This is a genomic window from Frankia sp. CcI49 (assembly GCF_001983215.1).
Lineage (GTDB): Bacteria > Actinomycetota > Actinomycetes > Frankiales > Frankiaceae > Parafrankia > Parafrankia irregularis.
On the sequence record NZ_MOWP01000041.1, the window covers coordinates 1 to 115,343 of the forward strand.

The following is a 115,343-nucleotide window of genomic DNA, read 5'->3' on the forward strand; positions in this document are numbered from 1 at the left end:
CCCTCCGGATCGATTTTGATCACCCCCCGGCGGCACGCCGCCGTGAACGACCTCCGATGCGCCCGCGGCCCCTTCGCGAGGACGTGGTCCACGACCCGGCCGGCAAGCCCGACATCCAACGGGGCGGTCGCACGCTCCAACGACGTCAGCCGCGGCAGGTCCAACACCCCCGCCGCCAACGCCTCCAACCCGGCCGGGATCCGGCGGACCACCTGATCGGCGAAATCCAGATGCCACTCCGCCGACCCCGTCGAGATCCGCATCACCCCCGCCACCTCACCCGCCACCACCGAACCGAACAGACCCAGCTCGTCATAGCCCTCCGGCGGCCAGGCCGCGGCAAGCTCCGCCTGCACCCGGATCGCCACCGCCTGCGCCGCCGCGATCCCCGCCACCGCCACCCGAAGCCGCTCCAGACACTCGTTCAACCACCCCTCAAACACCCGATGAGCGACCGGAACCCCCACCTCCGGCCCGCCGCCGGGAACCGGCGGGCCGGTCGGGTCGGTCGGGTCGGTCGCGTTGATGACGATCGAGGGCGTGCGGGGGGCCATGGCACCACACCTCCGGTCCGGAAACACATCGAACGGGCGTTCGATCACACTGGTGATGCTAAACCCGGAAACGACCGCGAAGAACGAGCCGGAGAACGGAGGACACAACGAGTTCACCGGCCACCCAGACCGCCTTGACAGACAGATCCCCAGCCGGCAACCTCGCATCAAGCACGGATCCCACATCCGAATTTCGGCGGGTAATCAATGAAAAGCCGAGGCCCTCCGGCGACACCGGAACAGGAACACCACTAAATAGGTTAAATCTTCAGAAATCGATCAGATAGCCGTCTATCTCCAGTGCGCCGATTCGCCCTGCGGACCGACCTTGAGGTAGACCTCGACGAAGATACGGAACGCCCCTACTCTCCCGGAGATAACTGCCTGCGAGCTGCACATCAACCCAGCCGGTGAACTCGCATGAAATCTCGCCGTATTCCACCGAAGGAATCGACTTGGTAGCCCCCAAGATATTTCAGCATCTGAAGGACTATCGTCAGGCGTCGAAAATCCGACCGCCCCATCAACCAACTTTCGGTGAAGCGAGCCGGAAGAATTCCGGTCCGCTCGAGCTGGGCCCCAACTCGTCATGAACGGACTCTGGAGCGATGACGGTTTCCGGCGCGGGTGGTGCACTCGCCTGCAGGCTACTTCGGTACCCGGCGTTTCGCCCGACCTTTCGGCCACGGCGTCGCCGTTCATGCGGCGACGCCGGCGCTCACCCGGAAGCGGAGGCGAATCCGCTGGATGCCGGGGCAAAAGGTGGGCCGGATGTGGACGTGGCAGTGACAGTGGCGGCGACGTCTATTGCGGCACGCACCATGGCTGCGACAGCCGGCGAGCGGGAGTTTCGCGGCCAGGCCACGGCGAGAGTGGAAGGAGCAAGATCGCGGACAGACCGGTAGGCGATGTCCGGCCTGGGGTGGCGCCGGACCAGCGAGGCAGGGGGAAACCAGACGATCCTTCCCAGCTCGACCAGGCTGAAGATCTGCGCGAGGTCCCGAGGGCGGGCGGCCGGAAGCACCGCCGGAGCCGCCACGGAAGCGACGGACGAAACCGGGGACGGAGTGTCAGCCGCCGCAGGCCGGTACCCGCCGGCCCCACTGACCACCCCCGGGCCTCCCACGCCAAAGCCTCCCGCCCCCGGGCTTCCCACAGCAGGGCTTCCCACAGCAGGGCCCCGCACAACAGGGCCTCCCGGAGGGACACGGCTGGGATGGTCGGCCAGTCTCGAGTCGGCCTGGTCGGCCGGCGATCCGTCCGGTAGGAGCCTGCCGGCGAGGTCGGCCAGGTACAGGTCGGGGCGGGCGGCGAGCGGGTCGGTCGCCGCCAGCGCCACCAGGCGGGGTTCGGTCAGCAGCGGCTCGAACTCCAGGTCGCGATCGTCGAAGGGTGCGGGAAGCAGCGCGACGTCGGCCCGGCCCTCCCGCAGCGCCGGGGCCTGCTCATCCCGCCCTCCGAGGATCAGATCGACCGGGATGGCCACGTCCGCACGCTCGTAGGCAGCGATGATCCGCGGTAGCAGGCCGGCGTCGTAGTCGGCTTTGAGCGCGAGACGCAGCCGCGGTTCGGGCAGGCCGGCGTGGCGGGCTCGGGCCGCGGCGGCACCGACCGCGTCGAGGGCGATCCGGGCGTCCCGGAGCAGGCCCTCGCCGGCCGGGGTGAGCACGACGGAGCGGGTGGTGCGTTCGAGCAGCCGCACACCCAACTGACGTTCCAGGTCGCGGATCGCCCTGGAGAGCGGGGGCTGAGCGATTCCGAGCCGGTCGGCGGCCCGCCGGAAGTGCAGTTCCTCGGCGACGGCAACGAAGTACCGAAGCTGACGCACCTCCAAGTCACTCATATCCGGAGGGTATCAATGGGGATCGAGATGATCCTTCTGGTTCGCCTCCTCCCGACGTTGACTGAGCCTGCGTGGGGCGCCGCGCATCGCACGACAACCGGGAGTCATTCATGATCGTTATCACCACACCCACGGGCAACATCGGCCGGCAGGTGCTCGCGAACCTGCTGCGCGACGGGGAGGCCGTCCGGGTGATCGTCCGTGATCCCAGTCGGCTCCCTGGCCAGGTACGCGACCGCGTGGAGGTCGTCCGCGGCTCACATGGTGACGCAGACGTCGTGAACGAGGCGTTCGACGGTGCCGCGGCCGTCTTCTGGCTGGTACCGCCCGACCCCAAAGCGGAAGATCTCAAAGCCACCTATCTGGAGTTCACCCAGCCGGCATGCGACGCGTTCGTCCGCCATCAGGTGCAGCGGGTCGTCGGCGTCTCGGCCCTCGGTCGCGGAACCGCACCGGCGCTCGCCGGGAACGCGGGCCTGGTGTCGCTCTCACTGGCGATGGACGATCTGATCGCCGCCACCGGCGTGAGTTATCGGTCGCTGGCACTGCCGTCATTCATGGAGAACATGCTGCGCCAGGCCGCCGTCATCCGCGGCCAAGGGGTGTTCTTCCTCCCCCTGGACGGAGATCGGCGCCTCCGGGCATGCGCCACCCGCGACATCGCCGCTGTCGCGAGCCGGCTGCTTTCGGATGCGTCCTGGAGCGGGCAGGAAAGCGTCGCCGTCCTCGGTCCCGAAGACCTGTCCGCCAACGACATGGCGCGCATCATGTCGGAGGTACTCGACCGGCCGATCCGCTTCCAGCAGCTCACGGAGGAGGAGTTCCGGGCGACGCTCGCCAGTCAGGGCCAGTCCCAGGCCATGATCGAGGGCATGGTCGACATGATGCGGGCCAAGAACAGCGGCCTCGACAACGCCGAACCGCGAACGCCGGAATCCAGCTCACCGACCAGCTTCCAGCGCTGGTGCGAGGAGGTGCTGCGTCCGGCCGTTCTGGGCTGAGAACCAGTCCTTCGCCAGCAGCTTCGTCAGGCAGCCTCGTCAGGCAGCGCGGCCGGGTAGCGCAGCGAGCTGCCCGGCACGCACCCGCTCCAGCATGGTCGCGACCGTTCGGATGATCTCGGGGAGCGTGTCGCGCATCCCGGCCGCGGCCGACTGGTAGCTGTCCAGGTCGACGACGCCGGCACCGGCGAGCAGGCACACCGGATCCGCGAGCCTGGATTCCAGCCAGATGACGGGATCGTCCGGAAGCCGCCGCCGCGACTCCGGAAGGTCCACCCGGAACACCGCATCATCGCCAGCGGCCCGCCGTGCGGCAGGAACCGATCCGAACCGCGAGAACCGCGACTGACGTTCGATGAGCCGAAGCTCCACCCGCACACCCCGCTGGGGCTCCGGCTCCGGCTCCGCGTCCGGCGGCGACTCAGGCGGCGACTCGAGCTGAGGCTGAAGCCCCAGCCCCATCTCCAGCTCCCGTTCCGGCGGCGAATGCGGCGGMAGCCCGGGTTGCGGCCACGGACCGGATCCCGGGCCTTCCTGGTTGCGAGCAGCCTCGGATTCGGTGAAGCAGAGATCTTCGACGATGACGGCAAGCCCGTCGAAGCAGAACATTGTCAGCATGTCCCCCGCCCTTCTATCGGCGTCGAGCCGGCACCTTGCGGCGTCCGACCCGTCGGCCCGATGCTGGCACGCTACGCGCAGGCCCGTCCGCCGCACACGGCACCCTTCACCGACCCGAAACGACCTGGTTGCAAAGACCAGCGGCACGGCCTCCGCCCGGGGAGCGGTCCGCCGCTCCGCGCAACACCACGGTCACAACACGCCGTCCCCGGCAGACGGCACCGCGGCGAAACGCCGGAATCAGTACACGTCGCGGACATAGCGCCGATCGGCGGCAAGCTGTCGGACGTAGGCCACCGCATCGTCGGCATCGAGATTGCCGTAGGTAGCGACGACATCGCGCAATGCCTGATCCACGTCCCGGGCCATTCGGGCCGCGTCGCCGCAGACATACACATGGGCACCGTCGTTCAACCAGGTCCACAGCCGCGCGCCCTGTTCACGCATCCGATCCTGCACGTATATCTTGGCCCGCTGATCGCGGGAGAACGCCAGTCCCAGCCGGGTCAGGGTGCCGGCGGCGGTGAACGCGGCCAGCTCGTCGGCGTAGTAGTAGTCGGAGGCCCGACGCTGTTCACCGAAGAACAGCCAGTTCGGGCCGGAAGCCCCGCGGGCCTGGCGATCCTGCAGGAACCCGATGAACGGCGCGATGCCAGTCCCCGGACCAATCATGATCACTGGCGTCGCGTCATCGGCTGGCGGGCGGAAGTGCGGTGCGGGTTTCAGGAAGACACGCACCGGACATCCCGGCTCCGCGGCGGCGAGAAACGTGGAGCACACGCCGCCGCGGGGGCGGTCGTCACTTCCCGTGAATCGAACAACGGACACGGTCAGGCTCACCGTCCGCGGATCCACCAGCGGCGAGGACGAGATCGAATACAGCCGCGGCCGCAGCGGGCTCAGCACCGTGAGCCAGTCTGCGGCATCCGCACGCACCGGGTGCTCGTTGAGGACGTCGACGGCCTGCCGTCCCCATCTCCATTTCTCCAGCTCGAGCTGGTTGCCGGGCCGCAACAGGGTGCGCAGGTGAGGGTCGTCGGTACGGTCGACGACAAACCGGAGCAGATCGGGCCGGACCGTGGTGATGTCCAGGCTGTGACGCAATGCCTCCAGCAGCGGCAGTCGCCCGTTGTCGCCGGTCTGGACGTCGGTGTGCGGGTCGAGACCAGTCGCGGCGAGCCACTCGTCCACCAGGGCGGGACTGTTCGTCGGCCAGACGCCCAGGGCATCACCTGCCGTGTATTCCAACTCACCGTCAGTCAGGTCAAAGGTGACCTTTCGCACCTCCTTGCTCGAACGATCCGTGGTCAGAAGACGGTTGCCGAGCAGCGTCACCGTCCGGGCGGCGCCAGCCGACGCTGACCCGGACGTGGCCCCGGCGCCCGCCCCAGCGCCAGCGCCAGCGCCGACCCCGGTCCCAGCCCCAGCGCGAACGCCCGCCCGAGCGCCGACGCCGGCCGCAGACTCGGTCACGGCCGCGGTCGCGGCCCCGGCCCCGAACCCGGTTGCAGTCGTGGTCGCCGACGGATCACAGCTCGCGCCGGCCGGCCCTGGGGACGCCGCCCGCAGCGCCGCCATGACCTCCTCCAGCCAGTCGTCCAGGGTGCCGATGTAGTCGGGTTCGCAGTCGACCCGGCCGACGAGCCGCGCCGCGCCGAGCTCGGCCAGGCGTCGGTCGAGACGACGCCCATGGCCGCAGAAGTCCGCGTAGCTGGAGTCGCCGAGCGCCAGCACGGCGAAACGCCGACCGTCCAGGCGCGGTGCGTCCGCGGCACTCACCGCGTCCCAGAAGCGCGCGCCGTTGTCCGGGGCGTCGCCGTCACCGAAGGTGCTCGTCACCACCAGCAGGTCACCCGGAGCGAGGAGCAGGTCGCCGACCGGAGCGGCCATGTCGTGGAGGTGCACGTGCCATCCGGCGTCCCGCAGCCGATCCCGCACGGTGGCCGCGGCGTCTTCGGCGTTGCCGGTCTGGGAGGCCCACAGCACCCGAACCGTGCTGTCCCCGCTGGCCCCCCTCTCCCCCCGCACGTCCGGGTCCGCGGTCGCGACGTCCGGGATCTCCCGCCTGACCTGGCTTGGCACCGACGGAACTCGCGGCGCGGGTGCGGCCAACCCGGCGGCGAGGAAGCCGTTCACCCACTGCAGACGCCCCGCGTCGAAGGGTGCGTCGGTGGGCAGGCGCGGCGGCTGGCCCGTGGCCGGCGGCATGGTCGCCAGCGCGGAGAGGAAGCCGGCGAGGTACTGGCGCTGCGGGTCGGTGAGGTCCGGCGGGCCGAGGCCGACACCGAGCGCCGCGCCAAGCGTCTCGATCACAACTCGCGCCACGGGTGCGGAAGCCGGCGCATCTGCCGCACCCGCTCCGGGCCCTGGCGCAGCCATCGGCAGCACTGGCCCCGCTGGCGCCRCAGGCCCCGCAGGTGCCGCTGCTGCCGCCGCTGCCGCAGGCGCCGGTGGCGCCGATACGGTCACCGATGGAGCCGAAATGGTCACCGATGGTGCTGGTTCGGTCACCAGCGAAGCCGGTGTGGCGACCCTGGTCAGGGAGACCGCGCAGACCTTCAGCTCGGGCTGGAACGAGACCGGGTCGACGGCGTCGCTGGTCACCGCGTTGATGCTGAGCTGGGCGCCGAACAGGTCGTTCCAGTGAAACGGCGCGAAGCAGCCGCCTGGCAGCACCCGGTCCGAGACGACCACGGGCAGCACGGCGCGGCCACGGCGCGAGGCGATCTCGATCCGGTCATCGGCGGTGACCCCGAGCGCGGCGGCGTCCAGCGGGCTGATCTCGACGAACGGTCCCGGATTGAGCCTGTTCAGTTTGGCGACCTTGCCGGTCTTGGTCAGGGTGTGCCACTGGTGCGCCAGCCGCCCGGTGTTCAGCAGGAACGGGTAGTCGTCGTCAGGCAGCTCGGCCGGCGGCAGGTGCGGCCGGGGATGGAACATGGCCCGGCCGGTCGGCGTCGGGAAGCGCAGCGCGGGGCGGGTGCCGTCGGCTCGTTCCAGCGTCGGCTGGCTGACACCGTCGTTGCGGTAGCGGATCGGGTTGCGGTCCGCGGAGCCGGGGGCGGCCGGCCACTGCACCGGCCCCGCCCGCAGCCGTTCGTAGCTGACGCCTCGCAGGTCGTAGCCGGTCGCGGGGTTGTGGAAGGCGCGGATCTCGGCGAAGACCTCCTCGGCGCTGGCGTAGTCGAAGGCGTCGGCGAAGCCCATCGCCGCCGCGACCCGGGCGATGAGCTGCCAGTCGGGCAGGGCCGCACCGGGCGGGTCGACGACCGCGCTGGTCAGGGTCAGATTCCGCTCAGAGTTGATCATTATGCCGTCCGTCTCCCCCCACATCGCCGCGGGCAGGAGAACGTCGGCGTGGGCTGCGGTCTCGGTGTCGGCGTAGGCGTCCTGGACGACGACCAGCTCGGCCGCGGCGAGGCCGTCGAGCACCGTCGAGCGGTTGCCGACCGACGCCACCGGATTGGTACAGATGATCCAGCAGGCCTTGATCTGACCGGCGGCCATCCGTTGGAACATCTCGACGGTGCCCTGACCACCGACGTCCGGCCGCAGGGTGCCGGCAGGCAGGTCCCACTGCCGCTCGACGAACGCCCGGTCGGCCTCGACCTGCACCGAACGCTGACCGGGCAGGCCTGGTCCCATATAGCCCATCTCCCGGCCGCCCATCGCGTTGGGCTGGCCGGTCAGCGAGAACGGCCCGGCGCCGCGCCGGCAGATCGCCCCCGTCGCCAGATGCAGGTTGATCAGCGCGTTGGTGTTCCAGGTGCCGTGGGTGCTCTGGTTGAGACCCATCGTCCAGCAGCTCACCCAGGTCGCGCCCGCGTCGGCGATCCATCCGGCGGCGCGGCGCAGGTCCGCCTCGGTGAGCCCGGTCAGTTCGGCGACTGTCGACGGCGGGTAGTCGGCCAGGAACCCGGGCATCTGCTCCCACCCGTCGGTGTGCTCGGCGATGAAGGCCGCGTCGAGGTGACCGCCCTCGACAAGCAGGTGCAGCAGCCCGTTGAGCAGTGCGAGATCGGTGCCGGGACGGATCTGGAGGAACAGGTCCGCCTTCTCCGCGGTGGCGGTACGCCGCGGGTCGACGACGATCAGCCGCGCACCGGCATGAACCCGTTCCATCAGGCGCRGGAACAGGATGGGATGGCAGTCGGCCATGTTCGACCCGATGACCAGGAACACCTCGGCGTGGTCGAAGTCGTCGTAGGAACCGGGCGGGCCGTCGGCGCCGAGCGACAGCTTGTAGCCGCTGCCCGCGCTGGCCATGCACAGCCGGGAGTTCGACTCGATCTGGTTGGTGCCCAGGAAACCCTTGGCCAGCTTGTTCGCGAGGTACTGCGCCTCCAGGGTCAGCTGACCCGACACGTAGAGCGCGACCGCATCGGGGCCGTGCTCGTCGATGATCGACCGCAGCCGGTGGGCGACCGTGCCGACGGCCTCGTCCAGCCCGACGTCGACCGGCTCGCCGCCGCGCCGTGGACGAATCCGTGCCGTCCCCAGCCGGCCCGGGGCCGCGAGCATGTCGGCGCTGGTCGCGCCCTTCGTGCACAGTCGGCCCCGGTTCGCGGGGTGCGCCTTGTCCCCCTTCACCCGGCTGACCTGGCGACGGCCGTCCGGCCCCGCGGCGATGTCGAGGACCATGCCGCAGCCGACCCCGCAGTACGAGCACACTGTCCTCGTCGTCCCGGACGCGGTCACCTACTCCCCCTCCGCAAGAAGTCGACACCCGGAATGACACATCGACGGCACCACCCGAATCCAGCCGATCCCGGCCCGAATCCGGCCCGAATCCGGCCGGGACTGCCGGAACAGCCGGGCCGGTGCGCCCGGATCAGACCATAGGATGAGCGCGTTTCACCGGTGTCACACCGACCCGGTCCGCCGATTACCGCCACCGCACACCGACCGTCATGGCATTGTGAACCCACCGGCTCTCACCGCCTGCCCTCGCCCGGTGAGAGCACTGTTTTCCCGCCGTGTAATGACCGGCCAGGCGCCCCGAAACAGCCGGCTCCTAACGTGCTGTCGCGACAGGTTCTGCCCGACGTGTTTCGCGAATCTCCCCCGAGGAGCCCCCATGAGCGCGCCCAGCACCGGCAGGAATCCGGACCGGCGCACCAGCCGGTCCGGACGATGGATCGACGACTGGCATCCGGAAGATCCCGTGTTCTGGAACGAGACCGGGCGCCGGATCGCCCGGCGCAACCTGGTGCTGTCGGTCATCGCCGAGCACTTCGGGTTCTCCGTATGGGTCATGTGGAGCATCCTGGTCGTCAAGATGGGCGCGAACGCCGACGGCGGCCCGGGCCCCGCCGGCTTCGCGCTGACGATCGACCAGCAGTTGTGGCTCGTCGCGGTGCCGTCCGGGGTCGGAGCCTTCCTCCGCCTGCCCTACACCTTCGCGGTGCCCGTCTTCGGCGGCCGGAACTGGACGGTCTTCTCCGCGCTGCTGCTGGTCGTCCCGTGCGCGCTGATGATGTGGGCGGTGCGCCACCCCGAGCTCTCCTTCGGGACGCTGCTGATGATCGCGGGAGTCGCCGGGGTCGGCGGTGGGAACTTCGCCTCGTCGATGACCAACATCTCCTTCTTCTACCCGGAGAAGGAGAAGGGCTGGGCGCTCGGGCTCAACGCGGCCGGCGGCAACCTCGGAGTCGCCGTGATCCAGAAGCTCGGCGCGGTGGTCATCGCGGGCGGAACCGGAGCGGCACTCGCCCAGATCGGGCTGATCTACATTCCACTGGCGATTGTCGCAGCGGTCGGCGCACTGCTGTTCATGGACAATCTCTCCGAGGCGAAGGCGGACTTCGGTTCCACCGCGTCGGCGGCCCGGCGCGGCCAGACCTGGATCATGTCCTTTCTTTACATCGGCACCTTCGGCTCCTTCATCGGATATTCGTCGGCGTTCCCCGCGCTCCTGAAGAACCCGGCGCTGTTCAACCGGCCGGATTTCGCTCTCGGCTACGGATTCCTCGGCGCGCTGGTCGGTTCGGTCGCCCGCCCGCTCGGCGGGAGGCTCGGCGACCGGATCGGCGGCGCGAAGGTGACCGTCGCGGCCTTCGCGGTCATGACGCTGGGCGGTCTCGGCGCGGTGGCGTCGATCGGCCGCCGGGGCGGAATCCTCGACAGGCCGAGCTTCGGGCTCTTCTTCGCCTCGTTCATGCTGCTGTTCCTCGCCAGCGGCATCGGGAACGGCTCGACCTACCGGATGATCCCGGCGATCTTCGCCGCCCGCGGGGCCCGCAACGGCGGAACCGCCGAGGCCATGCTGCGGGCCCGGCGGGAGGCCGCCGGTGCCATCGGCATCTGTTCCGCGGTCGGAGCCTTCGGCGGCTTCCTCGTGCCGATCATCTACGCCGAGTCGAACAAGGCCTACGGGACGATCGCCCCGGCCCTGTGGGTCTATGTCGGCCTGTTCGTCGTGATGGCCGTCGTCACCTGGCTGTGTTACCTGCGCCGCGGCGACATCGGCGCCCGGCCGAGCCCCGCGGCGACACCGTCGCAGGTGCTGGCGGCGAGCACGCGCTGACCCGTCGGGAACGCCCTGGGCCGGAACGAGGCGGAACGGAGGGGTGGACAGCTGCGCCGCGCGGCGGGCTGTCCGCCCTCCTTTCAGTAGCCGCGGCGTCAGTGGCCGTGGCGTCAGTGGCCGCGACGTCAGTGGCCGTGGCGTCAGTGGCCGCGGCGCCTCAGTCGGAGATGCGGTAGACGGTGACCCGTTCGAAGGAGACCGTGGCACCCGGACCAGGCAGCATCACCCGGTACTCGTACTGGTCGTCCACGCTGTCGCAGGTGAAGCCGATCTCGAAGAAGGCGAACGTGGGCGTGAGCTCACCCGCCCGCAGGTCGCGGGTGGCCAGTTTCTCGCGCCGCAGGTGCACATACACCTCGATGCGGGCGATCGGCGTGTCGGCGGGGAGGTCGACATCCGGGTCGAGCTCGGCGGCGAGCCGGAACGTCGCCCGGTATGAGCCGCGCACCGGCAGCGTCTCGCGCGGCCCGTAGACGAGGGCCTTGCGGCTCTCCGAGATGTACCCGCCGCGGATGACCCGCCCGACACCGATGTCCGGCAGGTCGACAAGCTGGCCGACCGCGGTCTCCATCGGCGGCATCTGGCTGCCGAAATACCGCATGACCACCCTGCCGACCAGGGGCGGGGTGTCGGACCGCTCGGGCAGCAGGCTGTCGCAGATCTGCATGATGCTTCGGGCGTAGCCCTCGGTGGTGGTGTCGCGGTTGCTGTCGTAGATCGACCTGGCCAGGTCGCGGATGCTCGTGGTCAGCCGGTTCGTCAGCCGCCGGGCGTTCTCCGCCTGCCGGTTCACCCAGATCGCGTAGCCGAAGGACAGCACGCCGATCACACCGAAAGCGAAGTTGAGCGCGTCCACCGTCAGCGCCCCCAGGCCCTCGACCGCGGACGCACCGCGGCTATCGGAAAACGGGCCCGGCACCGACACGAAAAAGGTCCGAACCCCACATACCTGATCGTAGTATCCCGATCGCCGACGCAGGTCGCGGAGCGGTCGCGGCTGCCGCCCCTGCCCCGCCTTCACGAGCGGGGCGGTTCCGCGGGTTGGCGCGAGTTGGCATGATGGCCTTCTCATCTCCGAGACCGGCCATCGGGGCTGGTCTCGTGCTGCGCGGGCGGAAAGGTGCGGTCTGATGCCTGCTGCCGGCTATTCCGGGACTCCGCTGGCGCGCAAGCTCGGGGTCAGGGCGGACAGCCGGCTGGTGCTGGCTGCCGCTCCGCCAGGCTGGACCGTTCCCGACCTACCGGGCGGCGTCGAGTACAGCAGCGTCGCGCGCCTGGACGACCTGGTCCCCGGACCGGTCGACGTCTGTGTGGCCTTCTGCCGGGAGGCGAGGGACGTGCGCCAGGCCGCCGATTCCTTCCGCGAGTGCGTCCGGCCGGCCGGCGCGCTGTGGTTCGGTTGGCCGCGCAGGGCCGCCGGGCATCGCAGCGACGTCACGGAGAACCTCATCCGGGAGGTCGTTCTCCCGCTGGGGCTGGTCGACGTCAAGGTCGCGGCGATGGACGCGGACTGGTCGGGTCTGAAGGTCGTCTGGCGCAAGGAACGGCGCTGAGCGGTTACCAACCCGGGGTCCGTGCCGAGGCCGCCCTCCGAGGAGCCGGCGAGAAGGCCGGCTCCTCGGGGTGGTGAACAGGCCGTTGAACGACCAGGGCCTTGAACAGAGTGGTGACCTCGCCGGTCGCGGCGGCTAGAGGCGGCCGGGGGTACGGATGTCCTCGGGGACCCAGTCGGGGTTGCGGCGCTGGGAGAAGGCAAGCCAGCCCTCGCGGGCCTCGGAGCCGAAGACGCTGCGGTCCATGGTCATGCGGTCGTAGGTGCCGTAGTGCGCCGCGATGACCCGCTTGACGTCGGCACGCGCCCGCGGGGCGCCGCGGCAGCAGGCGCGCAGCGCGTCGAGCGCGACATCGCGCACCTGCTCGTGCGGGACGACCCGGGCGACCAGACCCCAGTCCAGCGCCTCCGCGGCGGTGACGACCCGGCCGGTGTAGAGCATGTCCTTGGCCCGGGCGGGGCCGATCTGGGCCGGCAGGTACTGCGCGTAGCCGGTGTCGGCGATGCCGCGGTAGACCTCCGGCGCCCGGAACGTGGCCCGCTCGCTGGCGACCGCCACGTCGGACATCATCGCGATGAGCAGGCCACCACCCTGGGCGATGCCGTTCACGGCGCTGACGACCGGCTTGCGGGAGTGCCGGATCGCGTCGAACGGGGTGTTGTCCATGCCGAAGAGCATCGGGCCGCCCCAGTCGTCGGGGGCGTTGTGGCCCAGGTCGCCACCGGGGATGAAGACGTCGCCGGTTCCCGTGATCAGCAGGCCGGCCAGCTCCGGGTCGTGGTTGACCCGGTCGACGGCGTAGCGGATGCCGAAGTACATCGCCGCCGTCAGCGCGTTGCGGGCCTGCGGCCGGTCGACCGTGCAGACCGCGAGGCTGCCGTGCCGCTCGAAGCGCAGGAACGGCGTGCCCAGCCAGTCCCCCTCCGGAGGGAGCGGCCTGCCCGCCTGTTCCGCCGACCTCGCACCGCTGGCTTCCTCGCCCATCCGCCCACTCCCGCGAAGTTGGATAATAAATTCAATGTAGCCTGCCGGCCGGATCGAGCGCACGCTCCCGCCAGGGCCCAGCCGTCGCGGGTGACCGGGGCCGCCGACAGCGACCCGCCGGCGGCCACGTCCAGGTCGCCGCCCGGCGGGCACGGCAGCGGGCAGCGGGCAGCGGGCAGCGGGCAGCGGGCGATACGGACACCTCCTACTCGCCCGGTAAACAGGGTCGGAAGGCCTCCTCCGGAGCTTCCGGCGCCAAACCTCGAAAACCCCTCCGGCGACTTCGAAAAAATCATCATGAGGGCCACCCTGTTCCCGTATCGCGGGAATGCAAACAAGGAATTCCGACGCTACCGTCAGGCTATGACCCAGAGCAAAGTGGCGCCGCGCCACGGAACGATCTCCGAGCCGGCCTCCCGGGCGAATATCTATCTTGAGGATTGGCAGGCCAACGAACTCGAATCAGGGAAGTTCTTCCCGGCGACCGAGGGCGGGCTGAACGACCCGTTCGCCCCGGACGACATCCCGAACGAACCGCCGCCCGCCGACGGGAAGATCGCGAGCGCTGGCCAGGATTTCGCCGCCCAGCTGGACAGGCYGGGATCGGACTGGCAGAAGCACCCGGTCGGCGCCGGCCAGGAGCTCTCCGTCACCTGGACCTTCCACGTACCGCACCGGACCCGGCGGTGGAACTACTTCCTCACCCGGCAGGGCTGGGACCCGAGCATGCCGCTGAGCCGGTCCCAGTTCGAGACGGCTCCGATCGCCGTGTTCCAGAACAGCGGGCAGCCGTACTGGTCGGCCGAGGATCTCGAGCCGGAGAACCCGACCCGGCACACGTTCACGCTCCCGCAGCGGCAGGGCTATCACGTCCTGCTCAGCGTGTGGGAGGTCGCCGACACCGCCAGGGGCTTCTACCAGGTTATTGACCTCGATTTCACCGGGTGAGACCACCGCCCTGTCCGCCGGCCGGCCTCCCGGTCGGCGGACAGCTTTCTGCCCGGGCCGGAAGGGCAACAGCCAAAGCGGCAACAGTCAAAGCAGAAAAGGGGTTGGTAGTAATGCACGACGTCGACCACGGACGACTGGCATGACCGCGCGAACCGCCGCCGACGCGCTGCGCGAGGCGATGATCGGCCGGGGCGGGCCGGAGGCGACCGGCTGGGCGGGTCCGCTCGAGCTGCCCCCCGCGCCGCGCGCGGGCGCCACCGTCGCCGTTCTCGGTGCCGGGGTCGGCGGGCTGACCGCGGCCTACGAGCTCGGCCGGCTGGGCTACCGGTGCACCGTGCTGGAGGCCTCGGACCGCGTCGGCGGCCGCAACCGCACGGCCCGCAACGGTGACGTGCTCCGCGAGATCGGCCCGACCGGGGAGCTGGTCGTCACGCACGAGTGCGTCTTCGACGACGATCTCTACCTCAACCTGGGCCCCGGTCGCATCCCGTATCACCACCGCCGGATGCTGGACTACTGCCGGGCCTTCGGGGTCGCCCTCGAGCCGTACATCATGGAGACCACGGCGAACGTCATCCACCTCGCGGACGGCCGAATCGTCCGATGGCGCAACCGGCAGGTCGCCAACGACACCCGCGGGCACCTCGCGGCGATGCTCGCCGAGAACCTCGTGCGGCGGGACGCCGCGACCGGGGAGCTGCTCGACCTGCTGCGGGTGTTCGGCCAGCTGGCGGGCGACCACAGCTACCAGGGCTCGACCCGCTCCGGGTACGTCGAGGATCCCGACGTGCACGACTGGCCCCTCCCGGCAGAGCCGATCCCCTTCGCGGACCTGTTGGAGTCGGGTTTCTGGAAGCACAGGTTCTACCAGCCGCTGGACTATCTGTGGCAGGCCACGATGTTCCAGCCGGTCGGCGGGATGGACCGCATCGTGACCGCGTTCGAGCGGGAGATCAACGACAGGTTCGGCGACATCATCGAGCGCAACGCCGAGGTCACCGCGATTCGGCTGCTCGGCGAGGGTGGGGTGGACGTCGAATACGTGCGGGAGGGCAGCGCCCGGAAGCTGACCGCGGACTACTGCGTCAGCAGCATCCCGCTGCCGGTGCTGCGGAACATGTCCACCAACTTCTCCGCCGAGTTCGACGCGGCGCTCCATGCCGTCGAGTTCGCCGACACCTGCAAGGTCGGGTGGCAGGCGGAGGAACGTTTCTGGGAGAACGACACCGACCAGATCTACGGCGGGATCAGCTGGACGAACCATCCGATCACCCAGGTCTGGTATCCGAGCAACGACTACTTCTCCCCGGCGGGAACGGGCACCGTCACCGGCGCCTACAACTTCGCCGACGTGGCCAGGAAGTTCGGCGATCTGGAGCCGCTGCAGCGGCTGGACCAGGCCCGCGCCGGCGCGGCGGAGCTGCACCCGACGTTCGCCGACAAGAACATCGTTCCCACCGCGAAGGGCGTCACGATCGCCTGGCAGAAGGTGCCCTACCAGCTCGGGGGCTGGGCCGACTGGGACCCGGCGGACGCGGAGCACATGGTGGCCTACAAGGAGCTCCTCGAGCCCGAGGGCGACGGGCGCTTCTTCATGCTGGGCGACCAGTGCTCACCGCTGCCTGGCTGGCAGGAGGGGGCGATGATGTCAGCCCACTACGTGATCGGCCAGATCCAGGGCGTCATCCCGCTCACCGTGCCCGAAACGGTTCGGGTGCCCGATTCGGTCGCCCTGACCCAGGGTTCCCGCTGACCCGCTGACCTGACCCGCTGACCCGCCGACATCCCCGGCCCGTTCAGTCCCGACGGTCGGGTTCAGTAGTGCCAGTCGTCACCGGCGGCGGTGTCGACGGCCCCGCGTTCAGGTTCGAAGGCCAGCCGGTAGCCGCGTTTGGCCACGGTCTGGATGATGCGGGGGTCCCCGAGCGCGGAACGCAGGCGGCCCACGGCCACCTCGACCGCGTGCTCGTCTCCGCCGCCGGGCGGCAACAGCTCACGCCGGGTGATGACATGCCCGGGCCGGGCCGCGAGGCGGCGCAGCAGCGCCATGCTCGTCCGGCTGAGCGGGACGAGCCGCCCGTCCACGACGACGGCCTGGCCGCGGAGGTCGAGCCAGTGGTCGGCGACCGGCAGCACCCGGCCGCGCCGGCGCGGGATCTGCTCGACGATCTCGCGCACGAGGGCGCCGAGCCGCGCCCGGGGCGGCGCGATCACCGGAATGTCCCGTTCCAGCAGCGGTCCGGCGGTCACCGGACCGACGCAGGCCGCCACCACCGGGCCGAGCAGCGCCTCGCGCACGGCCTCGCCCAGCCCCTGCTCGTCCGCGCTGCGCAGGAAGCTCACCGCGGCCGGCGCGCTGGTGAACGCGACCGCGTCCAGTTCGGTGGTCGCGACCGCGTCGATCAGCCGCCGCAGCGGGGTGACGTCCTCGGGCCCGATCCACCGGTAGACGGGGACCTCGATGACGTCCGCGCCGGCCAGCCGCAGCGTCTCCACCAGGTCCGGAAGCGGTTCCCCGTGCTGCTGCACCGCGATGCGCCGGCCGTCGAGGTCGTCCCGCTCGATCAGGTGCTCCAGCACCTCGCTGGACGACTCCGATTCCGGCGACCAGGCCTCCCGCAGCCCGCTCGCGCGGATCGCGCCGCGGGCCTTGGGGCCGCGGGCCAGCAGGGTCGCCGAGCCGATCGCCTTGGTGAGCGGATCCAGCAGATCCCAGGCGTCGGCGGCCTCCATCCAGCCGCGGAAACCGATCCCGGTGGTGGCGACGACGACGTCCAGCGGCGCGGACAGGCACCGCTCGGTCGCCTGGCGCAGCTCCGTGTCGTCGGCCAGCGGGACGATCCGGATCGCCGGGCCGTACAGGACCCGTGCCCCGCGGCGTTCGAGCGCGGCACCGAACTCCTCCCGGCGGCGCGCCGCGGTGATCCCGATGGTGTAGCCGGCCAGCGGCTCGACGCCGGTGGAGCCACCAGTCACGTCGCCTTCACCTCAACCATTCCCTCGCGGCTGCGCACCTCGTAGACGGGTACGGTGACCCCTTCCGCGTCCAGGCACTCTCCGGTGCGCAGATCGAAGACCTGCTTGTGCAGTGGAGACGCTACCGTCCGCCGCCCCGCCCGGCTCCCGACGATGCCCCGGGCGAGCACGCAGGTGCCGGTGAACGGGTCCCGGTTGCCGAGGGCGAACAGCTGACCGTCGTGGCAGCGGAACAGCGCGACCTGGACATCGCCGACGAGCGCGGCGACACCGCGCTCCGGCAGCAGGTCGTCGTACCGGCAGATCGCGGCCCACGTCATGGTTGCGTCCTTTCCCGTCATCGGGCCGGTACCCCCGCCGGGACGCCGGTAGCCGGAACAGAGGTGGCTGGGGCAGAGGTGGCTGGGACAGAGGCGCCTGGGGCACCGGCGACCGGGAGGCCCAGGAGAACCGGCCGGGGCTGGCCGCGTTCCGTCACGAAGGTGATGGTCGGGTCGGGGGTGTCCGGGGCGTTCACGAACGAGACGAACCGGCTCAGCCGCGCCGGGTCGGCCAGGACCGCCGCCCATTCGTCCTCGTAGCCGCCGACGTGTCGCTCGATCGCCGCGTCGAGCTCCGCGGCGATGCCCAGGGCGTCGTCGACGAGCACCGAGCGCAGGTAGTCGAGGCCGTCCACCTGCTCACCCCCGGGGCCGGTGGACAGCGACTCGACCCAGCTCGACGTCCGCTGCAACCGGTCGGCGGTGCGGACGTAGAAGACGATGAACCGGTCGATCGTGCGGACCAGGGTCTCGGTGTCGACGTCGGTGAGCAGGAGGTCCGCGTGCCGGGGCCGGAACCCGCCGTTGCCGCCGACGTAGAGGTTCCACCCGTTCTCGGTGGCGATCACGCCGATGTCCTTGCCACGGGCCTCGGCACATTCACGCGCGCAGCCGGAGACCGCGGCCTTGATCTTGTGCGGTGACCGGATGCCGCGGTAGCGCAGCTCCAGCGCGATGGCGAGGGCGAGGGAGTCCTGCACGCCGTACCGGCACCAGGTCGAGCCGACACAGGACTTCACCGTGCGCAGTGCCTTGCCGTAGGCGTGCCCCGACTCGAACCCGGCGTCGACGAGACGGCGCCAGATCGCCGGCAGCTGCTCCAGCCGGGCTCCGAGCAGGTCGATGCGCTGCCCGCCGGTGATCTTCGTGTAGAGGTCGAAGTCCCGGGCGACCGTGCCGATGGCGATGAGCTTCTCCGGCGTGATCTCACCGCCGGGAATCCGCGGCACGACCGAATAGGTGCCGTTGCGCTGGATGTTGGCGAGGAACGCGTCGTTGGTGTCCTGCAGCGCCGCCTGCTCGCCGTCGAGAATGTGGCCGTTGCCGAGGCTGGCGAGAATGGATGCCACGACCGGTTTGCACACATCGCAGCCGCGGCCCCGACCGTACCGGTCGACGAGCTCGCTGAACGTCGCGATCCGCTCGACCCGGACCAGGTCGAACAGCTCCGCCCGCGAACAGTCGAAATGCTCGCACAGCGCCTTGCCGACGGTGACTCCGCTTTCGGTGAGCAGCGTCGAGAGCAGCGGAACGCACGACCCGCAGCCGGTGCCGGCCTTCGTGCACGCCTTGACCTCGGCGACGGTGGTGAGACCGGACCCGGCGATCGCGGTGTCGATCGCCTCCCGCGTCACGGCGTGGCACGAGCAGACCATCGCGTCGGCGGGCAACGCCCCGACGGACCCGTCACCAGGCCCGCCGCCGGCACCGTCACCGCGCGGGGCGAGCATCGCGAGCGGGTCCCCGGGCAGCGGGCGGCCGACCAGCGGACGCAGGGCGGCGTACCTCGACGCGTCCCCCACCAGCACTCCACCGAGCAGGGTGGTCGCGTCGTCGGAGACGACGAGCTTCGCGTAGGAACCGGCGACCGGATCGTTCACGGTGACTTCCAGCGCGCCGTCGGTGGTGGCCAGCGCGTCACCGAAACTCGCGACGTCCACGCCGAGCAGTTTGAGCTTCGTGGCGGTGTCCGCGGCGCGGAACTCCGCGTTCCCGCCGGCAAGCCGGTCGGCGAGCACCGAGCCCATCGCGTAGCCGGGAGCCACCAGCCCGTAGACCGTGCCGTCGATGCAGGCGCACTCCCCGATCGCGTGGACGGCGGCGTCGGCGGTGCGGCAGCCGGCATCGACCAGCACCCCGCCCCGTGCGCCGACCGCCAGCCCCGCGTCCCGCGCGAGCTGGTCACGCGGACGCACCCCGGCGGCGAACACGACCAGGTCGACGGGCAGCTCGGTGCCGTCCCCCAGGGTGACGAGCCTCGGCGCGGCCTGGTCCGGTGCGGCCTGGTCCGGTGCGGCCTCCGTGACCGCGGCGGCGAAGGTACCGAGATGGACGGTGACGCCGAGCTCCTCGACCAGCCGGCGCAGCAGGGCGCCGCCGCCGGAGTCGACCTGCAACGGCATGAGCCGCGGGGCCATCTCGACGACGTGCACGGCCAGCCCGAGCAGCCGCAGCGCGCGGGCGGCCTCCAGCCCGAGCAGCCCGCCGCCGACCACCAGCCCCACTCGCGTGCGTGCCCGCCGGGCGGCCGCGTGGATCGCCTCCAGGTCGTCGAGCGTGCGGTAGACGAAACAGCCCGGCAGGTCGGCGCCGGGCACCGGCGGGACGAACGCGGCGGAACCGGTCGCCAGCACGAGCGCGTCGTAGCCGACGGTCCGTCCGCGGCTGGTGGTGACGGTCCGTGCCGCGCGGTCGATCGCGATGACGGCCTCGTCGAGATGCAGCCGGTAACCGTGGCCGTCGTAACAGCCCGAGGCGACGAGATCCAGGCTCTGCGGGCTGGCTCCGTCGAAGTAGGACGACAGTGCGACCCGGTCGTRGGCTCGCCGCGGCTCCTCCCCGAAGACGGTGACCTGCCAGTGGCGGTCGACGTCCCGTTCCCGCAGCGCCTCGACGAAATGCTGGCCGACCATGCCGTTGCCGACCACGACGAGACGGCGGCCCGAGTTCGTTTCCATGACCAGTCCCCACGCGCCCGGATCCGTCAGGCCCGGCTGCGGCCATGGTCGCCAGGCCCTGTTATGCCGAGCGCGCGCAGGCGTTAACTCGTGGGCAAGGAGATCTCACCGCCGCCGGGCGGGCGCTGTGCGCGCACTGCTATACGCGCACGCTGTGCGCGGCACTGCTATACGCGGGTTCCGCTGTACGCGGGTGCTGCTGCGCGCGGGTGCTGCTGCGCGCCGGTGTCAGTGGCCGGCGGGGAGCCGGCTGGTGACGCCGTCGAGGAAGATCGCCATGCTGTGCGCGAAGACGGCGTCGACCGGCGCGGACAGGTAGACGTCCCCGGTCTCGCGGAGCGCCGCGACATCATCGGGGGGCAGGCGGTCGAGCAGCTCGTCGAAGCCGGCGCCGGCCGGGACGCCGCTCGGGCTGCGGCCGGAACGGCTGCGCTGGATGGTCGCCGCACCCGCCACGAGCTCGATCATGGCGATGGTCGTGTACACGGCCTCCGCCCTGGGCAGCCCGGCGGAGTCGAAGGCGGTCACCGCCGCGTTGACGAAGCGCAGCATGTTGGGGCCGTAGCCGTGCATGTTCCGCCCCGCCGCGTCGGGAAGCGGCTGGTTGAGAATGACCCTGCGCATCTCGCTCATGAGCACTTCGATGTCGGCTCGCCAGCCGCGGCCGGTGCGCCCGATCCGGATGTCGCCCATGACGTGGTCCCCGATCAGCGCGATCAGTTCGTCCCGGCTGGCGATGTGCCGGTAGAGCGAGGCGTTGCTGGTGCCGAGCCGCTCGGCGACGGCGCGCACCGTGAGGGCGTCCAGCCCGTCCTCGCGCAGGACGTCGAGGGCGGCTCCGATGATCCGCTCGGTGGACAGCCCGCCGAGCCGCGGCCGCCGGCGGCGTTCGAGGTCCGAGCGCTGGATCCACCAGCGGGCCGAACCGGGCTCGTAGCCCACGGATGCGCACGCCACGAGGCCGTCCGAGTCCACCTGGACAGTATGCAAGATCCGCTCCGATACTCACACGGCAGATAGGTGAATGCTGGTCGCATTGGGGCCGGCCGGCCCGGGCTGCCACCCGGATCGGCCACCCCGGCCGGCCGCCCTAGCCGGCCCGGTGTGCGGCGGCGAACGCACGCAGCTCGCGGGCGACGTCGGGGCCGGACGGCTGGTACATGATCTCGCTGAAGCCGGACGCGGCCAGCCTGTCAAGCCCGTCGCGGATGTCCGCGGGGGCCCCGACCATCGTCCGGGTGTCGATGTGGTCCAGCAGAAGGTGGTCCCGCTCGGTGAGGTGCGTGACGTGGCCCTCGAAGCTGAGCAGGTGGCGCTCGCCCTCGGGTGCGAGGGCCTCCAGGGCCGCCCGCCACTGCTCGCCGCCGGGCAGCCGGTCCACCGCCGACGCTCCCCCGACGGCGTGGGCGGTGTGCCAGGGGATCACCCGCCAGGGCCCGATGGCCGCACGCACCCGGGCACACTCGCGGTCCTCGCCGGCGTCCAGCACGGTGCCGGTGACCATCGTCGCGGTCGGCAGCGTGGGGTGCACGGGGCCGATCGTCCCGTCCGCCACCTCGGGGGCCCGCCGGTTGCCTCGCGGTCCGAGCACACTGAGCCACAGCGGGACCTCGACCGGCCGGGGCGCGGCCATGCCGGGCCAGTGCAGCATCCGGGCCGGCGCTCCGTCGAGCACGACGGTCTCGCCGGCGAGCAGCCGCCGCAGCGAGCTGACATAATCGACCATGGCGTCCAGGGGCATCGCCGGCTGGCCGATCGCCATCCGGGCGGTGTAGCCCGTTCCGAAGCAGGCGCGGAACCGGCCGCCGGACAGCCGCGCGATCGTGGCGATGCCGGACGCCATGGTCATGACGGAGCGCTGGGTGGGAATCAGGACCGCGGTCGCGAGCCCGATCCGCGTCGTGCGGGCCGCGGCGAGCGCCAGATGGGCGAACGGATCCTCCCACAGCGGGGCCGAGTCGAAGATCCACACCCGGGTGTACCCGAGCTCCTCCGCGAGGACGGCGAGCTCCGCGAAGTCGGGGCCCGGCGGCAGCCCGCAGGATAACTCGTACTCGCTCACCGGAGTCATGAATCCGTTGTACCGGTCCGGGCATCCGGTCGGAAGCCGAACCGCCGATTTTCCGGACCGCTGGTCCGTTTTCTGTGGCGGCTGCCGGCGTGGCGGGGCATACTCCCAGCACCGGCCAGCCTGGCCTGCCGGTCGCACGGTAGGCCCAATCGGTGACAGCATTCGACCATGAACGTACGTTCAGGTGAGGAGCCGCCGGTGCCCAAGGGGTATGTGATCGTGACCGAGACCATCCACGACCCGGCCGGCATGGCGGCCTACAGCCAGCTCTCCGGCCGGTCGCTCGCCGAGTACGACGGCCGGGTCCTGGTGGTCGACGACGCTGTCGAGATCCGTGAAGGGTCCTGGCCGGGCAGCCGGACGGTCGTCATCGAGTTCGCCTCGGTCGACCAGGCACGTGCCTGGTACGAGTCGGAGAGCTACCAGGCCGCCGCCCCGCTGCGCCAAGCCGCGGCCGACTGCAGCGTCGTCATCGCGGCGGGCTTCGTCCCACGGCCCACCCCGGCCCCGACCGCGACCGGCTGACCCGCCCTCCCCCACGCCCCCGCACCCCTACACCCACCGACGGGATGAGGATTCTGACAACGATGATGACGAGCCCTTCTGCCACCCGGTGCCAGCGATGACGGCGGAGTCAGCGCGCATCTCGCCGCTGCCGGTCGAACAGTGGAGCGACGACGCGGCGCAGACCCTGCCCCGCTACTTACGCCGGCCGGAGCTGTTCGCGCCGGACCGCCCGAACGCGCTCCCGATGCCGACCTCGCTGCGGCTGTTCGCCCACCACATCCGGCTGACCGAGCCCTGGCTCGCCTTCTCCGAGGTCCTCGTCGGCAAGGATTCGGTGCTGGACCCGGCGCACCGCGAGCTGCTCGTACTGCGAGTGGCCTGGCGAACCCGCTCGCAGTACGAGTGGATCCACCATGTCCGCATCGGTCGGGCCTGCGGCGTCACCACCGAACAGATCCACGYCATCCCCCAGGGCGCCGAGGCCGAGGTGTGGACGCCACTCGAACGCGCGATGATGGCCGCGGTCGACCAGATGATCGACCGGTTCCGGGTGGACGACGAGACCTGGCAGGTGCTCGCGTCCCATCTCGACAAGCCGCAGCTTCTTGAGCTCTCCTTCGTCGTCGGCAGCTATCTCTGCCTGGCGCAGGTGTTCAACAACGTCGGTCTGGAGGCGGACCCGCCCGCCGAGCCCCTGGACGCACCGGCACTTCCGGCGCTGGGGGACTGACCGCCTATGACGACGAATCAGACGACGCATCAGCGGACCGCGACGAAGGAGTCGACGACACGCGACCAGCTGCTCGACGCCGCCGAGCAGCTGCTGCTGGAGGAGGGCTACGCCGCCGTCACGTCGCGCCGCGTCGGCGCGCGGGCCGGGCTCGCCCCACAGCTGGTGCACTACTACTTCCGGACCATGGACGACCTGTTCCTGCAGGTCTTCCGGCGGCGCGCGGACGTCGGGCTGGAACTGCTCCGCGAGGTGCTGCGCTCCCGCCCGACCCTGCGGCAGCTCTGGGACCTGCGCGAGGCCGGGATCAACACGACCATGCGGTTCAACCTGGAGTTCATGGCGCTGGCCAACCACCGCAAGGCGATCCGCTCCGCGATCGTCGAGTACTACCGGCAGTACCGGCAGCTCCAGCTGGACGCGTTCACGGCGGCCCTGGCGGATCTCGGCGTCACACCGGAGCGGTGCCCCCCGCTGGTGGCACAGCTGGTGATGGTCGGCGTCACCCAGCTGGTCGCCATCGACGAGGAGTTCGGGCTGGGGGCCGGCTACGACACCGTCCTGGCCTACCTCAATGATCAGATCGGCGATCTCACCCGCGGCCACGCGCAGGCACAGGCGCAGGCACAGCAGCCGCCGGGGCCGTGAAACGAGCGACGGCGGCCCGACAGACGGGTGAAAGCGGCGTGCAGGTGCGGTGAAACCGCGGGCAACTACCGTCCCGGGTGTCAGTTTCCCTCCCTTCCCACCCGGAGGAACCCGCTTTGGGAGCCGTACCCGCAGTCCAGGCCCGCGGCCTGGTCAAGACGTTCCGTGAACAACGCGCGGTCGACGGAATCGACCTCGACGTCCGCCAGGGCGAGATCTTCGGAGTTCTCGGCCCGAACGGAGCCGGCAAGACGACGACCCTGAAGATGCTGGCCACCCTGCTGCCGATCGACAGCGGGCAGGCCGAGATCTTCGGGGTCGACGTCGCCGCGCATCCGAACCGGGTGCGGCAGCTCATCGGTGTCACCGGGCAGTACGCCTCGGTCGACGAGGATCTCACCGCCACCGAGAACCTGTGGCTGTTCGGACGTCTGCAGGGGCTGCGCGCCGCCGACGCACGTTCGACGGCGCGGCGCCTGCTGGAGCAGTTCGGCCTGCAGGAGGCCGCCGACCGCAGGATCGCCGAGTTCTCCGGCGGTATGCGCCGCCGCCTCGACCTGGCCGCCTCCCTGATCACCCGCCCGCCCCTGATCTTCCTGGACGAGCCGACCACCGGCCTCGACCCGCGCACCCGCGGCCAGATGTGGGACACCATCCGCGGCTTGGTCGCCGACGGCTGCACCGTCCTGCTCACCACCCAGTACCTCGACGAGGCCGACCAGCTCGCCGACCGGGTCTGCGTCATCGACCACGGCCGCAAGGTCGCCGAGGGCACCCCGGACGACCTGAAGTCGCAGGTCGGCGAGTCGACCCTGCAGGTCCAGCTGGAGTCGGGGGCCGACCAGGCCGCCGCCGCCGAGGTGGTGCGCCGCGTCCTCGCCGAGGAGCCGGTGCTCACCCCCGAGGCCGGCCGGCTCAACGTCCCGCTCCCGGACGCCGACCGGGCCGCCGACGTGCTGCTCGGCCTGCGCGCCGCCGGGGTCTCCATCCGCTCGGTCAGCGTCGCGCGGCCCACGCTCGACGAGGTGTTCCTCGCTCTCACCGGTCATGACGTCCCGGCGGACGGTTCCGGCACCGACAGCACCGACAGCACCGACAGCACCGACGACATCGGCGACGCTGATCACGCTGACCACGCCGGCTCCGCTCTGGAGGCTGCACGATGAGCACCACCACCGACGCCGCCACCACGGCCGCCGGCACCAGCTCCGTCATCGGCGCTCCTGCGGCTGCGCCGCTCGCCGGCCGGTCACCGGTCAGGCCGCTCGACACCGAGGCCGCGTTCGCCCGGACCAAGGGCCGGGTCGGGGCCGGGGACACCGTCGTCCAGACGTTCGCGATGGCCTGGCGGGCGCTGAAGAAGATGCGCCGCAACCCGGAGCAGTTCTTCGACGTGGCCCTGCAGCCGCTGCTGTTCACGGCGATGTTCGCCTACGTCTTCGGCGGCGCGATCTCCGGCGACGTCGACAGCTACCTGCCGTTGCTGATTCCCGGCATCGTCGCGCAGACGGTGCTCACGACCTGCATGGCCACCGGGACGCAGCTACGCGAGGACATGGACAAGGGCGTCTTCGACCGGTTCCGGTCGCTGCCGATGTCCCGGGTCGCGCCACTGGCCGGTCCGATGGTCGCCGATCTGGTGCGTTACGTGACCGCCGCCGTGCTCACCTACCTGATGGGCCTGCTGCTCGGGTACCGGCCGGGTGGCGGTGTGCCGGGCGTCGCCGGTGCGGTGGTGCTGGCGGTGTTCACCGGCTGGGCGATCGCGTGGGCGTTCACCTGGATCGGCACGATCGCCCGCAGCGCCCGCAGCGTGCAGGGCATCTCGATGATGATCCTCTTCCCGCTGACGTTCCTGTCCAACGCGTTCGTCCCGGCGGACACCCTGCCGGGCTGGCTGGAGACCTTCACGAAGGTCAACCCGGTGTCACATCTCGTCTCCGCGACCCGGGACCTGGCCAACAACGGAACGGTCACCGCCCAGGTCGCCTGGACGCTGCTCACCGGACTCGCGGTGATCGCCATCTTCCTGCCGCTGTCCGTCGCCAGCTACCGGCGAAACCTGTGAGTGCGGGACGAGGCACGAACTCCCGGCGTGCTCCGTCGTCCTCGCCAGACCCGTAGTCCCCGCGTTACCCACCAGACGCAACAGTGTGTCCCGAGCCTCATCGAACAGCTCCGCACCGCGACGCTCGCCGAGGCCTGCCTCGACCGCCGACAGCAGGCCCGGCGCGCATCGCTCGAGCAGCTCCGCCACCCACTGCCAGTGCAGCGGGCTGACGACCGACACGTAGTCGAACCGCCGCGCGGCCACCAGCAGCCGGACGACGTCCTCGACAACGCAGTCCGCCGCGCCAGTCCTGCCGACAGCATCACTGGCGTCGCCAGCGCCGCCGGCGCCTTCTGCCGCACCGGCACTGTCTGCCCACGTCCGAAGGCTCCAGGCCGCGGTCGCGAACAGCGTGGTACCCACCACCGGGTAGTCGAGGTAAGCCGACGCAGCCTCCAGCAGCCTGGAGCACCGCGTCAGGCAGGACGTATACAGCTCACGACCAACCGAGACCTGCTCGTCGCCGGCCGCGTACCGGCTGAACGCGGCCAGCGCCACCGCCTCACCGAACAGCAGCCAGGGCTCCAGCCCGCTCTGCGACACCCCGGGCAGCGTGATCAGCCGCGTCCGCCGCGCCACCATCAGGTACTCGCGCAGCCCGTCCGATACCTGGCCGCGGGCGGTCATGAGCTCCGCCCGGGCCAGGCCCACCATCATCCCGCCGAGCAGCAGCTCGTTCTCCGGCGCTGCCGCTCCGCGGGCAGCCTCCCCGGCCTCGGTACCCAGCCCGGCCAGGAACTCCTCGGCCTCGTCGAACTGACCGCGGCTGATGGCGTCGACCGCGAGCAGGGTCCGCAGGTTGGCGGCGTCGTCGAGGGCACCGAGCCGGCGCAGGACGGGCAGGGCCGCGCGGGCGTGGACCCGCATCGCGGCGGGCTGGCCACGCCGCAGGCTCAGGTTGGCGAGCTGGGTATGCATACCCGCCGCCAGCCACGGACCGTCCTCGGGCCGGGTCAGCTCCAGAGCCCGCCCCGCGGCCTCCACAGCGGCCGCCGAATCGCCGGCGTTCTCGTGCAGATGCGTCAGCCAGACCAGGGCGAGCATGGCGCAGTGGCGGTCACCGTCACGCACGAGCCGTTCGAGGGCCTCCCGATTGTCGCTGTACGTGTGCCAGCTGGGCTGGTCGGGAGCCGGATCGACGGCCAGCAGCAGGCGCACACCAGCGGCGACCCGCGGATCGCCGGCCGCGTCCGGGCCAAGTCTCGTCAGCAGCTCGCGAATCTGCGCGGCGTCGCTGTCCCCGAGGGCAACCGCACTGCTCAGCACCGCCAACGCCGCGGCCCGGGTGACCGGCACCGCCCGGGGCGGCGGCTCCCAGCCACCGAACGCGTCGCCGATCGCCCCGGTCAACGTCAGGAGCCGCGTGTGCTCGCCGCGGATGTCCCAGAACCCGGCCAGTACCGCGACCAGGCCCATCACCGATTCGAGATCACCCTCGGCCAGGGCCGCCCGGAGCTCGTCGGTGAGGTTCGCCTCCTCGGCGGCCACCGCGTCGACCGCGTCGAACTGCCCCGCGCCGTAGAGGCTCTCGCCCTGGCGCAGCGCGTAGCGCACCGCCCAGGAGCGCCGCGACCGGCGGGCCGCGGCGAGACCGCCGGCCTGGGTCAGCCGCAGCAGGCCGAACTCGCGGACGGTCTCCAGCATCTGGTAGCGCACGCCGCCGACCGCCTCGCGCACGCTGAGCAGCGACTGGTCGACGAGGCTCTGCACCACGTCGACGACGTCGACGTCCAGCTCCGGCGCCTGTTCCGCTTCCGGCCCCGAACCCGGCCCCGGCCCCGGCCCCGGCCCCGGCCCCGGCCCGAGGATCTCCTCGGCCGTGTCGAGGGTGAAGCCGTCCTGGAAGACCGCGAGCCAGCGCAGCGCCTGCCGCTCGGGCTCGTCGAGAAGGTTCCACGACCAGTCGATCACCGCGAGCAGGGTCCGGTGCCGGTCCGGCGCGCTGCGGTCGCCACCGCGCAGCAGGGCGAAGCGGTCCGCGAGGCGCCGGTCGATCTCCTCGACCGACATGACCCGCACCCGCGCCGCCGCCAGCTCGACGGCCAGCGGCAGGCCGTCCAGCCGGGCGACGACCGCCGCCACGGCCGCGTCGTCGAGGCGGACACCGGGCCGCGCCGCCACCGCACGTTCACGGAACAGCTCGAGCGCGTCCGCCGACGAAAGCGCGCCCAGCGGATACACCCGCTCACCGCTGATCGACAGCGGCGCCCGGCTGGTGGTCAGCACCCGCAGGTCCGCGGTGGTCGCGACGAGAAAGGCGACCAGCTCCGCGACGGCGGCCACCAGATGCTCGCAGTTGTCGAGCACGAGCAGGCTGGGCCCGCTCGACAGCTGCTGGGCGATCCGGGCCCGCAGGTCCGCACGCTGCGGCGGTGTCAGCACGGTACGGCTGCTGACCGAATCGCGGACGCCGAGCGCGGAGCCGACCTCGCCGAGCAGATCCTCCGGCGCGGCGACACCGACCAGCTCCACCATCCGCACCACGGGCAGCGTGCTGTCCCGGGCGAGCACGTTCGCGAGCCTGGTCTTGCCGAGCCCACCAGGACCGACGATCGACACCACCCGCGCCCCGGTGAGCATCGCCCGCAGCCGCTCGATGTCCCGGTCGCGCCCCAGCAGCGGGGTGGCATCGTGGCGCAGGCCGGTCCGCACGGCGGGCCGGTCCGACGCGAGCAGTTCCTGGTGCACCCGGGCGAGCCCCGGACCGGGACCGGTGCCCAGGCGATCCCGCAGGTCGCGGCGGTAGAACTCGAAACGCTCCAGGGCGGCACCGGGGCTGCGGACCACAGCCTCGCTGCGCAGCAGATCGGCCAGCAGTGCCTCGTCGTCCGGCCGGCCGGCAACCGCCTCCTCGAGCAGCGGCAGGGCCTCGGCGTGCTCCCCCGCGCGGCCGCGGGCCTGGCCGAGCACGGCCCGGGCCGTCGCCAGGTCGGCGGTGGCGGATCGGCGGACGTCCGCGAGCGGGCCGTCGGTCAGGGCGCTCTCCTGCGCTGCCCGTGGCCGGGCCGCCGCCGGCTGGCCCGCCACCAGCCGGGCCCCCACGAGGGGCTCACCCAGCGCGAGCGCCTGGCGGGCCGCGACGGCGGCGGCGAGGGGATCACCCGGCAGCAGCTGGCCGGCCTGGACCGCCAGCGCGGCCAGCAACGAGCTGTCGATCTGGTCGGGTGCCAGGTCGAGGCGGTAGCCGCCGCCGTCGCGCACCACCAGACCGGCGCCGAGGATCGTCCGCGTCCGCGACACGACGACCTGCAGGCTCTTCACCGCGTTGGCCGTCGGCTCCCCGCGCCAGATCAGGGCGGCCAGCTGCTCGGCCGGCACCGGCCGCCCACCGGCGGCTGCCAGCGCCGCGAGCAGCGCCTGCGGGCGGTCGCCAGCGACCGGAGTGCCGTTCCAGCGCACCCCGTCAAGCAGGATGAGGCTCACGCCGCCCACGCGGATCAGTCTAGGCGGGCCCTCCGCTGTCGAGCCCAGGCCCGCCACCGCCCGCCCGAGCCCATCTCAGGCCGGGAGGAGGTCGATCGAACCGGGACGGAAGGAGTCGGGGTCGGCGGCGGCCCAGTCCGCCGCCCAGGCACGCGGCGGATCGGCGAGGAGCTCCCCGGGCTCCAGCCAGTCGAAAAGCTCGGCGTAGCTGCGGGTGTCGGTGTGGCTGACCCGGCGCAGCAGCATCTCGGGGCCGAGCTCGCCGGGGCCGGCACAGCCGAGGGAGGCCATCACCCGCACCGCCTGCTCGACGGTCGCCGCCTGGTAGCGCCGCACCCGCTCGCTCTTGTCCGCGACGTCCAGTGCACGTGCCCGGCGCGGGTCCTGGGTGGCCACTCCGACCGGGCAGGTGTTCGTGTGGCAGCGCTGCGCCTGGATGCAGCCGGTCGCCATCATCATCGCCCGCGCCGCGTTGGTGTAGTCGGCGCCCTGCGCGATCCGCTTCACGATGTCGACACCGCTGGCGACCTTGCCGCTCACCCCGATCCGGACCTGCCCGCGCAGGCCGACGCCGACCAGCGCGTTGTGCACCGTGATCAGGCCTTCGGTCAGCGGAGTGCCGACATGGTCCTCGTACTCCAGCGGAGCCGCGCCGGTGCCGCCCTCGGAGCCGTCCACCACGACGAAGTCGGGGGTGACCCCCTCGACGACCATCGCCTTGCAGATCGCCAGCAGCTCCCGCCGGGTTCCGACACACAGCTTGAACCCGACCGGCTTGCCCGCCGCCAGCTCCCGCATCCGCGCGATGAACAGGACGAGCTCGCGCGGGGTGGAGAACACCCGGTGATGCGCCGGGCTGATGCAGTCCACGCCGAGGGGCACCCCGCGGGCCGCCGCGATCGCGGGGGTCACCTTCGCCGCCGGCAGCACGCCGCCGAGGCCGGGCTTCGCGCCCTGGCTCAGCTTCAGCTCGACCATCCGCACCGTCGGCAGCGCGGCGACGTCCTTGAAGCGGGCCGGGTCGAAGTCGCCGTCCGGGGTTCGGGTGCCGAAGTAGCCGCTGCCGATCTCCCAGACCAGGTCGGCGCCGTGCCGCAGGTGGTACTCGGTCAGGCCGCCCTCACCGGTGTCGTGGGCGAAGCCGCCGGCCGCCGCGCCCCGGTTCATCGCCAGCACCGCGTTCGCCGACAGCGCCCCGAAACTCATCGCGGAGATGTTCAGCAGTGCCATGTCGTACGGCTGGGTGCAGTCGGGCCCACCGATCCGCACCCGCGGCGGCGGCGCGCCGGGGTCGACGGGCACCGGGGCGGTCGAATGCGGCAGGTACTCGTAGCCGACCTCGTTGACGTCCCGCTCAGTGCCGAACGCCTGGTCACCGTGGATGCCCTTGGCCCGCTGGTAGATCACCGTCCGGGTGTCGCGGTCGAACGGGCGCCCGTCGTAGTTGCGTTCGATGAAGTACTGCTGGATCTCCGGGCGGATCTTCTCCAGGGCGAACCGCAGATGCCCGAGCACCGGGTGGAAGCGCAGGATCGCGTGCCGCCGCTGGGTCACGTCATGCACCGCGAGCAGCAGCAGTGCGGCGGCGACGCCGACACCGGCCCACCAGCCCGCCGACACGAACAGCGCCAGTACGGCCCCCACCGCGACCAGCGCGGCGAGGAGGAGAACCGTCGCAACGGGCAACATCGCGAACCGTGCCCTTCCTGCCCCGGATTCCGACCGACGCCCCGTTGCACCCATCGGTCTGATCGGGCCCGGTTCGCCAGTGTCCGCGGCAGGTCCGACGGTATCCCCGCTTTGCTCCGGCCGGGCTGCGCCGACAGCGGACGGCCTGCCGCCATCGACCTCGCTCGACGCACCATCGACACCGGTCTCCGCCGCTCACCGCCGAATCAACAGCGGTCGCCACCGATCCGCTCTGCTCACGGCGAATCTGCCTCAGGCAGAGACCGCCCCGGGGCGCGAGCGGCGGTGCCTACCGTGCCGGCATGGACGTCGTCGAGCTGGTCCCGGACCTCTACTTCCTGCGCTTTCCCGTCGGGCACGTCTACCTGTGGCGGGACCCGGACGGCCTCACCGTGATCGACGCGGGTCTGCCCGGCTCCGGGCCGCACATCGCCGGGGCGATCCGCGGGCTCGGCTGGCATCCGCGGGACGTCCGGCAGCTCGTGCTCACCCACGGCCACGTCGACCACGCCGGCGCGGCGGCCGAGGTCGCGGCCTGGGGCGAGGTGACCGTGCTCGCCCACCAGGCGGACGTCCCGCTGGTCGAGGGGCGCGCCGCGGCCCTGCCGCCGGATCTCGCCGACTGGGAGCAGGCTCTGTACGACCAGGTCCAGGCCGGCCTGCCGGCCACCGAACCCGAACCGGTTCGGGTCGACCGCCCGCTGGCCGACGGCGACGTCGTCGACATCGCCGACGGGGCGCTGACCATCGCCACGCCGGGGCACACCGCCGGCAGCATCGCTCTCTACCTGCCCGGGCCGCGGGTGCTGTTCGCCGGCGACATCATGGCCCGCGACCCGCAGTCCGCCGACCCGCGGACACCGGTCTTCCCCGGCGTGTTCAACGTCGACCGGGCCGAGGCCCTCGCCTCCTTCGCCAGGCTGGCGGCACTCGACGTCGAGACCGCCTGCTTCGGGCACGGCGAACCCCTCGCGAGTGACGCCGGAACCTACCTGCGCGCCGCCACCGAACGCCTCTCCAGGCCCACGCTGTGAGCACGGGCCTGGAAGGATGAATCACTGTGACGGATGAATCTGCGGCCTTATCCGCTGCCGTTCCCGGTGGCCCCGACTTCGGCCGGTTCGTGGAGAACCTGCGCGAGCTGCTCGACGCGGTGGCCGACACCCGCCCGCCCGCCGCGGTCGTGACCCAGGTCGCCGACCAGTTCGCGCAGCTCAGCGCACAGCTGCGGCAGTTCGCGGTGCCCGAGGCCGAGCGCGTCACCGGGATGCGGCTGGACCTGGACGGTCGCGGCCAGACGATGGTCCCCCCGGTGATCTGGGACGAACGCGGCGGCGACCGCGCCCTGGCCCGGGTGACGTTCGGGCGGCACTACCTCACCCTCGGCGGGGCGGTGCACGGCGGCGCCATCGGGCTGGTGTTCGACGAGGTGCTGGCCATGCTGGCCAACCATGAGCGGCCGTTCGCGCGGTCGCTCTACCTGAACGTCAGCTACCGCGCGCTCACCCGGGTCGAGGTGGGGCTGCGGGTGGAGGCGAYGGTCGACCGAGTCGAGGGCCGCAAGCTGTTCCTCAGCGGCCGGCTGTTCGACGGCGGAACCCTGTGCGCCGACGCGGAGAGCCTGTTCATCCAGCTCAGGCCCGCGGGGGCGTAGGCGACGCCCCCGGTCAGGGGGCAGCAGGTCAGGGGCGGACGAGGACCTTCAGGGCGGCGCGGGAGTCCATGGCACGGTAGGCGTCGGCGATGTTGTCGAGGGTGACGGTGCGGTCGAAGACCCTGCCGGGGTTGATCGCGCCCTTCAGCACCTCGGGCAGCGCCTGCTCGAGGTAGGCACGCACGGGTGCCGGCCCGCCGGTGAGGTAGACGTTCTTGCCGAACAGGGAGCCGAAGCCGACCGGCGCCTCCTCGTACTGCGGCACGCCGACCCGGGAGATGATCCCGCCCGGACGGACCACGCCGTAGGCCTGCTCGTAGGCGGGCATGTACCCGACGGCCTCGATCACGACCGGGCTGCCCTCCCCGCCGGTGAGGTCGAGCACCCTGGCGACGCCCTCCTCGCCACGCGCGGCGACGACGTCGGTGGCGCCGAACTCCCGGCCCAGGTCGGTGCGGGAGGTGTGCCGACCCATCAGGATGATCCGCTCGGCGCCCAACTGCTTCGCGGCGAGCACCGCGGACAGGCCGACCGCACCGTCGCCGATCACGGTGACGGTCGAGCCGGGGGCCACCCTGCCCATGTGCGCGGCGTGCCAGCCGGTGAGGTAGACGTCCGACAGGGTGAGCAGGGAGGGCAGCAGTGCCTCGTCGACGTCGCTGGGGATCTTCACGAGGGTGCCGGCGGCCTGGGGCACCCTCGCCAGCTCGGCCTGCACTCCCCCGGCGCCGCCGCCGCCGTACCAGCCGACGTTGAGGCATGAGGTGTGCAGGCCGTCGCGGCAGAACACGCAGGTGTTGTCGGAGAAGGAGAACGGGGAGATGACAAGGTCGCCCGGGGCCAGACCGGTGACCTCCGCACCGATCTCCTCCACGACGCCGATGAACTCGTGGCCCATCGGCACGCCCTGCTCGGCGGCGGGCATCGAGTGGAACGGGTGCAGGTCGGACCCGCACACGCAGGCCAGCACCATGCGGACGACCGCGTCGGTCGGTGCCTCGATCCGCGGGTCGGGCACGTTCTCGACGCGGACGTCGCCGGCTCCGTACATGAACGTCGCGCGCATGTGCTGTCCGCCTCCTGATCCCGGGGTCCCGCACCGGGTGGGCGGGTCGACCTCAATGTAAGAGACCTCTAACATTGAGGTCAAAGCGGGATGGAACACATCCTGACCAGGCCTTTCGCGGCAGATGATCGGCAGATGAGCGACAGATGCGAACGAGAGCGGGGGCATCGGGCGTGGCAAGGCGGGCGACCTACCACCACGGCGACCTGCGGGCAGCGCTCGTCCAGGCCGCGCTCGAGCTTGTCAGCGCGAACGGGGTCGCCGGCCTCTCGGTCGCCGCCGCGGCCCGCCGGGCAGGCGTCAGCGGCGCCGCTCCCTACCGGCACTTCGCCGGCCGGGCCGAGCTGCTGTCCACCGCCGCGACCTTCGCGGCCCGCCAGCTCTCCGAGCTGATGCGTGACGCCGCCGAACGAGTCGGACAACCAGCGACCGGCGGGATCACACCCGCCGTCGAGGTACTCGCCGAGCTCACCCGGGTCTACGTCCGGTACACCCTCACCCACGGCGCCGGCTTCGAGCTCATCTTCGCGGACGAACTCCAGGACTTTCCCGACCCGCCGCGCCGCGACGCCACTCGCGAGCTGCATGACCGCCTGCTGTTCCCCGCGCTGGCCGTCACCGGCGATCCCGACGACGCGGGCCATCTGCTGCGGGCGCTGGTCGCCACCGCGCACGGCTACGCCTACCTGCCGCGCAGCGGGTTCATGCGCGGCTTCGACACCGGTTCCGCCCGGGTGGCGGACGAGGCCGCCGAGGCGGTGCGCACGCTGGCCCGGGCAGCGGCCGGCAGCCCACCCGACGGCCACGGCGGGGACTGATCGGCCTGCGGATACGGTCGTTCACCGTCGGCATCCCCCACCTGCCGACGCACCAGGAACCCGCATGCCGCCGCACCACGAGAAGGAGAACCGGTGCCGACCATTTCCCCGAGCCACCGCGACCTGCTGGAGTCCGGCCACACGATCAGCCTCGCAACGGTCGGAGCCGACGGGCTGCCGCAGGTCACCGCGATCTGGGCGATGCTGGACGGTGATCATGTCCGCACCTCGCTGCACCCGAGCCGGCAGAAGTACCGGAACCTCGTCGCCCGGCCGCAGGCGACCGTCTTCGTGATCGACCCGGCCAACCCGTACCGCACGCTGGAGGTCCGCGGCACCGTCGAGATCACCGAGGACACCGATCTGGTGTTCCTCCAGCGCCTGCTGGCCGTCTACGGCAGCGACCTGGAGCACTTCCAGGCGCCGGTCGACGGGCGAGTGGTGGTCACGCTGCACCCCACCCGCGTCGTCGAGCTCGGATAGCGGATGGCGCCGGGCGCGACGCGACGCGGTTCCGCGGAACCGCGCCCGGCTCCGCGGAACCGGCGCGGCACCGCCGGCCGGGTGTCAGAGCACGACGGGCAGCCTGTGGTAGCCGCGGATGGTCGCGGTGTGGATCAGCTCCGCGCCGGACAGGTCGACATCCCAGCGCGGGAAGCGGTTCAGGATCTCCTCCAGTGCGATCCGGCCCTCGATCCGGGCCAGGGCGGCACCGAAGCAGTAGTGCACGCCCTTACCGAAGGTCAGGTGCGCGTCGATCTTCCGGTGGATGTCGAACGTGCCCGCGTCGGGGAAGGCCCGCTCGTCCCGGTTCGCCGAACCGGTCAGCAGGGTGACGATCTTCCCTTCCTCGACGTGCTGCCCGTACAGCTCGACCCGTTTCGCCGCCACCCTGATCTGGATCGGCGACGGCACCTCGTACCGCAGCGTCTCCTCGACTGCGTTCGGGACGAGCGACCTGTCGGCCACGACCTGGGCCCGCTGGTCGGGGTGCTCGGCGAGGACCTTACCGAGCCAGCCGATCAGCCGGGCGGTCGTCTCGACCCCGGCCGCGTAGAGCATGCCGACGTAGTTGAGGATCTCGGCGTCGCTCAGCCCGCGTTCCTCGCCGGTGAAGACGTCGGTGAAGCGGGCCTGGATGAGGGTGGTGAGGAAGTCGTCCGCCGGGTTGGCCCGGCGGAACTCCAGGAACGGCGCGTACGGTGCCCCGATGCTGGGCAGCCGCTGCTCCTCCTGCGGCTTCTCCTCGGTGAGCCGGGCCGACTCCTCCACCTTGTCGCGCAGGCTCAGCAGGTACTCGTCGGGAATGCCGACGAGGGCGCCGATGACCCGCATCGGCAGGTGGCCGGCGAAATCCTGCACCAGGTCGAAGCCACCGCTGCCGACGAGCGGGTCGAGGTACTCCGCGCACAGCTCCCGGATCCGCTCCTCCAGGACCTGCACGCGCCGCGGGGTGACGGCCCGGCTCAGGATCAGCCGGTGCATGTCGTGCTCGGGCGGGTCCTCGGCGATGAAAAGCCCCGGCGGGGTCGGTAAGCCGGCCTTCACCATCTCCATCAGGATGCCCTTGGCGGACGTGTAGCTCTGCCAGTCGACCGAGGCGGCCTCGACGTCGGCGTACCGGGAGAGCGCGTAGAAGTCGTACCGCTCGTTGTAGTAGAGCGGCTGCTCCTCCCGCATGCGCTTCCACACCGGGTAGGGGTCCTGGTCGATGTCGAAGTCGTACGGGTCGTAGTAGATCTCGGTCGCGGTGCTCACGCTGTGCTCCTGGCTTCCGTCGACGTGCGTCTGCGCGGGTGTGCGGGTGTGCGGTACCGGCCCCGGGGGGTCACACGGGCTCGCACAGGGTCTTGATCTGGAGGTACTCCTCGAAGCCCAGCTGGCCCATCTCACGGCCGATGCCGCTCTGCTTGTACCCGCCGAAGGGGACGTCCGGCCCGTAGTAGATGCCGCCGTCCACGATCATCGTGCCGGCGCGGATCCGGCGGGCGACCGCCTTGGAACGCTCGTGGTCGCCGGAGAAGACCGCGCCGGAGAGGCCGAAGATGCTGTCGTTCGCGATCCGCACGGCGTCGTCCTCGTCGTCGAACGGCAGCGCGACGAGCACCGGCCCGAAGATCTCGTTGCGGACGATCTCGGCGTCCTCGGGCATGTCGGCGAACAGGGTCGGCTCGAAGTAGTAGCCACGGTCGAACCGCGACGGGCGCCGCCCGCCGAGGACAGGCGTGCCACCGGCCGCCTTCGCCCGCTCGACGATGCCCTCGACGCGGTCGCGGTGGCGCTCGCTGTTCAGCGGGCCCATCACGTTCGCGGGGTCGAGCGGATCGCCGTAGGGCACCATCGACAGCATCTGGGCGGCGAGCTGGACGCCCTCCTCGAAGCGGGAGCGCGGCAGGAGCAGCCGGGTCAGCGTGGCGCACCCCTGGCCGGCGTGGACGCAGACCATGAAGGTCGACATCCCGATCGCGGTCGCGAAGTCGGCGTCGGCGAAGACGATGTTCGCCGACTTCCCGCCGAGCTCCAGGAAGCACTTCTTCACCGTCTCCGAACCCAGCTTCATGATCCGCCGCCCGACCGCGGTGGAACCGGTGAAGCTGATCAGGTCGACGCGCGGGTCGGTGATGAGCTCCTCACCCCGGTCGTTGACCGAGCTGGTGATGACGTTGAGGACGCCGGGCGGGATGTCGGTGTGCTCCGCGACGATCTTTCCGAGCGCGCTGGCGCACCACGGGGTGGTCGGCGCGGCCTTCAGGACGACGGTGTTCCCGGCCGCGAGCGCGGGGGCGACCTTCGCGAGGTTCACCTGGGTCGGCTGGTTCCACGGGGTGATCGCGCCGACCACCCCGTAGGGCTCGCGCTCCGTCCAGCGGCGGGAGCGGAACTGCTCGATCTGGCCGATGCCGTGCGCCTGCGTGAACTCGTAGTTCTCCAACAGGTCGGCGACCCAGCCGATGCCTTCGACCGGCCGGTCGAAGGTGGAGCCGGAGATCCTGCTCGGCAGGCCGACCTCGGCCGTCGACATCGCCTTGAACGGCTCGGCGTGCTTGGACAGCGCGTCCTGCAGCTGGCGCAGGCAGCGGACCCGCAACGCGACGTCGGTGCTCCATGTGGTCTCGTCGAAGGCCCTGCGGGCGGCCGCGATCGCCGCGTCCACATCGCCGGCGGAGGCGTCCGCGGCGACGCCGATGGCGGCCTCGGTGGCCGGGTTGATGTTGTCGTACGTGGCCCCGCCGTCCGCGTCGACGAGCTGGCCGTCGATGAGCAGTTTCGCGATGTCCAGGCCCGCGTAGGTCATGTCCTTGCTCCTGTCAGATGAGACGTGTTTCAGGCGAGCGGCGTGTCAGGCGAGCGGCGTGTCAGGCGAGCGAGGTGTGCTCGTGGCGGACGACGTGTGCTCGTGGCGGACGACGTCGGAGACCGCCCATTCGGTCTGGCGCTTCGCCGCGGCCGACGGCGGGCTCAGGCAGTCGGGCATCGCGACGGTGCGGCCGGGGCGGACGTCCGCCGACCAGGTGACGGCGTTCCCGCCCTCGGCCCAGGTCAGCTCGGCCCGGGTGCCGTGCACCGACCCGCTGCGGGGGCGGTCCAGCACACCCCAGCCCTCCCGCCGCAGGACCTCCACCTCGAGTGCCTGCACCTGCGGGCCCGCGAGGCCCGAGCAGCCCCGGTAGTGGCCGGCGAGCCGCTCCGGGTCACCGGAGCGGCTCAGCACGGAGTCGACGAGATCGAGATCGGCGAAGGCCCAGCCGGTTCCCTCCGGGAGCACCAGGCACACCGGCGCGAACCGATGCCCACCGAGATGACTGGCCCGCCACAGGTTCACCCCCGGCCGCACCCCGGCCGCCTCCAGTTTCACGGCCAGGCCCGCGCCGAGCCGGCCGCAGCAGGCGTCGCGGCGGCCGTGCCCGCACACCAGGACGTCGACAGCGGGGATCTCCAGCGCCGACGGGCCCGGGTCGGCCGCCGCCGCGACCAGCTCGCCGACGGTGTCGTACAACGAGCAGCCGACCGCGCTCTCGAACCTGCGGTATCCGGCGAACCCGGCCTCACCGGGCCTGCGGGCATGCAGAATCACCCGCCGTTCCTCCCCGGCAGGGCGCTGCTGGGCGGGGACGACGGCCTGCAGCCGGTAGCCGGGCGGACCGACGAGTGGCTCCAGGGCGGCGGCCTGGGCGCTTTCACCGACGTCCCGTGGCCATGGCAGCGGGATCTCGACGAGCAGGAAGCCCGGGTACGTTCCGGCCGTGCCCGCCGGCGACATGGCCGCCGCCCGCGCCCAGTCGGAGCATCTGATCTTCGTGTCGGGGTCGACGTCGGGTGGGCGGACCCCTGCCGTCACGTCCATGCCGTCAACCGGCCGGATGGGCGTTCGGCGCCGGGGCCTGGACGAGGTCTCGGCGCGAGGGCGGGACCGGCGGACTGGTCCGCCAGTCGGCGACGCCCTGGTCACCCGGCTGGCCCACCGGCATTCCGCCCTCGTGCACCCAGGCCCAGTGGGAGTGGTTGAGCTCGTGGAGGGTGAAGCAGGCGTTCAGCGCGTTGTAGAAGCCCATGTTGTCCACGCTCTGGTTCACCGACTCCTTGATGAGCAGGGCCGCCATGGTGGGGATCGAGGCGATCCGCCGGGCGAACCGCAGCGCCGAGTCATGCAGCTCGGCACCCGGGAAGACCTTGGAGACCATCCCGAGGCGCCAGGCCTCCTCCGCGTCGATCGAGTCGCCGGTGAGGAGTAGCTCCTTGGCCCGGCGCGGGCCGAACTCCCAGGGGTGCGCGAAGTACTCCATGCCGCACATGCCGAGCCGGGTGCCCACCATGTCGGCGAACGTGGTGCCCTCGGCCGCCACGATGAGGTCGCACGCCCACATCAGCATGAGGCCCGCCGCGTAGACCTCGCCGTGCACGGCGGCGATGGTGATCTTCCGAAGGTTCCGCCAGCGGCGGGTGCTTTCGAAGAAGTGGTGCCACTCCTGCAGCATCAGCTTCTCGGCGCCGTGGCGGGTGCCGCCGTTCACCTTTGCCGAGGGATGCTGGTTCGGCCCCGGGTGCATGTCCTCGCGACCCTGGCGCGAGCCCATGTCGTGGCCCGTCGAGAACATCGGGCCGTGGCCTCCGAGAATGACGACACGGACGGTGTCGTCGGCCTCGGCGCGCAGGAACGCGTCGCCCAGCTCCACCAGCAGGCCACGATTCTGGGCGTTACGGGTCCCGGGGCGGTTGAGCATGATCCGCACAATCACCCCGTCGTCAAGCTCCTCGTAGGTGAGGTATTGGTAGCGCGAATCGACGGGTGCTCGACGCGCATCAGTAACAGCACAGTTCGAATCGGTCATCGAGTATTGCGGCTCGCTCATGGATGCCCTTCCCTCCGGGCGGCGCGGTCCGCTCGTACCAGTCTCCCAACACCGGAGGAGACAGGTCCCCCACCTGCCGCCTTACCGTCCATATTTACACTAGGTTCAAGTACATGTACTGTCAACCCGGTCGCGGGCAGGACCGGCATGGCCCCATTTCCCCACGGGGGGTCGAGATGCCGATCCGCCCCGGAGCAGACCTGGGCAGGAAGAATCGGAGGGCGCGGAGCATGACCGAGACAGCAGCATTTCGCTACGACGGAAAGCGGGTTCTTGTGGTCGGGGGGGCCACCGGTATGGGCGCGGCGGCGGCCCAGGCGGTCAGCGCGCTCGGCGCGGAGGTCGTGGTCATGGACCGCGCCCCGGTCGACTATCCGGTCGCCCGGCARATCACCGTCGACCTCACCGACCCCGACGCGCTGGACACCGCGATCGACCAGGTCAGCGGGCCGCTGCACGCGGTGTTCTCCGCGGCCGGCATCGCCGGCGGGCCGGCCGTCATGCGGGTCAACTTCATCGCCCACCGCCATCTCGCCGAGCGGCTGGTCCAGGACGGAACACTGGTCCCCGGCTCGGCGATCTGCATGATCTCGTCGGTGGCCGGGCTCGGCTGGCAGAATCACCTGCCACTGCTGGTCGATTTCCTCACGACGCCCGACTACGCGTCCGCCGATGCCTGGGTTGACGGTCATGACGGCACCTGCACCTACATGTTCAGCAAGCAGGCGATCAACGCCTACGTCGCCCGCGAGTCCTATCCGTTGCTGGCGAAGGGAATTCGGATCAACGCGGTCTGCCCGGGGCCGACGGACACCCCGCTCGCCCGTGCCAACACCTGGCTCGGTTTCGACGAGCAGTACCGCAAGGCGACCGGCACAGCGCCGTTGCGGGCGGACGAGATCGCCGACGTGATGGCGTTTCTGAACAGTTCCGCGGCCGCCGGTGTGAGCGGCGTCAGTCTCCTCGTCGACTCCGGTCACGTGATGTCCTCGATCGGCGGCTCGTGGGAGACCGGCCGCCCGGTCATCGAGTTCCTGATGACCCAGCGGTCGGTCTGACCCCGGCCGACAAAAGCGGCGGCCCGCCGGTTTCCGGTGGGCCGCCGCTTTCTTTTCTAAAGCCGCGGGGCGGCCGGATTTCTCGACGGGAACGGAGGCAGGTCGAGCAGCGACAGCACCCCCGGCTCGGCCGCGCAGACCCGGGGAACAGCGTTGACGACGCTCATCGCCGACGCCACGGCCACCGGGTCGCCCGAGTAACCGGCCGGCGAGGAGATCTTCAGGTCCAGGGTGATGCCGGGCAGGCCCTCGACGACCGCCCGGTAGCCGTCGCCGGAGAATCCCAGCTCCGCGAAGTCGTTCTCCCGCAGTTTCTCGACATGCTCGACGACGACCTTGGCCACGCCGCCGACCAGGCCCTTGACGCGGTACCTGACCCCGGCGATCGTCCCGGCCGGAATGTGGCCCGACGCCACGTCGAAGGCCTCGTCCGCGTAGCTGAGCGTGTGGTCCTCGACGATCTCCTCGATCGTCACGCCGATGGCGTCGGCCAGCAGGTGCAGCGTCGTCGCGTGGTACCTGGTCGTCACGCCGGGCGCGAGGATGGGCGAGCGGGCCGCATCCCGCTGGCCGAAGCCGAAGAACTTCGTGATGCCCTCCCCCTCCCAGTAGGCGTTGTTCATGAACTGGTACATGTGCACGCTGCTGACCTCACGCGCGAGCGCCAGCGCGGACAGCGCGAGGCCCGCGGTGCCGTAGCCGGGGTCCATCCCGACCGTGACGATCGACGACCCACCGTCGAGGCAGGCCTGCTCCAGCTCCTTGTAGAGGTCGTCGTCCTGCGCCTTCGGGTACACCAGGGTCGGCCACCACAGGTTCACGACGTTCTTGCCGGACCGCAGGATCCGCAGCAGGTCCCCGAACGTCTCGCTCGGGTCCTCCACCCAGTTCCGTCCGACGGTGAAGCAGACGCAGTCGGCGGGCGTGGCCAGCAGCGCTTCCTTGTCGCGGGTCGCGGCCACGCCCAGCGGGCCTAATCCGCACAGTTYGCCGACATCCCTGCCGTCCTTGTGCGCGGAGTGGGCCCAGGCGCCCACCAGCTCCAGATCGGCGTGGCCGAGGATGCCCGCCACCGCCTCCCTGGCGACGGTGCCGGTTGTCCATTGGATGACGCGGTACGTCACGGTGTCCTCCGCTGTCCGAGGGGCTGGGCTGGTCCGGGGGGCTGGGGTGGTCCGAGGGGGTGCGCGGGGCTCACCGGTCAGGTGACGGCACCGTCGATCTTCATCTGGATGATCTGCTCGTCGGTGTGCCCGAGCTCCCGGAGCAGGTCGTCGGTGTGCTCGGCGAACTGGGGGGCGCGCCGGGTGTCCGGCGGCAGGTTGTCGAACTGGACGGGGTTGGCGACCAGCGAACGTTCCTTGCCCTCGCTGTCGGGAAACGTGCTCAGGTAGCCGTTGGCCTGCATCTGCGGGTCGTCGAGGATGTCGAGCGGGCCCTGGACCGGGGCCCACGGGCCCTCCATCGTCTGCAGGTGGTCGATCCAGTGCGCGTACGGCTTCTCGGCGATCGCGTCGGCGATGTACCGGCCGGCCTCGGCGGAGTTGGCCATGAGCTTCTGCGCGGTGTCGAAGCGCTCGTCCGTGACGAGATGCTCGAGACCGAGGTGGCGGCAGACATCCGGGAAGTAGCGGAAGGCCTGCGGCATCGTGAAGTTGATCCACCGCCCGTCGGACGTCCGGAAATGGCCCACCGTCGGGTTGAGCGCCACGTTCATCATGGTCTGGTTGAGCGGCACGGGCTCCTTCGCGGCGCCGGTGAGCGCCGCGTTGCCCAGGTCGAGCCCGAAGGCCCAGGCCCCGACGCTCATGAGGGAGACGTCGACGACCGAGGGCTGGCCGGTGGTCGCGCGGCCGTAGAGCGCGGCGGCGATGCCGCCGGCGATGGTCATGGCGCCCATCGAGTCGCCGTAGGCGCCGGCGGGCATGCTGACGACCCGCGGGCTCTCCGGCGGGGTCACCCCCCAGGCGCTGCCCATCCGGCACCAGAAGGCGGAGCCGTCGTAACCACCCTTCTCCGCCCACGGCCCACGCTGCCCGTGCGCGGACCCACGGACGAAGATGATGTCCGGGTTCGCCTTTCGGATGTCGTCGACGTCCAGCCGCAGCCGGCGGCGCGCGGCCGGGAGGAAGTTGGTGAGAAAGATGTCCGCGTCACGGCACAGTTCGAGCAGGACGTCGTAGCCCGCAGGGGTGGCGAGATCGAGGCCGATGCTGCGCTTCCCGCGGTTGGGATGATCCATGATCGGCTGGAATGTGCCGTCCTTCGGGTGGTTCACCATTCCCCGCTGGGCGTCACCCGCCACGGCATGCTCGACCTTGATCACATCGGCACCCCACTCGGCAAGAATTCCGCCTGCCGCAGGGGTGAACGTGAACTGGGCGACCTCAACCATCTTGACGCCCGCCATCGGCTGATGCACTGGCTCGCACTCCCTTCCCTAACGGCCTGAAAGCCCGCCGGACGCCGGCCACCCCGGCCACTCCCTCGACACCATAGTTAGACTGAGTCAAAGTATGCAAGGGCCGTCCGCACCCCGGGGACGGGCGCGGCGCCAGCCCGGCACCGGACCTCCGAGCTGCACCGGGCCCCTGCCGACAACAGGGAGGCCCACGAGCCGACCCGTGCGACCACGGCACCCGGGCCGAGCCGGGTCGCGCCTCGGAGGCGGGGCAGACGCCACCAGCCCTCCCAGCACATCGGACCTGGACAGAGGGTTGTGCGACCCGCGCCCACCTGTTAAAAAGTAGATCTCGCAAAATTTGACTCAGTTCAAAACTGAGATTCCTCCAGAGACGGAAACGGACAAACCGCACCCGACGGGCCGGCACGGCCCTCAGCGTGGGGCGGGCCAGTCTGCGGCGGGTCAGTGCGCGGCGGGAAAACCTGCCGTGGCCGATGAGCGCTGCCCAGAAAACACCGATGAGCCTGCGCCTGGCGTGTCCCGGGCCAGGCCAGCCGGAAACAAAGGAAACCGGCCGAAACGCCGGTTCCGTGCTGCCGTCACAAGAGTCTCCCGTTCCTTTTCACCGGGAGAACACCGGGAAGGGAAGTCCGATCATGAAGAATCGCAGGGCACTCGCGGTGATCGCCGCGGCCGGTCTGTTATCGGCCGCACTCGCCGCCTGCGGTGGCGGCTCCGACGACGAGGCCGCCGCCGACACCGCCGGCCTGGCCGGTGACCCGATCGTCGTCGAAGTGATCACGCCGCTGTCGAGCGTCAGCCCACCCGTCGAGGTCTACCACGGAGCGCTGGCCGCGGCCTCCGCGGTGAACGCCTCCGGCGGCATCAACGGCCGGCCGCTCACCGTCAAGGTCTGCGACGCCGGCGGCACCGACGGGCCGGCGAAGGCCGTCGAGTGTGCCCGCGACCTGGTCGCGGACAAGACGATCATCGCCGAGGTGGGCGACTACGAGGCCTACCAGGAGCAGGTCAACACGATCCTGGCCGCCGCCGGTGTTCCCAACATCGGCCCGCCGCCGCAGAGCCAGTCGGTGCTGAACTCCACGAACTCCTTCCCACTCGCCGGTTCCGAGGGCGCGGCGCTGGGCACCGTCCTGGCCGACGCCGGAGCCAGGAAGATCCAGGTCGCCTACACCAACATCGCGCAGGCCGCCTCCGCGGTGCAGTTCAACGAGGTCTCCCTGGAACGCGGCCGCGACATGAAGATCACAGGCAGCATCCCGATCGACCTGACCGCCACCGACCTCACTCCGGCCGTGACCCGCGGCGCCGACGGCGACGGGGTGGCCCTCGCCGCGATGCCCACCCACCTCGCCGCCTGGCTCACCGTGGCCCGCGGGGGCGACTTCGACCAGAAGATCTCCGCCAGTGCGTCCTCGCTCGTGCCCAGCGCGCTGTCCGCGCTCGGCGACAAGGCCGACGGTGTCCTCGTCTCCGCCGGGCTGCCCATCGTGACCAGCGACGAGCCGGGCATCGTCCGGTTCCGCGACGAGATGGCCAAGTACCAGCCCGGCAAGATCATCGACCAGGTCAGCCTCTACGGCTGGCTCGACACCTGGGCGTTCGCACAGGTGGCCCGCACGATCGACGGACCCGTCACCCGCGAGTCCACGCTGAAGGCGTTCAGCAACCTCAACGACTTCAACGTCTTCGGCCTGCTGCCGGACGGCTTCTCCACCACAAAGCCCTTCGACGCCCTGCCCGGGATGCCCCGCCTGTTCAACCAGCAGATCGTCGAAGGCGTCGTCAAGGACGGCAGGCTCCAGCAGACATCCGAGGGCTACGTCCCCATCTTCACCAAGCCGTGACCGCGACCAGCGCGGGCGGCGGGAACCGAGGGGTAGCGCAACGATGATTCGCTTCGCCTTGCTCGGCCTCGGCCTGGGAGCCATCTACGCCCTTGCCGGTCAGGGCCTTCTCCTCGTCTATCGAGGCTCCGGCGTCGTGAACTTCGCGCAGGGCGCGTTCGCCGCGGTGGGCGCCCTGGCCTTCTACCAACTTCACATGGAGGCCGGCGTCCCGACCGCGCCCGCCGTCGCGCTGGCGCTGGCGATCTCGGGGGCCGTCGGCGCCCTCATGCACCTGGCGGTGATGCGCCCGCTGCGCGACGCACCACCGCTGACCAGGGTGATCGCGACCCTCGGTGTGATGGTGGTGCTGCAGCAGGCGGGCCGCATCGTCTTCGGCACCGAGGTGCACATCGTGGGGTCGTTCCTTCCCACCGACAGCGTCCGCCCGTTCGGCGGGCCGGCGGTGGGCGCGGACCGGCTGGTCCTGCTCGCCATCGCGGTGGTGATCTCGGCGGTCCTGTGGCTGGTCTACCGGTACAGCAGGTTCGGCGCCGTCACCGCCGCGGTGGCGGAGAACGAGCGCGCGGCACAGCTCACCGGCCACTCCCCGGACGTGGTCGCCGTCATCAACTGGACGCTCGGTGCCATGCTCGCCGGGGCGGCCGGCATCCTCATCGTCCCGATCACCGGACTCGACATCAACACGCTCATCCTGTTGATCATCCCGGCCCTGGCCACCTGTGTGGTCGCGGCGTTCGCGTCCTTCCCCATCGCGTTCGCGGCCTCGATGGTCATCGGAATCACCCAGTCCGAGATCACCAACTACGTGAGCGCCGCGGGCTGGGGCGAGGCCGTCCCGTTCCTGGTCGTCGTACTGGTGCTGGTCGTACGGGGCCGCGGCCTGCCGCTGCGCAGCCACGTCAACGAGGTGCTCCCCGAGATCGGGACCGGTGTGCTGCGGCCAGGCCGGGTCGCGGCCGTGGTCGCGGTGGCGACCGTGGTCATCCTGTCGACGCCGGACAGCTGGACGGACGCGTTCACCACGACCATCATCGGCGCGATCGTCTGCGTCTCGCTGGTCGTGGTCACCGGCTACGGCGGGCAGCTCTCGCTGGCGCAGTTCGCGTTCGCCGGCTGGGGCGGCTACGTGGCCTCGCGCCTCGCCGCCGAACACGGGCTACCGTTCCTGCTGGTGCTGGTCATCGGCGTGGTCGCGGCGGTCCCCCTGGGCGTCGTGGTCGGCCTGCCCGCGCTGCGGACCAGGGGCATCCACCTGGCCATCGCCACCTTCGGCCTCGCCTACTCCCTGCAGGCCGTCCTCTTCCAGAGCGTCCCGCTGACCGGCGGTCTGGAAGGAACCGTCGTCGAACCCGCCTCGCTGTTCGGCTGGGACGTCGACCCCGTCAGCCACCCGAAGCGGTACGCCGTCGTCTGCCTGGCCGCGCTGCTGCTGGCCGCCGTGGCAGCCGGCAACATCAGACGCGGGCGGTCGGGCCGGCGGCTGGTGGCCGTGCGCGGCAACGAACGCGCGGCCGCCTCGCTGGGCATCAGCGTGTACGGCGCCAAGCTCGTCTCGTTCGCGCTCTCGGCGGCCATCGCCGGGCTCGGCGGCGTCCTGCTGGCCTTCCAGTCGAGCTACGTCGACTTCAACCAGTTCAACGTGTTCAACTCGATCGCCGTCGTCATCAACACGGTCATCGGCGGCGTCGGCTTCCTGCTCGGCGGCGTCATCGCCGGTGCCAGCACGTCGGGCGGGCTCACGTCCAAGATCTTCGGCGAGATCTTCCCGAACGGTGACATCAACCAGTACGTGACGCTCGCGCTGGCCGCGCTCCTCGCGCCCACTCTGATCAGCTTTCCCAACGGTTTCGCGGCCCGCATCGCGGGCTGGCGGCCCCCGGCGGCACTCACCGCCCGCCTCCGCGGCGGAGCCAGCCATTCCAGCGGCGGCGCCAGCCGTTCCAGCGGCGGAGCCGTCCCGCCCGCGGTCGCGCACCGGGTGACACCGAAGGTGCTGCGGGTGCAGGACCTCGCCGTCCGCTTCGGCGGCGTCCACGCTCTCGGCGGTGTCTCGATGGAGGTCCGGCCCGGCGAGATCGTCGGCCTCATGGGTCCCAACGGGGCCGGCAAGACCACCTTCATCGACGCCGTCACCGGCTTCACCCGGCTGTGGAGCGGCACCATCCAGCTTGACGACAGTCGGATCGACGCCCACAACCCGCGCCGGCGGGCCCTGCTCGGCATCGGTCGCACCTTCCAGTCGCTGGAACTGTTCGACCAGCTCAGCGTGCTGGAGAATCTGCGCACCGCCGCCGACCCGCGTGACTCGATCGCCTACGTCACCGATCTGGTGCGCCCCAGGCGCACCCAGCTCACACCGGCGGCGCGCTCCGCGGTCGAGATGTTCGCGCTCGCCGACGATCTCGACCGTCTGCCGTCCGAGCTCTCCTACGGGCGCCGGCGCCAGGTGGCGATCGCCCGGGCGATCGCGGCCGAGCCCTCGGTCCTGCTGCTGGACGAACCGGCCGCCGGCCTGAACGAGTCGGAGACCCGCGAGCTCTCCGACCTGCTGCGCCGACTGGCGGACGAATGGGGCATCGGCATCGTCCTGGTCGAACACGATGTGCCAATGCTCAACCGGGTCTGCGACCGGCTGGTGGTCATGGACTTCGGCAAGGTCATCGCGACCGGAACCCCGGCCGAGATCCGCTCGGATCCCCGGGTGATCGCCGCCTACCTCGGCACGGAAGAGCCGGAGATCGAGGGGTCCGCGGAGCACAGCGGTTCCGCGGAGCACAGCGGTTCCGCGGAACCGCCTGAAGCGGTCCACCCGGCCCGGCCGGCAGGTGCGGCGGAGCCGGCCGCCGGCCAGGACGTCGCCGCGGTCGGCCGGGAGCTCTCCGGGTGAACGGAGCCCGACAGCCAGTGAATCGGATCAGGGAAACCGAAGGGCCGGTGTGAGCATGGAAAAAGAAGACATGATCCTCGTCAGCATCGACGATCATTCGATCGAGCCGCCGGACATGTACGAGCGGCACGTGCCCGCCAGGTACCGGGATCTGGCGCCGAAGGTCATCCGCAACGACGCGGGAATCGACCAGTGGGTGTTCCAGGGCGTGGCGACGTCCACGCCGTTCGGGATGGCCGCCACGGTGGGCTGGCCGGCCGAGGAATGGGGCCGTGACCCCGGGACCTACACCGAGCTGCGACCCGGATGTTTCGACCTGGGCGCGCGCGTCGACGACATGAACGCCAACGGCGTCCTCGCCTCGATGTGCTTCCCCAGCATGGCCGGTTACAACGCCCGGACGTTCGCCGAGGCACCGGACAAGAAACTCTCCATGATCATGCTGCAGGCCTACAACGACTGGCACATCGACGAGTGGTGCGCGGGCGCCCCCGGCCGTTTCATCCCGATCGGAATGCTCCCGATGTGGGACGCGGAGCTCGCCGCGGCGGAGGTGCGCCGGCTCGCCGCGAAGGGCTGCCGGGCCGTCAGTTTCCTGGAGGCRCCGCACGCGCAGGGCTACCCGAGCCTGCTGTCCGGCTACTGGGATCCGATGCTGCGGGCCGTCGTCGACGCCGGCACCGTGCTCTGCCTGCACATCGGCGGCGGGATGGGCCTGCTGAAGCTGCCGCCGGAGGCCCCGCCGGACCACTCGATCATCCTGTCGACGCAGATCATGACGCTGGTCGCGCAGGATCTCCTGTTCGGCCACGTCCTCGAGAGGTACCCGACCCTGAAGATCGCCTTCTCCGAGGCCGGGATCGGGTGGATTCCCTTCTACCTCGAACGAGCCGACCGGCATGTGAGGAACCAGGTGTGGCTGCACAACGACTTCGGTGGGCGGCTGCCGTCGGAGATCTTCCGCGAGCACGTGCTGGGGTGCTTCATCACCGACCTCGCCGGGCTCAAGGCCCGGCATGACATCGGCATCGACATCATCGCCTGGGAATCCGACTATCCGCACACGGACACCACCTGGCCCGAATCGCCCGAGCTGCTGTGGGGCGAGCTGACCGAGGCCGGCGTCACCGAGCTGGAGACACACAAGATCACCTGGCAGAACGCGTGCCGTTTCTTCGACTTCGACCCGTTCACGACGATTCCGCGTGAGCAGGCCACTGTCGGCGCGCTGCGGGCCCGGGCCGCGAACGTCGACACCACCCGCATGCCGAAGGACGAATGGCGGCGGCGCAACGAGGCCGCGGGAATCGGGGTGCTGGCCCGATGAGTCAGCTCGCGGGAAGGAGTCAGCTCGCGGGCAAGGTGGTCGCGGTCACCGGGGCGACCAGCGGATCGGGCCTGGCCGTGGCCAGACGCTTCGCGGCCGAAGGCGCCTCGGTGGTGCTGCTGGCCCGGGGGCCCGACCGCCTCAAGGCCCTCGTGGACGACCTCGGGCCGGGCACCGTGGGCGTGGCGACCGACGTCGGTGATCCGGACAGCGTGCGGAGCGCCTTCGGTGCCATCGAGGAGCGGTTCGGAAAGCTCGACATCCTCATCAACAACGCGGGCCTGCACCGCCCGTGCCCGTTCGACGCGCTTTCCGACGGCGACATCATGGCCCAGGTCCGCACCAATCTGCTGGGCCCGGTCTACACCTGCCGGGCGGCGATTCCGCTGCTGCGGGCGGCCGGTGGCGGCGACATCATCAACACCTCGTCCGAGGTGACGATCGAGGTCTTCCCCTTCGAATCCGTGTACCGCCTCACCAAGGCGGGGCTGGAGGCGCTCGGCCAGGCCCTGAACCTGGAGTTCGAGAAGGAGGAGATCCGGGTGACCACCCTCATCCAGGGCGTAGCCCTGGGCGAGGGCGGCGGGTCGACCGACTGGGAGAACCACGGGTCGCACAGCGACCTCGTGTGGCCGCGGCTGCAGGAGGAGGGCACGATCCGCCGGGTCATGGGCAAGCACGGCGGCCAGACCGTCGAAAGCGTGGCAGACGTCCACGTCTTCATCGTCACGCGGCCGCGCGGCCAGAAACTCGACGTCATCCGCGCCCGCAGCTACTGACCGTCATTCAGGAGAAGCAGTGGCTGATTTCCACGACGCCGTGCCGGTTGACTGGATCGGTCCGGGCGAGACCGCGACCGTCATCGTCGACGGATTCCCGGTGGCTGTCGCCAACGTCGACGGCGAGTACTTCGCCTTTCAGAACCTCTGCCCGCACCAGGGCAGCGTGCTGGGCGGGCGCCCCCTGGACCAGGGGTGTTTCATCATCTGTCCCCAGCACGCCAGCCGGTACGACGTCCGTACCGGCGCCTGTGTCCGGCCCTCGTCCTCGGACGGGTTCAACCAGGATCTGATGGTGTTCCCGACCCGGGTCGAGGACGAGGTCGTGCAGATCCAGATCTGACCCGCATCTGGATCAGTCCCGGGTGGCTGGCCGGCCGGTACCACACCGGCCGGCCAGCCACCCGCAGGTCACGCCGCGGTCGCCCCGCCGAGGTAGGCGCCCTCGATCCGGCGGATGTCCCGCGTCGCCTCCKCGGCCGGCCCCGACCACACCACCCGTCCGCGCCTGAGCACGCAGGCCCGATCGGCGACCGCCAGTGCCTGGCGGGCGTGCTGCTCGACGAGCAGGACTCCCGCACCGCGGTCGGCGGCCTCGCGCAGCGCGCGCATGAGACGCGTGACGATCTTGGGTGCCAGGCCCAGCGACAGTTCGTCGGCGAGCAGGACCGCGGGTTCGGCCGCCAGCGCCCGGGCCGTCGAGAGCATCTGCTGCTCRCCCCCGGACAGCAGGCCGGCCCGGCGCCCGAGCAGCCGTTCCAGTTCGGGAAACAGCTCCAGTGCCCGCTCGACGGGCCCGGGACCGATCCGGAGGTTGTCACGCACCGAAAGCCGGGAGATGACGGAGCGTTCCTCGGGCACGACACCGAGTCCACCCCGCACACGGTGGTGCAGAGCCGCCGTGGTCGGCTCGCCCCTCCATCGGATCTCACCACCGAGCGCCGGCAGTGCGCCGGAGAGGGTGAGCAGGGTGGTGGTCTTTCCGGCCCCGTTCGGGCCGAGCACGACGACGATCTCACCGGGCCGGACGTCGAGATCGACATCCCGGACGCAGGGGACCCGTCGATACCCGGCGCAGAGGTTCTTCGCCTGCAGGACGGGAGGCTCTTCCGCGCTCATCTCAATCCGTTCCCTCGAAAGAATATTTAGACCAAGTTGAATTAGTGTGAGACCTCGCACGCGGCGGCGCAACCGTGGCCCGACAGCCCTCCGGAAGCCTCACCACCCGAACCCACCGGGCATGGAGATCGAATCCCCAGGCCGCCGCCCACAGCCACAAGGATCATGGAGTGACTCTTGCATACTTAGACTCGGTTTAACTAAGCTCGCGAAGCGGACAGGCGGGCGGAACGCCCGGGAGCCGAACCGACATCTCCTACCCGCGGGACAACACCGCGCGGACTACACAAGGAGCCACCGCACGTGAGCTTCACGATCGATCTGAGCGGAAGGACGGCCGTCGTCACCGGCGGCGGTCAGGGCGTGGGCCGCGCCGCCTGCCTGACCCTGGCCGCGGCCGGCGCCAGGGTCCTMGTGAACGACTTCGTCGCCAACCGGGCGGAATCGGTCGCCAAGGAGATCGAACAGGCCGGCGGCGCCGCGGCGGCCGTCCCGTTCGACGTCTCGGACTACCAGGCGGTGACCAGGTCGATCAGCGACGCGGGCGTCGACATCCTGGTCAACAACGCGGGTAACGCGGGGCCGGCGATCGGGGACGCGACCGCGCCGGCGTCAGGCGGGCGCGGCCCCTCGGTCAGCCTCGGCGAGTTCACGAACACCGAACCAGCCGACTGGGAGCGCTACTTCGCCGTGAACCTCTACGGCGTCATGAACTGCACCCGGGCGACGCTCCCCCACATGATCGCCGCCGGTCACGGTCGGATCATCACGATCGTCTCCGACGCCGGCCGGGTCGGCGAGCCGCAGATGGCCCCGTACGCCGCGGCCAAGGCGGGTGCGGCGGGGTTCACCCGAGCGATCGCCCGGGAGGTGGGGCGGGACGGGATCACCGTCAACAACATCGCGCTCGCCACCGTCGACACCATCGGGCTCGCGGACATGGCTGCCGGGTCACCCGAGATACAGCGCCGCGTCGAGCGCCAGCTGCGGCGTTACATCGTGCCCCGGCTCGGGCAGCCGGATGACGTCGCCGGGCTTGTCACCTTCCTCGCCAGCCCCGCCGCGTCCTGGATCACCGGTCAGACCTATCCCGTCAACGGCGGTTACTCGGTCAACCTCTGACCACGCCCACCACTGACCGCCCCCACCACTGACCACGTCCACCACTGGCAGGCGCGGCACCAGCCCCCGAAGGGAATGAGAACCGGCATGGATCCCGATCTCTCCCCCGATCAGCGGCTCCTGCGGGAGACCGCCGAGCGGTTCATCGAGGCGAGCCTCCCGCTCGGGAAGCTGCGCGAGCTGATCGACGCCGGCGGTGAGGTCGGCCCGGCCTACCGGCGTGCGGCGGCGGAGGTCGGCTGGTTCGCCTTCCTGGCTCCGGAGTCCCTCGGCGGCGGGAGCGTCTCCGATGCCGGTGTCCTGGACACCGTCGTTCTCGCCGAGCTGCGCGGCCGCTACCTGCAGCCGGGTTCGTTCATCGACACGAACCTGGCCGTGGCGACACTCAGCCGCGAGGGCTCCGAGGAGCAGCAGGCGAAGATCCTGCCCGACCTCATCACGGGCGAGGCGGCCCTCGCGTGGGCCGTCGCCGACCCGTCCGGCGACTGGTCCGGGCCCGCGGGAGCGCACGCGCAGACGGTGTCCGGGGGGTACCGCCTGACGGGGCGCAAGGGGCTGGTGGTGGAGGCGCAGTCGGCGCAGTGGCTGCTGCTGACGGCGAACACGACCGAAGGGCTCACCCAGTTCCTGCTCCCGGCGTCCGCACCAGGCGTCGGGGTGGAGGTTCTGTCCGGGCTGGACCTGACCCGGCGGCTGTGCGAGGTCCGTCTCGACGACGTCGTGGTGGACGACTCCGCCGTGCTGGGCCGGCCCGGCCAGGCCGGTGCCGCCGTCGACGCGCAGATCCGGCTCGCCGCGGTCCTGGGCGCGGCGGAGTCCGCCGGCGCCATGCAGTACCTGTTCGACCTCACCCTGCAGTACTGCAAGGACCGGGTCGCCTTCGGTCGGCCCATCGGCTCCTTCCAGGCGATCAAGCACCAACTGGCCGACAGCAGCCTGGCGCTGGAGATGAGCCACGCGGTGGTGACCGCGGCTGCCCGCGCGATCGCCACCCAGGACCGGGGCCCGGTGGAGGCCGCACGGGCCGCGCACGCGGCGAGCCTGGCGAAGGCGTTCGTCTCGGACGCCGCGATCGAGCTCGCGCACAACTGCTGGCAGCACTTCGGCGGTATCTCCTACACCTGGGAGCACGACTTCCACCTGTACCTGCGTCGCCTGACCGCCGACGCTGCGCTGTACGGCACGCCGACCTGGCACCGCGAGCGGGTCTGTCAGCTGTCCGGTGTCTGAGCAGGACGGCGTCGGACGAGAAACGGAGCCCCACGGGCACCGAAGCTCCACGGGCACCGAAGCTCCACGGGCACCCAGGCTCCATGGGAAGCAAAGGAGGCGTCATCGTGAGCGAGACAGCTCCGGGAAGACCGGATCCCGGCGAACCGGATCTCGAGGAGTACCGGCTGGCCGCCCGGCGGTGGCTGGCGGCCAACCTGCAGCGCCGCGAGGCGGGGCCGGCCGGTCCGGTCCGCGGCGGGGGCACCCACAGTGCCGAGGAGTATCTGCCGGAACGCGCGCTGCAGCGGAAGATCTACCAGGCCGGGTACGCGGGCATCAACTGGCCGAAGGAGTACGGCGGGCAGGGGCTCAGCGACGCCCATGCCCGGGCGTTCGGGCAGGAGGCCGCTCCGTACCGGATGCCCGACCTCGGCCATGCCGGCGGCACCACCTACGGCCCGGTCAGCCAGACACTGCTGCGGCATGCCTCGCCGGATTTCCTGGCCCGGCACGTCCCGCGCATCCTCGCCGGGGACGAGCTGTTCGTGCAGCTGTTCTCCGAGCCGGACGCGGGCTCCGACATGGCCGGCATCACGACGCGGGCGGTCCGCGACGGCGAGGGCGGCTGGCTGATCACCGGGTCGAAGGTCTGGACCAGCGGCGCCTCCTACGCCGACTACGGCCTGTGCCTGGCCCGGACGAACTGGGACGCGCCGAAACACCGCGGGCTCACCTGGTTCGCCGTCCCGATGCGCGGCGAGGGCATGACCATCCGGCCCGTTCGCGAGATCACCGGTGCGGCGGAGTTCTGCCAGGAGTTCCTCGACGAGGTCCGGGTGAGCGACGACGAGGTGATCGGCGAGGTCGACCACGGCTGGGCGGTCGCGCAGACCATGCTGCTGGTCGAGCGGGGCGCGGGGCGCGACGACCCGGTCAACATGCCGGAGACCGACCCGGCCACCATCGACCCGTTCCTCGTCGACCTGGTCCGGGCCGCGGGGCGGGCCCAGGACCCCGTCGCCCGCCAGGCACTCGCCCGGATCCACACCGCGGACTGGGCCCGCGGCCAGCTGGGCCGGCGCATCACCGGCCTGCTGCGGACGAGCGACAGGCCCGCGAGCGGCATCGCCTCCTACTGGAAGCTCGCGGCCGGCGTGTACAACCCGCAGCGGGCCCGGCTCATGCTGGAAATCGGGCAGGGGCAGCCGCTGGTGTGGCGGGACGACGCGGGTCAGCGGGCGGCACTCGAATATCTGAACAGCCGGGTGTGGTCGATCGCCGGCGGCTCCAACGAGATGCAGCGCAACGCCATCAGCGAACGAGTCCTCGGCCTGCCTCGGGAGCCGAGCTTCGACCGGGGCCGGCCTTTCAGCGAAGTCCAGCGCAGCGCCCGCGAGTGGCTGGAGAAAAACTGAAACCGGCGGCAGCCCGCACGCATGCCGGTGTGGCGTGCGTCTCGCGGGTGTTCCGTGGCTTCGGTGGCGGGCGGCGGCACGAGGAGGCAGGTCATCTCCGTATGCATCTCGGTGGTCTTCCGGCGGGGACCACACAGGTATACTCCGGACGGTGAGCATTTCGAATGAGCCGCGGCGGCGGGCAGGGCTTCTGCAGGAGCGTTCGCGGGAGACCCGGCGCCGGCTGGTCCGTTCCGCGCTGCATTTGTGGACGGAGCGCGGTTTCGAGACCGGTATCGAGGACACGAAGGTCGAGGAGATCTGCCAGGCCGCCGGCGTGACCAAGGGGACGTTCTACTTCCACTTCGCTCACAAAGAGGACATCCTGCTTGAGATGGGTGTCGAGACGGCAACCATCCTCAATGACACGGCAAATCGTTGCGTCCGGGCGGACCGCGGTATCAACGACTCACTGCGTACCGTCATGAACGCACTCGCTCGCAACATCAAGGGAACCCCGCCGGCCGCGGTGAGCCGCGCCCTCGCCGAGTTCCGGCGTCCGAACCGGTCGGTCGCCTCCTACGAGGGCCCGGCCTTCGCGGAGGCGTTCGAGAAGCTCTTCGCCAGGGCCCAGGAGAAGGGCGAGGTGACCGGCCAGATCGAGGCGTCGGAGATGGCGCAGATCCTGGAGGCCCTGGTCGTCGACTCCATCATGGAATGGTCCCAGGGCCGGCTCAGCCGGCTCAACCAGGCCCTTTACCGGCGCGCGGCCATCGTCGTCGCCGGGCTGCACCCCGACAACGAGCTTCCGCTCTGACCCGACCGCTCTGACCCGCCCGGGCTGAACACACGCCCGCGGGCAAGGCCGTCCGCGACGTTCCGGATGGCATTCACTGGCATTGGCCAGCACACACCGACGGGCCCCCTCCCGTTTTTGGGCTGCCTCGGGGCCGTCGACGGTGCCGACGCGTGACAATCCCGCGGGCACGACCGGCCTGAAGGCGAGCGAAATCCAGGGCGCGGCAGCCCCACTTCAACGCTGCGGGGTGGCGTCGGCATGCACACCAGAGTTAGACTGAGTTCAAATCTGGTGATCAGGACAAGTCTCCTGGAGGAACGTTGCCTGACAGCCCCCAGCTTGGGACGCGCGGAATCTATGTGGCAGATCTCGAGCAGAGCCTCGACTACGGGATATTCGACGCGGACCACCATCTCTACGCACCTTCGGACGCGGTCACGCGATACCTGTCGGCCGAAATGATCGACCGTGCATGGCTGCCCGGAGAACCGCGGATGCTCACCGAGGAAGAACACGAGGAAGACGAGGATGCCGACCACGAGCGGCGGACACTCGGCGTCCACTCGCAGCCCGAGGGCGGCCACGGCGGTGTGGACATCACCGAGTTGCCCGCGATGGCGGGCAGCATCCCCATTCCAGGCGCGATGCTCAACAGGCTCAACCCGATGAAGGATCTCGACCAGCTCAGCCGGGCACAGCTGGTGGAGCGATACAACGCGATGCGCCCGGCCTTCGAGAAGAAGGATCCCCGGCTGGCGCTGATGGATCTGCAGAATGTCGAGCTCGCCGTGCTGCATGCCGTCGGGACCGGCTGGGAGAGCGCGTTCGGGCGCGGCGACATCGAGGCCGGTTACGCGGTGAACAGCGCGTACAACGACTGGCTGTGGGAGGACTGGGGCTACTCCCACGACGACCGGATCCTCGTCCCGGTGCCGATCCCGTTGCTCGACGTCGACCGCGCGGTCGCCGAGCTGCGGCGGGTCCTCGACCGCGGTGCCCGGTTCGTCGACCTCCCGCCCGGGCCCGCCTACGGCCGGTCGCCGTTCGACCCGTACTTCGACCCGTTCTGGTCCCTCGTGAACGAGACCAACACCCGGGTCGCGGTGCACCTGGGCGGCACCTACGCCCGGCACGGGGCCGAGTGGAGCGAGGATCCGAACGGCCGCTACCAGCACTTCGACGGCTTCCAGTGGGTCTCCTACTGGGGTGACCGGCCGATCATGGACACCGTCACCGCCATGGTGTTCCACAACCTGTTCGGCCGCTTCCCCAACATTCGGGTGCTCATCGCCGAGTTCGGCACCGTGTGGCTGCCCTACCTGCTGCGCAAGCTCGACCACGCGATGCTGCTGGGCCGCCGGCCCAGGTGGGGCACGCTCCCCGGGCGGCCGTCGTCGATCTTCAAGGAGCGCTGCGTCATCGCGCCGTTCCCCGAGGAGAACGTCTCCAAGGCGATGGACGTCGTCGGCAGCGACTGCCTCGTCTTCGGGTCGGACTTCCCGCACTCCGAAGGCATCCCCGACCCGATGCAGTACGTCTCGCAGATCAGGCATCTCGACGACGCCACCGTCCGCAAGATCATGCGCGACAACCTCAGCCGGTTCCTGGACGCCTAGTCGTTTCTGGGCGCCTAGTCGTTTCTGGGCGCCTGGACCTTCCTGGGCGCCTGGACATCGTGCCGGTCGTCGCACCGGTCCCGACGAACACGCGGTGGGTGCCGGGCGGGACGGACAGTCCCGGTACCGGCACCCACCGAAGGCACGGAAGCAGCGGAAGAAGGTGAACATCGATGCGCTTCGCGATGCGCTTCGACTTCCGGAACCCGGCCTTCGCCGGGACCACGACCGCGGATCGGTACGCCGCGGCGCTGGACATGGCCGAGTGGGCCGACCGGCTGGGCTGCGCCAGCATCACCGTGTCGGAGCACCACGGCTGTGCCGACGGGTACCTGCCGAGCCCGGTCACGATGCTGGCCGCGATGGCCGCGCGCACCCGGACCGTCCGGTTCAGCATCGCTGCGCTCATCGCGCCGTTCCACGACCCGCTGCGGCTGGCGGAGGATCTGATCGTCCTGGACAACCTGAGCCGGGGCCGGGTCGACGTCGTCATCGCCGGCGGATACGTGCGCGAGGAGTTCGACCTGTTCGGCGTGTCACCCCGGGAGCGGCCCCGGCGGGTCACCGAGGCGGTGACGACGCTCAAGGCCGCGTTCACCGGGCTCCCGTTCGACCACCGCGGCCGCCGGGTCCACCTCACTCCCGCCCCGTACCGTCCCGGCGGCCCGTGGATCTCACTCGGCGGGAGCAGTGAGCCGGCCGCGCGGCGGGCCGCCCGCATCGCCGACGGGTTCATCCCGACGGACCCGACGGTCTGGGAGTTCTATCGCGACGAGGTGCAGCGGCTCGGGCGGCCCGATCCGGGCCCGAGCCCCATCGGCACGACGCGGACCGTCGCCCTCGCCGAGGACCCGGAGAAGGGCTGGGACCAGATGGGTCCCTGTTTCCTCTACCAGACGAACGCCTATGGGGCCTGGCAGGCGCAGGATGACGGGGGCAGCCCCTACCGTGTGCTGCCCGACGTCGACGCGCTGCGCGCGACCGGGCAGTACCGGGTGGTGACCCCTGACCAACTCGTCACGGAACTGCGGGCCTCTCCCAGCCCGTTCGCCAACTTCCACCCGCTCTGCGGCGGGATGCCGATCGACCTGGCCTGGTCCAGCCTGCGGCTGTTCGAGCACGAGGTGCTGCCGCGGCTGCCCTGATCCACCCCGGCGCCGACCCGTCGCCGGGCTGATCCACCCGCTGTGCCCACTGGCTCGTCCCGGCCCGACCCGAGGAGATCACATGCCCGAACCGACATCCGCGCCGGCTCCGCGGGCGGCACTGCCCCTGAGCGGTGTGACCGTGCTCGACCTCACCCGGTTGCCGCCCGGCGGGTTCGCCACCGTGCTGCTGGCCGACCTCGGCGCCGACGTCATCCGGGTGGAGTCACCGAAGGGGCGGCAGTTCGACGGTCCGATCGGGCTCAACCGCGGGAAGCGCTCACTCGCCCTCGACCTGCGGCACCCGCGCGGGCTGGAGGTGCTGCGGGCACTCGCCGCACACGCGGATGTCCTCGTCGAGAACGAGCGTCCAGGTGTCCTGACGGAGCGCGGGTTCGGCTACGAGCACGCGGCGGTCGAGACGCCACGCCTGGTGTGGTGCTCGATCACCGGCTACGGCCAGGACGGCCCCTACGCCCAGTGGTCCGGGCACGACCTGTCGTTCGCGGCGCACTCCGGGCTGCTCACCGCGCTGAACCCGCAGCAGCCGTGGCATCCGGAGCTGATCCTGTCGATCCCCGTCGGTGCGCTCACGGCCAGCGTCGGGATCCTCGCCGCACTGCGTGAACGCGACCGCACCGGCACGGGTTCCCAGCTCGACATCAGCCTGTCCGAGGCGTCCACCTGGCTGCTCTCGTCCGCCGACGGGATCATCGACCGCGGGCCCCGCGGTGTCCCGTTCGGACCCGACCGCAGCGTCTACGAGTGCGCGGACGACACCTGGGTCGCCGTCACCGCCGCGGAGCCGCGGACCTGGGACGCACTGTGCGAGGGGATCGGACTGCCCGACCTGACCGGCTCCCTGCGCCGCTGGGAGGACCCGCACGCCGTGGCCGAGCGGCTCGCCGAACGCTTCCGGAGCAGGAGGGCCGAGCACTGGGTCGCCGAGCTCGGGCCGCTCGGGGCCAGCGTGGTGCGGGTGAACCGCGGGCCGGACCTGCCGAACGACCCGCAGGTGGCGGCCCGCGGGCTGCTGCGGAAGGTCGGTGACCTGACGGTTCCCCGATCCCCGGTCCGCATCCGGGACGAATCCGGCGAACGCCCGCCCGGCCCGACCTACGCCCCGCCGCCGGTCGGCGAGCACACCCGCGCGGTGCTGGCGCAGGCGGGGCTCAGCGCCTCGCTCATCGACGAGCTGCACGCCTGCGGCGCCGTGGGCCGCCGCTCCTGATCGATCCCGCACCGTCGCGCAGCACCGGCAATTCACCTCAATAGCCGCAAAAGGGTCACAGATTCACCTGGCAACCCGCAAGAAGTAAGGATTTTGGTCGTCGGAACGACCAAAATCCTTCACTCCTGCGACTCACCAAACCGGGCCACCGGGCTCTCGGAGGTCCGGCCGCGTTCGTGGAGTGCGAGCCTCCCCGGCTGCCGACCAGCGATCCTGATCGACGCCAATCCGTGGCAGGCTACGGACACAGCCACGTGCCGTCGCAGTATGGGAACGGTCAGGACGGCGAGCCCGCCACCTGCTCGGGCTCGGTGAACCGCTGCCAGTTCCACTGCACCACCGACTCGAAGGGGCCCGCGAACACCGGCTCGACACCGCCGTCCTTCCAGCGTTCCTCCAGCAGCGGGCGGACGGCGGCCCCGACCGTCGCCGGGTCGGCGTCGAGGTAGGCCACGGTGACCCGGTGCGTCTGGTCCACCTGGTGCGAGGTCTGGTAGCCGGGTGCGGTGCCGTACAGGTAGACCCCGGCCACCCCGGGCACGGACAGCAGGCCGTCCGCCCCGGCCCCGCGGAACTCGCTGTCGTACTCCTCGGCACGCTCCGGGTCGAGTCGCTCCACGACGAGGTAGACCCCCAGGTTCGGGCGCCATGGGACGGCGTGGTCGGAGATGAGGGTGCGCTCCGCCGCACGTGGTTCGAGCAGCTTGTACGCCCCGAGCATCAGGAACGGGCTGGGCTCGATGAACCTTCCGGTCTCGTTCAGCCTCCTGTTCAGGGCCTGGAACTCCGCCAGGTTCTGCTCGACCGGATCGGACAGCAGGTACGAGACGAGGTTCTCGGCATCGACCAGATCGTCGGACTGGGCGGCCCGCTGGGCGCGGCAGGCTGCCGTGGAATGCCACCGCTGGGCGTTGACGATCCCCGGGACCGTGAACTGCTCCGGCATGTGCCTGGTCGCATGCCATTCGAGGTACTCGGCCTCGGAGACACTCTTCGGCAGTCCAGTGAGTGCGATGAATCCAACCTTGACTCGGTTCAACGGAACACCTTCCGGGATGACGCTTTCGGATGTGGTCTCATAGCTCAGGTCAGCCTTTTCAGTTCGGGTAGCCGGTCGGGCAGGCACAGGACGCCGTCCGCGGCCAGCCTTTCCATCTCGGCCGGGGAGAGCCCGAGCCCGGCGAGGATCTCCACCGCCTGGGAGCCCACCGGCCCGGGGCTGGCGCCCACGACGGGCGGCGTCTCCGACAGCCACTGGCCGATGCCGGGCCGTGGGACGTCCGCGCCGTTCGGGCCGCGCTCGAAATAGACCACGCCGCGGCCGTGCAGATAGCCGACCGCGTCGTCGATGGGCACGTGGTGGTGCGCGCCGATGCCGGCGTCGACGAGCCGGCCGACCCAGTACGCGGCCGGCTCGCCGGAGAACCGGGCGGCCAGCCGCGCGGCGAGTGCTCCGCCCGGGTCCCGCCAGGTCTCCACGTCCCCGCCCGGGTCCGCCGCGTCGCCCGGCTCGAGGACGTCGCCCGGCTCCGCGGTGGCCTCCAGGCCGACGGCACGCAGCAGCCCGTTGACGTCCCGTTGCCCGGCCGCGAGGAAGAACCAGCCGTCCTTCGCCTGGTAGAAGCGCGCCAGGGCGGTCGCGCCATGCTCGTTGCGCAGTGCGTCCGGCCCGCTGCCTTCCGCCGCCTGGGCCTCGGCCGCCAGGTGGACCGCCTGGTGGAAGGTGGACCCCTGCACCAGCGACGCCCCGACCTGCTGGCCGGCGCCGTCGCGCAGGCGGGCGAACAGGGCGACCGCCACCGCGTAGGCGCCGAGGATCCCGGTGTCCGCGTCGTTGACCGGGGTCGGCTGGTAAAGCGTCCAGCCGAAACGCGCGCCGTAGCGCCAGCTCATGCCGGTCGCCGCGTTGCACTGGTTCTCGTAGCCGCGACGGTGCGCCCAGGGCCCGTGGTGGCCGTAGGCGGTGATGGAGCAGTGCACCAGGCCGGGGTTGAGCACGCTGGTCCGCGCGTGGTTGATGCCGTAGCGGGCCTGTGACCTGAGGGTGAAGTTGGTGACCAGCACGTCCGCGTCACGGACCAGGTCGGCCACGAGCCGGCGGCCCGGCCCGCTCCGCGCGTCCAGCAGGATCGTGCGCTTGCCGCGGTGGAGCTGGCCGACGATGCCGTCGGTCACCGCCGGCACCGGGTTACCGATCTTGATGACGTCCGCGCCGAAGTCGGCGAGCACCCGGGCCGCCGTCGGGCCGGCGACCGCCTGGCTGAGGTCGAGGACGGAGTGCCCCTCCAGCGGAAGATCCACTGGGCGCGGCCGCGTCGCACCGGTTCGCGACGGCGACACCCCGGCCCCGGGCACGGCTGGCCCGCGGGTGGCCCGCTTCCCGGCCCAGTGCCATTCACGCAGCTCGGCGAGCACGGCGCCGCGGTCCTGGTCGGGCAGGTGCCGGGGCCTCGGCGCGGCGGGGGCCCGGCCCAGGTCGAATCCGCGGCCCGGCAGCACGAGCGGCCCGGCGAGCGGGTCGTCCAGGGTGACGACGGCTCCGGACAGGTGCGCGTGCTCGCTGGCGACCCACTGCGCGGGGGTCCGGACCATGGCCATCGGCGTCTCGGCCCTGGTCGCGACCTCGTCCCACCAGGCCGCCGGGCGGCTGCGGACCAGGTCGGCGAACATCGTCATCGCCCGGTCCCGGTGCTCCCGCGCGAAGCCGCGGGTGGCGACGTCGATCAGGCCCTGGCGCTCCCACTCCGGCGCGACCCCGGCGGCGACGAGCAGCGGGATGACGAACTTCGCGTACGGCGACAGGTCGACCAGGCCGCCGTCGGCACACTCGTAGGTGAGGTCACGCAGCAGGTGGCCGTCGCCCATCAGCGGGTTCTCGTACACCCGCATGCCCAGCATCGTGCTGTAGGCCTCGGCGAACGCCTCCGCCAGCGGGACCGCGACCAGCTGCCCCCGGCCCGAGCGTTCCCGGGCGATCAGCGCCATGACCACCGACACGGCGCCCATCAGCGCCCCGAAGTTGGACGCGGTGGTGATCGGGCTGAACAGCGGCGCGGCCGGGTCCTCGACCCGCACCCGCCGGCGGCCCGACGGGTCCCAGTGCTCGCTCAGCGGCCGGTAGCCGGCCACCGCCGTCTGGATCACTCCCTCCCAGGCCGCGAGTGTGGCCTTCTCGTCATCGCCGGCGAAGCCGGGCAGCGAGCAGTAGACAAGCCGCTCGTTGGAGGCACGGGTGGCACCCGGGCCGAGGCCCAGGCGGTCCATCACCCCGGGCCGGAAGTTCTCGACGAGCACGTCGGCGCGGGCGACCAGGTCCAGCGCGACCGCCCGGTCGGACGGCCGCTTCAGGTCCAGCGTGATCCGCCGTTTGCTGCGGTTGACGTAGGCGTCGAGCGGACCGGGCTCGGCCGCGGCGCGCGGCGAGTCGACGTGCACGACGTCGGCACCGGCCTCGGCCAGCAGAAGTGCTGCGACCGGGCCGGCGATCTGGTGGCCGAAGTCGACGACCCGGATGCCCTCGAGGCCGGCGGGGCCGGTCACGCCGGGCATGTCAGTTGACCTCGCGGGTGCGGCCGGCCCAGTAGGGGGCACGCAGCCTGAACTTCTGCAGYTTCCCGGTCGCGGTGCGTTCGAGCGCCGGCCGAAGCTCCACGCTGGTCGGGCATTTGTAGTGCGCCATCCGGGACCGGCAGAACTCGATCAGCTCGGCGGGGGTGGCGCAGGCGCCGGGACGCAGCACGACCAGGGCCTTGACCGTCTCCCCCCACTTCTCGTCCGGGACGCCGATCACCGCGGCCTCGGCGACGTCCGGGTGCTGGTAGAGGCAGTCCTCGACCTCGATCGAGGAGACGTTCTCACCGCCGGTGATGATGACGTCCTTCTTGCGGTCGGTGATCGCGAGCAGTGGGCCGTCGAACGTGCCCCCGTCGCCGGTGTGGAACCAGCCGTCCCGGATCGCCGCCGCGGTCTGCTCAGGCTGCTCCCAGTAGCCGTCGAAGACATGGTTCGACCGGGCGAGGATCTCGCCGGAGGCATCGGTACGCAGCCGGACCCCCAGCGCAGGGGCGCCGGCCTGCGCCAGCAGCCGGGCACGCTCGGTGGTCGGCAGCTTCTCCCAGCCGCGCCGGGCCCGGTTGACGGTGAGCAGCGGCGCCGCCTCGGTCAGCCCGTAGATCTGGATGAACTCCCATCCGAGCTGCTCCTCCACCCGGGCGACCACCGCGCTGGGCGGCGGCGCCCCGGCCACCACGATCCGCACCCGGTCGCGGCCCGGGACCGGGCGACCCTCGGCGACCCGCGCGGACGCGGCGTCGAGGATCGAGGCGACCACCGCCGGGGCCCCGCACATCAGCGTCACCCCGTCCCGCTCGACCCGGGTGAGGATGTCCTCCCCGTCGATCCTGCGGATCACGACGTGCGTGCCACCCATGCCGGTCACCGCGTAGGGCATCCCCCAGCCGTTGACATGGAACATCGGCAGGGTGTGCAGCAGGACGTCGTGCTCGGTGACGGTGGTGTGCCAGCCGAACGAGGCCGCGTTCAGCCAGCAGGTGCGGTGGGTGAGGCGGACGCCCTTCGGCCGGGCCGTGGTGCCGGACGTGTAGTTGATCGTGCAGACGGCGTCCTCGTCGGGCTCCCACTGCGCCCACGCGGCGGACGCGGCGGCATCGGTGGGGTCCGCCGGGGCGAACAGCTCCGCGTCGGACACCCCGTCCAGCACGAGCCGGTGGGCGACCTTCACATCGGCCAGCGCGTCGGCGTGGTCCGGGTCGACCAGAAGCAGCTCGGCGCCCGAGTGGCCGACGACGTAGGACACCTCCTCGGCACCCAGCCGGTAGTTCACCGGGACCAGCACCCGCCCGCTGCCCGAGACCCCGAAGAAGGCGGTCAGGAAGCGGCCCGAGTTGGGCGACACGATCGCCACCCGGCCGCCCACCGGCACCCCGAGCCGGGCCAGACCGGCCGCCACGCCGCGGGCACGTGCCGCCAGCTCGGCATAGCTCAGCCGGCCCAGTGAACCCGCCTGGCCGGGCTCGTCGACCAGTGCCAACGCACCCGGATACACCGCCTCAGCCCGGTCCAGAAAGTCTCTGACCGTGAGCGCGACCTTCATGGGCGTCCTCCCTCCACACGACCGGGTTGACAGTACAGGTACTTCAACCTAGTGTAAATATGGCCATCCTGAATACGGACAGTCACACCTTTGTAGATCTTTCTGCGAGAGGGCGTTATAGCATTCGGAAAAGGCTGGTTAATTCGTCCGCCACGGCGTAGGAGTGATTCACGCGTCATCGGCGGTTCAGTATTGGGTCGAGGGCAGGGGTTCTTCGTGGCAGAGCGGATTCCGCTGGTGGACTATCTGGTTCTGGGCGGCGAGCCGCGGCTGGTCGCCCAGGAGTGCGAGCAGTGTTCGGCACGCTTCTTCGACCGCCGCAACGCGTGCGCGTCGTGCGGCGCGACGGCGTTCCGGGCCGTCGCGGTCCCGCGAGAGGGAACCGTCCACACGTTCTCGATCGTGTCGATGGCTCCGCCCGGTGTCCCGGTGCCGTTCGTCGCGGCCGTCGTCGACTGCGGCGGAACCAGGGTGCGGGGCTGCCTCGTGAACGTCGAGCCGCGCCCGGAGAACGTGACACTGGGCATGAAGGTGCGGCTGACCACCGTGCCCGTGGGCGCCGACAGCGCGGGGGTCGAGGCCGTCGGGTACGGCTTCGAGCCGGTCTAGACAGCCCACGGGTCCCCCCGAGCCACGGCACAGGCACCGGCGCCGGCGCCGGGCTCGTCGAGAAGATCGAAAGGACGGCCATGGCCCAGGATGTCTGGATCCTCGGGATCTCGATGACCAGGTTCGGCAAGCACCGGGACAAGGACGGCATCGACCTCGCCGCCGAGGCCGCGGCCACGGCGCTCGCCGACGCGGGCATCACCATGCGCGACATCGGCGTGCTCGCCACCGGCAGCCTGACCGGTGGCAGCTCCAGCTTCGGCCAGCTGCTGCAGAAACAGATCGGGCAGACGGGCATCCCCGTCTACAACGTCGCCAACGCCTGCGCCACCGGAGCGACCGCACTGCGGGTCGCCATCATGGCGATCAGGGCCGGCGAGACCGACATAGGGATGGCCGTGGGTGTCGAGAAGCTCGCCGGCGCCGGCCTGCTCGGCGCGCCCGGTCAGGCGTCGGCGGGCGACGGCACCTGGTCGCGCCGAGGCCGGTTCGGCGCGGTCGCACCGCTGGAGGGCCGGGTCGGCACCGACAGCATGCCGGGAGTGTTCGCCCAGATCGGCCTGGAGTACGGGCACCGCTACGGGGGCGCGAGCTTCGAGCTGTTCGCGCGGATCGCCGAGAAGAACCACGCGCACTCGACCCTGAACCCGCTGGCCGCGTACAGCCGCCGCTTGACCCTCGACGAGATCATGAACGACGTCATGATCGCCTACCCGAACACCCGCCCGATGTGCTCGGCGAACTGTGACGGCGCCGCCGCGGCGATCGTCGTCAGCGGCGACAGGCTGCGCCGGATGTCCCCCGAGCAGCGCAGGCGGGCCGTGAAGGTCAGCGCGTCGGTGCTCACCAGCGACCCGTGGCAGGACGGCTGCCAGGTGCTCCCGGACGTCAACACCCTCACCCGCTCCGCCGCCACCCAGGCCTACGAGCAGGCCGGCATCGGACCGCAGGAGCTGGACCTCGTCGAGCTGCACGACTGCTTCGCCACCGCCGAGCTGGTGCACTACGACAACCTGATGCTCTGCGCACCGGGCGAGGCGGTCGGCTTCTTCGAGTCGGGTGCCACCTGGCGCGACGGGCGGATCCCGGTGAACGTCAGCGGCGGCCTGCAGTCGAAGGGCCATCCCATCGCGGCCACCGGTATCGCCAACGTCTGGGAGATCTGCCATCATCTGCGCGGCGAGGCCGGCGACCGGCAGATCGCCGGTGCCCGGGTCGGGCTCGCCCATGTCATCGGGCTGGGCAGCGCCTGTGGCGTGCACGTGCTGGAGAAAGCCGCCGCCTGATGCCGCCCGCCCAGGACCGACCGGTGCCGCCCCCGGCACCCGTGCCCACGCCGCCACCACCGTCGGTGGCACCGGCGCCATCGGGGGTCTCGACGGCGCCGCCGGCACTCGACGCGCCGGCGCCGTCCACGACCGGGAGCCTGCTCGTCATGGCGGCGGCCGCGGCGGCGTTCTCCATCGCGCAGACCGCCGTGGTGCCGGGGGTCGGCGTGCTGACCGACGCCCTGGGCACCACCGCGGCGAACGTCACGTGGGTGTTCAGCGCCTACCTGGTCGCGGCGGCGATCCTCACCCCGGTCATCGGCCGCCTGGGCGACATGTACGGCCGGCGGCGCCTCCTGGTCATCGCCCTCACCGTGTTCGCGGCGGGCAGTGTGCTGTCGGCGCTCGCGAGCGACATCTGGCTGCTGGTGGCGGCGCGGACGGTGCAGGGCGCCGGCGGCGGCATCTTCCCGCTCTGCTTCGGCATCATCGGCGAGGCGTTCCCCGAACGCCGCCGCCCGGGCGCTGTCGGGCTGATCGCCGCGATCGCCGGCATCGGCGCCGGCGCGGGCCTGCTCGCGGGCGGGCTGCTCCTCGATCACGCCAGCTGGCGTTGGATCTTCTGGCTCGGTGCGCTCATGTCCGCCGGCGCGGCGGCCGGCTCGCTGCGGCTGCCTCCGGACTCCGCGTCGTCCCGCTCCCCGGGCCGGGTGGATGTGCCCGGTGCGCTCCTGCTGTCCGCCGGGCTGACCGCCCCGCTCATCGCGCTGACGCAGACCTCCGTCTGGGGCTGGGACAGTCCCCGGACTCTCGGGCTGATGGCGGCCGGGCTGGCCGTCCTCGCCCTGTTCGCGCTGTTCGAGCTGCGCACGGCCGATCCGCTCGTGGACATCCGGCTGCTGGTTCGGCCGATCGTCGCGGCCACGAACCTCGCCACTCTGTTGGTGGGCTGCTGCATGTTCGGCGCGTTCGTCCTGGTCCCGCAGATCGCGCAGGCGCCGCGCTCGGCCGGCTACGGCTTCGGCCTGGACGCCACCGGAACAGGCCTGCTGCTGCTGCCCGCCTCCCTGGCGATGCTGATCACCGGTTCGTACGCGGGGCGGATCAGCGGGTGGCTCGGGCGGCGCGCTCCCCTGATGGCCGGGTTCCTCACCGCCGCCGGTGGCCTGGCCCTGCTCGCGGTGGACCACGGCGAGCGGGTGGTCGTCGCGGTGCTCACGACCGTGGTCTTCACCGGCGTCGGCCTCGGCATGTCGGTGGTTCCCACCATCATCATCGAGGACGTTCCGGCGCGGACCACAGGCCAGGCCACCGGGGTGAACGCACTGGTGCGCTCGGTCGGCGCGGCGCTGGGCTCGCAGGTCGTCGCCGCCCTGCTCGCGTCGAGCACGGACTCGGGCCATCCACTGCCCACCGACAGCGCGTTCACCCGGGCGTTCTGGATCGCCGCCGGTGCCGCCGTCTGCGCGTCCTGCGCCGCCGTGCTGATCCCCCGCGGTGGCGGTCCTCAGGAAGAGCCGGGGTGTTCGAGGCTCAGACGCCCGCCGTGATGCTGATGGGTGACCCGGCGGGAACGTCGCGCAGTTGTCGGGTGCTCGATGTACCGACTGGCCGGTTCCGCGGAACCGGGGCGTTCCGCGCAAGCGCCCCGGTTCCGCGCAAGCGCCCCGTGTCGCCACCCGGTCCGACCGGCGGCGGCCGCCGCGGGCAGGCCGGCCGGCGTCAGGGAGACCTGCGAGCCGGGTCGGGAAGTTTTCGGGTGAGCAGGGTGGCCCGAACCCGGCCGCCGAGCTGGCCGGGCAGCTCGAGAAGCGGGATCCACCGGAAGTCGGATACCTCCTCCTCGTTCGGGGATGTGGCGACCGCCTGATCCACCGCCAGCAGGAATCGAAAATCGTAATGAGTGTGCTCGGGCTCCACTTTGATCGGATTCGCCGGTATCACGTGCGCGTGCAGGTCGACCGGCCGCTCGAGAACGGGGCTGACGCTCCCGCCGGAAATCCCCGCCTCCTCGGCCAGTTCCCGCAACGCCGTAGCCAGCAGTGAGTCGTCCTCCGGCTCGATGTGGCCACCGGGCAGCAGCCAGCGCTCGAGCCGGCGATGCCGGATCTGCAGGACGCGCCGGTCGGGGGTGACCACGACCGCCCCACAGGTCACATGGCCGGGCGTGGTCGCCCTCGAGGCCAGCGGCGCCTCGCTGCCACGCGCCCTCTCCAACAGCGCGGCGAACGGCTCCGCGTCCGTCGGGTACACGTCGAGATAGGCGCTGATCGTGTTGGCGATGTCGTCGTTGCTGACGGGCATCTCGTCCACTCCTGGTCGGCACATCACAGCAGGAACCAGGAGATGATTTCATGCCCGGCCGGCGACCCGTGAAAGCCCGGGAATCCGGCCGTGCCCTTCGGTCAGATTCGCCAGGAAACGCTGCCGGGGGTGGCGTCGTCGAACCGGATGACATCGAAGTCGGCGGTGACATCAAAGGCAAGCTGGACAGTTGTCGGATCATCGGAAAAAGGCTCCGAAGGCCCCATTATCGCCGATTCCGTCCACAGTGGGGTCGCGATCGTGTTCTCGGGCCCCAGCGCGGAGAAGACGTAGAGGTCGGGCCACACGTAGTTGCCGCGCACCGCGACCGTCACGTCCACGAGCAGATACGTGCCGTTGTCGGGCGTCCGCTGGAACTCCTCGGTGGGCGCGGTGGACTGCCTGTGCACGTTGCCGACGGTCAGCTCGACGACGGTCGGCTGGTCGCAGCCCGCCACCTGATACCTGAGCACGACGGTCTCCCCCGCCGCGACGACCGGGTCGTCCTCGTCCGGCGAACGCCGCGCCGAGTCGGGTACCGAGCCACCCGTGGCTCCGTAGCAGGCATCCGACCCGGACACCTCCACGCCCTGCATGTCCGAGCTTCCGAAATAACCGTCTTCTGTGAAGTCGACCCCGCAGAAGAGCGTGAGTGCGCTCAGCGCGACGGCGGCCGCGCTCAGCACGGCGACGACGATGAGCAACCAGCCGTGCCAGCGGGCCGGGCCCGGCGCCGGTGGCTGTGGCGGATACCAGCCGTAGGGCGGCCACGGGCCCGGCGGCGGTGCCGGTGCGGGCGACGCCGGTGACGCCGGCATCGCCGCATCCGGCCCCGGGACTGGTGGTGCCGCGGGTGGCGGCGGTGGCGCCATGGGCGGTGTGGGCGGAACCGGTGACGGCGGTGCCAGCACCCACGGATTCACCGGGCCGCCGGAACTGCCGGAGCCGCCGGAACCCCCCGGGCCTGCCTGTTCCCGGCGCTCCGCCGAATCCTCGCCTGAGTCCCCGCGCTCGTCCGCCACGCCCCGCCCCTCGGCCTGGAACCCGGATTCCCCGGGCCCCGAAACTAGATCGCCGAGATTATCAGGATAGATCAGCACAGATCCGTCAAGGTGGCTGGTCCGCTAATCGGGCAAACTGAGTGTTCCGTTCGCCACGGGATTCCGAACGTACGTTGGGGGAATGGCTGAGCGTCAGACCGCGCGACGGTTCCCCGCCCCGCACCGGGCGACCGTGCTGCGCACGGAGCGTCTAACCCCGCACATGGTGCGGGTCGTCCTCGGCGGCCCCGGACTAGCGCGCTTCTCCGCCGGTGACTTCACCGATCACTACGTCAAGCTGCTCTTCGGAGTGCCCGGGGTGACCTACCCGGAGCCGTTCGACATCCAGGCCGTGCGGGCCGAGATGCCGCGCGAGCACTGGCCACGGACCAGGACCTATACCGTGCGCGCCTGGGACCCGGTCAGCCGCGAGCTGACCATCGACTTCGTCTGGCACGGCGACCGGGGCATCGCCGGGCCCTGGGCCGCCACCGTCACCCCCGGCGCGGAGATCCTGTTCAACGGCCCAGGCGGCGCCTACTCCCCCGGCGCGGACGCGGACTGGCATCTGCTGGCGGGYGACGAGAGCGCGCTGCCGGCGATCGCCGCCTCGCTGGCCCGGGTGCCGGCCGGCGTGCCGGTGCATGYGTTCGTCGAGGTCGCCGGCTCGCAGGACGAGCAGAGCCTGGACGTACCGGACGGTGTCGAGGTCCGGTGGCTGCACCGCGGGGAACGGCCGGTCGGTGCGCTGCTGGTCGAGGCGGTCACCGCGCTGGAGCTGCCGGCGGGGACGGGGCAGGTGTTCGTCCACGGTGAGGCGGGCACGGTGAAGGCGCTGCGGCGGCTGCTGCGCGTCGAGCGCGGGCTGCCACCGGAGTGGCTGTCGATCTCCGGCTACTGGCGGGCCGGGCACGACGAGGACGGCTGGCAGTCCGGCAAGCGGGAGTGGAACGCCCAGGCCGAGGCCGAGGAACAGATCGCGCTCGCCACGCGCTGACGGCTCAGAACAGGGCCAGTGGCTCAGAACAGGGTCAGCGGCTGCGCCGGGATCGGTTCGGGCAGGGCGTCCAGCTCCGGCAGCCGGGCCCGGACGTCGTCGTGGAAACGCCGCGCGAGTCCGGGCGCGTCGGCGTTGTCCGGGGTGTGGATGAACATCGTCGGCGAGCGGCCCTCGCGCAGCCAGCCGACGACGACGTCGACCCAGGGCCGCCAGCCCGCGACCGTCTGTTCGGTGTCGTCACGGCCCAGATAGCGGACGATCGGCCGGTCGGTCAGCGCGACGGACCGCGACGGTACCCGTGGCTTCTTGCTCCAGGCGTCCCGCTCGGCGTCGCTGGTCGGCGGGCTGGCGAAGAACGCCGTGGTGTCGAAGGGGATCCACTCGGCGCCCGCGGTACGCAGCGCCGCCTCGAGCAGGCTGGCCGCCCGGGGGCTGGCGAAGAACTCCGGGTGGCGGACCTCCACGGCGTACCGGTGGCCGTCGGGGAGCCGGCTCAGGAAGCGGGTGAGCAGCGGCACATCGACGGGACCGAAGGCGCCCGGCAGCTGGATCCACACCGCGTGCGCGCGGGTGCCCAGGGGCTCGATCGCGTCCAGGAAGCCACGCAGGGGCTCGTCGACGTCGGTCAGGCAGCGGTCATGGGTGATGATCTTCGGCAGTTTGGCCAGGAACCGGAAGTCCTCGCCGGTCTGGCGCGCCCAGGTGGCCACGGTCTCCCTGGTCGGGGTGGCGTAGAAGGTCGTGTTCCCCTCGACGGCGTCGCACCAGCTGGCGTAGGCGCGCAGGCGCTCGTTCGGCGGCAGCGGATGGGCCAGGAAGCGCCCCTGCCAGGACCGGTGGCTCCACATCGCGCATCCCACGGCAAGACGCATCGAGCGAATCCCTCCGTCAGCGACCCCCACGGCACCGCGCCGGACCCGGCCGGACCGCACTGTATCCGTCCAGTTCTGACCCGGTGCGGTGCGGCCGTGCGGTTCCGCGGAACCGCACGGCCGCGGCGAGCGGTCAGGTCGCCGGCACCGGCTTGGCGCCGCGACGGCTGTTGATGCCGAAGGTGGTGATCGCGGCCACCGCCGCGGCCCCGGCGCACAGGGCGAACAGCTGCTTGTAGCCGTCCAGTGACGGGAGCTCCGCGGAGCCGACGGCGACCGTCTGCGCCGCGAGGATGCTGCCGCCGATGGCGCTGGCGAGCGAGCTGCCGATCGACCGGAACAGGGCGTTCAGGCCGTTCGCCGCCGCGATCTCGGTCGGCGGCGTGAAGGCGTTGATGAGCGACGGCATGGCCGCGTAGCCGATGCCCGTCCCGGTCCCGACCACGGCGTTGCAGACGATGATCTGCCACAGCTCGTCGGTGAACACGATGCGGGTGCACCAGCCGACGGCCACGATGACGGCTCCCAGCGCGAGGGTCTGCGCCCCGCCGCGCAGTGCCACCAGCCGGGCCGCGACCGGCGCGAGGAACAGCATGCCCAGGCCGCTCGGCAGCATCACGAGGCCGCCGACGACCATGGACGAGCCGAAGCCGTACCCGGCCTGCTCCGGTGCCTGCACGAACGACGCCGTCCCGATCATCGAGGCGAAGAGCGCGAAACCGAACAGCATCGAGGCGACGTTCGTCATCAGCAGCGGGCGGCGCAGGAACGCGACCATGTCGACCAGGGGGTCGTTGATCCGTCGCTCGACCACGCCGAGCACCACCAGCAGCACCACGCCGAGCAGCAGCAGGCCGATCACCCAGGGCGAGCCCCAGCCCCAGTTGGCGGTCTCGGCGAGCGGGAGCATCAGCGCGACCAGGCCAGCGCTCAGCAGCGCGGCGCCGACCAGGTCGACCCGGCCACCGGTGCGGCTGGGCGCCTCGGGGACGAAGGCCAGCACGGTGAGGAACGACAGGGCGCCACCGACCACCAGGATCCAGAACAGCACGTGGAAGTCCGCGTGCTCGGCGACCAGACCGGCCAGCGGCAGGCTCAGCGCGGCGCCGACGCCGAGCATCGAGCTGATCAGCGCGATGGCCGAGCCGACCCGTTCCTTCGGCAGCAGCGAGACCAGCAGGCTGATCCCGAGCGGGATCGCCGCCGTGGACAGGCCCTGGATGGCACGCCCGACGATCATCAGCGCGACGTTGCTGGTGACCGCGTCGATGAGTGAGCCGACGGCGAGCGTGCCCATCGCGATCAGCAGCATCCGGCGCTTGCCGAACATGTCACCGAGGCGGCCCATCACCGGGACGGCGACGGCGGCGACGAGCAGCGTGGAGGTGAGCAGCCACTCCACGTTGGTGTGGGTGGTGTTCAGCTCGGTCGGCAGGATCGCCAGCACCGGCACCAGGATCCCCTGGGACATGGACACCATGAGGGCCGCGAAGCCGACGACGGCGAGCTCGAGGGTCGCCCGGCCGGAGGTGGTGTGGGCGCGGATCTCCGCCTCGGCCTGCGCGGCGGTTGTGGCCTGGACGGCTGTGGCCTGGACGGCTGTGGCCCCGACGGTGGTCGCCGCCGGCGCGGACGCCTCTGTCATGCCTGGTCCTCACATCGATCAGTAACGGAAGAATTTCTTCCGGTTACGCTAGCACGAACGGAGGATGCGCCTCCGGTTGGCCCCGGTGGCCGAGCTGGGAGCAGGCTTGACAGCAGGCAGGAGGAGGATCAGGCCGATGCCATCGACAGAGCGGCCGTCAACAGGGCGGCCATCAACAGAGGGGCCATCGACAGAGCGGCCATCGACACCGCCGCACCGGCTGCGCGCCGACGCGCGCCGCAACCGCGGCGCCATCCTCGCCGCGGCCACCGCGGCGTTCACCGCGGACGGGCCCAACGTGCCCATGGAGGAGATCGCCCGCCTCGCCGGCGTCGGCGTCGGCACGCTCTACCGGCACTTCCCCGACCGGGAGACGCTGACGCTGGAGGTGGCGCGCGACAGCGTGAGCGAGATGCTGGACCATGCCCGCCGGGCCCAGGCCGAGGAGCCCACCGCCTGGGGCGCGCTCGTGCGCAGCCTCGGCGGCTTCCGCGCGCTGAGCCTCACGGTGCGCATGCCCGGGCTCTTCTCGGGGGCGACGGCCGCCGCGATCGAGGCCGACGAGACGATCAGGCGGATCCGCGCGGAGCTCATCGAGATCACGGACACGCTGGTCCGGGACGCACAGCGGGAGGGGGCGCTGCGCCCCGACGTCGGCGGCGGCGACGTCACCCACCTGTTCACCCTGCTGCTCCAGAGCACGAACGGATCACCCTGGCAGCCCGACGAGATCGCCTTCGAGCGGGCCCGCGGGATCATCCTCGACGGCCTGCGGGCCCGGCCCGACGCGGCCACCGGCGGACCACCGCTGCCCGGCCGGCCACTGTCCACCGCCGACCTGGACCCGCGCGCGGAATGACGGGGGCGTGGGAGCGTGTGGGCCAGGGCTCCCGCACGCTCGTTCGTGGCTGCTAGTCGACCTGTAGTGCGATGCGCAGGAGATCCCGCTCCGGGGGCAGTTGGGCGCCGGCGTCGATGCGCACCTGGTGCAGGGTGCCCGTCCACGGGAACGGCGGGCGGTAGCCGTCGCTCACCGGCAGCCCGCGGTCCTGCCCGAGGTGGATCGACGCGCCGCCGTGCTGCCAGACGAACGGCAGGCTGTCGTCGACGTGGGCGGTGCCGACGGCCTCCCCGTCGATCAGCGCCTCGACGTGCAGGCCGCCCGCCGGATCGGGCCGCAGCCCCAGCCCCGCCGTGTGCCGGCCGGGCGGCAGCGGCCGGTCCGCCGACACCGCGATCTCACTGCTGGGCAGCGCCGCCACGGCATGCAGGACGCCACCGACCACGTACGCGGCGAAACCGCCGTTCCAGTCGCCGAGCGCGAACAGCACCCCGTTCGCCTCGTCGGCGGACGCCGGCACCTCGACGTCCGCGATGATCCGGCCACCGCCGAACAGCAGCGGCAGCGCGTCGTCGGAGACCGGGCCGCCGGCCGGGTCCAGCACCAGGCTCTGTCCGACCGGGTACTCCCGCGGCAGCAGGTCACCGAAGCGGCCGGCGATGCTGTCGACGATCGGCATCACCTTGTTGGCGCCCGCCTCGACGAACCACTGCCGTTCCAGGCCCCGCACGACGTCCGGATGCTTCTCGGCCAGGTCGTGCGCCTCGGAGAAGTCCTCGTCCAGCCGGAACAGCGACCAGCGGTCGGTCTCGAAGTCGCGGCTGCCCTCCATCAGCTGCTCCTCCTCGATGACGCCCTGCGAGACGTGGTCGGTGGTCGCCTTCCAACCGTCCGCGACGATCGAGCGCGATCCGAGCATCTCGAAGTACTGCGACGTTCGCGGGCTCGGCGCCGCCGGGTCGTCGAAGGTGGGCAGCAGGCTGGCGCCGTCCACCCGCTGCTGCGCCGCGCCGTCGACGGACTCGGGCAGCGGCACGCCACAGGCCTCGAGCACGGTCGGCATGATGTCGATGACGTGCGCGAACTGCCCGCGCACACCGGTGTCGGCACCACCGTCGCCAGCCCCGCCGCCGGTGCCCGGCGTGATCCCGGCCGGCCAGTGGACGATCATCGGCACCCGGGTGCCACCGAGCCAGGTGTAACGCTTCCACAGCCGGAACGGTGTGTTGCCGGCCCAGGCCCAGCCCCAGGCGTAGTGCGGGTAGTGGCGCTGCCCGCCCCAGTCGTCGAGGCGGCCCAGGTTGTCGGCCAGATCGTCGACCACCCGGTGGGTGAAGCTGTGCTCGTTGGCGGTTCCCGACACCCCGCCCTCGGCGCTCGCGCCGTTGTCGGACATCACGAACAGCAGCGTGTCGTCCAGGACGCCGAGCTTCTCCAGCGCGTCGACGACCCGGCCGATCTGCGCGTCGGTGTGGCTCAGGAAACCGGCGTAGACCTCGTGCATCCGGGCGAAGACGCGGCGCTCGTCGGCCGGCAGGTCAGCCCAGGCCCGCACCCAGGACGGGCGTTCGGTCAGCGTCGTCCCCGCGGGGACGACGCCGCTGGCGAGCTGCCGGGCGAAGACCTCCTCGCGCCAGCGGTCCCAGCCGTGGTCGAAGGCGCCGGCGTAGGCATCCGCCCAGGAACGCTCGACGTGGTGCGGGGCATGCATCGCGCCGGGGGCGAAGTAGAGGAAGAACGGCTTTCCGGGCGCCGACTGCTGCTGGTTGACCACCATCCGGATCGCCTCGTCGGCGAGGTCCTCGGTCAGGTGGTAGCCGTCGGAGGGCCCGGCCGGCGGCTCGACGTAGGAGTTGTCGCGGACCAGCTCGGGCGCCCAGTGGTTGGCGTCGCCGCGCAGGAAGCCGTAGTAGCGCTCGAAACCCAGCCCGAGCGGCCACCGGTCGTACGGCCCGGCCGAACTGCGCTCACCACCGGGGACGAGGTGCCACTTCCCCACCGCCATCGTGTTGTAGCCGCCTGCGCGCAGCAGCCGGGGAAGCGTGGCGGCCGAGCGCGGGATGCGGGCGGTGTAGCCGGGAGCCCTTGTCGCGAGGTCCGCGAGGAAGCCCATGCCCACCGCGTGGTGGTTGCGCCCGGTGAGCAGCGAGGCGCGGGTGGGCGAGCACAGTGCCGTGACGTGGAACCGGTTGTACCGCAGTCCCCCGGCGGCCAGCCGGTCGACGTTCGGCGTGGAGAACCCGGAACCGTAGCTCCCGAACTGCGCGAACCCCAGGTCGTCGAGCAGGATCACGACCACGTTCGGCGCACGATTCGCCACAGGAGTCCCCATTCCACGCAATGCCGACCAAGAATGTCGCAAAGACCGCGGCCGTCAGCACACCCCACGGCGGCCGATGCAGTCAAGCGTGGCCGTCCTGTGCGGTGAACCGGATTCCTCCCCGGCCTGACGGCCGGGGCATCCTCCCGGAATCTCGGTGATCCGTGATCGCCGCGCGTGACCGGACCCGTCCCGAGGCGGCGCCGCCCCGGCGCACCGGGTCAGATCGTGACCGAACGCTCCCTCTCGTCGACATCAAGGGCGGCGGCGATGCCGTCCCACAGCTGCAGGCGTGCCCGCAGGGCGCGTCTCGTCACGGCTACGCACTCCGACCAGCGGGCGTCGTCCTCACCGCAGAGATCCGCCAGCATCTGCATCGCCATCGGCGTGTGCTGCTCACCGTCGACCTCGATGTGCCGGGCGAGGTAGTCGTGGAAGGTACGCAGGCGGATCTCGTTGTTCGAGATCACCTGGGCGAACATGTCCGGAATCAGGTCCTCGCGCCCGAAGGCGAACGCCGCGGCCTGGCAGTGGACCGGCGTCTCGGTGATGATGCTCCAGGTCTCCTTCATGAAGCTCGAGGCGGGTGCCGGCACCTCGGCGAGCACCGCGGCCTCGGCGATCGGAACCCCCACCCTGACCGCCTCCAGCAGGCGATCGATCCCGTCGGTCCGCGCACCGGCCTCGATCATTCCGATCCGGTAGAGCTCGAAGTGACTTATGTAGCCGGCGTCGAGCTCGTCGCTCTCCTCCACGAGGACGATGTCGTTGATCAGCCGGCGGCTCGAGACGGGCCCGCTCGGAACCCAGGGAAGGTCGATGCAGGTAAGGGAGCGCTGTAGCGAGGTCAGCAACGACATGAAGTCCCAGACCGCATAGACGTGGTGCTCCATGAAGACCTGAACGTCGCGAACAGTGCGAATACGCTGGTAAAGCGAGTGCGCCGTGACCTCGAGACGGCTCTGGTTGATCATCTCCCGTATGCTGTCGATGCTCGAGTGCTGTTTGCCCCACGAGTAGCGTGACATCTGTCCCTCACTAGGTCGAACTGGCTGTGGCGGCGGCGGTGTCGTCGACGCGGCCGGGACGCGCCGGCCTGCGCGACCGTTGTCAGAGACGGCGGGCGACAAGCAGGTGGACGTCCAGCTCGAGCGGCCGGACGTCATCGAGCACGAATCCCTCGTCGGCCAGCAGCTGGGCATAGTTTTCCCGGGAGCGCTCCCGTCCGTGGCCCATCACCGCGAGCATGTGCAGGTCGAATCCGGCGGCAAGCGACGGCGCGGCGCCGGCGGGGGGCAGCAGGCGCTCCACCACCAGCAGGGTGGCCCCCGGCCGCGCCGCCTCGTGTATGCGCCCGAGGATCCGCCGGCAGTCCGCGTCGTCGAAGCCATGGAGGATCCGGGAGAGAACGTAGGCGTCTCCCCCCTTCGGCGCCTGCGCGAAGAAGTCACCGGAGACGGTCTGAGCGCGATTCCCGAAGGACTGGAGGTTCCGCTCGGTGGCCGCGCTGGCCACCACGTGCCGCGCGTCGTAGAGAACTCCCCGCAACGACTCGTCCGACCGCAGGATCTCGGCGAGCAGACCGCCGGTACCGCCCGCGACGTCCACCACCGTGGTCTGCGCGGGAAACGCGTGGGCCGCCGGTACACGTGCGAAGAAGGAGGCGCCACCGGCCATCGTGGCGTCGTAGCGGGACGCCGTCTCCGAATGCGCGGGAAGGTAGTCGAAAAGGCTCCTGCCAAAGACTTTCTCGAAGCCTGAGATGCCGGTGGTGAGCGCGTTCAGCAGCTCACCCCAGGCAGCGTAGAACTCGCTGCCGTAGAGAACTGTCAACGCGTTCAGCGAATCCGCGGTGTCCGATCGCAGCAGCTCTCCGACCGGGGTCAGGGAGTAGCCGCCCGCGGGATCGTACGTCAACACGTCGAGGTCGACGAGGAAACGTAGGAGACGAGTGACCGGATCGACCTGGAGGGCAAGTTCGGCTGCCAGGTCGGCCGCGTTCCGAGGCCCGCCGGCCAGTCGGTCCGCGATACCGAGTGCCGCGGCCGCGTGTATCGCCTGGGTTCGCCAGTACCCGGTTGCCAGCTCGATCAGGGTACGGGCACTGGTGGAGTCTGTCGTCACCGGAGCTCCTGGGTTGGCAGGTGGTTTTCCGTCATTTCCGTTCGGCGACCAGCCGACTGAGGACCGAGCGCTGGATCTTCGCGGTCGACGTTCGTGGAAGCTGGTGGAAGGGCAGCTCCACGGGCTCGGCCATGTCCGGGAGCCCGTCGATCGCCCGCGCCCAACGGGCCCGGTCCAGCGGTCCGTCATCACGCGTGCACACGACCGGGACGGGCTCGCCCTCGGGGCCGGCGACGATCACGATCTCCCGCAGCTCGGTGAGGCGGCCCATGAGGATGTCCTCGGCCTGCAGGTTGCTGGGCATCGACGCGATCTGGTCGACCTCGCGGTCGATCAGGTAGAGCAGGCCTCGCCGGCTTCGGTAGCCCATGTCGCCGAGCCGCCACCAGCCGTCGCGGAGCTGGCTCGCGAAACGCTCGTCCTCGCCGAGGTAGGTCAGCGCGCGGCCGCGGCTGCGCACCTCGAGGTGGCCCGCCTCACCCGGCCGGACCCGTCGCCCGTCCGCGCCGACGACCCTCAGCCTGATGAAGCCGGGCAGGGTGAGCCCGACGCAGCGCCCGTCCGCCTGGGCGGCTCCGCGGCGGGTGAACCATCGGCCGGCCACCGGTCCCGTCTCGGACTGCCCGTAGAACGCGAGCATCAGCGGCCGCCGGTGTTTCGAGGCGGACAGGAGCCTGGCGACGGTCCGCGGATGAATTGCGTCGAACGTAGCGGCATAGTATTTGATGCTCGACAGGGGCTGGCCGGGCGCGTCGACCAGATCCTCCCAGTCGATGAAGGCGTTGGGATGGGTTTCGATGAATCCCGGACGGGTCCGGACGAGTAGTGGTCCAACGGTCTCAGGAGCCGAGTCCGAGGCGATCACCAGCGGATTTCCGTAACGCAGGAAGACACCGAGAGCGTGGTAGAAGCGAGAATGCACGAAGGTCAGACAGAAAGCCACCTTGAGGCGCTTCCTGACCGGCGAGGCGATCGCCAGCTGCGGAATCAGCCGATGCCAGAGCGCCCCGGCACAGTGCACCACCAGCTTGGGAATACCGGTGGTTCCCGAACTGTGCGTGATGAGCGCCGGCTCCCTCGGGTGCAGCAGCACCGGATCCCGCGGCGGCGAGCCCGCGTACCCGCCCAGGCGGACCACCGGCGCCGGCGCGCCGCTCTGATCGCGAAGCGGGTGGTCGACGGCCGCGTTGCGGACGGCCCCGTTACGGACGGCCCCGTTACGGACGGCCTCGTCGTCAAGGACGGCCCCGTCGTCGACGGCGGGCCCGTCGTCGACGGCGGGCCCGTCGTCGACGGCGGGCCCGTCGTCGACCAGGACGCTGCCCCGGACCACAGGCTCCTGCGCCGCGAGCGGGCCGGCGAGCGTCTCCGTGTCGGTCAGCAACCACGGCCGGTCCAGCCGACGGATCAGCTCGGTCGCGATGTCTCCGGGCAGCGCCGGTGCGAGCAGGGCGGGAACCGCGCCGATCCGGGCCGCCGCGCAGGCGAGGAGCGCGATGTCGAAGTTGTTCTGTTTGTAGATCGCCACCCGTTCGGCGGGCCGGATGCCGATCGCCCAGAGGCGGGACGCCAGGTCCGCGACCAGGGTGGCGAGATCACCGACAGTCGCCTGCGGAGCGTCTGGCGCGCAGCCGAGCGGCTGGTCGAGGCTCACGGAAACAGCGGGATGTGCGTCAGCGGCCTGATCGAACATGCGGCCTATGTAGAAGGCACGCACTCCTGTGTTGAGATCGGCGGACACGTTGCGTTCATCTCCTGAAGATCGCTCAGCTGAGGCCGGCCGGATCTGGACCGAGCCACGTCGTCGAGGCGGGCGTCGCGGTGGGATGCGGGACTTCTGGACGGCCGGCCGGGCTGGAGCCCGGGCTGGCGGGCAGGTTCTCGGCGGCGAAGAGGCCACTGCGCAGCTGGAAACGGCGGAGCTTTCCCGAGGCGGTGCGTGGGAGGGCGGGCACAAGATGGACGGTCCGGGGAACCTTGAACGGCGCGAGGCGTTCCCGCGCGAAACCCACCAGATCCTGTTCGAGCCGGCTGCCGGACTCGTCCGGCCGGCGCGGCACCACATAGGCCCGTAGCCGGGTCGCGCCGGTCTCGTCGGGAACCGCGGCCACGGCGACCTCGGAAACAAGCGGATGTGCGCCGAGAACCCCCTCGATCTCCAGCGGTGACACCGTGATCCCGCCGACCATCTCGAGATCGTCGAGCCGCCCGAGATGTACGAAGGTGCCGTCCGGGTTACGCATCCCGCGGTCGTTGGTCGCGAGCCAGCCTCCGCGAAGGGCCGCCGCGGTCTGCTCCGGCCGGTTGAGGTAGCCGATCATGAGGGTCGGCCCGGTGACCCACAGCTCACCGACGGTCCCGTCGGGGCACGGCCGGCCCTCGGGATCACGCACCTGAACCGTGAAGCCGGGTACCGCACGCCCGACCGTGCCCGCGACGTTGGCTCCGACGCCGTTCGCCACGAAGGCGCACCCCACCTCCGTCTGCCCGAGTTGCTCCAGGACCGGGGCGCCCAGCAGATCGGACGTACGCCCACCGAGTTCGAGGCTCAGCCGTTCGCCGGCGGACACCGCCGCCCGGACCGAGCCGAACGAGGCGGGTTCCGCCGAACGCCCCAGGCCCGCGAACGCCGACGGGACCGCGTACAGCAGGGTCACCCCGTGCCGGCTGACAAGCTCCTCGACGGCCTCCGGGCCGGGACGTTCTCGCAGGAGCACGACCGACCCACCCGAATACAGCGGGAAGACCAGGGAGTTGCAGAGGCCATAGCCGAAATAGAGCTTCGACACGGACAGCGTCACATCGGTCGGCCCGGAACGCAGCAGCGCCTGTCCGATGCTCTGATGGTAGAAGCGGGGGTTCCCCTGCCGGAACATCGCCCCTTTCGGGGATCCCGTCGTCCCGGACGTGTAGGTGAGATAGAGAGGGTCGTCGGTACGCACGACCGGGCCGGCCTCGGCCTGGTGTGCCTCGGCCAGCAGCTGATCACCACTGCGCACCACGGTGGCGGTGAACCGGGAGCAGATCTCCTCGTCCGCGACGACGATCCGCGCGGCGCAGTCGTCTGCCATGAATCCGTGGTCGTGCGCGGTCAACAACGGGTTGACCGGGACGGCGGTCGCTCCGCACCGCACGGTTCCGAGGAAGGTCGCCACCCAGGCGGGGCCGTCGGACAGCGCGATCAGCACCCTGCGGCCGGGCCCGGCGCCATGCCGGACCAGCACCTGACCGACTCGCGCGGCCAGGTCGTGTAACTCCCCGTAGGTGACCACCTGGTCCTCGAACAGGAGGGCCGGTCGGTCCGTCCAGCCCCGGGACCGCGCCAGGTCCGCCAACTCCGCGGCCAGGTTCCTGGGAGGACGCCCGTTCATCGCGGGGCTCCGGAGAACGCCCGCTGCCCGGAGACGGCCCGGCCGGCCGCCGGACTGGCCACCGCGCGGACGGTCGTCGCCGCCTTGAGCAGCATCTCGTCCAGTTCCTCGCCGGGATCGGAGTCCAGGACGATCGCGCCCCCGCTGCCGACATGCCAGACGTCGTCCACCAGAACCGCGGTGCGGATGACGATGCTCAGGTCCGCTGTCCCGTCGCAGCCAAGAAAGCCCAGCGCCCCTGAGTAGATACCACGGGCGTCGGTTTCGAGCGTGTCGATGATCTCCATCGTCCGCAGCTTCGGGGCGCCGGTCATGGAGCCCCCCGGAAAACAGGCCCGCACACAGTCGATCACACTTCGGTCGGTTCGCAGCCGTCCGCGCACGGTCGACACCAGCTGATGCACGGTCGCATAGGTCTCGGTCGTCATGAGGCGCGGCACGTGCACGCTGCCGATCTCGCAGACCCGACCGAGGTCGTTGCGCAGAAGGTCGACAATCATGAGGTTCTCGGCTCGGGTCTTGGGGCTCGTCCGCAGTTCGTGACACAGCTGGATGTCCTGCGCGGCGTCCTTTCCCCGCGGCGCCGTCCCCTTGATCGGCTTGCTTTCGACCCAGCGATATCTGTCGATGCGCAGAAACCTCTCGGGTGAGGAGCTGGCGACCTCGACCCCGGCAAGCCGGAGGTAGGCACCGTAGGGCGCCGGGTTCCATCGCCGAAGCGCGAGATACGCCGCCAGCCCGTCGTCCGCGGCCGGCAGGCGCACCATGTTGGTAAGGCAGATCTCGTAGCTCTCCCCAGCCACCAGCTTCGCCTGACAATGATCGATGTCAGCAAGGTATCGGGCTCGGTCACGGCTCAGGTAACCATTGACCAGTGCCCGGTCGAGAGGCGGCGGATTCGACGCCCCGGCCGACGTGGGAAGAACCTCCTCGGAATCACTGAGCAGCGCCAGGCGCGCGGCGGTCGACTCGATCCAGTCCGACGCGCCGTCCGCCTCCAGGGCCAGCAGGTAGGTGGTTTTCTCCTCATGGTCGATGGCGATCATCCGGTCGACGAACATCCAGGCCGCGTCGGGCGCGACCGAACGATGTGCGTTCGTCGCCCCGAGATCCGCCTTGAGTTCATAACCGAAGTAGCCGACATACCCGCACCGCAGGTCGAAGGGCAGGTCGGGGCCTTCGATCTGCCGCTCGGACAACGCCTCCTCGAGATAGTCGAAGATTGTTCCGGGTACCAGGCTGGCCTCGCCCCGAGAACGTACCGAAACGTGCGGATCACCTACCTGGTAGGACACCACTTCACCCAGCGGGCCGCCGGCGTCGCCCAGGAAGGAGAATCTGGCGAGCCCTTCGGGGCGATAGGAGCTGTCGAGCCAGAACGTGTCGGGCGACTCCCCGTACAGTTCACGGAATACCGCGGGCGCGTCGGCCGCACCCGGCAGCGTGYGGACGTTCAGCCGATGAGGCCGGCCGGTCCGGGGCGCAGGCACGGGGGGACCGGTCCGGGGCGCGGACACGGGAACGGGAACGGGCTGCGCCCTCCCGTCGTCCTCACGGCGCCGCGCAAGCGCCTTGGTCCCGCCGGTCGGCCGGACCGCTCCCCGCCCGCCAGCACTTCGACCCGGCCGTACGAGCTGCTCTGTCAGGGCGCGAAAGTTCGCCAACAGCTGTCTTCCGTGCTCTGTCGCGACCGACTCCGGGTGGAACTGGACGCCCCACAGAGGCCGGGAACGGTGCTCGACAGCCATGATCACATCGTCCTCGGCCCAGGCGACGGCGCGCAGGGCCGCGGGCAACGGGTCCGTGAGGGCCAGGGAGTGATATCGCACCGCGAGAAAGGTGCTCGGAATGTTCTGGAAGAGCCCCGTTCCGTCATGGCGGACCGAGCTGAGAAATCCGTGCCTTGGTTTCGGCGCCGGCTGGACCCGAGCTCCCTCATGCGCCCCGATGCCCTGGTGGCCCAGGCAGACTCCCAGCACGGGCACCTCGGCCTGCGCGATGACCTGTGCCGAGATCCCGAAATCCCGGTCGACATCCGGACGTCCCGGACCGGGCGAGATGATCACATTGTCGTAGACGTCCAGCCGACCGAGCTCTTCGAGCGAGGTGTCATTGGTGATGACCGCCGGCTCCACTCCGTTTACCTCGGCGACGAGCTGGAACAGGTTATATGTGTACGAATCGAAGTTGTCGATCAGCAGGGTTCGCACCGGATTCCCCTAGCTCTGGACGTGAAGAGGCCTGCGTCGAATCACGCGGACCATGCGGCCGGCAGCCCGGACTGGCCCACGATTTCCCGGCGGAAGCCGGCTGACATGGGCCAGGATCACGAAAAGAAGGACATGCCACACGCAGGACTTCCACCCCGGAGGATCCGTGGATCCGAGGAGAAGCCAGCTGCCGTGGCCGACGAAAACGCAGGCGAGTGGAAATCTCGCGGAAGGCGTTCGCCCAAATGCAACCCGGGCGAAGCTTATAGCCCGGGTTCCCTGGATGCAACAGCGTTCGCGAATGTCACCCGAAATACCAGGTCAGCGGCCACGGCCGTACCGATGTCGTGCATGTGCACCGCCAGGACCCGCAGCCGGCCCAACCCACCGGGGGGGACGTGAGACAGATCACCCCGCCCGCCATCAAGGGCGGCGAACCAACGCTGATGCCCTGCTGGCGGCACCTGTTCTTCCATTTCCGCCGGACCGGCCGGTGTGACTCCCGCTTTCACCCGGCGGTTGACATGCTCCGGACTCGCTCTCGTAATGTCATGGCGCCRCTCTGAGGACTTCGGGCGGGCTGCGACATTCCGCGGAGAGGAAGATCATGACGACCCCTGCCCGGAAGAAGGAGCAGTACCCGGTGCTCGTCGTCGGTGCTGGGCCGGTTGGCCTGGCGACCGCCCTGGCTTTACGTTCGTTTGGTGCGCCGGTGACCCTGCTCGAAGCTCGGGAGGCGGACGCCACCCGGCCGGGCAGCCGCGCGCTGTATGTGCACGGTGAATCGCTGCGGTTGCTTGGCCTGGCCGACCCCCGCCTCGCTGCCGACCTCAGCGAGCACGGGATCCTCTGGACCGCGCGGCGCACGCTGTTCCGGGGCCGGGAGGTATACGCCAAGCAGTACCCGCGGCCTCGGGCCGGTCGTCCTGGCCCCTACACCAGCCTTCGCCAGGTGGACACCGAGGGCTATCTGCGCGCGGCGTGCGCACGGGCTGGCGTCGACATCCGGTGGGGCTCGCCCGTGGTCCGGCTCGACGCCGCCGACGACGAGGTCACGGTCGAGGTCGAGAGTGGCCGGTCCTTCACCGCCCGCTATCTCATCGGTGCGGACGGCCCCCGCTCCACGATCAGGCGGCTCGCCGGCATCGGCATGCAGGGCGAGAGATCCGAGGGCTTTCATGTCACGGTGGACATCGCGGACACCGGGCCCGACGCGTTGCCACCCGAGCGGATCTTCCACTACGAGCACCCCGGTACCGATGGCCGGCATCTGATGCACGTGCCGTTCCCGAACGGCTTCCAGCTCGATCTGCAGTGCCGTGGTTCCGACCGGGCCGAGGACTTCGACTCACCGGAGGCGCTCGCACGCTGGCTACCGAAGGTGGTCGACGGCAGATATCTCGAGTCGGTGCTGTGGACGGCGACCTACCGGTTCCAGCGGATCGTGGCCGACTCGTTCGTCGACCCACACGGCCGGATCCTGCTCGTGGGCGAGGCGGCGCACCTGTTCCCACCGCTCGGCGCCCGCGGCATGAACAGCGGTTTCGCGGACGGAGACGAGGCGGCCCGGGCCGTCGTCCTGGCCCTCGCCGCGAGGTCGGCCGGCCAGGCGGACGAGGCGGTGCGCCGGTTCGCGACGACCAGGCGGGCCGCCGCGCTGCGCAACAGCCAGGCCGCCGGCACCGCGCTCGTCCACCTGCAGGCGACCCGGCCGATCCTGCGGACCCGGCAGCGGACCGCCGCGGCACTGGCGCCATGGATACCGTCCTGTGGCACGTGGCTGGAACGGGCGGTGTACGGTCCACGCCGTCTGGCCACCGACACCGCACTCGCAGGCAGGTACTGAGTGACCAGCGACCCGGGCCATGCCCCACCGTGGCCGCGCGGCGCGTCCGAGGCCGGCCCTCGCGCCGGCCGGCCGGCCACGACGACACCGGAGGGCCTGTACCTGTGGTCGGCCTCCGGCCTGCACCGAAGCATCGAGGAGGCTGGCGCCAAGCTGCTCGCCGCGGACTCCTGGCTGGTCTCGGAGGGGCGAGCCCGAACCCTGGACCGCCACCGGGACAGGTTCCTCGATGCCTGCCGGGCCAGTCGTCGGGGCACCGCCGAGGTGGACGAGGACATCGCCTTCTTCTGGACCGCCGCCATCACGCAGATCCCCCGCGGGGGCAGGTGGTTCCCGCGGACCGAGCTGGTGGACCTGGCAGGACACCGGCGGCTGCAGGTCCGTATCCGCCCGGCACCGCCACTCGGCACCGGGGTGCGGGTATGGGGTGCGCCCGTCCCTGACCCGCGCACCCGGCCGCGGGTCAAGGGCCCGGACCTCGACCGGCTGGCAGACCTCCGGCGAACGGCCGGCGGCCAGGGGGCGGACGAGGTCGCGCTGACCACCAGGAGCGGCCTGGTCGTCGAGGCGACCACCAGCAGCATCTGTTGGTGGGAGGGCGACGCTCTCTGCGTTCCCGACCCCCGCTTTCGCGTACTGCCGGGGATAACCATCGGCCTGGTCCTCGAAAGAGCCCGCCGGATCGGCCTCGAGATCCGGCCGAGCCGCCGGCGCGTCGAGGAGCTCGCCGGCCGGGAGGTGTGGCTGCTCAACGCGCTGCACGGGATCCGGCCAGTGACCTCCTGGGTCGGCACCACGCTCGAGGCCGGGCCCGCCCTCAGAAGCGAGCAATGGCAGCGATGGCTTACCAGCCTGGTACAGGCCCTGCCAACAAGCCGCGCGCAGGACGTGTGCGGTGACCCGACACGGAAAGGAGATGCAAGGCCGGCGGATGGTCCAAAGAGCAGTGCCGCGGATGGTCCATCACGATAGACCATCCGAAAAAGCGGGTGTAGTGTGACCATCACCAGGAGGTGATAATCTCGATCCTGCCAGCTCTACGCCCGGCAACCCAGCACCACCCAGGCGTGGAATTTCAAGGAAAATTGCAGGCAACAGTCAGCTTCTTTCTCTCGCCGGCCCAGCTCCCGGCATTTTTTCTCCTCCGCATTCGGCTGGCGCTGTGCGGCCGATCGGCACCGGCCTGCCAACGGCCCACGTTTCAGGAGACTCCGATTCCCGATCACCCCGAGAAGCGAACCGTCAAGGTCTGCATTATTGGCGCCGGTCCGGCCGGGCTACTTCTTGCTCGCCTTCTTGAACAGTGCGGCATTGCCTCCGTGGTTCTGGAGCGGCGCAGCCGGGAACACGTTGAGAAGCGTGTGCGGGCCGGCCTTCTTGAATGGTCCACCGTCGAGGCCTTCCGAGCGGCCGGTGTGGCGCACCGCCTGGACCGTCACGGCATGGTGCATGACGGAATGGAGCTTCGCTATGATGGCGCGGCCTTCCGCCTCGCGTTCTCCGAGCTCACCGGCGTCCCGATGGTCGTCTACGGCCAGCAGGAGATCGTCAAGGACCTGATCGGCGCCCGGCTGGAGTCCCAGGGTGAGATCCACTTCGGTGTCACCGATGTGCGGATCTGCCAGGTGGGCGTCGACGGCTCCCTGGTCCAGTGCACCCTGGACGGAATCCCGGTCGAGATCTCCTGTGAGTTCCTTGCCGGCTGCGACGGCCATCACGGGGTGTCCCGGGCGGCGATCCCCGCACAGCGGCGCAGCTCACACCAGTGGGCCTACCCCTTCGCCTGGCTCGGTGTCCTCGCCCAGGCGCCGCCGCTCTCCCCGGAACTGATCTATGCCGTGACCGATCGGGGCTTCGCCCTGCAGAGCATGCGCTCGCCGGACGTGAGCCGCCTCTACCTCCAGGTACCACCGGACGAGCCGATCCACCTGCGCAGCGACGAGGAGATCTGGCACGAGCTGGATCTACGCCTTACCGGCGGAACGGGCAAGCTGCCGACCGGGACCATCACGGAACGGGTGCTGGTCGGGCTGCGCGCCCATGTGGAGGAGCACATGCAGTACCGGACCCTGTTCCTCCTGGGCGACGCCGCGCACATCGTGCCGCCGAGCGCCGCGAAGGGGCTGAACATGGCCGTCGCGGATGCCCGCCTGCTCGCCGAGGGGCTGGACCACTGGTATCGCTCGGGGCGCCGCGACCTGCTCGACGGCTACCAGAGCCACTCACTGCGGCGTGCGTGGCATGGGCAGGAGTTCTCCGAGTTCATGACCTCGCTGCTGCACGTCTCGCCCGGAGAGAGCGCGGCCCAGCGCCGGATGAGGCGGGCTCGGCTCGATCTCCTGCGCCGGTCGAGCACGGCCGCGACTGCATTTGCCGAACAGTACGTCGGGCTTTCCCGGCCGTAGGGCTTGGCCGGCCGCAGGGAAAGCGCCGCCGCCGTACCGCTCGGGCCACCGGGGGCTATCCGGGCACAAGGTCCACGAACTCCGCGATTCCACGTGCGAAGGAATGACTGGGTGGCCGGCCGTAGGCGAGCACAACGGCGTCGTCCGCCCGCTCGCCGGCGATCCGGTAGCTGTCCAGATTGCCGATACCGAGGCCGCGCCGGGCCGCGGACCGCTGCAGCCATCCGGCCTGCACCCCGGCCGGAAGCTCGATAACCGCATGCAGGCCGGCGGCAATTCCGCGAACCGTCGCCCCGGGCACCCGCTCCGCCACCATACCGACCATGTGGTCGCGCCGTTGCCGGTAGGCGACTCGCCGTTTACGCAGGTGCGTCGCGAACGCACCTGATCGCAGCATCGATGCGAGCACATTCTGGTCGAAGCTTCCGGAGGCGGCATCACTCAGATACTTCGCCTCGCACACCGGGGAGATGAGATGGGGTGGGAGCACCAGCCAGCCGAGCCGGATTCCGGGTGCCAACGTCTTGCTCACGCTGCCGATATACGCGACCCGGTCGGGGTCCTCGCCCTGCATCGCGCCCAGCGGCCCGCCGTCGTAGAGGAACTCCCCGTCGTAGTCGTCTTCTATGATCAGGCCGTCGGTCCGGCGCGCCCAGGCGAACGCCTCCGCCCGGCGGTCCGGATGCAGTCTCACTCCCAGCGGGAACTGATGGGACGGAGTGAGCACGACCGCCTGCGCCGAAGATGTCCACAGCTGCTGGGTGTCCGCACCCAGCGCATCCACCGGCAGCGACACCACGTTCAGGCTCGCGCCGGCCACGCGATGATGATCGGCCAGTCCGGGGTCCTCCAGGGCCACCGTCCGGGTGCCCGCATCACGCAGAACCCTGCATATCAGGTCAAGCCCCTGCCGAAATCCGGCGCAGATGACGATGTTCTCGGTGTCGACGGCGAGATTTCTCGACCGCCGGAGGTGATCGGCCACYGCACTGCGCAGCTCCGGGACGCCCTGTGGGTCCTGATATCCGAGGAAGGACGCCGGTGAGGTGCGGAGAATCTCGCGCAGCGCATTCTGCCACTCGCTCCGCGGGAAGGAGGTCAGATCGGGCTCTCCCGGACGGAAGTCCCAGCGAAGGGCACTCGCCTCCTTTTCCGACCGCGGACCGATGTTTTTCGGTTCCGCTCCGCCGGTGGCGAGATCCGCGACCCGCGATCCACCGCCCCGGCTGCTCACCAGGAAACCCTCGCTCACCAGCTGCGTATACGCCGTGCTGATCGTTCCGCGGGAGACACCGAGCTCCGCCGCGAGGATGCGACTCGACGGCAGGCGCGCGCCGGGGCGGAGACGACCGGCCCGGATGGCGTCACGAAGGCCGGCCTCCAACGCGGCTCTGCGACCAAGCTTCGGGTCGAGATCGACCAGGAAGCTGTACGGACCGGGTTTGACCCAGGAAATGGTCACGAGTTTGGACCTTAGCATGAGGCCGGGCACCGATATGGTTTCGCCGTGGAGAATAAGGATGGAGACGAGTGCCAGGCGTCACATCGGGCACCTCCGCTGGCCGGTATCGAACCGACAGGCGGTATAGAGCCGCTGGCAGTGCCCATGGCCGCGGGCAACGGGGATACCACTTCGGCTCGCCGCCCCTCGGCCCGATGGTCCCTCTCCGACCATCGCATCCTTGTTCTCGCGATCACCGCCRGAGCGGTCGCGGCAAATCTTTACTATGGTCAAACTCTTCTGGTCGACATGGCGCAGGGACTCGGCGTCGGCGAGTCCACCATCGGTGCGATCGTGGCATCCACCCAGCTGAGCTATGCGGTCGGTCTGGTGCTGCTGGTTCCGTTGGGGGATGTCGCCGACCGGCGGCGGCTGGTATCGATCCTGCTCGCCGCGACAATGGTCGTCCTCGCCGGCGTCGCCACCGCCCCCAACACGGCCGTGCTGCTCGTCGCCAGCATCATGCTCGGGCTGGTGAACGTCACACCGCAGATCGCGCTCCCGCTGGCGGTCCACCTGAGCAGGCCAGCCGACCGCGGGCGCGTCGCAGGCCAGATCATGACCGGACTGCTCACCGGAATCCTGCTCTCCAGAACGGTCGCCGGAATCATCGGCGGGCAGTTCGGCTGGCGCACGATGTACGGGTGCGCGGCGGTCTGGACCGCGGTTCTTCTGGTCGCCTGCCGCCGCGCTCTGCCCATATCACCAAAGACCACGGACTGGGCCTACCGGGACCTGGTCGCGAACACGTTCCTCCTCGCGGTTCGGACGCGTGGCCTTCGGCGTCCGATGCTCTACGGATTCCTGGCCTTCGCGGTCCTCACCGGCTTCTGGACCACGCTTCCCGCCCGGCTGTCCGGTGCTCCGTTCGAACGCGGGCCCACGACGGTGGGGCTTATCGCGCTGATCGGGGTCGGCGGTGCGCTGGTAGCGCCACGAGCCGGCCGTATCGCGGATATGGGCCGCGGGCGCCTGGTGACCCTCTGCGGGCTCCTGATGATCGCTTCGTCTTTCTGTGTTCTCGCCGCCGGCCGCTCGAGCCTGGTGGTGCTGGCTCTCGGGGTCGTTCTGCTCGACGTCGGTTACAGCGCGGCCAACAGCGCCAACCAGCAGCGAATATTCGCCAGTGCCGGGGAGACCGCCGCCCGCCTCAACACCATCTACGTGGTGACGCTCTTCGCCGGCGGCACACTCGGTACGAATGCCGCTCTCGCGATCTGGCAGCAATGGGGCTGGAGCGGGGTATGCCTGTTCGGCGGACTGCTGGCCTCCGCCGGCGCCGCGGCGGCAACGACCGATTTCGATTTTCGTGGCCGACGCGTCCGGGGCGACGGGCCGACTCCGTCCGAGATTCCGACGCGGCGTGAACAGTCCGTCAACTGACAAGAAATGGGTGATAGCACGATGCGTGTTTTTGTGGTCGGTGCCACCGGTGCCGCGGGCAGGCCGCTGGTGGACGCTCTCCTGGCAGCGGGCCACGAGATCACAGCGATGTCTCCGGGCCCACGGCTGGACCAGCTGCCTCCCGCCGTACGACGGCTGCGCGCGGGGCTGCTGGACGCGGATCTCGAAGACGTTCTGCCATCTCGGCTCGCAGGTCATGACGCGGTCGTCAACCTCGCCACGGCGGTACCAGCCGATGATGACGACCCACGTGGGTGGGATCTCGACTCGAGCATCCGCGAGACGGGTTCCCCGCGGTTGGCCAGGCTGGTCGCCCAGGTCGGCGTCCCGGTACTGGTCCAGCTCAGCATCAGCATGATCTACCCGGTGCGCGGCGCCGAATGGATCGACGAGTCGGTCCCCATCGACTCCGATCCCGAGCGGGCCGCTCTCGTCGGCCCGACCGCGGCGATGGAGGAAGCTGTCATCGAACTTCCCCGGACATGCGCCTGGACGATTCTGCGGGCCGCGCGTTTCGTCGGGCCGGCAACCATTCAGGATCGGCAGCGAGAGCTGCTGCGGGCGGGAAAACTCCCGATTCCCGGGGATGGCAGCACTTTCGTCTCCCATGTACACGTCGCGGACGTCGCGGACGCCGTGCTCGCGGTGCTCGACCGACGGCCGTCGGGTGAAATCCTCAACCTCGCCGCCGAGCCGGTGACCTACGAGTCATATCTGACCCGGCTCGCCCGGATCGACGGCGCCCCGCAACCAGCCGTCGACGCTGACCTCGAACCGGATCTGGACAACCAGCGGATCGACAGCGGCCGGGCACAGCGCCTTCTCGGCTGGACCGCACGGCGGGGGAACTGGCCGGAGGCGATCGCGGGCTGACCCGCGCTGCTGGGGCACGGGGCGGCTGGGGCACGTGGGCGGCTGGGGGCACGTGGGCGCCGGGCTCAGCCGGCCCTGACGCTGGCGCCGAGGCTGGCAACGTCGTAGGCGGCGTTGCGGCCGGTCAGCACATCGCAGCGAGCCGCCGCGGTCAAGCGTGGCCGTCCTCCGCCAGCTCCGGCCGGAAGACGGTCAGCTGACCCCCGCCCGTGGCCTTCGCGTGGTACATGGCGAGATCAGCCCGATGGAGGAGGGCCTCCGCCGAGACCGTCCCCGCATCCTCCTCCACCGTGACCAGACCGACGCTGGCGTCGACGCGGCACGGGCAGCTCCGCAGCTGGACCGGGGCGCGTACCGCGCGGGTCAGACGGCGCCCGACCGCCTCCGGATCCCGCGAGTCCGATTCGAGCAGGATGGCGAACTCATCCCCGCCGAGCCGGGCAACCGAGTCGCCCGGCCTGACCTGCCCGGCCAGCCGCGCGGCGACGACGCGCAGAAGTTCGTCGCCGGCCGCGTGCCCGAACCTGTCGTTGACACCCTTGAATCCATCCAGATCGCAGAAGAGGAGCGAGACCCGGTGCGGCCGGAGGCGGCGGTCGGCCAGCGCGCGATTGAGGCGGGCGACGAAGAGCGCGCGGTTCGCGAGCCCGGTCAGCGGGTCATGGAACGCGAGGTGGTGCAGCTCGTGCCGCTTCCCCTCGAGCTGGGTCAGCAGGTGTGCGTTGTCGGCCATCGTGGTCATCTGGCGGAGCACGGCCAGCAGGAGCAGGCCCAGCAGCCCCCACAGGGTCAGATCACGATCAAGGCTTCCGCTCACGGGCTGGAGATGGAAGATGGCGAACGCACCGCCGACCAGCAGCGGGATGTACGGCAGCACCCCGTGCCACCAGCGGTGACGTGCCGGCGAACGCGCGGGGGCCATCCCGTCGGCCGAACCTGCCCCCGCGGCCGCGCGGCCGTCCACCCGGACGGCGGCGGCGGTCTCCCAGCGGTCTGGCGGCAGGCGCCCGGTGGCCGGCACAGGCCCGCCGGGACGGAGCAGGGCGGCGAGCGCGAGAAGCAGACCACTGCCCCCGAAGCCGAGATCCAGCACCCGCGGGACGTCGGCAAGCCCACGGACACCGGCATACATGTGCGACATGACGGACAGACAGAAGAGCATGATGCCGGATCCGACCAGCACCAGGCCAAGCGGCGACCGCGGCCTGCGAAACGCCGCGGTCAGGATGACCAGGACGATGAGCAGGGTCGCGACAGCCGCGACGGCCAGGGTCCCGGGCAGGCCCGGCGACACGGGTGAGTCCAGCGCCCGGTTCAGGATCAGCACCCAGCAGAGCAACGCCACCGCACCGACGACGATCAGGCCGTCCAGAACAGTGATCACGTGTAGCCGCCGGTTCGCCCCGTCGACCCGGGCGCGGGTCGCGTGGTCGTAGGGCTCGGACGGAAAGCACAGCAGGGCCGCCAGGCCGCACACCGTCGGTGTCAGGCCGAGCATCGCCAGCGGGGTCATGCTGGGCAGCGCGGGACCGCCGTTGATGACGTCCCGCGCGATCGCCCCTCCCGCCAGCGCGTTCRCCATGATCATGGCGGCGATGAGTAATCGCCAGGCCCGTTCCGCCCCGTGGTTGCGCAGACCAGCCCACACACAGATTCCCACCGCCACCGCCGAGAAGATCGGGCTCGTGAGGCGCACGAACGCGAGCTCGGTCCGGCCCTCCAGAACCAGCAGCGGGAGCGCGGAGCCGAGCAGGAGCAGCAGGATCGCGCCAGCGGCCCGGCGGAACGGGCGGTCCGCCTGTTCCCACAGGCGGTGCACCCATCCCGTGCGGTGCGGGGACGCCGACGGAGCCCGCCTGGCACCCCGGACAGCCGTGGGAACGACGGACTCGTCCCGGCCGCAGGGGGGCTCCCCGGTCCGCTCCGGGACGTGGCCCCGCATGGCCCCACCACCGCCCATGCCGCTGAGATTGCGTCGAACCGAGCGTGTCAACACACGCGGGACATCGCAACTACAGACCGGCGATCGCAGCTCGCTGCCGTCGTCAGCCGGTCCTGACGCCGAGGTTGGCGACGTCGTACGAGGCGTTGAGGCCAAGGTTCAGGTAGACGTTCGTCAGTCGCTCGCTGAAGAGGACCTGGGCGCGGCGGTGCACCAGCGGCACGAGGGCCGCGGTCTGCTGCACCAGCTGGTCCACCCTGGCCCAGCTGTCCGCCGCCGCCTCGGGATGCTCGGGATCGCTCCTCGCCGCCGCGACGTCGAGGGCGTCGTTGACCGCCCGGTCGTCGAGCTCCGAGATGTTGAAGTTGCCCTGCTGACGGATCTGCCGGCCGTCGACGATCTGGTGGAAGAAGGCGTAGCCGCTCGGCCAGTCCGGGCCCCAGTTGGTCAGCGCGAGCCCGATCCCGGCGGCGTGCACCTGGTCCGGCGCGCCCAGCGTGTCGTAGAAGTCCCCGGTCGCATAGGTCTTCAGCGTCACTTTGATGCCGATCTTGCCCAGGTCGTCCTGGATCGACTCGGCCGCCTTGACGTCAGCGGCGCGGTCAGGCACGGAGAGGGTGGTGGCGAAACCGTCCGGGTGGCCGCAGGCGGTGAGCTCGTCGCGCGCCCTGCCCAGGTCACCGCGCAGGCCGTCGCTCGGGTAGGCGCTGGAGCCGGTGTAGCCGGCGAGGGCCGGCGGCAGCAGGCCCGCGGCCCCGGTGCCGCCGAACGCGTCATAGCCGCGGAGGCTGGACTGCCGCGCCCGGTCGACCGCCCAGGCCACCGCGCGCCGGCAGTGTTCGTTGTCGAACGGCGCCTGCCTGGTCATAACAGCCAGGTAGCTCAGGTAGGGCAGGACGGTGACCTCGCTGCGTGCCTTCAGGGCCGGCTGCGCGGCGATCGCCGCGGTGGTCGACGCACCGACCGAGCCGCCGGAGATGTCGGCGTCGTAGGTACCCCTGATCAGATCGGCGTCGATCTCGTCCGCGGGGACGTCGAAGGCGACCGTGATCCGGTCGGGCAGCGCGGCCCGGTTCGGGTCGGTGGCGGCGACCCACCTCGGGTTGCGCACGAAGCTGATCGACTTGGCCGCCGTGTACGACTCGACCCGGTAGGGCCCGCTGGAGACCAGCCGCGTCGCGTCGTAGCCGGAGCCGGCCTCGCTGGTGACAAGGTCGGCCCTGGCGGGAATCGGCGCGGTCTGCGGCAGCGTGAGCAGGTAGGGGAAGTCGTCGAACGGCTCACGCAGGTGGAAGACCAGGGTGGTCTCGTCAGGCGTGTCGATCGAGGTGAAGCCCGCCAGGGGTTTGTCACGCGGCCCGGGGAACTCGGCCGGCGACTGGCTGAGCACCTCGCTGAGGTACCCCGGCGCGCCCCGGAGGACCAGCGCCTGGTCATAGCCACGGGCGATCGCGTACTTCACGTCCTCCGCCCGGATCACGGAGCCGTCCTGGAACGTCAGGCCGGCACGGATCCGGACCTTCCAGGTGATGCTGTCGACCCGCTCGGGCATGGCCGCCRCCAGGTCCGGCACCAGCTCGGTGCCGGCCGCCCCGGCCTCGGCCCGGTAGGTGAGCAGCGTCCGGGAGACCAGCCGCTGCATCGACCAGCAGGGGGCGAGGTAGGTAAGTCCCGGATCCCAGGAGTCACAGTCGCCGCCGCTCGCGACCAGGTTCAGGGTTCCACCGCTTTTCCCCGACGGCTGCCGTGGCGAAGGCGCCGCCGTGGCTGTCGCTGCCTCATCCCCGGCGAGCCGCTGGTGCCGGGAGGAGCCATCCGGCCAGGTGAGCAGCAGTCCGAGCCCGGTACCCACGGCGATGATCAACACGGTCGCCAGCGCAACGACCCGGCGGCGACCGAGGCGGCGGAGGCCGCGCGAACCCAGGTAGGGCGGACCGATCGCGATCCCGGTACCACGCGAACCGGGCGTGGCACCCGCCGGCGGGACCGGTGGCGCCCAGGCAGGTACGCCCGGTGGCGGCGGTGGGGTCGGCGCGGTCGGCGCGGTCAGCGGCGGCTGGGAAGTCAGCGGCGGCTGGGCGGTCGGCCGCATGGCTCGCCACGGCGCGCCTGGCGGCGGGAGTGCTGCCGGCGGGGCGGCTCGTGCGGCGTCGACGACCTCGTCGTCGAGGCGGACGGGGATACCGCAGTCCGCCAGCCAGCCCGGCCCGAAGCTCTGCGCCGCCGCCGCGGCCAGATCGAGCGCGAACGCGCGGGCGGACGGGTGCCGCTGCGCCGGGTCCTTCGCCAGCGCGCGCAGCACGACACCCGCCACCGGCGCCGGGGCCTCGACCAGCGGCGCGGGACGTCCCGCCAGATGCCAGTGCACCAGTGCGCCGGGAGTCGTCACCGGGCCCGACGGCCGGTGCCGCTCGAACAGCTCGTACAGCGTCACACCGAGCGCGTACAGGTCGGTGGCCGGGCCGAGCCCGCCCTCGCCGAACTGCTCCGGCGCCATGTAGGGCAGGGTCCCGACCAGCCCGGACGTCACCGAGGTCGACTCGGTGACGATCTTGGCGATGCCGAAGTCGGCGACCTTCACCAGCGAGCTGCCGGTGAACAGGATGTTCGCCGGTTTGATGTCGCGGTGCAGCACGCCGACCTGGTGCGCGGCACCGAGCGCCTCGGCCACGCACAGGCCGACCGCGCACGCCTGCCGCGGGCTGGTGGCGCGCAGCCGCCGGGAGAGGCTGCCGCCGGAGAGCTGCTCCATCACGATGATCCGCAGGTCGTCGTGCTCGAGATAGTCGTAGATCGCGACGACGTGCGGGTGGTCGAGCCGCGCGAGCACCCGCGCCTCGGCCGCGAACCGCCGGCGCACCTCGACGTCGGCGTCGCTGTCGGTGCCGCCGTCGACGTCCAGGATCTTGATGGCGACGCTGCGCCCCAGCTGGCGGTGCCGGCCGGACAGCACGACACCGAACCCGCCCTGCCCGAGCGGCCCCCCGATCTCGTAGCCGGGCAGGGCCCGCTCGACGCTTTCGCGACGAGGTGGGCGCATATTGCCTTATTCTGCGCCCTTTCCTGCCAGCGGTGTGGCCGGCGGGGCCAGGGCCCCGAAACCGCCGAGGCAGAACGCCCAGACCCGGGCGGCGACCTCGGCGGAGGATTCCTTGCGCGTCGCGAACGCGTAGTGATGGAAGACCGCTCTGACCAGCAGGTTGACCAGCTCACCGGTCTGGGCGGTGTCGATCGGGCCGATGAGGCCGCCGGCCTGGGCCGCCTCCAGCTCGCCAGCCACGAGATCGGCGAACGGGCGGGTCGCGTGGTCGACCTCGTCCGGGTAGAGCTGGTACAGCCGCCAGTGCTCGGCGGTGATGAACCGCGCACCGCGGACGGCGCCGTCCTCGCTGCCGAGTGAGTGCAGGGCGGCCTCGATGTACCTCCGCATGCGGGCGAGCGGGTCCGGCTCGCCGGCCGCGGACTCCTGGTAGCGCACCACCTGCCCGCTGATGACGTCCTCGATGACGGCGAGCATGAGCTGGTCCTTGCCGGGGAAATGCCGGTAGAACGTCTGCATCGCGATGCCGGCCTCCTTCACGAGGTCCTGCGTCGTGAAGGAGGAACCCCGGCTGGCGATCAGCCGCTTCGCGGCATCGACGATCACCGTCATCTGCTGCACGCTGCGCGACCGGGACCGCTGTACCAGCGGCGACCGGTCCGCGGCACGATCGGCCCAGGACACCCCTCCGACGGTACCGGGGGCTACGCGGGCGTCAGCACCACCACGGGTATCGGTCTCGCTGTTCTGGCCTGGTAGGCGTCGTAGTTCGGCCAGACCTCGGTCATGATCTTCCACAGTCGGGGCTTCTCCTCGTCGGAGGCCGTCCGCGCGACCACCGACAGATGTTCGGCACGGACCTGGATCTCCGCCGCCGCCTGATCGGTGAGGTTCAGATACCACTGCGGGGCGGCGGGTGCGCCGCCTTTCGAGGCCACCACAAGGTAGTCCGCCCCGTCCCGCCCGAAGATCAGCGCGGATGTCCGCGGCTGGCCGGAGCGGCGGCCGACGGTGGTGAGCAACAGGGTGGGCACGCCGTTCCACTCGTAGCCCACCTCCCCGCCGGTCTCCCGGTAGCGCGCCACATGCTCCGCGCCGACGAGAGCCAGATCCGGCGGCCGGTAGCCGGCTTCACTCATCAGGAACCTCCGAAGACGACGGGGATCTCGGTCGCGCCGCGCTCGTACATGCCGATCAGGCGCGGCGGGGTGGCCAGCGGGTCGAGGCGCAGGTTCGGCAGCCGGTCGAGCAGCGCGCCGATACCGACGCTGATCTCGGCCCGGGCGACGTGCATGCCCAGGCAGATGTGCGGCCCGCCGCCGAAGCCGAGGGAGCGCTTCATGGGGCGGAAGATGTCGAACTCGTCGGGGCGCTCCCAGCGGGCCGGGTCGCGGTTCGCCGCGCCCAGGCACAGGTGCACCAGGGCACCGCGCGGGATCCGCTGCCCGGCGAGCTCGACGTCCCGGGTCGCGAAACGGGAGAACATCGGGTCGGTGGGCGACCAGCGCAACGACTCCTCCACGGCCGGGCGCAGCAGGGAGCGGTCCGCGCGGACGGCGTCGAGCAGCTCCGGCCGCCGCAACAGGGCGGTCAGCGTGATGCCCATCTGCTTCCAGGTGGTGCCGGAGCCGGCGAGCAGCAGCAGTACGGCGAACGTGTAGATCTCGGTGTCGGACAGGCGGTGCCGCGTCCCGTCCTCGTCGGTGATCTCCGCCGCGACCAGGGTGCTGATGAGATCGTCCTGGGGCTGTTCGCGCCGCGCCGCGACGATCGGGGCGAGCGCGCGAATCACCTGCGGCGGGTCGGTGAGCACCTCGCGGATGTGCAGCGCCTCCTCGACGGGCACCCCGAAGCTGCTGGTGATCGTCAGCACCGGGATCGCCGCGCAGAAGTCGACGTTCAGCTCCGCGGAGCCGTTGTCGGCGAACCGGTCGATGAGTGCGTGCACCGTCTCCTCGATCCAGTTCGTGATCCACCAGCCGGCGCGGGCCGGGACGAACGACGGCTGGACGAGGGCACGGTACCGGCGGTGCTGGGCGCCGCCCATTGACAGCATGCTGCTGGCGGTGCCGATCCCCCCTCCGGTCGGGTCGACGGCTTCCGGCGACGAGGCGAAGGTCTCGCTGTCGCGGAAGACCCGGTCGCACTCGTCGAACGAGAAGACCGAGAAGTGCGGCCGGTCCGGGTAGGGCAGGCCCTGGAACATCGCCGGGCGGGGGTACCCGGTCAGCTCGTGGACGGTGCCCTCGTGCACCGGCCCCCGCTCCCGCAGCTCCCGCCAGACCGGGTTGGGGTCGTCCTCGTAGTCGCCGCCGCTGCGCACGTTGTAGCTGCTGCGCAGGTCGAACAGCGTGCGGATGCGGTCGGGGTCGAGCACCTGGCCCATATCGCTCACCGCGGGCACCTCAGTCACCTCGGTCACCTCGCCACGTATCCGCCGTCGATCGGGACGAGCACCCCGGTGATGTTGGCGGCCCGGTCGGACACCAGGAAGGCCGCGGTCTCGGCACAGTCCTCGGCGGTGATCGGACGTCCCAGCGGATGCGTGGCCCCGACCTGGCGAGCGGCCGCGGCCGTGGTCTCGGCGTCGCCGCCGAGGCCACCGGCGGCCATGAAGCCGGTGTAGGGCATGCCGGCCGGGCAGATGGCGTTCGCCCGGATCCCGAACGGCGCGCCCTCGATGGCGACGGCCCGGGTGAGCTGGTGCACCCCGCCCTTGGTCGCCCCGTACACCGAGCCGCCCCAGCCGACGAGGCCCGCGACCGAGCCGGTGTTGAGGATGACCCCGCCGCCGCCCTGGCTCTTGAACCGGATCACGGCGTGCCGGCACCCGAGGAAGACCCCGCGCAGGTTGACCGCCACCAGGCGCTCGAAGTCCTCGACCGTGTGGTCCTCCAACCTGGCCCCGAGCCGCGGGGTCGGGATACCGGCGTTGTTGAACACGACGTCGAGCGCACCGAACCTCTCCGCAGCGAGGTCGAGGGCGCCCACGACGTCCTCCTCCACGGAGACGTCGCAGCGCACCGGCTCGGCGCGGCCGTCGGCACCGGCCTTCTCGATCTCGCGAACGGTCTCCTCGGCGCCGTCGAGGCTGATGTCCGCGCACACCACGCGGGCACCCTCGGCGGCGAAGCGCAGGGCGGATGCCCGACCCACCCCCGAGCCCGCTCCGGTGACGACGGCGACCTTCCCGTCGAGTAGCAGGCCTGCCACTCAGACCCCGCTCAGCACGGGCGGGGTGGCGGGGGTGAAGCGGTAGAGCCGCTCGGCGTTACCCCGCAGGATCTTGTACTGGGTCTCGGCCGGCAGGTGGCCGATGATGCCCTTCACCGTCTGGATGCAGTTGGGCCAGGTGGAGTCGGAGTGCGGATAGTCCGTCTCGCACATGATGTTGTCCTCGCCGATCTCGGCGATGCTGGCGATGCCGTGGTGGTCCTCGATGAAGCAGCCGAAGACGTGGTCGCGGAACGTCGCACGCACGTCGAACGTGTCCAGGTCGATGGCGCCGGCGGCGCCGTGGTCGTTCCAGCGCGCACCCTTCTTCACCCAGTGCCGCTGTTTGTCGAGCACCTGCTCGGCGCGCTCCAGGTAGTACGGCATCCAGCCGATCTCACCCTCGGACAGCGCAATCTTCAGGTTCGGGTGGCGCTGGAACATCCCGGAGAACAGCCAGGACAGCATCGCGCCGGACGTGCGCATGGCACCCCAGGTCAGGTTCGCCATGAACGGCGCGTCCGGGGCGATCTTCGGCACCTGCGACGACGAGCCGACGTGCATCGACACGACCATCTCCAGGTCGTTGGCCGCGGCCATCACCGGCTCCCAGTAGCCGGACGGGTCATGGATGGTCGGCAGGCCGAGCGGGGCCGGGTTCTCGGAGAACGCGAACGTCGTCGCGCCCTTCGCCGCGCAGCGCTCCAGCTCCTTCACGGCCAGGGCCGGGTCCCACAGCGGAATCAGGACGAGCGGGATGTACCGGCCGGGGGCCGCACCGCACCATTCCTCGAGCATCCAGTCGTTGTAGGCCTTCAGGCAGACCAGCCCGAACTCCCGGTCGGACGCCTCCATGAACAGCTGGCCGCAGAAGCGGGTGATGGTCGGGAAGCACAGCGAGGCCAGGATGCCGGCCCGGTCCATGTCCTTGATCCGCTCCGCGGCGTCGTAGCAGCCCGGGCGCATCTCGCTGTACCGCAGCGGCTCCGGGGAGAACTCCTCCTTCTCCTTCCCGGCCACCGCGGACAGTCCCGAGCTGGGGAACTTCTTGCCGTCGTACACCCAGAAGTCCATGCCGGTGTCGTCGAACTCCATGTGCGGGGCACGGTCGCGGTCCTTCGCCGGCACCCGGTCGAGCCACAGGTTGGGCGGTTCGAGCACGTGGTCGTCGACCGAGATCAGCCAGTCGAGCGAGAGGGTGTCTGTCATGACTGCTCCTTGATCGCGAGGTGCTTGACCTCCTGGAAGGCGCGGATTCCGTCCGGCCCGCGCTCGCGGCCGAGGCCGCTGTGCTTGTAGCCGCCGCTCGGGGCGTAGGCGCTGAACATTCCGCCGACGTTGACGTTGACCGCCCCGGTGCGCAGCCGGCGGGCCACCGCGGTCGCCGCGGGCAGGTCGGCGCCGTAGACCTGCCCGGACAGGCCGTAGTCGCTGTCGTTGGCGATGCGCACCGCGTCGTCCAGGTCGCGGTAGCCGAGGATGCTGATCACCGGCCCGAAGATCTCCTCGCGGGCCGCGGGATTGGTGTTGTCGGGCAGGTCGAGCACGGTGGGCTCGAAGTAGTAGCCGCGTTCCAGCCCGGTCGGGCGGCCACCGCCGAAGGCGACCTTGCCGCCGTGCTCCTGGGCGGCGGCGACGAACCGCTCACAGCGTTCCCGCGCCGCGGCGTTGATGAGCGGCCCCATCCGGGCTGCCGGGTCGCTGGGCGGACCGACGGTGATGGCCGCGTAGGCCCGCGACACCGCCTCGACGACCTCGTCCTTGCGGTCGGCGGGGACGAGCATGCGGGTCGCGGCGACGCAGGCCTGCCCGGCTGTCATCGCCACCACCGCCGCGGCACCCGCCGCGGCCCGGCCGACCGCATCCGGCAGGTAGATCTGCGCCGACTTGCCGCCGAGCTCCAGGGCCACCCGCTTCACCGTCGGCGCCGCCTGGGCGAGGATGCGCCGGCCGACCGCGGTGGAGCCGGTGAACGAGACCATGTCGACGGCGGGATGGCTGGTGAGCAGCTCCGCCCCGGCGGCGCCGCCTTCCACCACCACGCTCAGCGCGCCCGCCGGCAGCCCGGCCGCCTGGGCCGCCGCGCCGAACAGCAGCGACGAGACCGGGGTGAGCGGGCTGGGCCGCAGGATCACCGAGTTGCCCGCCATCAGCGCCGGGATCAGCTTCTGGAAGGCCATGATGATCGCGCCGTTGTATGGCGTGATGGCGCTGACGACACCCACCGGCTCGTGCCGGCGGATGCTCAGGACCCCGCCCGCGCGCACCAGCTCGTCGACGGGCACCGGGTTGGTGTCCTCGTGTGGCATCGACAGGTAGAGGTCGATGGTGCCGCGGGCCAGCGCGACGCCGGCGCCGAACTGCGCGCGCTCGGCGAAGGAGACGGGCTGCCCGGCCTCGGCGACCATGGTGGCGATCAGCGCGTCGCGGCGGGCCACCACATGGTCGACCAGGGCGTGCAGCACCTGGGCCCGCGCGGCCGGCGGGACGTCCGCCCACTCCCCCGCGTCGAAGCACCGCCGAGCCTCGACGACGGCGCGCTCGATCTCGGCCAGCGGCGCGACGGCCACGTCGGTGACGTGCGACTCGTCCGCCGGATTCTCGACGGCGAGCGTCTCGTCACCGTCCACCCAGCTGCCGGCGATGTAGGAGCATCGCTCGGCGATGAGGTCGGGCACTGGCTGTCTCACCTTCTCGGCTCGGCCGTGTAGACGACGGCGCCGCCGTAGTGGGGGGAGGAGTGGCAGGCGAGGCCGACGGCCGCGCCGACACGCTGGCGGTCACCGGCCCGTCCGGAGAGCTGCAGGTAGCACTCGAGCATCTGCGGGATGCCGTGCATCCGGCCGTTGCCGAGCGCGCCGCCGCCGGAGAGCACCGGCAGGGCGTCGGGGCGGTCGCTGTCGATCCGCCCGTCCTGGACGAAGCGGTGCGCCTCGCCGCGCGGGCAGAAGCCGAGGGCCTCCAGCCAGAAGTAGACGAACGGGGAGAACCCGTCGTACAGCTGCGGCAGGTCGACCTCGTCCGGGCCGACCCCGCTGCTCTCCCACAGCCGCCGGGCGGTCTCGGCACCGACGTCCATGATGTCGTCGAGCGGCCAGTGCAGCGGCAGCCGCCGGGTCGCCGGCAGCCCGCTGGCGTAGCCGGCGACGTACACCGGCCGGTGCGGCAGGTCGGCGGCCCGCTCGGCCGAGGTGAGGACGAACGCCGCCACCCCGTCGACGGGGATGTCGCAGTCGTACCGGCAGACCGGGTCGCTGATCATCGGCGCGGCCAGGTACTCGGCGGCGGTCAGCGGGCGCTTGTACCAGTAGGACCACGGGATGCGGGCGCCGTTCTTGCGCGCCTCGACGAGGACGGCCGCCATCGCCTCGCGCCGCGCGCCGTACCGCTGGAGGTACTCGGTGTAGGGCAGGCCGATCATCGCCAGCGGGCCGAAGAAGCCCTGCGGGGCCGTCCACTGCGCCGGGCCGGCGGCGCGTTCCATGGTGTTGGCGTGGTACTTCCCGGGCGGGTTGTGCAGCGCCCGGTAGACCAGCACGTTGTCGGCGGCGCCGCTCGCGACGGCGTTGACCGCCATCCCGACCATGCCCGGGATCTGCCCGATGCCGTGGAAGCCGGCGACGTACCGTGGCACGTCGCCGCCCCCGCCCCCGGCCCCGGCCCCAGCTCCGCGGAGCCGCTCCGCCAGCCAGGTCGCCGGCACCGAGCTGACACCGTCCTGGACGTCGTGCGACCCCGCGGTGGGGAACAGCGCGGAGGTGACCACGCCGTCGATGTCCGCGCAGGTGAGCCCGGCGTCGGCTACCGCGGCGCGGGCGGTCTCCAGCGTGATCGCCCCGAGGGGACGTCCGGCGTGGCGCTGGATGGCGCTCTGCGCGTACCCGACGACGGCGACCTTGCCGCGGGCGGTGAACCCCCGCCCGGTCACGGCTCCTCCCCCGGCCGCGCGGCGGCGGCGAGGGCGAAGGCGGGGATGGCGACCCCCGGTGCCACGTCCTCGAAGCCGACCCGGACCGGAGCGCCGAGGCGCAGCGGCTGCGCAGGGCCGTCGGGGCTCGCGGGGCTTTCGAGGGCGGCGGGGCCGTCCAGCAGGCGGCCGATCATGCGCAGCTCGGGCTGCTCGGCGAGCTCGACGTCCACCAGCACGAACGGCACCTCGGTGGCGAACCCCGGCAGGCCCGACTGGCGGATCACCGTCCACGAACGGACCGTGCCGCGGCCGCTGACCGGCTCGAAGGCGTAGTCCGGGTCGGTGCTGCCGCAGTGCGGGCAGGCCTGGTCGGGCGGCAGCGCGAACGACCCGCAGCGGGCGCAGCGGGCGATCGCCAGCACATCGCCGGCCGCCGCGGCCCAGTAGGGCGCGGAGATCTCGTCGGGAACCGGTAAGGGGCGGGTGGTCACGGGATCACTCCCGCCTCGGCGAGCTCACCGATCTGCTCCCAGGTGTAGCCGAGCTCCAGCAGCACCGACTCGGTGTGCTCACCGTACTCGGGAGCCCGCCGCAGGTCGGGCGGGCGCTCGTCGATCTGCACCGGGCCGGTCGGCAGCCGGTAGGACGGGCCGGTGTCCGCGCCCGCCTCCCCGGGACGGACCTCGCCGAGATAGTCGTTGGCGAGCACCTGCGGGTCGGTGAGCAGCTCCTCGACGGCCTGCACCGGCGCCCAGGGCGCGTCGATCCCGGCGAGCAGGTCCTTCCACTCGGCGAAGGTCCGGTCGGCGAAGACCGCCGCGATCGTGGCGACGCAGGCCTCCCGGTTCGCCGCGCGGGCGGCCAGGTCGGTGAAGCGGGGGTCGGTGACGAGGTCGTCCCGGCCGACGAGGCGGCAGAAGTCGGCCCAGTAGCGGTCCGGTTCCAGGAACACGAGCTGGATGTGCCGGCCGTCCTTGGTGCGGTAGGGACCGACGAGCGGATTGCGGTACGCGGCGGCGCCGGACGCGGCTCGCGGCGTCTGGCCGGCGAGGGCGGAGAGCACGTCGGAGGACAGCGTCCACATGGCGGTGGCGAGCAGCGAGACGTCCACGACGGAGCCGCGGCCGGTGCGCTCGCGCCGTAACAGCGCCGCGGCGATCCCGAACGCGAGCGCCGTCGCCCCGTTGCGGTCCCCCATGGCGCCCCGCTGGCTGATCGGGACGTCCTGCCCGGGCGGGGTGAGGACGTGGGCGAGCCCGCCCTGCGCCCAGAAGGCGGACGAGTCGTAGCCGGGCCGGTCTGCGCCGGGGCCGCGGGCGCCGAAGCCGTGCCCGCGGGCGTAGACGAGCTTCGGGTACCGGGCGGTCAGCGTCTCGGCGTCGAGCCCGAGGCGGCGCAGCGCGCCCGGCCGGAAGTTGGTGAGGAAGACGTCGGCGGTGGCCAGCAGCTGGTCGAGCACGCGGCGGCCCGGCTCGGTGCGCAGGTCGAGGGCGAGGGAGCGTTTGCCCCGGTTGGCCAGGGCGATGGAGAGGTTCACCCCGCCGGCGCCGTCGGTGCCGATGCCCTGGGTCGCCAGTCCCCGGTAGGGGTCTCCCTCCGGGCGCTCGACCCGGACGACGTCGGCGCCCCAGTCGGCCAGCAGCGCGCCGGCGACCGGCACGAACACCCACTGGGCCAGCTCGATCACGCGGACACCGCCGAACGCGGGATCGTCCACGCCGGCACCTCCCTCGGCCACTCGACAGGCAAGCAAGCTTGTGGTGCGTGAATGTAGAACGTCACTCTCACATTTGTGAAGACGTTGACTTCTCGAAATGTGCGTGCAAGCATCCACCGCCAAGCCGGCAGATCAGCTCGGCCCGCCCGGCTGACCGAGCGTCCAGGCAGGTCAGCCCACCCGATTTCGAACCGCCACGAGCCGCTGTGGACCGCCCGCGGCGCGGCGGGACCACCCATCACGACAGACCCGGGGCAGGTTGCACATGCGCAGAAGTGGCAGGACAACCAGGCAGCGCGAACTACCGGCGTTATCCACCTCACCGGTCCTACCCGCCTTACCGGCGCCGACGGCCGCACCGGCCCTCCCGGCTCATCCGGGCCTCCCAGCCCTCGCGGTTCGAGGCCGTTCGGCCGCCCGAGCCCGGCTGGCGCTGACGGCGTCCGCGGTCGCCGTGCTGCTGGCGGTGACCGCCTGCGGGGACGACGCGGACGACGGCCAGGGCGCCGCGACGGGTGCCGCGGCGACGGGTGCGGCGAGCACCGCCGACGCACTCGGGCCGGCGGCGCCGGCGAGCGGCGAGCCGGTGCGGATCGGGCTGGTCACGGGGCGCGGGGCGTCCGGCGACCTCAACATCGAGAAGGACGTCGCCGAAGCGACCGTCAAGTACCTCAACGAGCACCGCTCCGGCATCGCCGGCCGGCCCGTCGAGCTCGTCCTCTGCGAGACGCTCGCTGACCCGGGCAAGGGCGCCGACTGCGGCAACCGGATGGTCGAGGAGAACGTCGCCGCGGTCGTCGTCGGCTCCACACCCGTGCTGGAGAGCGTCTGGCAGCCGATCAACCAGGCCGGGCTGCCCGCGGTCTTCTTCGGCGCGAGCGGCAATCGCATCCTCGGTGACACCAAGGCCACGTTCGCGCTCACCGATCCGACGTTCCCCGTGTCCGGCGTGCCGATCGCGCTGGCCAAGGAGCACAAGACCACCAAGGTCACGGCCGTCGTGATCGACGTGCCGTCCTCCCGGGCGAGCTACCAGGCGGCCGTGGCCGTCTACAAGGCCGCCGGCATCGACCTGACGATCGTCCCCGTCCCGCTGGGCACCGCCGACATGACCCCGCAGATGCGCAAGCTCGCCGGCGACGACCCGGGCGTCGTGCACATCCACGGCAACGACTCGTTCTGCATCTCGGCGCTGAACGGCCTGCGCGCCGTCGGCTACGACGGCCCGATCTCGATGATCGGGCAGTGCGTCACCGACGCCACCCGCAAGGCGGTGCCCGCCAGCTACCTGGAAGGCGTGTCCGTCGCCGCCAACAGCCCGATCGGCACCGACAACCCGTCGACCCGGCTCTACCAGGCGGTCGTGACCACCTACGGCAAGGACATCGACCCCAGCAAGCCGTCCGGCGTGAACATCTTCACGACCCTGGCCGGGTTCCAGGCCAGCCTCGCGAACCTGACCGGCGACGTCACGCCGACGTCCGTCATCACCGCGATGAAGGCGATGCCGGCGACGGAGCTGCCCGGCGGCGGCGGCCTGAAGATCCGGTGCAACGGCCACGCCGTCGCCGGCTCGCCGGCGGTGTGCGGCCGCGGCGGCCTGCTGACCACCCTCGACGACGCGGGCGAGCCGACGGAGTACAAGCTCGTCGGCGCGACGCCGATCGAGGACTGACCCGAACCGGCATCGGGAGTTCCCCATGGACCATGTCGCTTCGCTTCTGCTCGGGCTCGGCAACGGCGGCGTCTTCGCGGCGCTCGCGCTCGCGCTCGTGCTCACCTACCGCAGCTCGGGGGTCATCAACTTCGCCACCGGGTCGGTGGCCCTCTACGTCGCCTACACCTATGGCTCGCTGCGCGAGGGCGAGCTGCTGATCCCGGTGCCGGGGCTGCCGAAGACCGTGGACGTCGGCGGGAGCCTCGGGCTGGTTCCCGCCGTCGCGATCGCACTGGTCGTCGGGGCGCTGCTCGGCGCCCTGCTGTACCTGCTGGTGTTCCGGCCGCTGCGGGAGGCCCCGCCGCTGGCCCGGGCGGTCGCCTCGCTGGGGGTGCTCGTCGTCGTCGAGTCCGTGATGGCGATCAGGATCGGCGGTGAGCCGGTCAGCGTCGAGGCGATCTTCCCCGAGGACCGCTGGACGCTCGGCTCGCTGACCGTGCTCTCCGACCGGCTCTACCTGGCCCTCGCCGTCGTCGCCATCGCGCTCGCGCTGACCGCGGTCTTCCGGGCCACCAGGCTCGGCCTGCTCACCCGGGCGGTGGCCGAGTCGCAGACCGGCGCGTACGTCAGCGGGGCCTCCCCGGACCGGGTCGCGCTCGCCAACTGGATGATCAGCGGCACCGTGGCCGGCGCCGCGGGGATCCTCATCGCCCCGCTCAGCCCACTCACCCCGTCCAACTACACGCTGTTCGTGGTACCGGCGCTGGCCGCGGCGGTCGTCGGGGGCTTCCAGCACCTGTTCCCGACGGTCGCGGCCGGCCTCGCGATCGGGATGGTGCAGTCGGAGGCGCTCTCGCTGTCCGCCGACCACTCCTGGCTGCCCGAATCGGGGCTGGCGGAGCTGGTGCCCCTCCTTGTGATCATGGTGGCGCTGCTGGCCAGCCGGCGGGGCCTGCCAGTCCGCGGGTCGCTGGTGCGCCAGCCGCTCGGGCACGCGCCCCGCCCTCGGTCGCTGGCCCTGCCCACCCTCACCGGCACCGGCCTGGGCGTGCTCGCGCTGCTGCTCACCGACGGCACCTGGCGCAGCGCGGTGATCGGCACGTTCATCGGCGCGGTCATCGGGCTGTCCGTCGTCGTGGTCACCGGCTTCGCCGGGCAGGTGTCGCTGGCGCAGCTGGCCCTCGCCGGCTGCGCCGCGTTCACACTGTCCGGCCTCACCAGCGGCTGGGGCGTCCCCTTCCCCATCGCGCCGCTACTGGCCGCCCTGGTCGCGACAGCCGTCGGGGTGCTCGTCGGCCTGCCCGCGCTGCGGCTGCGCGGACTGACCCTCGGCATCGTCACCCTCGCCCTCGCCTACGCGATCGAGGCGGTCTGGTTCCGCAACTCCGACTTCGTCAGCTCGGACGGCGCCACCGTGGAGCAGCCGACGCTGTTCGGGCTCGACCTGGGCATCGGCAGCGGCCACGCCTTCCCCCGGCTGCCGTTCGGGCTGATGTGCCTGGCGGTGCTGGTCGCCGTGGCATGGGGCGTGGCACGGCTGCGGATGAGCGCGCTGGGCTCGGCGATGCTGGCGGTGCGCGCGAACGAGCGCTCGGCCGCCGGCATCGGGATCGACGTCGTCCGGGTCAAGGTGGTGAGCTTCGCGCTGGCGTCCTTCATCGCCGGCCTGGGCGGAAGCCTGCTCGCCTATCGCCGCGGTGTCGTGACCTTCGACTCGTTCAGCGCGATCGCCGGCCTGACCCTGCTGTCGACGGCCTACCTGGCCGGTGTCACCTCCGTCTACGGCGGGATTCTCGCCGGGGTGATGGGCGGCAGCGGGGTCGCGTTCGTCGCCATGGACCGCTGGGTCGACCTCGGCGACTGGTTCCCGGTGCTGTCCGGCCTGGGCGTGATCGGAGTGCTGATCGGCCACCCGGAAGGACTGGCCAGCGGCGGGCACCAGCTCGCCGGGCGGCTGCGCACGCTCGTCGGACGCATTGGCCCGCCCGGGCTCGGGGCCGCGAGGCACGCCGAACCCGGCTCCGCGGAGCCGACCGGAACGGCCGGGATGACGACGGCACCAGTGCCGTCGCCGCCGGCCGCCCGGACCGCGACACTGCGGGTCGACCACCTCACCGTGCGATACGGCGGTGTGCTGGCCGTCGACGACGTCTCGCTGCGCGTCGAGCCAGGGCAGATCGTCGGTCTCATCGGGCCGAACGGCGCCGGCAAGACCAGCGTGATCGACGCGATCACCGGATTCGCACGGGCGACCGGGACGGCGCACCTGGACGACGTCCGGATCGACACCCTGGCGACGCACCGGCGGGTCCGCCATGGCCTGGCGCGCACGTTCCAGGCGCTGGAGCTGTACGACGACCTCACCGTCGAGGAGAACGTCGGCGCCGCGCTGTCGGGTGTCCCCGGGCACGAGCGAAAGCATGCGCTGGAGCGCGCTCTGCACCTGGTCGGCATCGCGGACCGGGCCGACCGGCCGGCGAGCGCGCTCAGCCACGGCGAACGGCAGCTCGTGTCGATCGCCCGCGCCTGCGCCGCCGACACCCGGGTGCTGCTGCTCGACGAGCCCGCGGCCGGCCTCGACACCACGGAGACGGCCTGGCTCGGCGAGCGCATTCGGGCGATCAGCGCCTCCGGAGTCGGTGTGCTGCTCGTCGACCACGACGTCAGCCTGGTGCTGGGAATCTGTGACCACGTCTACGTCCTCGACTTCGGCAGGTTGATCGCGGACGGGGATCCCGAGCGGATCCGGGCCGACCGGGCCGTCATGGACGCCTACCTCGGCGCCGCGCAGCCGACCGCCGAGCCCGCCGCCGGACCCGCCGCCGGACCCGCGGCCGGACCCGCGGCCGAACCGGCTGCCGAGCCCGCCCCGGTGGTGACCTGATGACGTCGCCCCGGCTCACCTGCGCCGGCCTCACCGGCGGGCATGGCACCGCCACCGCGTTCCGCGACGTCGACCTGGCCGTGGAGGCCGGCTCCGTGCTGGCGCTGCTCGGGCCGAACGGAGCCGGCAAGACCACGCTGCTGCTCACCCTCGCCGGCCTGCTGCCGAGCCAGGCCGGCGCCGTCACCCTCGACGGCACCCGGCTTCCCGGCGGCCGGCCGACGGCGGCGAACCGCGCGGGGCTCGTCCTCGTCCCGGACAACCGGTGCCTGTTCACGACGCTGACCGTCGAGGAGAACATCCGGGTCGCGGCGCGCCGCGGCGGGCCGAAGCCGGCGGCGATGCTCGAGATCTTCCCCGACCTCGAGAAACGCTGGTCCCTGCCCGCGGGGGCGTTGTCCGGCGGTGAGCAGCAGATGCTGGCACTCGCCCGCGCGCTGGTGCAGCAGCCCCGGGTGCTCCTCGTGGACGAGCTGAGCATGGGCCTCGCCCCGCTCGTCGTCGAAGCCCTGTTCGCGACCGTGCGCCGGATAGCCGGTGAGCACGGCTGCGCGGTGGTGCTCGTCGAGCAGCACATCGGCCTGGCTCTCGGCGCGGCCGACTCCGCCGCGGTGCTGCGCGGGGGCACGGTCGTCCTGCACGGATCGGCCGACGACCTCGCCGCCGAGCCCGAACGCTTCGAGCGCGCCTACTTCGGCCCAGCCGGATCCGCTGCTGGATCCGCGGCCGGATCCACGGCTGGATCCGCACCCACATCCACGCCCAGGGAGGACGGCTAGTGGACACCGAAACCAGCAACGCGCGCCGCATCCGGGACCTCGCCGCGGCCCACCCGGACGAGGTGGCCCTACGTCACATCGCCCTCGACGGGACGAGGTCGGCGGCAACGTGGGCCGAGCTCGACCGCCGGTCGAGCCAGCTCGCCGGCGCGCTGGCGGATCGCGGGCTCACCGTCGGCGACCACCTCGGCATCGGGCTGCGCAACTCGCCGCAGTTCGTGCTGAGCGTGCTGGCCGCCTGGAAGCTCGGCGCGGTCCCGGTCCCGGTGCGCTGGGACGTCCCGGAGTGGGAGCTGACCCGGCTGCGGGCCGTGATCGACCCGCGGGTCTTCCTGGGCGACGCCGACCTCGGCTGGATCGACGCCACCGAGGGCGCGCCCGTCCCGGACCTGCCCGACGCCGTCTCGCCACAGATCAACGGCATCTGCAGCAGCGGCTCGACGGGCACCCCGAAGGTCATTCTCACCAACCGTCCGTCGCGCTACGACGAACGGCTGACCACGCCGTTCATCACCGCGTGGAACCCGGTGCCGCGCCCGCAGACGATCCTCGTCCTGGCGCCGATGTACCACGCGAACGGCCTGACAACGCTCTACAACCTCCTTGCCGGCGACCGGCTGGTCGTCATGGAGAAGTTCGACGCGGCCCGGGTCGTCGAGGTGATCGAGGCCTGCCGGGTCACCACGTTCACCGCCACGCCGACGATGCTGCAGCGCATCGCCGACCTGCCCGACATCGAGCAGCGGGACCTGACCAGCCTGGTGTGGATCCTGCAGGGAGCGGCCCCGATGCCGCCGTCGCTGGTACACCGGTGGGCGAAGCTGATCGGCCCGGAACGGCTCGTGATGGCCTATGGGATGACCGAGGGCCTCGGCCTCACCGCGCTGCGCGCCGACGAGTGGATGGCACACGAGGGCAGCGTCGGACGCCCGTTCCGCGACACCGAGGTGCAGGTGCTCGACGACGACGGCCGATCGCTGCCCGCCGGTGAGCCCGGGCTGATCTACCTGCGTTCCCGGATGTCGGCTGGCTACCGCTACCTCGGGGACGCATCCGCGCTGCGGGCCACCGCCGAGGGTTTCAGCACCGCCGGCGACGTCGGCTACCTCGACGCCGACGGATACCTCTACGTGCTCGACCGGCGCGTCGACATGATCGTCTCCGGTGGTGCCAACGTCTTCCCCGCCGAGGTGGAGGCCGCCCTCATCGAGCACCCGGAAATCGCGGACGTCGTCGTCATCGGCCTGCGGGATCCCGAATGGGGCCGGCGGGTCCACGCGATCGTCGAACCGGCGGATCCCGCGCATCCGCCGGTGGCGAGTGAGATTGTCGGATACGCAAAGAGCAGGCTGGCGCCCTACAAGGTCCCGAAGACCGTCGAGTTCGTCGACGCCATCCCGCGCAGCGCGGCGACGAAGGTCAACCGCGGCGCGCTCGTCGCCGCCCGGGAGGCCTGACCCGGAACGGACGCACGGACACGGACCAGGGACCAGGGACCAGGCAACGTCAAGCCGCAGTCAACGCAAGCCCGAGCCAGGAGGATCGAATGCCAGTAAGCAAGCCGAGCGAGTTACCGAAGGGCGGCGGCGGCCGCTGGCCGGCCAGCGGCGTCGGTTTCAGGTCGGTGCAGTGGGGTGACATGGAGGTCGGCTACACCTCCACCGGGCCGGTCGACTGCACACCCGGCTATCAGGGCCTGCCGGGCGGGGTGTGCCCGTGCCCGCACTACGGCTATGTCTTCTCCGGCCGGCTGCGGGCCATCTACCCGGGCACGAACTGGCCGGACGAGATCGCCACCGCCGGTGACGTCTACTTCTTCCCCGCCGGGCACTCACTGGTCTACGAGGAGCCGAGCGAGGTTCTCGAACTCAACCCGGCGGCGGCGCTGCAGCAGGTCATGGCGCACTTCGAGTCCCTGGCCGGCACCGGCCGCCTCGATGTCGAGGGCGACTGAGGAGGCGGCGGCATGCCCGACGTCCGCGTGCCCGAGCGGCTGGACGAGGTGCTCTCCCCGGAATGGCTGACGGCGGCGCTCGGCCGCCGTTTCCCCGGCATCGAGGTCACCGCCGTCACCCGCGGCCCGACAGTCAGCCGGATCTCGACGAACGTCCGGTTCGCCATCACCTGCGCGGGCGGTGTCCCCGACGGGCTGTCGCCCGACCTGTGCGTCAAGGGCTACTTCTCCGAGCGCACCCTGCCGGCACGCCACGCCGGCATCCCGGAGACGCTGTTCTACCGCGACCTCGCCGAGCGGACGGGCGTGCGCACGCTGCGCGGCGTCTACGCCGAGGTCGACCGCGCGACCGGCGCCAACATCCTGATCACCCAGGACGTGATCTCCGACGGGGGTGCCTTCCTCGACGGCCGGCACCCCTACACCCCGGACCAGGCGGCCGAAAGCCTGGAACAGCTTGCCCGGCTGCACACCGCGACCTGGGGTGATCCGCGGCTGGCCGACGCCGGCTGGCTGAGCTCGCGGATGGGGCCGCGCAGCGACGAGGGGTGGCGGGGCAAGATCGAGGCGAACTACACCAGTGACACCGGTGCGGGCGTTCCCGAGCAGGTGCGCGACGTCGGACGGATCATGGCCGCCTACGGCGCTCTGGCCGCGGTGGTCGCCGACACGACGCCGTGGACGATCGTGCACGGCGACCCGCACGTCGGCAACATCTTCCTGGACGGCGCCGGCCGCCCGTCGCTGCTGGACTGGCAGCTCGTGCAGCGGGCGCCCTGGTATCTCGACACCGGCTACCACATCGCCTCCGCCCTCACCGTCGCCGATCGCCGCCGCCACGAGGACGACCTGCTGCGGCACTATCTCGACGTGTTGGGCGCCGGCCTGCGGACGACGGGGGTCGAGCCACCATCCTGGGACGAGGCTCAGCTGGGGGTGCGCCGCAGTGTGCTCCACGGCTGTTATCTGTGGAGCATCACCTCCATGGTCGACCCGGCGGTGACCCGCGTGCTGTTGGAGAGGCTCGGCACCGCGGTCGCCGACCTCGATTCCCTGACCTCGGTGGGAAGCTGACGGGTCGCCGGCCGGAAGGTTTTCCGGACCGACACGGACCGGCGGCACGGATTTCCATCCGTGCCGCCGGTCTGTTCTCCCTTCCTCGTCTTTCCCTTCCTCGTCCGGCCCTTCCCCTTGGGCTCGACGCCCCAGGGTGTTCCCTGGCCCGTCAGTACACGCAGTCGGCGGGGGGCTCCGGGGCCGGTGGCGCGGAGCCGGTCGGCTGCGTGGCGGCTCCCGAGCTTCCCGAGGCCGGCGGGCCGGCCGGGCTCGCCGGGCCCGTCGCGGCGGTGCCGGCCGCGAGAGCCTGGCCCCCCGGGGCCTGGGCGGGCGCCGGCAGGTCGGCGAGGCCCTTGTAGGTCGACCCCACGATGACCTGGACGCCGCCGGCGAGATCGTCGTCGGCC

General features: G+C 71.2%; 89 protein-coding genes and 1 pseudogene (1 of these 90 running past the window's edge). 43 read left to right on the forward strand and 47 right to left on the reverse strand.

Features of this window, described 5'->3' with window-relative positions:
- Together CcI49_RS34545 and CcI49_RS44610 are read right to left on the reverse strand one after the other, a co-directional pair.
- Positions 1-671: DUF222 domain-containing protein (locus CcI49_RS34545; RefSeq protein ID WP_158230860.1), on the reverse strand; the 671-nt coding region annotated here is incomplete at its 3' end.
- A gap of 601 nt (positions 672-1,272) precedes the next feature.
- A complete protein-coding gene (locus tag CcI49_RS44610) occupies positions 1,273-2,388 on the reverse strand; it encodes a LysR family transcriptional regulator (protein ID WP_347280167.1) in 1,116 nt (371 codons plus the stop codon).
- A gap of 119 nt (positions 2,389-2,507) precedes the next feature.
- Here CcI49_RS44610 and CcI49_RS34560 point away from each other — a divergent pair, with 119 nt between their 5' ends.
- On the forward strand, positions 2,508-3,398 hold the full coding sequence (locus CcI49_RS34560; protein WP_076833647.1) for an NAD(P)H-binding protein: 891 nt from the start codon (positions 2,508-2,510) through the stop codon (positions 3,396-3,398).
- 39 nt (positions 3,399-3,437) lie between these two features.
- On the opposite strand, the gene CcI49_RS42865 is transcribed toward CcI49_RS34560, so the two are convergent.
- The gene (locus tag CcI49_RS42865; protein WP_198955725.1) at positions 3,438-4,016 is read right to left on the reverse strand and encodes a hypothetical protein; all 579 of its coding nucleotides are present in this window, start codon (positions 4,014-4,016) and stop codon (positions 3,438-3,440) included.
- 240 nt (positions 4,017-4,256) lie between these two features.
- Entirely contained in the window at positions 4,257-8,657 is a 4,401-nt protein-coding gene (locus tag CcI49_RS34570) for a bifunctional nitrate reductase/sulfite reductase flavoprotein subunit alpha (protein ID WP_083749900.1), read from the reverse strand.
- A gap of 436 nt (positions 8,658-9,093) precedes the next feature.
- On the opposite strand from CcI49_RS34570, the gene CcI49_RS34575 reads away from it, so the two are divergent.
- Complete coding sequence (locus CcI49_RS34575) at positions 9,094-10,542, forward strand: nitrate/nitrite transporter (protein WP_076833654.1); 1,449 nt, start codon at positions 9,094-9,096, stop codon at positions 10,540-10,542.
- A gap of 160 nt (positions 10,543-10,702) precedes the next feature.
- On the opposite strand, the gene CcI49_RS34580 is transcribed toward CcI49_RS34575, so the two are convergent.
- Positions 10,703-11,470, reverse strand: a complete 768-nt coding sequence (locus CcI49_RS34580) for a hypothetical protein (RefSeq protein ID WP_054565595.1) — start codon at positions 11,468-11,470, stop codon at positions 10,703-10,705.
- Between the two features lie 205 nt (positions 11,471-11,675).
- On the opposite strand from CcI49_RS34580, the gene CcI49_RS34585 reads away from it, so the two are divergent.
- Positions 11,676-12,098 carry a hypothetical protein gene (locus tag CcI49_RS34585; RefSeq protein ID WP_054565596.1) on the forward strand — a complete coding sequence of 141 codons (423 nt, stop codon included), beginning with the start codon at positions 11,676-11,678 and terminating at the stop codon, positions 12,096-12,098.
- 135 nt (positions 12,099-12,233) lie between these two features.
- Here the strand turns inward: CcI49_RS34585 and CcI49_RS34590 are convergent, their stop codons facing one another.
- Positions 12,234-13,082: an enoyl-CoA hydratase/isomerase family protein gene (locus CcI49_RS34590; protein ID WP_054565597.1), complete on the reverse strand. Its 849-nt coding sequence runs from the start codon at positions 13,080-13,082 to the stop codon at positions 12,234-12,236.
- 363 nt (positions 13,083-13,445) lie between these two features.
- Here CcI49_RS34590 and CcI49_RS34595 point away from each other — a divergent pair, with 363 nt between their 5' ends.
- Positions 13,446-14,030: a lytic polysaccharide monooxygenase auxiliary activity family 9 protein gene (locus tag CcI49_RS34595; protein WP_076833656.1), complete on the forward strand. Its 585-nt coding sequence runs from the start codon at positions 13,446-13,448 to the stop codon at positions 14,028-14,030.
- A 142-nt stretch (positions 14,031-14,172) separates the two neighbouring features.
- A complete protein-coding gene (locus tag CcI49_RS34600) occupies positions 14,173-15,786 on the forward strand; it encodes an FAD-dependent oxidoreductase (protein ID WP_076833659.1) in 1,614 nt (537 codons plus the stop codon).
- Between the two features lie 62 nt (positions 15,787-15,848).
- On the opposite strand, the gene CcI49_RS34605 is transcribed toward CcI49_RS34600, so the two are convergent.
- The 5 genes from CcI49_RS34605 to CcI49_RS34625 form a co-directional block, all read right to left on the reverse strand.
- On the reverse strand, positions 15,849-17,009 hold the full coding sequence (locus tag CcI49_RS34605; protein WP_054565600.1) for a uroporphyrinogen-III synthase: 1,161 nt from the start codon (positions 17,007-17,009) through the stop codon (positions 15,849-15,851).
- The gene (nirD, locus tag CcI49_RS34610) at positions 17,006-17,329 is read right to left on the reverse strand and encodes a nitrite reductase small subunit NirD (protein WP_076833661.1); all 324 of its coding nucleotides are present in this window, start codon (positions 17,327-17,329) and stop codon (positions 17,006-17,008) included. The genes CcI49_RS34605 and nirD overlap by 4 nt, the downstream gene beginning before the upstream one ends.
- 17 nt (positions 17,330-17,346) lie before the next feature.
- Positions 17,347-20,007: a nitrite reductase large subunit NirB gene (nirB, locus tag CcI49_RS34615; RefSeq protein WP_076833663.1), complete on the reverse strand. Its 2,661-nt coding sequence runs from the start codon at positions 20,005-20,007 to the stop codon at positions 17,347-17,349.
- 228 nt (positions 20,008-20,235) lie between these two features.
- The gene (locus CcI49_RS34620; protein ID WP_076833666.1) at positions 20,236-20,997 is read right to left on the reverse strand and encodes a TetR/AcrR family transcriptional regulator; all 762 of its coding nucleotides are present in this window, start codon (positions 20,995-20,997) and stop codon (positions 20,236-20,238) included.
- Between the two features lie 100 nt (positions 20,998-21,097).
- Positions 21,098-22,078, reverse strand: coding sequence for an LLM class flavin-dependent oxidoreductase (locus CcI49_RS34625; protein WP_076833668.1), 981 nt, complete (start codon positions 22,076-22,078; stop codon positions 21,098-21,100).
- Between the two features lie 168 nt (positions 22,079-22,246).
- Between CcI49_RS34625 and CcI49_RS34630 the strand changes: the two genes are divergently transcribed.
- The 5 genes from CcI49_RS34630 to CcI49_RS34650 all read left to right on the forward strand — a co-directional run bounded on the left by CcI49_RS34630 (position 22,247) and on the right by CcI49_RS34650 (position 26,031).
- Positions 22,247-22,603 carry a DUF1330 domain-containing protein gene (locus CcI49_RS34630; protein ID WP_076833670.1) on the forward strand — a complete coding sequence of 119 codons (357 nt, stop codon included), beginning with the start codon at positions 22,247-22,249 and terminating at the stop codon, positions 22,601-22,603.
- 97 nt (positions 22,604-22,700) lie between these two features.
- Positions 22,701-23,315, forward strand: coding sequence for a carboxymuconolactone decarboxylase family protein (locus tag CcI49_RS34635; protein WP_076833673.1), 615 nt, complete (start codon positions 22,701-22,703; stop codon positions 23,313-23,315).
- A 6-nt stretch (positions 23,316-23,321) separates the two neighbouring features.
- On the forward strand, positions 23,322-23,963 hold the full coding sequence (locus CcI49_RS34640; protein ID WP_076833676.1) for a TetR/AcrR family transcriptional regulator: 642 nt from the start codon (positions 23,322-23,324) through the stop codon (positions 23,961-23,963).
- 116 nt (positions 23,964-24,079) lie between these two features.
- Positions 24,080-25,129 carry an ATP-binding cassette domain-containing protein gene (locus CcI49_RS34645; protein ID WP_076833678.1) on the forward strand — a complete coding sequence of 350 codons (1,050 nt, stop codon included), beginning with the start codon at positions 24,080-24,082 and terminating at the stop codon, positions 25,127-25,129.
- Complete coding sequence (locus tag CcI49_RS34650) at positions 25,126-26,031, forward strand: ABC transporter permease (RefSeq protein ID WP_116437581.1); 906 nt, start codon at positions 25,126-25,128, stop codon at positions 26,029-26,031. Before CcI49_RS34645 ends, CcI49_RS34650 begins: the two co-directional genes overlap by 4 nt.
- Before the next feature lie 1,947 nt (positions 26,032-27,978).
- Here the strand turns inward: CcI49_RS34650 and CcI49_RS43845 are convergent.
- Both CcI49_RS43845 and CcI49_RS34660 read right to left on the reverse strand, forming a co-directional pair.
- A pseudogene (locus tag CcI49_RS43845) lies at positions 27,979-29,553 on the reverse strand (BTAD domain-containing putative transcriptional regulator); the annotation flags it as partial.
- Between the two features lie 18 nt (positions 29,554-29,571).
- A complete protein-coding gene (locus CcI49_RS34660) occupies positions 29,572-31,185 on the reverse strand; it encodes an FMN-binding glutamate synthase family protein (RefSeq protein WP_076833682.1) in 1,614 nt (537 codons plus the stop codon).
- A 302-nt stretch (positions 31,186-31,487) separates the two neighbouring features.
- Between CcI49_RS34660 and CcI49_RS34665 the strand changes: the two genes are divergently transcribed.
- Positions 31,488-32,219, forward strand: a complete 732-nt coding sequence (locus tag CcI49_RS34665; RefSeq protein WP_076833683.1) for an MBL fold metallo-hydrolase — start codon at positions 31,488-31,490, stop codon at positions 32,217-32,219.
- 26 nt (positions 32,220-32,245) lie between these two features.
- Positions 32,246-32,839, forward strand: coding sequence for a PaaI family thioesterase (locus CcI49_RS34670; RefSeq protein ID WP_076833685.1), 594 nt, complete (start codon positions 32,246-32,248; stop codon positions 32,837-32,839).
- 28 nt (positions 32,840-32,867) lie between these two features.
- On the opposite strand, the gene CcI49_RS34675 is transcribed toward CcI49_RS34670, so the two are convergent.
- Entirely contained in the window at positions 32,868-33,905 is a 1,038-nt protein-coding gene (locus CcI49_RS34675) for an alcohol dehydrogenase catalytic domain-containing protein (protein WP_198955726.1), read from the reverse strand.
- 146 nt (positions 33,906-34,051) lie between these two features.
- Between CcI49_RS34675 and CcI49_RS34680 the strand changes: the two genes are divergently transcribed.
- Together CcI49_RS34680 and CcI49_RS34685 are read left to right on the forward strand one after the other, a co-directional pair.
- The gene (locus CcI49_RS34680) at positions 34,052-34,723 is read left to right on the forward strand and encodes a TetR/AcrR family transcriptional regulator (protein ID WP_076833687.1); all 672 of its coding nucleotides are present in this window, start codon (positions 34,052-34,054) and stop codon (positions 34,721-34,723) included.
- A 93-nt stretch (positions 34,724-34,816) separates the two neighbouring features.
- A complete protein-coding gene (locus CcI49_RS34685) occupies positions 34,817-35,206 on the forward strand; it encodes a PPOX class F420-dependent oxidoreductase (protein WP_076833689.1) in 390 nt (129 codons plus the stop codon).
- Positions 35,207-35,290: 84 nt separating this feature from the next.
- Here CcI49_RS34685 and CcI49_RS34690 read toward each other — a convergent pair whose 3' ends face one another.
- The 4 genes from CcI49_RS34690 to CcI49_RS34705 form a co-directional block, all read right to left on the reverse strand.
- Entirely contained in the window at positions 35,291-36,481 is a 1,191-nt protein-coding gene (locus CcI49_RS34690; protein ID WP_076833692.1) for a cytochrome P450, read from the reverse strand.
- Positions 36,482-36,551: 70 nt separating this feature from the next.
- Positions 36,552-38,018: an aldehyde dehydrogenase family protein gene (locus CcI49_RS34695; protein WP_076833694.1), complete on the reverse strand. Its 1,467-nt coding sequence runs from the start codon at positions 38,016-38,018 to the stop codon at positions 36,552-36,554.
- Positions 38,019-38,063: 45 nt separating this feature from the next.
- Positions 38,064-39,068 (reverse strand): sucrase ferredoxin, encoded by a 1,005-nt coding sequence (locus CcI49_RS34700; protein ID WP_076833696.1) that lies wholly within the window; start codon positions 39,066-39,068, stop codon positions 38,064-38,066.
- 4 nt (positions 39,069-39,072) lie between these two features.
- Positions 39,073-40,053, reverse strand: coding sequence for an enoyl-CoA hydratase (locus CcI49_RS34705; RefSeq protein ID WP_054566488.1), 981 nt, complete (start codon positions 40,051-40,053; stop codon positions 39,073-39,075).
- 251 nt (positions 40,054-40,304) lie between these two features.
- Here CcI49_RS34705 and CcI49_RS34710 point away from each other — a divergent pair, with 251 nt between their 5' ends.
- Positions 40,305-41,132, forward strand: coding sequence for an SDR family oxidoreductase (locus CcI49_RS34710; RefSeq protein ID WP_054565617.1), 828 nt, complete (start codon positions 40,305-40,307; stop codon positions 41,130-41,132).
- A gap of 56 nt (positions 41,133-41,188) precedes the next feature.
- Here the strand turns inward: CcI49_RS34710 and CcI49_RS34715 are convergent, their stop codons facing one another.
- Together CcI49_RS34715 and CcI49_RS34720 are read right to left on the reverse strand one after the other, a co-directional pair.
- Entirely contained in the window at positions 41,189-42,256 is a 1,068-nt protein-coding gene (locus CcI49_RS34715) for a dihydrodipicolinate reductase (RefSeq protein ID WP_076833698.1), read from the reverse strand.
- Between the two features lie 77 nt (positions 42,257-42,333).
- Positions 42,334-43,542, reverse strand: a complete 1,209-nt coding sequence (locus CcI49_RS34720; RefSeq protein ID WP_347280166.1) for a CoA transferase — start codon at positions 43,540-43,542, stop codon at positions 42,334-42,336.
- Between the two features lie 650 nt (positions 43,543-44,192).
- Between CcI49_RS34720 and CcI49_RS34725 the strand changes: the two genes are divergently transcribed.
- The 5 genes from CcI49_RS34725 to CcI49_RS34745 are packed head-to-tail and all read left to right on the forward strand — an operon-like array spanning position 44,193 to position 50,743.
- Entirely contained in the window at positions 44,193-45,404 is a 1,212-nt protein-coding gene (locus CcI49_RS34725) for an ABC transporter substrate-binding protein (RefSeq protein WP_076833701.1), read from the forward strand.
- Between the two features lie 43 nt (positions 45,405-45,447).
- Positions 45,448-48,294: an ATP-binding cassette domain-containing protein gene (locus tag CcI49_RS34730; RefSeq protein ID WP_076833704.1), complete on the forward strand. Its 2,847-nt coding sequence runs from the start codon at positions 45,448-45,450 to the stop codon at positions 48,292-48,294.
- 55 nt (positions 48,295-48,349) lie between these two features.
- Entirely contained in the window at positions 48,350-49,621 is a 1,272-nt protein-coding gene (locus CcI49_RS34735) for an amidohydrolase family protein (RefSeq protein WP_076833706.1), read from the forward strand.
- Positions 49,618-50,400, forward strand: a complete 783-nt coding sequence (locus CcI49_RS34740) for an SDR family oxidoreductase (protein ID WP_076833708.1) — start codon at positions 49,618-49,620, stop codon at positions 50,398-50,400. The genes CcI49_RS34735 and CcI49_RS34740 overlap by 4 nt, the downstream gene beginning before the upstream one ends.
- A gap of 19 nt (positions 50,401-50,419) precedes the next feature.
- Positions 50,420-50,743: a Rieske (2Fe-2S) protein gene (locus CcI49_RS34745; RefSeq protein ID WP_006539186.1), complete on the forward strand. Its 324-nt coding sequence runs from the start codon at positions 50,420-50,422 to the stop codon at positions 50,741-50,743.
- A 68-nt stretch (positions 50,744-50,811) separates the two neighbouring features.
- Here CcI49_RS34745 and CcI49_RS34750 read toward each other — a convergent pair whose 3' ends face one another.
- The gene (locus CcI49_RS34750; protein WP_076833710.1) at positions 50,812-51,519 is read right to left on the reverse strand and encodes an ABC transporter ATP-binding protein; all 708 of its coding nucleotides are present in this window, start codon (positions 51,517-51,519) and stop codon (positions 50,812-50,814) included.
- Positions 51,520-51,822: 303 nt separating this feature from the next.
- On the opposite strand from CcI49_RS34750, the gene CcI49_RS34755 reads away from it, so the two are divergent.
- From CcI49_RS34755 to CcI49_RS34785, 7 genes are all read left to right on the forward strand, one after another.
- Complete coding sequence (locus tag CcI49_RS34755) at positions 51,823-52,641, forward strand: SDR family NAD(P)-dependent oxidoreductase (RefSeq protein WP_054565624.1); 819 nt, start codon at positions 51,823-51,825, stop codon at positions 52,639-52,641.
- A gap of 87 nt (positions 52,642-52,728) precedes the next feature.
- On the forward strand, positions 52,729-53,871 hold the full coding sequence (locus CcI49_RS34760; protein WP_076833774.1) for an acyl-CoA dehydrogenase: 1,143 nt from the start codon (positions 52,729-52,731) through the stop codon (positions 53,869-53,871).
- Between the two features lie 104 nt (positions 53,872-53,975).
- The gene (locus tag CcI49_RS34765) at positions 53,976-55,268 is read left to right on the forward strand and encodes an acyl-CoA dehydrogenase family protein (protein WP_054569591.1); all 1,293 of its coding nucleotides are present in this window, start codon (positions 53,976-53,978) and stop codon (positions 55,266-55,268) included.
- Positions 55,269-55,419: 151 nt separating this feature from the next.
- Positions 55,420-56,064, forward strand: coding sequence for a TetR/AcrR family transcriptional regulator (locus CcI49_RS34770; protein WP_083749894.1), 645 nt, complete (start codon positions 55,420-55,422; stop codon positions 56,062-56,064).
- Between the two features lie 341 nt (positions 56,065-56,405).
- Positions 56,406-57,662, forward strand: coding sequence for an amidohydrolase family protein (locus tag CcI49_RS34775; RefSeq protein ID WP_235498230.1), 1,257 nt, complete (start codon positions 56,406-56,408; stop codon positions 57,660-57,662).
- Between the two features lie 173 nt (positions 57,663-57,835).
- Positions 57,836-58,807, forward strand: coding sequence for an LLM class flavin-dependent oxidoreductase (locus CcI49_RS34780; RefSeq protein WP_054569206.1), 972 nt, complete (start codon positions 57,836-57,838; stop codon positions 58,805-58,807).
- A gap of 82 nt (positions 58,808-58,889) precedes the next feature.
- On the forward strand, positions 58,890-60,038 hold the full coding sequence (locus tag CcI49_RS34785; protein WP_076833713.1) for a CaiB/BaiF CoA-transferase family protein: 1,149 nt from the start codon (positions 58,890-58,892) through the stop codon (positions 60,036-60,038).
- 277 nt (positions 60,039-60,315) lie between these two features.
- On the opposite strand, the gene CcI49_RS34790 is transcribed toward CcI49_RS34785, so the two are convergent.
- From CcI49_RS34790 to CcI49_RS34800, 3 genes are read right to left on the reverse strand one after another with little or no spacing between them, the layout of a single operon-like run.
- A complete protein-coding gene (locus CcI49_RS34790; RefSeq protein ID WP_076833715.1) occupies positions 60,316-61,077 on the reverse strand; it encodes a hypothetical protein in 762 nt (253 codons plus the stop codon).
- Positions 61,078-61,121: 44 nt separating this feature from the next.
- Entirely contained in the window at positions 61,122-63,587 is a 2,466-nt protein-coding gene (locus CcI49_RS34795) for a CoA transferase (RefSeq protein WP_076833717.1), read from the reverse strand.
- Between the two features lies 1 nt (position 63,588).
- Positions 63,589-65,151 (reverse strand): AMP-binding protein, encoded by a 1,563-nt coding sequence (locus tag CcI49_RS34800; RefSeq protein WP_054569210.1) that lies wholly within the window; start codon positions 65,149-65,151, stop codon positions 63,589-63,591.
- A 216-nt stretch (positions 65,152-65,367) separates the two neighbouring features.
- Here CcI49_RS34800 and CcI49_RS34805 point away from each other — a divergent pair, with 216 nt between their 5' ends.
- The 3 genes from CcI49_RS34805 to CcI49_RS34815 all read left to right on the forward strand — a co-directional run bounded on the left by CcI49_RS34805 (position 65,368) and on the right by CcI49_RS34815 (position 68,578).
- Positions 65,368-65,760: an OB-fold domain-containing protein gene (locus tag CcI49_RS34805; protein ID WP_054569211.1), complete on the forward strand. Its 393-nt coding sequence runs from the start codon at positions 65,368-65,370 to the stop codon at positions 65,758-65,760.
- Positions 65,761-65,840: 80 nt separating this feature from the next.
- On the forward strand, positions 65,841-67,046 hold the full coding sequence (locus tag CcI49_RS34810; protein WP_054569212.1) for a thiolase family protein: 1,206 nt from the start codon (positions 65,841-65,843) through the stop codon (positions 67,044-67,046).
- 23 nt (positions 67,047-67,069) lie between these two features.
- Positions 67,070-68,578, forward strand: a complete 1,509-nt coding sequence (locus CcI49_RS34815; RefSeq protein WP_241840423.1) for an MFS transporter — start codon at positions 67,070-67,072, stop codon at positions 68,576-68,578.
- A 172-nt stretch (positions 68,579-68,750) separates the two neighbouring features.
- Here CcI49_RS34815 and CcI49_RS34820 read toward each other — a convergent pair whose 3' ends face one another.
- Positions 68,751-69,332: an NUDIX hydrolase gene (locus tag CcI49_RS34820; protein WP_083749901.1), complete on the reverse strand. Its 582-nt coding sequence runs from the start codon at positions 69,330-69,332 to the stop codon at positions 68,751-68,753.
- 101 nt (positions 69,333-69,433) lie between these two features.
- The gene (locus CcI49_RS34825; protein ID WP_076833723.1) at positions 69,434-70,150 is read right to left on the reverse strand and encodes a hypothetical protein; all 717 of its coding nucleotides are present in this window, start codon (positions 70,148-70,150) and stop codon (positions 69,434-69,436) included.
- Between the two features lie 364 nt (positions 70,151-70,514).
- Here CcI49_RS34825 and CcI49_RS34830 point away from each other — a divergent pair, with 364 nt between their 5' ends.
- On the forward strand, positions 70,515-71,369 hold the full coding sequence (locus CcI49_RS34830; RefSeq protein ID WP_076833725.1) for a siderophore-interacting protein: 855 nt from the start codon (positions 70,515-70,517) through the stop codon (positions 71,367-71,369).
- A gap of 23 nt (positions 71,370-71,392) precedes the next feature.
- On the opposite strand, the gene CcI49_RS34835 is transcribed toward CcI49_RS34830, so the two are convergent.
- Together CcI49_RS34835 and CcI49_RS34840 are read right to left on the reverse strand one after the other, a co-directional pair.
- Positions 71,393-72,244: a DUF72 domain-containing protein gene (locus tag CcI49_RS34835; RefSeq protein ID WP_076833728.1), complete on the reverse strand. Its 852-nt coding sequence runs from the start codon at positions 72,242-72,244 to the stop codon at positions 71,393-71,395.
- Positions 72,245-72,377: 133 nt separating this feature from the next.
- Positions 72,378-73,889: an MFS transporter gene (locus tag CcI49_RS34840; protein ID WP_054569216.1), complete on the reverse strand. Its 1,512-nt coding sequence runs from the start codon at positions 73,887-73,889 to the stop codon at positions 72,378-72,380.
- A gap of 136 nt (positions 73,890-74,025) precedes the next feature.
- On the opposite strand from CcI49_RS34840, the gene CcI49_RS34845 reads away from it, so the two are divergent.
- Positions 74,026-74,748 (forward strand): TetR/AcrR family transcriptional regulator, encoded by a 723-nt coding sequence (locus CcI49_RS34845; RefSeq protein ID WP_083473620.1) that lies wholly within the window; start codon positions 74,026-74,028, stop codon positions 74,746-74,748.
- A 52-nt stretch (positions 74,749-74,800) separates the two neighbouring features.
- Here CcI49_RS34845 and CcI49_RS34850 read toward each other — a convergent pair whose 3' ends face one another.
- From CcI49_RS34850 to pabB, 6 genes are all read right to left on the reverse strand, one after another.
- On the reverse strand, positions 74,801-77,050 hold the full coding sequence (locus tag CcI49_RS34850) for an arylsulfatase (RefSeq protein WP_235498232.1): 2,250 nt from the start codon (positions 77,048-77,050) through the stop codon (positions 74,801-74,803).
- Positions 77,051-77,271: 221 nt separating this feature from the next.
- Positions 77,272-78,078, reverse strand: a complete 807-nt coding sequence (locus CcI49_RS34855; RefSeq protein WP_054569217.1) for a DUF3050 domain-containing protein — start codon at positions 78,076-78,078, stop codon at positions 77,272-77,274.
- Between the two features lie 82 nt (positions 78,079-78,160).
- Positions 78,161-79,174, reverse strand: a complete 1,014-nt coding sequence (locus tag CcI49_RS34860) for a methyltransferase (RefSeq protein WP_076833732.1) — start codon at positions 79,172-79,174, stop codon at positions 78,161-78,163.
- Between the two features lie 31 nt (positions 79,175-79,205).
- Positions 79,206-80,915 (reverse strand): class I adenylate-forming enzyme family protein, encoded by a 1,710-nt coding sequence (locus tag CcI49_RS34865; protein ID WP_076833734.1) that lies wholly within the window; start codon positions 80,913-80,915, stop codon positions 79,206-79,208.
- Between the two features lie 25 nt (positions 80,916-80,940).
- Positions 80,941-82,545 (reverse strand): AMP-binding protein, encoded by a 1,605-nt coding sequence (locus CcI49_RS34870; RefSeq protein ID WP_076833737.1) that lies wholly within the window; start codon positions 82,543-82,545, stop codon positions 80,941-80,943.
- A complete protein-coding gene (gene pabB, locus CcI49_RS34875; RefSeq protein ID WP_076833739.1) occupies positions 82,542-84,755 on the reverse strand; it encodes an aminodeoxychorismate synthase component I in 2,214 nt (737 codons plus the stop codon). The genes CcI49_RS34870 and pabB overlap by 4 nt, the downstream gene beginning before the upstream one ends.
- Positions 84,756-85,362: 607 nt before the next feature.
- Here pabB and CcI49_RS34880 point away from each other — a divergent pair.
- From CcI49_RS34880 to CcI49_RS34890, 3 genes are all read left to right on the forward strand, one after another.
- The gene (locus CcI49_RS34880) at positions 85,363-86,601 is read left to right on the forward strand and encodes an FAD-dependent monooxygenase (protein ID WP_076833741.1); all 1,239 of its coding nucleotides are present in this window, start codon (positions 85,363-85,365) and stop codon (positions 86,599-86,601) included.
- Complete coding sequence (locus tag CcI49_RS34885) at positions 86,602-87,573, forward strand: aminotransferase class IV (protein ID WP_076833743.1); 972 nt, start codon at positions 86,602-86,604, stop codon at positions 87,571-87,573.
- Positions 87,574-87,857: 284 nt separating this feature from the next.
- A complete protein-coding gene (locus CcI49_RS34890) occupies positions 87,858-89,006 on the forward strand; it encodes a 4-hydroxybenzoate 3-monooxygenase (RefSeq protein ID WP_347280168.1) in 1,149 nt (382 codons plus the stop codon).
- Between the two features lie 55 nt (positions 89,007-89,061).
- Here CcI49_RS34890 and CcI49_RS34895 read toward each other — a convergent pair whose 3' ends face one another.
- Positions 89,062-90,468 carry a PLP-dependent aminotransferase family protein gene (locus CcI49_RS34895; RefSeq protein WP_158230861.1) on the reverse strand — a complete coding sequence of 469 codons (1,407 nt, stop codon included), beginning with the start codon at positions 90,466-90,468 and terminating at the stop codon, positions 89,062-89,064.
- Between the two features lie 144 nt (positions 90,469-90,612).
- On the opposite strand from CcI49_RS34895, the gene CcI49_RS34900 reads away from it, so the two are divergent.
- Entirely contained in the window at positions 90,613-91,890 is a 1,278-nt protein-coding gene (locus tag CcI49_RS34900) for an MFS transporter (RefSeq protein ID WP_083749897.1), read from the forward strand.
- Between the two features lie 21 nt (positions 91,891-91,911).
- The gene (locus tag CcI49_RS34905) at positions 91,912-92,784 is read left to right on the forward strand and encodes an NAD(P)-dependent oxidoreductase (RefSeq protein ID WP_158230862.1); all 873 of its coding nucleotides are present in this window, start codon (positions 91,912-91,914) and stop codon (positions 92,782-92,784) included.
- Positions 92,785-92,935: 151 nt separating this feature from the next.
- On the opposite strand, the gene CcI49_RS34910 is transcribed toward CcI49_RS34905, so the two are convergent.
- The 11 genes from CcI49_RS34910 to CcI49_RS34965 all read right to left on the reverse strand — a co-directional run bounded on the left by CcI49_RS34910 (position 92,936) and on the right by CcI49_RS34965 (position 106,606).
- The gene (locus CcI49_RS34910) at positions 92,936-94,726 is read right to left on the reverse strand and encodes a GGDEF domain-containing protein (RefSeq protein ID WP_076833783.1); all 1,791 of its coding nucleotides are present in this window, start codon (positions 94,724-94,726) and stop codon (positions 92,936-92,938) included.
- A 103-nt stretch (positions 94,727-94,829) separates the two neighbouring features.
- Positions 94,830-97,766, reverse strand: coding sequence for an ABC transporter substrate-binding protein (locus tag CcI49_RS40200; RefSeq protein ID WP_083749898.1), 2,937 nt, complete (start codon positions 97,764-97,766; stop codon positions 94,830-94,832).
- 6 nt (positions 97,767-97,772) lie between these two features.
- The gene (locus CcI49_RS34925) at positions 97,773-98,378 is read right to left on the reverse strand and encodes a TetR/AcrR family transcriptional regulator (protein ID WP_083473680.1); all 606 of its coding nucleotides are present in this window, start codon (positions 98,376-98,378) and stop codon (positions 97,773-97,775) included.
- Between the two features lie 92 nt (positions 98,379-98,470).
- Positions 98,471-98,905 carry a nitroreductase family deazaflavin-dependent oxidoreductase gene (locus CcI49_RS34930; protein WP_076833747.1) on the reverse strand — a complete coding sequence of 145 codons (435 nt, stop codon included), beginning with the start codon at positions 98,903-98,905 and terminating at the stop codon, positions 98,471-98,473.
- Positions 98,905-100,152 carry a cytochrome P450 gene (locus tag CcI49_RS34935; RefSeq protein WP_076833787.1) on the reverse strand — a complete coding sequence of 416 codons (1,248 nt, stop codon included), beginning with the start codon at positions 100,150-100,152 and terminating at the stop codon, positions 98,905-98,907. The genes CcI49_RS34930 and CcI49_RS34935 overlap by 1 nt, the downstream gene beginning before the upstream one ends.
- A gap of 32 nt (positions 100,153-100,184) precedes the next feature.
- A complete protein-coding gene (locus CcI49_RS34940) occupies positions 100,185-100,979 on the reverse strand; it encodes an SDR family NAD(P)-dependent oxidoreductase (protein ID WP_083749899.1) in 795 nt (264 codons plus the stop codon).
- The gene (locus tag CcI49_RS34945; RefSeq protein WP_076833749.1) at positions 100,980-102,188 is read right to left on the reverse strand and encodes an amidohydrolase family protein; all 1,209 of its coding nucleotides are present in this window, start codon (positions 102,186-102,188) and stop codon (positions 100,980-100,982) included.
- On the reverse strand, positions 102,185-103,657 hold the full coding sequence (locus tag CcI49_RS34950) for an aldehyde dehydrogenase family protein (RefSeq protein WP_076833751.1): 1,473 nt from the start codon (positions 103,655-103,657) through the stop codon (positions 102,185-102,187). The genes CcI49_RS34945 and CcI49_RS34950 overlap by 4 nt, the downstream gene beginning before the upstream one ends.
- Positions 103,658-103,665: 8 nt before the next feature.
- Positions 103,666-104,907 (reverse strand): thiolase family protein, encoded by a 1,242-nt coding sequence (locus tag CcI49_RS34955; protein WP_076833753.1) that lies wholly within the window; start codon positions 104,905-104,907, stop codon positions 103,666-103,668.
- Positions 104,904-105,380 carry an OB-fold domain-containing protein gene (locus CcI49_RS34960; RefSeq protein ID WP_076833755.1) on the reverse strand — a complete coding sequence of 159 codons (477 nt, stop codon included), beginning with the start codon at positions 105,378-105,380 and terminating at the stop codon, positions 104,904-104,906. The genes CcI49_RS34955 and CcI49_RS34960 overlap by 4 nt, the downstream gene beginning before the upstream one ends.
- Positions 105,377-106,606 carry a CoA transferase gene (locus CcI49_RS34965; protein ID WP_076833792.1) on the reverse strand — a complete coding sequence of 410 codons (1,230 nt, stop codon included), beginning with the start codon at positions 106,604-106,606 and terminating at the stop codon, positions 105,377-105,379. Before CcI49_RS34965 ends, CcI49_RS34960 begins: the two co-directional genes overlap by 4 nt.
- Positions 106,607-106,871: 265 nt before the next feature.
- Between CcI49_RS34965 and CcI49_RS34970 the strand changes: the two genes are divergently transcribed.
- From CcI49_RS34970 to CcI49_RS34995, 6 genes are all read left to right on the forward strand, one after another.
- Positions 106,872-108,281 carry an ABC transporter substrate-binding protein gene (locus CcI49_RS34970; RefSeq protein ID WP_076833757.1) on the forward strand — a complete coding sequence of 470 codons (1,410 nt, stop codon included), beginning with the start codon at positions 106,872-106,874 and terminating at the stop codon, positions 108,279-108,281.
- 25 nt (positions 108,282-108,306) lie between these two features.
- Positions 108,307-111,147 carry a branched-chain amino acid ABC transporter permease/ATP-binding protein gene (locus CcI49_RS34975; protein WP_076833760.1) on the forward strand — a complete coding sequence of 947 codons (2,841 nt, stop codon included), beginning with the start codon at positions 108,307-108,309 and terminating at the stop codon, positions 111,145-111,147.
- Complete coding sequence (locus CcI49_RS34980; protein WP_054569238.1) at positions 111,147-111,926, forward strand: ATP-binding cassette domain-containing protein; 780 nt, start codon at positions 111,147-111,149, stop codon at positions 111,924-111,926. The genes CcI49_RS34975 and CcI49_RS34980 overlap by 1 nt, the downstream gene beginning before the upstream one ends.
- Positions 111,926-113,383 carry an AMP-binding protein gene (locus CcI49_RS34985; protein WP_054569239.1) on the forward strand — a complete coding sequence of 486 codons (1,458 nt, stop codon included), beginning with the start codon at positions 111,926-111,928 and terminating at the stop codon, positions 113,381-113,383. The genes CcI49_RS34980 and CcI49_RS34985 overlap by 1 nt, the downstream gene beginning before the upstream one ends.
- Before the next feature lie 89 nt (positions 113,384-113,472).
- Positions 113,473-113,880: a hypothetical protein gene (locus CcI49_RS34990; protein ID WP_076833762.1), complete on the forward strand. Its 408-nt coding sequence runs from the start codon at positions 113,473-113,475 to the stop codon at positions 113,878-113,880.
- A 12-nt stretch (positions 113,881-113,892) separates the two neighbouring features.
- On the forward strand, positions 113,893-114,954 hold the full coding sequence (locus CcI49_RS34995) for a phosphotransferase (protein WP_054569240.1): 1,062 nt from the start codon (positions 113,893-113,895) through the stop codon (positions 114,952-114,954).
- A 151-nt stretch (positions 114,955-115,105) separates the two neighbouring features.
- Here the strand turns inward: CcI49_RS34995 and CcI49_RS35000 are convergent, their stop codons facing one another.
- Positions 115,106-115,343 carry the 3' end of an LCP family protein gene (locus CcI49_RS35000; RefSeq protein ID WP_076833764.1) on the reverse strand. The gene runs 1,295 nt beyond the window's last position, so only the last 238 of its 1,533 coding nucleotides appear in the window; its start codon lies beyond the right edge, outside the window; it ends in the stop codon at positions 115,106-115,108.

Excerpts from the sequence above, each read along its gene's own strand:
- CcI49_RS34780 (WP_054569206.1), top strand. The coding sequence starts at position 57,836 with ATGCGCTTCGCGATGCGCTTCGACTTCCGGAACCCGGCCTTCGCCGGG.
- CcI49_RS34845 (WP_083473620.1), top strand. The coding sequence starts at position 74,026 with ATGCCATCGACAGAGCGGCCGTCAACAGGGCGGCCATCAACAGAGGGG.
- CcI49_RS34760 (WP_076833774.1), top strand. The coding sequence starts at position 52,729 with ATGGATCCCGATCTCTCCCCCGATCAGCGGCTCCTGCGGGAGACCGCC.
- CcI49_RS34560 (WP_076833647.1), top strand. The coding sequence starts at position 2,508 with ATGATCGTTATCACCACACCCACGGGCAACATCGGCCGGCAGGTGCTC.
- CcI49_RS34820 (WP_083749901.1), bottom strand. The coding sequence starts at position 69,332 with ATGCCCGTCAGCAACGACGACATCGCCAACACGATCAGCGCCTATCTC.
- CcI49_RS34720 (WP_347280166.1), bottom strand. The coding sequence starts at position 43,542 with ATGGCGGGCGTCAAGATGGTTGAGGTCGCCCAGTTCACGTTCACCCCT.
- CcI49_RS34925 (WP_083473680.1), bottom strand. The coding sequence starts at position 98,378 with ATGACGGTGATCGTCGATGCCGCGAAGCGGCTGATCGCCAGCCGGGGT.
- CcI49_RS34810 (WP_054569212.1), top strand. The coding sequence starts at position 65,841 with ATGGCCCAGGATGTCTGGATCCTCGGGATCTCGATGACCAGGTTCGGC.
- CcI49_RS34705 (WP_054566488.1), bottom strand. The coding sequence starts at position 40,053 with ATGACCGATTCGAACTGTGCTGTTACTGATGCGCGTCGAGCACCCGTC.
- CcI49_RS34675 (WP_198955726.1), bottom strand. The coding sequence starts at position 33,905 with ATGCGCGCGACGTTCATGTACGGAGCCGGCGACGTCCGCGTCGAGAAC.
- CcI49_RS34905 (WP_158230862.1), top strand. The coding sequence starts at position 91,912 with ATGCGTGTTTTTGTGGTCGGTGCCACCGGTGCCGCGGGCAGGCCGCTG.
- CcI49_RS34870 (WP_076833737.1), bottom strand. The coding sequence starts at position 82,545 with ATGAACGGGCGTCCTCCCAGGAACCTGGCCGCGGAGTTGGCGGACCTG.
- CcI49_RS34590 (WP_054565597.1), bottom strand. The coding sequence starts at position 13,082 with ATGGGCGAGGAAGCCAGCGGTGCGAGGTCGGCGGAACAGGCGGGCAGG.
- CcI49_RS34980 (WP_054569238.1), top strand. The coding sequence starts at position 111,147 with ATGACGTCGCCCCGGCTCACCTGCGCCGGCCTCACCGGCGGGCATGGC.
- CcI49_RS34640 (WP_076833676.1), top strand. The coding sequence starts at position 23,322 with ATGACGACGAATCAGACGACGCATCAGCGGACCGCGACGAAGGAGTCG.
- CcI49_RS34995 (WP_054569240.1), top strand. The coding sequence starts at position 113,893 with ATGCCCGACGTCCGCGTGCCCGAGCGGCTGGACGAGGTGCTCTCCCCG.
- CcI49_RS34725 (WP_076833701.1), top strand. The coding sequence starts at position 44,193 with ATGAAGAATCGCAGGGCACTCGCGGTGATCGCCGCGGCCGGTCTGTTA.
- CcI49_RS34970 (WP_076833757.1), top strand. The coding sequence starts at position 106,872 with ATGCGCAGAAGTGGCAGGACAACCAGGCAGCGCGAACTACCGGCGTTA.
- CcI49_RS34930 (WP_076833747.1), bottom strand. The coding sequence starts at position 98,905 with ATGAGTGAAGCCGGCTACCGGCCGCCGGATCTGGCTCTCGTCGGCGCG.
- CcI49_RS34700 (WP_076833696.1), bottom strand. The coding sequence starts at position 39,068 with ATGGACGTGACGGCAGGGGTCCGCCCACCCGACGTCGACCCCGACACG.
- CcI49_RS34680 (WP_076833687.1), top strand. The coding sequence starts at position 34,052 with ATGCGAACGAGAGCGGGGGCATCGGGCGTGGCAAGGCGGGCGACCTAC.
- CcI49_RS34935 (WP_076833787.1), bottom strand. The coding sequence starts at position 100,152 with ATGGGCCAGGTGCTCGACCCCGACCGCATCCGCACGCTGTTCGACCTG.
- CcI49_RS34625 (WP_076833668.1), bottom strand. The coding sequence starts at position 22,078 with ATGACTCCGGTGAGCGAGTACGAGTTATCCTGCGGGCTGCCGCCGGGC.
- CcI49_RS34665 (WP_076833683.1), top strand. The coding sequence starts at position 31,488 with ATGGACGTCGTCGAGCTGGTCCCGGACCTCTACTTCCTGCGCTTTCCC.
- CcI49_RS34660 (WP_076833682.1), bottom strand. The coding sequence starts at position 31,185 with ATGTTGCCCGTTGCGACGGTTCTCCTCCTCGCCGCGCTGGTCGCGGTG.
- CcI49_RS34975 (WP_076833760.1), top strand. The coding sequence starts at position 108,307 with ATGGACCATGTCGCTTCGCTTCTGCTCGGGCTCGGCAACGGCGGCGTC.
- CcI49_RS34740 (WP_076833708.1), top strand. The coding sequence starts at position 49,618 with ATGAGTCAGCTCGCGGGAAGGAGTCAGCTCGCGGGCAAGGTGGTCGCG.
- CcI49_RS34585 (WP_054565596.1), top strand. The coding sequence starts at position 11,676 with ATGCCTGCTGCCGGCTATTCCGGGACTCCGCTGGCGCGCAAGCTCGGG.
- CcI49_RS34945 (WP_076833749.1), bottom strand. The coding sequence starts at position 102,188 with ATGACAGACACCCTCTCGCTCGACTGGCTGATCTCGGTCGACGACCAC.
- CcI49_RS34840 (WP_054569216.1), bottom strand. The coding sequence starts at position 73,889 with ATGACAGAGGCGTCCGCGCCGGCGGCGACCACCGTCGGGGCCACAGCC.
- CcI49_RS34855 (WP_054569217.1), bottom strand. The coding sequence starts at position 78,078 with ATGTCACGCTACTCGTGGGGCAAACAGCACTCGAGCATCGACAGCATA.
- CcI49_RS34695 (WP_076833694.1), bottom strand. The coding sequence starts at position 38,018 with ATGACCTACGCGGGCCTGGACATCGCGAAACTGCTCATCGACGGCCAG.
- CcI49_RS34600 (WP_076833659.1), top strand. The coding sequence starts at position 14,173 with ATGACCGCGCGAACCGCCGCCGACGCGCTGCGCGAGGCGATGATCGGC.
- CcI49_RS34730 (WP_076833704.1), top strand. The coding sequence starts at position 45,448 with ATGATTCGCTTCGCCTTGCTCGGCCTCGGCCTGGGAGCCATCTACGCC.
- CcI49_RS34990 (WP_076833762.1), top strand. The coding sequence starts at position 113,473 with ATGCCAGTAAGCAAGCCGAGCGAGTTACCGAAGGGCGGCGGCGGCCGC.
- CcI49_RS34835 (WP_076833728.1), bottom strand. The coding sequence starts at position 72,244 with ATGCGTCTTGCCGTGGGATGCGCGATGTGGAGCCACCGGTCCTGGCAG.
- CcI49_RS34795 (WP_076833717.1), bottom strand. The coding sequence starts at position 63,587 with ATGCCCGGCGTGACCGGCCCCGCCGGCCTCGAGGGCATCCGGGTCGTC.
- CcI49_RS34650 (WP_116437581.1), top strand. The coding sequence starts at position 25,126 with ATGAGCACCACCACCGACGCCGCCACCACGGCCGCCGGCACCAGCTCC.
- CcI49_RS34785 (WP_076833713.1), top strand. The coding sequence starts at position 58,890 with ATGCCCGAACCGACATCCGCGCCGGCTCCGCGGGCGGCACTGCCCCTG.
- nirD (WP_076833661.1), bottom strand. The coding sequence starts at position 17,329 with ATGACGTGGGCCGCGATCTGCCGGTACGACGACCTGCTGCCGGAGCGC.
- CcI49_RS34825 (WP_076833723.1), bottom strand. The coding sequence starts at position 70,150 with ATGCCGGCGTCACCGGCGTCGCCCGCACCGGCACCGCCGCCGGGCCCG.
- CcI49_RS34630 (WP_076833670.1), top strand. The coding sequence starts at position 22,247 with ATGAACGTACGTTCAGGTGAGGAGCCGCCGGTGCCCAAGGGGTATGTG.
- CcI49_RS34575 (WP_076833654.1), top strand. The coding sequence starts at position 9,094 with ATGAGCGCGCCCAGCACCGGCAGGAATCCGGACCGGCGCACCAGCCGG.
- CcI49_RS34880 (WP_076833741.1), top strand. The coding sequence starts at position 85,363 with ATGACGACCCCTGCCCGGAAGAAGGAGCAGTACCCGGTGCTCGTCGTC.